This window comes from Halomonas sp. H10-9-1 (assembly GCF_040147005.1).
Classification (GTDB): domain Bacteria; phylum Pseudomonadota; class Gammaproteobacteria; order Pseudomonadales; family Halomonadaceae; genus Halomonas.
Genome location: NZ_JAMSHO010000001.1, coordinates 2,887,782 through 2,999,260 on the forward strand (window position 1 = coordinate 2,887,782; position 111,479 = coordinate 2,999,260).

Genomic DNA, 111,479 nt, shown 5'->3' on the forward strand with positions numbered 1-111,479 from the left:
CGATGCCGAGCAGCGCGCCCGGCTCGACCTGCCCGGCGGGCTCACCGCCAACACCTGGGCCTTCGGCCTGCGCCGGCTGATGCTCGGCTACGCCGTCGGCCGCAGTACGGAGAACGAGAGCGCCGACGGCCCCTGGCACGACATCGAGCCCTATGGCGATATCGGCGGCCTGGAGGCGGCGCTCGCCGGCCCGCTGATGGACCTGCTCGACGTGCTGGAGGCCCAGTGGCGCGCGCTCTCCGAGCCCACCGACGTGGCCACCTGGTGCCGGCGGCTGCGCGGGCTACTGAGTGAGTGCTTCGCCGCCGAGGACGAGGCGGACCTCGCCACCCTGGGCCGCCTGGAGGAGCTCTTGGAGGAGTGGCAGGAGACCAGCGAGGATGCCGGCCTGACCGAGGCGCTGCCGCTCTCGGTGGTGCGCGAGCACTGGCTCGGCCAGCTCGACCAGGCCAGCCTCTCCCAGCGCTTCCTGGCCGGCGCGGTGAACGTCGCCACCCTGATGCCGATGCGCGCCATCCCCTTCCGGCACGTGTGCCTCTTGGGCATGAACGACGGCGAGTACCCGCGGGTGCAGCGCCCGCTGGACATCGACCTGATGGGCCACGACTACCGCCCCGGCGACCGTTCGCGCCGCGAGGACGACCGCTACCTCTTCCTCGAGGCGCTGCTCTCGGCCCGGGAGAGCCTGATGATCAGCTGGGTCGGCCGCAGCATCCACGACAACGCGCCCCGCCCGCCCTCGGTGCTGCTCGGCCAGCTGCGCGACCACCTCGCCGCCGGCTGGCGCTTGACAGGCGCAGAAGAAGACGACGCCGGCCAGGCCCTGCTCGATGCCCTGACCACCGAGCACCCGCTGCAGCCGTTCAGCCGGAAGTACTTCCGCGCGGGGTCGGGCGCGGTAGAAAGCCGCGCGGGGTCGGGCGCGGTAGAAAGCCGCGCGGGGTCGGGCACGGTAGAAAGCTTCTCTGGCGACGACCGGCTGTTTACCTACGCCCGGGAGTGGCGGGCGGTGCACCAGGCGCCCCAGGACGAGGAGAGCGACGCCGTGGCCGACGGCGAGCTGCCGCCCATGGAGCTCGACACCGCCCTTACGCTTTCGCGGCTCAGTGGCTTCCTCAAGGACCCGGTAAAGGCCTTCTTCACGACTCGGCTCGGCGTTGTTCTGGAGCGCGAGGCGCTGGAGAGCCCCGACCACGAGCCCTTCGCCCTGGACGGCCTCGACCACTGGCAGCTCCAGCAGGCGCTGATCGAGGCCGGGCGCCGCGCCGTGGACGAGGGCGCATCGCCCACCCCCGCCGTCCACGACACCCTGGCGCGCCTCACGCGCGAGGGACGCCTCGCCATGGGCGGCTTCGCCGAACTGATGCGCGAGCACCTCGTTGAGCCCCTGGACGGCCTCTTCGAGGCCTACGCCGAGAAGCTCGCGGCCTGGCCCCACGCCTGGGAGACGCCGGCCTCCGTGTCGCTGGAACTCGCCACCCCAGAAGACCCGCTGTCGACTGATTCTCTACGAGTGGAGGACTGGCTGGACGGCCTGCGCGAGAACGACGCCGGCGAGCGCTGCCGGCTGGTGCTGATGACCAGCAGCCTGGTCAACAAGGGCAAGTACCACTGGAAGCACTGGCTCGCCCCCTGGGTCGCCCACCTCGCTGGCCAGCTCGCCCTCGGCCCCATGACCACGGTGCTGCTCTCCCGCGCCGGCGGCGGCACCCTCGCGCCGCTGGATGACGCCACCGCGCGCGCGCACCTGGAGGCCATCGCCCGCGCCTGGCGCGCCGGCATGACCGCTCCCCTGCCGCTGGCCCGGGACACCGCCTTCGCCTGGCACGAGAAGGGCGGCGACGCGAACGCCCTGGCCCGCGTCTTCGGCAGCAGCGGCTCTTCACAGACAGACAAGGCCGAAGAGGCCGACCTCAAGGCCTGGAAGGCCGCCGCGCGCGTCTTCGAGGGCGACGACTACACCGCCGGCGAGCGCGACCGCGATCCCTACCTCGCCCGCCAGTGGCGCGACCTCGCAAGCCTCGTGCGCCATGAGATCGCCGGGCGGCGCTTCACCGAGCTGACCGCGGCGCTCTACGCGCCCCTCCACGACGCGGTGAAGGCCAAGGGCGGCGGCGATAAAAAGAACGACAAGAAAGGCGGCAAGGGCCAGGGAGGCAAGAACTCATGAACTCGCCCGATAGCGCTCGAAATAACGCAGAAACCCTGCACGCGGCCGAGACGCCGCGCCTCGACCCGGTGGCCCTGCCACTCACCGGCAGCCGGCTGATCGAGGCCAGCGCCGGCACCGGCAAGACCTTCACCATCGCCCTGCTCTACCTGCGGCTGGTGCTCGGGCCCAGGCTCTCAAACAAAGAGCACGAGGACGACGCGGCCAGCTTCCCGCGGCCGCTGACCCCGCCGGAGATCCTGGTGGTCACCTTCACCAACGCCGCCACCCAGGAGCTGCGCGACCGCATCCGCGCCCGGCTGGTCGAGGCCGCCGAGGCGTTTCAGCAAGCGGCCAATCCAGAAGACGAAGCGCCGGGGGCAGACCGTAGCGGAGGTCCTATGCCAGGGATGGCATCGGTAGCGCCCAGGGAAGGGTTCACAGCGCCTCCGCGCAGGTCTGCCGCCGAATCAGCTTCGTCGGACGAAGGACTAACGGGAGATCTCTTCGCCGAACCGGCTGTGGATAATACGAAGGCGGTGGACAACGCCCCGAGCGACCCGCTGCTCGCCCTGCGCGACAGCTACCCCCGCGAGAGCTGGCCGACCTGCGCGCGCCGCCTGCGCCTGGCCGCCGAGTGGATGGACGAGGCCGCGGTCTCCACCATCCACTCCTGGTGCCACCGCATGCTGCGCGAGCACGCCTTCGACAGCGGCAGCCTGTTCGCCCTGGAGATGTCGCTGGACCAGTCCGAGATGGACCTGGAGATCGCCCGGGACTACTGGCGCAGCTTCTACTACGACCTCGACCCCGAGGCGTTGGCGATCGTCGCCCGCTACTGGACCACGCCGGACGCCCTGAACGACACCGCCGCCCGGCTGCGCACCCACGCCGCCGCCCTGCCCGCGGCCCCGCCGCCCTTTGATGCGCTCGCGAACTACCGCGAGCAGCGCGCCGCGGCGCTCGCCGAGCTCAAGGCGCCCTGGCCGGCCTGGCTCGACGAGCTGGAACAACTGCTCGAGGCCGCCGCCCAGCGCAAGGCCTTCAACGGCCAGAAGCTCAACGCCAGGAGCCGCGCCAACTGGCTCGCCGCCCTGCGCGACTGGGCCCATGATCCCGAACTCGCGAGCCCGGATCTCACCCCCGCCGCCTGGAAGCGCCTGACGCCGGAGGGCATCGCCGAGATCTGGAAGGAAGAGCCGATCCCCAACCTGCCGGCGCTGGAGGCGCTGGAAGAGTTGCCGGAGAAGCTCGCCGCGCTGCCCGATCCCTTCGCCGACCTGCTCGCCCACGCCGTGCACTGGATGGCCGCGCGCCGCGAGACCGTGCAGCGCCGCCGCGCCGAGCTCGGCCCCGACGACCTGCTGCACCGCCTGGACGCCGCCTTCACGGGCGAGGCCGGCGAGACTCTCGCCGCGCGCATCCGCGAGCAGTTCCCGGTGGCGCTGGTCGACGAGTTCCAGGACACCGACCCTGTGCAGTACCGTCTCTTCGATCGGGTCTACGAGCTGGCGGCCAATAGAGAGGACAGCGCGGTGCTGCTGATCGGCGACCCCAAGCAGGCGATCTACGCCTTCCGCGGCGCCGATATCCACACCTACCTCCAGGCCCGGCGCGACACCGCCGGCCGCCACGTCACGCTGGGCACCAACTTCCGGTCCGCCACGCCCATGGTCGAGGCCGTGAACCGGGTGTTCGCCCACGCCGAGCAGAGCGACGCCGGCGCCTTCCTGTTCCGCCAGGGTGACGACAACCCGGTGCCGTTCGCCCCTGTCGACGCGAATGGAAGGAAAGACGCCCTGGTGCGCCGCGGCGCGCCCCAGCCGGCGCTGACCCTCTGGCACCTGGCCGCCGACGACCCCCTGCCCAAGGGCGCCTACCTGGCCGAGCTGGCCGGGCGCTGCGCCACCGAGATGGCTTCACTGCTGCGCGAGGGCCAGGCCGGCCAGACGGGCTTCCAGAAAGAGGGAGAATTCCAGCCGCTGGCGCCGTCGGACCTCGCGGTGCTGGTCAACAACGCCGGCGAGGCCCGCGCCATTCGCACCGCCCTGCTCGCCCGCGGCATCCGCAGCGTCTACCTCTCCGACAAGGAGGGCGTGTTCGAGACCGAGGCCGCCACCGAGCTGGAAGGGTGGCTCGCCGCCTGCGCCGCCCCGGACGACGAACGCTGCCTGCGCGCCGCGCTGGCCACGCCGAGCCTCGGGCTCTCGCTTGCCGAGCTCGACGCCCTGAACGGCGGCCCCCAGCAGGACGAGCTGGCCTGGGAGGCGCGGGTGATGCAGTTCCGCGACTACCACCGCCAGTGGCAGCGCCGCGGCGTGCTGCCCATGCTGCACCGGCTGCTGGCCGACTTCGCCGTGCCCGGCCGGTTGCTGGCGGTGCCCGAGGGCGAGCGGCGGCTCACCGACCTGCTGCACCTCGGCGAGCTCCTGCAGGAGGCCAGCGCCGAGATCGACGGCGAGCACGCCCTGCTGCGCTTTCTCGCCGAGTCCCGCGCGCATCCACACGCGCAGTCCGACACCCACCGCCTGCGCCTGGAGAGCGACGCCGACCTGGTGCAGGTGGTCACCATCCACAAGTCCAAGGGCCTGGAGTACCCGCTGGTGTTCCTGCCCTTTATCGCCGCCTTCCGCCCGGTGAAGCAGGGCGACCTGCCGCTGCGCTGGCACGACGACGACGGCCACCTGCGCCTGACCTTGAACGCCGACGAGGCCATCCTGGCCCGCGCCGACCGCGAGCGCCTGGGGGAGGACCTGCGCAAGCTCTACGTCGCCCTGACCCGCGCCCGCCACGCCACCTGGCTCGGCCTGGCGCCGCTGGAGGCGATGGAGCGCAGCGCCGTCGGCCACCTGCTCGCCGGGGGCGAGGCGCTCACGCCCGAGGCCCTGCGCCCGGCCCTCGAGGCGCTGGCCGATTCTAGCGGCCGGGTAACGGTCTTGGACGCTCCCGAGGCTGACCCAGCGCCGGTCCAACTCGCCAGCGACGATGCGCCGCTGGGCCATGCCCGCGCGCCCACTCGGACGATCCGCGAGCACTGGTGGATCGCCAGCTACTCGGCGCTGCGCACCGGCGCCACGCCGGAAGAAGAAGGTGACATCGTCGTCACGGCAGAGCCGGCCCCCGAGCCCGCTACCGCCATTGAAGCCACCGCCATGGAGGTGATCGACGAGCCCTTCGATACCGGCACCGCCACGGTGAGCGTGGGCTCGCTTCACCGCTTCCCCCGCGGCCCCTCGGCGGGCACCTTCCTGCACGGCCTGCTGGAGTGGGCCGGCCAGGAGGGCTTCGCCCGGGTGGCCGAGGACGCCGAACTCAGAGCCGATACCATCGCCCGGCGCGCCAACCGCCGCGGCTGGGAGGGGCAGATCGCCGCCCTCGAGCAGTGGCTGCCGGAGCTCTTGACCACGCCGCTGCCGGTGCCGAATTCGGGCGATGGCGAGGCCGCGCCGCTGCGCCTCGACGCCCTGGACGGCGCGCGCGGCTACCGGGTGGAGCTGGAGTTCTGGTTTGCCGCCCACCGGGTGAACACCCGCCGACTGGACGCCCTCGTCAGCGCTCACACACTCGGCGGCCGGCCGCGGCCGGCGCTCGAGCCCGACACCCTCAACGGCATGCTCAAGGGCTTCATCGACCTGGTGGTGGAGCACGAGGGGCGCTTCTACGTGCTCGACTGGAAGTCCAACCACCTGGGCGCGGATGACGCCGCCTACACCGGGGCGGCGATGGGTGAGGCCGTGCTCGACAAGCGCTACGACGTGCAGTACTGCCTCTACCTGCTGGCTCTCCACCGGCTGCTCGCGGCCCGGCTGCCGGACTACGACATCGAGCGTCACCTGGGCGGGGCGCTCTACGTCTTCCTGCGCGGCACCCGCGCGCCCTCCCGCGGCATGCACGCCGAACGCCCGCCGAGCGAGCTGATCCTCGCGCTCGATGCCCTGTTTCGCGCCGCCGAGGAGGCCGCCCCATGACCCCGTATACCCCGAACCACACTGCCGCGTCCGAAGCCGCGCCGATGCAAGCGCCCGAAACCGCGCTAGCCGATCACGCGGCGCTGTTCGCCCTGCTCGACCGCTGGGTGGCACGCGGCTGGCTGCGCTCGCTGGACCGCGCCTTCGCCGTCTTCCTGTATCGCGAGGCGAAGGCGGCAAACGAGGTAAGCGAGGCCTCACCCCTGCTGCTGCTGGCGGCGGCGCTGGCCAGCCACCAGCTCGGCCGCGGCCACGTCTGCCTGGACCTGGCCCAGACGCTCGCCACCCCGGACCTCGCGCTCTCGCTGCCGCCGGAGGGCGACAGCCTGGAGGACCCGCCGCCGCTGCCCAGCCGGGTAATGGCCGCGCTGGAGCTGGACGCCTGGCGCGCGGCGTTGGCCCAGCCCGACCTGGTCGCCCCCGGCCCCGGCAGCACCCCGCTGGTGCTCGCCGGAAGCCGAGAGCATCCCCGGCTCTACCTGCGCCGCTACTGGCAGCACGAGCAGGATATCCACACCCGGATCAATGAGCGGCTCGGCGATGCCAAGGGCGACGACGAGACCCCGGACGCGACGCGCCTGCGCCCGATCCTCGACGCGCTGTTTCCCGACCGGGGCGAGACGAATCCCCAGATCGACTGGCAGAAGGCCGCCTGCGCCCTGGCCGGCCGCTCGCGCTTCGCGGTGATCACCGGCGGCCCCGGCACCGGCAAGACCACCACCGTGGTGCGCCTGCTCGCCCTGCTCCAGGCGCTGGCGCTCGGTGAAAACGAGGGTAAAGGCGCCCTGCGCATCCGCCTCGCCGCCCCCACCGGCAAGGCCGCCGCCCGGCTCAACGAGTCCATTTCGGCACAGGTCAGCCGGTTACCCTTGGACGAACTGGTGGCAGCAACCGGCCTTACCACCACCCTCGAGCGCGTAGCGAGCGAAGACGAGGCAAGGCGGAGTCCGACGAAAACGCGGAGTTTACGAGCCGTAAATGAGCAGTTTGAGAAGGACTCCAACGCCGCATCGTCGAGCGCAGTAGCGCATCTCAGAGAAGTGATTCCCAAGGAAGTGAGCACCCTGCACCGGCTGCTCGGCTCGCGCCCCGACACCCGCCGCTTCCGCCACGACCGCCACAACCCGCTGCCGCTGGACGTGCTGGTGGTGGACGAGGCCTCGATGGTGGACGTGGGCATGATGGCCGCGATGCTCGAGGCGCTGCCGCCCCGGGCGCGGCTGGTGTTGCTCGGCGACAAGGACCAGCTCGCCTCGGTGGAGGCGGGCTCGGTGCTCGGCGACCTGTGCGCCCGGGCCGAGGGCGGCCACTACACCCCAGCCACCGCCGAGTGGCTGAGTCAGGCCACCGGCCAGCCGCTGCCCACGGAGACGCTGGACGCCGACGGCCAGCCGCTGGACCAGGCCATCGCCATGCTGCGCGTCAGCCACCGCTTCACCGCCGACAGCGGCATCGGCCAGCTGGCCGCGGCGATCAACCTGGACGCCGAGCCCGCCGCCAAGCGCCGCGCCATCACCACGGCCCTCACCCACGGCTTCGCGGACCTCTCGCACCTGAAACTAAGCGCAGACGACGAGCGCGGCCTGGCCCGCCTGGCCGTAACCGGCTGCCCGGAGCGCTTTGCTCTCCATCAGACCAGCGCCCGCGCCGCCGATGCGCCGCCGGTGGGTTATCGCCACTTCCTCACGACTATGGCCGAGGGGCGCCCGGCCGACGACGCGGATCAGGCGGCGTTCGATGACTGGGCAAGAGAGGTGCTCGCGGCCCACGGCGACTTCCAGCTGCTGTGCGCGCTGCGCCGCGGCCCCTGGGGCGTGGAGGGCCTGAACGAGCGGGTACGCCAGGCGCTGGAGCGGGAGAAACTGATCGACAGCCAGGACGGCCGCCAGCGCTGGTACCCCGGCCGCCCGGTGCTCGTCACCAGGAACGACTACGGCCTGGGGCTGATGAACGGCGATATCGGCATCACCCTGGACCTGCCGCGCCCCGGCACCGCGCCCGGCGATAACAACCGCCACCTGCTGCGGGTGGCCTTCCCCGCCACTGATGGCACCAATCGCATCAAGTGGGTGCTGCCCTCGCGCCTGCAGGCGGTGGAGACGGTGTTCGCGATGACGGTGCACAAGTCCCAGGGCTCGGAGTTCACCCACGCCGCCCTGGTGCTACCCGACACGCCGAACCCCATCCTCACCCGAGAGCTGGTCTACACCGGCATCACCCGCGCCCGCCACTGGCTGACGCTGGTGGAAACCGGCCGCGGCCAGTTGATGGACGCGGCGCAGCAGCGAGTGATGCGGGTGAGTGGGCTGGGGAGTTGATACGTGTCGCTTCCCATACTCATCTCACGTTGCAATGTCAGCTTTCGGCCAGAAGCGGACTCTCAGGGAGTTTTCATATAATAGGCGGTCTCAACCGCGCTTGACAGTGGCCGACTGGAGCTTGCGTCAAAGGCGGAAACTGTCAAGCGTCGGTTTTAGCGCATTGTTGTACACAATTGCTGAAGTAATTAATTTACTTTTACGTAGTAAAAAATTGGCAGTCCCTGGGTTTCAATACCTAAGACGTTAGCGCTACCGCTGGACCATTCACCCCATCGATTATGTTTAAAATTATGAGTTCTACCTTGAGCCGTTACCGTCCCATCCTCTGCAATGTAACTCTGAATTTGATCAACCGCTTGTTCCCAGTCAGCATTATAACGACTTCCTTGTATATTGCGACCACTTATAAACCAGCTCCACTCGCTTGAACCAGACGATTCTTCATCTATCAGAGAAGTTACATTTTCCTTGTTAGAACTGTTGCTAGTTAAGATCTGCTGAACATATTGGGCATTGGATGCAGCAGTCATGTTAGGCGCGACACTTGAACCTGTTAACTCTTCATACTTCGTATCGGGTGGTAGGGGTTCACCGTTTGCCGGAACCCAGACTCCACTATCATATTGCGGATTCTCAGGACTTGAGAATTGGCCAGGGGTAAGGGCGGAACTGACAATTGTACCAACGGGAATTGAACGCCTGACAATCTCACGTTCAACACGCTGAAGTTCGTTAAGCGGTGCTGGAGGGTTATACTCTTCAGCGAAAAACAACTGGAATGGTTTCCCGGCTGTTTGGATCGTTATCGTTCCTCGCGGCAGTATATCATAGCTGTTCCCAGCTCGTACTATTTCCTCAGCATCGTCGCGCCGACAGTTTATTGAAACATATTGATTCTTTATTTCATAAGGGAAATCAACTTTACCATTGGGTTCCCTGGCCGTACAGGTAACGGTAGTTGTCAAGGAATCTGTCGCCTCTGAGGTCTTTTAGGCCACCTGTTTTTCCGGTTCTACGACGGTGACCTGGAGTTCCCGCTCCGGGTTGAGCGACACGGTGCCGATTGGAGTCCAGTTGCGGGTCTTGCCGCTCCAACGGGCGGGGTTAGCCTCACGCGCCGCCTGATTGATGATGTGGCGCTTGGCGAGTACGTCGTTGTCTTCGCCGGCATGACGCTGTGCCGGCGTCACCAGTCGGATGCCGCTATGCCGGTGCTCGTGGTTGTACCATTGCACGAAGCCGGACACCCACTCGCGCGCGGCGTCGACGCTGGCAAACCCGTCGACGGGGTAGCAGGGCCGATACTTGCAGGTGCGGAACAGCGCCTCCGAGTAGGGATTGTCGTTGCTGACTCGTGGTCGGCTGTACGACGGGGTGATGCCCAGCTCGTGTAGCTTCTCCAGCAGCGTGGCGCCCTTGAAAGGACTGCCGTTGTCCGCATGCAGCACCAGCGGCTGGTCGATGACCTGCTCGGCCAGCACCGCCCGCTCCAGCACGGTGCGGGAGTTATGGGCCGACTCAGCCAGAAACACCTCCCAGCCGGTGATCTTGCGGCTGAAGATGTCGATCATCATCACCAGGTAGTAGTACTGTCCCTTGATCGGACCACCCAGCCAGGTCGCGTCCCACGACCACACCTGGTTGGGCGCGGTGGCCTGGTAGGTCGTGGGCTTGGCGCGGCGCTGAGGCGCTTTGGCGCGGCCACGATGCACCGCTTGCCGGTGCTTGTGCAGGACGCGGTAGAACGACGAGGGAGAGGCCAGGTAGCGCTGCTCCTCGTCGAACAGGCGCACTACGATCTGCTCTGGCGGCAAGCTCGCGTACTCGGGCCGGTGGCACACGTCGAGGATCTCCTGCTCTTCGGCCGGTGTCAGTGCGTTAGCCGGCACCGGCCGGTCGACCAAAGGGCGCTGGTCCTCGCGTAGCTCGCCGTCGCGCGTCCAGCGTTGGTACGTTCGGGCGGTGATGCCCAACTCGCGACAGGCGGCTTCCAGGCGAGCGCCTTGGGCCCGGGCGTCTTCGATCAGCGCGATGGCGCGTTGGCGATCTGGGGTGCTGATCATGCGTCCTCGTCCCCCCAGATCGCCCGGACCTTTTTTCGCAGGGCCAGTAACGCTGCGGTTTCCGCCAAGGCCTCGTTCTTGCGAGCCAGCTCTTTCTCCAGCGCCTTGATGCGCTTGCGCTGCTGCTTGGCCTCGTCGGCCTCACGCTGGCGTTCCGAGTGCGAGAGGCTGGCGGCCTGCTCGCAGTCATGTCGCCAGCGCTCCAGCTGTTCGGGATAGATCCCCCGACGGCGGCAGTATTCCGCGGTTTCCTGGGTGTTCATCGAGGCGGTTTCGATCACGGCGCTGAACTTGTCCTTGGACGACCAGCCATCGGCGCCCTTGCCCAGGGCATCCGGCAGGCAACGCCCCTCGGCACGGGCTTCCTTACGCCACTTGTAGACGGTGCCCAGTGAGATCCCTTCCTGCTCCGCGATCACCTGCGGAGAGAGGTTGTGGGGAGGCAGCAGCTTGGTGACCACGGCTTGCCGGCGCTCCTCGGAGTAACGAGGCATGAGTGTCTCCTTTCGCCCCTGATCGGTTTATAAGAACAGGGTATCAGAGGGTACGACACTCATCCTGACACTGGGGGGTAAAGCCCTCTGCCATCAAACCATAAAAGCTAATACCACTTGTGGTATTGCCATTCCAAACAATACCTATATCCACTGTCTTTCTGTCACCTGTTATTGTTGGAATAAACTTCAGGGTATCACTATTCAGCTCAACGCATCTACGCCATGCGTCTATTGCCCCTTGGTAGAAAGTTTGAGATTTTGACAGAGAGCTACTCGATTGATTACTTTCAGATCGATGCGTATCGCACCATGTCTTAAGACGTTCAGAAGTTTCAGTGCGCGAAAAATTTCCACCACCAGACCCATAACCGAAAACCTCTAATTCCGCGGCGGCCAATTGTTCGTTCGACAAGCTTTCGAAGTCACTCCCGCAGTTTCTACTGAATCTAGCGGCAGTAAGCGCCTCCTCGCTTTGGTCAATAGCAATATTACGCAACCCGTGAGAGATTATTGACATACACTGTTCGCTGGAATGCACTTCCGCTGACAATAGAACCGCAGCTGCTAATACGTATGTCTGTCTAGATAAATTCATGCTCCCTCCTTTAGCGAGCTGCATTAAAGAGGCTTTACCTTTAGATGCGCAACAGCCATTAGAAAGCAAGCTCTTTTATTAATACTCGCTTAATCTAAAACAAATGAATTATTATCGGCATTATAATGCTCACCTCGCCATTCTATAATACGAGCCTAGTTGATAACGACATGTGTCAACATGACTGCCTTGAGTCGACATCTGTCGAACCAACTCTTTTAACGTAGACCAACGTTCGGCATCCGGCCAGAAGCAGACGTTGAGCATTTTCTGATATAACGCCAGCAATCAGGCGCGCGGGGCATGAGCGCTCCCTGGACGGCGTGGTCATGCGATATTTTTAGGTTCTTCGCAGACTGGCGTGAAAGCGAAGCAACCTTAGGCAGAGGCGGGATAGAGAAACGGCGGTAAATCCGAGTAAACTGATGTTTACCACAAACCCCAGCCTACGGATACCGCCGTTGCCATGGATGCTACCCCGCTCTGCCTGTTCTGGAAAGGTTTCACCGTCGCCCATCACGAATTCCTGGATGAGCAAACACTACGGCTCCAGTTGGCGCCTGATGACCTGATCCCGCCAGTCTGCAGCGGCTGTGACCATGCCTGCTTTCTCGTCCATGACGTGCATCACCGTCGCGTCCGAGAGGCGCCGTTGCTGATCTACCGGGTGGAGCTGGAGGTGCCGGTACGTCGCCTGCGCTGCCCCGTCTGCGGCCCGACACGCGAGCGCATTGACTGGTTGCCGGGTCGTTCACCGGTGACCACCACGCTGCGCCAGTGGGTGGAGCGTCTGGTCGAGTTGCTGCCGATCCGGCATGTCGCCGACTTGGTCGGCCTGCACTGGCATACCGTCAAGGCCATCGATAAGCAGCGCCTACAGCGTGACCTGCCGGCGCCGGACCCGACGCGGCTGCGTCGCCTGATGATGGACGAGTTCGCCCTCCACAAGGGGCACCGCTACGCCACGGTGATTGCGTGTGCCGACACCCAGCAGGTGGTGTGGATCGGCGAAGGTCGCTCCCGGGAGGCGATCCGCCCGTTCTTCGAATGGTTGGGTGATGCGCGACAGCAGATCGAGGCCGTCGCCATGGACATGAACGCGTCTTTCGATCTCGAAGTGAAGGACCAGTGCCCTAACGCCGAGGTGGTCTACGACCGCTTCCATGTCGTGGCCAAGTACGGGCGTGAAGTGATGGACCGGGTGCGCGTCGATCAGGCCAATCAGCTGCGCGACGACAAGGCGGCCCGCAAGGTGATCAAGGGCAGCCGCTGGCTGCTGCTGCGCAATCAAGACAACCTCAAGCCTGAGCAAGCGGTGAAGCTGGAGGAACTGCTGGCCGCCAATGCCTCACTGACCAAGGTGTATCTGCTCAAAGACCAGCTCAAGACACTGTGGTTTGCCGAGGACGAGGCGACGGCACGCAGCGGTTGGCAAGAGTGGGCCGGTATGGCGTTGAGCAGCGGTATCGACGCCTTGGTGCGCTTCACCAAGAAGCTGGAGCCCTACTTGGATGGCATCGTATCCAGTGCTCGCCACCGGCTAAACACCAGCGTGCTGGAAGGTATGAACAACCGAATCAAGGTCATCAAGCGGATGGCCTACGGGTACCGCGACACGGCGTACTTCTTCCTGAAGATCCGTGCCGCGTTTCCCGGCAAAATGCGATGAACCTATTTTTATAGGACTACAACACTAATTGCCAGCAGAGCCAAAAACATAGCCAGAACAATCGTTAGCTTTAATCGCGTCAAAATCAGCCACTTTGGCCAGTCATTTTTCTTCATGTGTTGATTCGCTCTCCATATAAGCTCTCCATCACGGACGCGATTCCACTCCTGCTTCAGGAGATCTTGCATCAGCTCAGCAAGCTCCGACTTCACCATGGAGTACTTTTGGCTGCCACCAGTCTTACCAATATATTCGTCTGGAATCCCTTCAATTTGTTCCAAGAGGGATTTTGAAGGTTCTTCAGTGCGATTCAAGAACAGCTTCGAATGACAGATCAGACCTATTAGTTTAACTTTTTCACGATAGGCCTCTTCGTCATTCTTGTACGCGACATCGGTATACACTTCTCCTTGCGTAAGAATCTCAGACAGGATGCCCCTGACCTTATCAATCCACTCTTGCCTGAACGTCGAGATCTTTTGCTCACGGGTCAATAGGGTAGATATGAAACTACCTATTAGCGCTCCAAATACGGTACCGAGTCCAATGTAAAGCCCAATTTGGTCACTACTTTCCATTTAGCACCTCTCAACAGCAGCATTCAACACATAACGTCTGACTTACGCACCGATTTGGAACCTCGAAGCGGCAGAAAATTGGTCGCTGTGCAGCCGGTTGTTATGCGAGCACTTCATAGCTCACCTTGTATTCCACCATCTCTCGTTTGTTCAAAAAAGTCGGGGGGCGGCACGACATCTTGGTATTGCTTACGCAAGAACTCGATTTGATCAAGAGTGTTCGAAATGGCTCTTGTCCTGAAGATGGCGAATTTTTTGGCGCTTATGTAAGTTCTCAGCATTGGCACGAAGACATAGAAAGAGAAAGCAGCTAGCCGTTTCCCTTCGTGCTCTAGCGACCGCAGGTAATCCCAGTAGGTGTTAAGTACGTCGGCCTGTTGCTCATCGCTAAATTCGAGAAATTTCCGCTTGCTCTTTAGGTTATCGGCGACGAAGGATCTCAGCGCTAAACGGTTGGTATCGTCAGAATTTAAATAGAGCAACGTATCGAACGCTTGAATAATTTTAATATTGTCATATCCAATGAGTAGCTTGTGATCATCTGGAAGCTTGATAAATGTCATAGGCCCGGCTGCAAGAATGTCGAACTCATCTGTGTCCAACGTAAGCTCAAGAAGCCGGCGGTCACCGGAAAGAATTCGCTCTGTAGCGTCGATATGCGGCCCAATGGTGTGCGTTTGAATGATTAGCTCCGAGTGCACTATCCTGCCAAGTACGTCCACCATGTATCCGACGGCGTAAAGCCGCTGCCTGTGCTCTTTCCGGTATTGATTAAGCGTTTGTACAATCAAGACCGTAAATGAAGCACCCACGGTTGCCAAAAACGGCAACCACAACCTAGCAGTCAGAGAGATCGTTTCTTCTGCCATAATTTCAGATTACATGACAGGTATTAGACTGCCAATCGCATGATTCGATAAATGTGCCGGCACATTTTCTTTTGTTATGCCGCATACCTGCCTCTCCCATTATCCTGAAACAAAAAATTAATATTGATTCGGTTACATAATACCAATCATCGTGTCAGCTGGATAATTCCAATGAACGCACCCGCAGTATTTTCCAGTATTTAGGCTATGAGGCGACAGCAGCCAAACTCAATTCATCAGTATAGACTAACATTACTAGTTCGGCCAGAAGCGAACAGCTAGTACGCTCGACGACTCTTTTGTAGATACCTACTCGACAGCCACAATAACAGGAATGTTGCGTAAGTCTGTGTCCATAATTACTTGGCCAGATCACCTGAGGCATAGAGGTCCGACACACCAGCTAACGTCACTGGGCCAGCAACATCAAACGAATGTTCGATCAATAGCGGGGTCGGTATCTCGTTGGCTAAGATGCGAACCTGAAGCACATAGTTGCCCGGGCCTGATGGCAGGATTGCCAGATCCTCCTCAGCGCGAGTCGTTTGGCCTGGCCGCATCGTTTCTATTGTTACGTGCGCCACCGGTTCGCAACCTCGTTCATCCACGCTCACCCGCTGATTGGCACGTTCGAATATAGTTTGCATGTTGGCAAGGTGGGCGAAACCAGATGAGTCGGGTTCCTCAGGCATATGATCGGCACGAAGTAGCGAAACGGATTCACCCTCCGGACAACGGCACACCATTTCTATGTGTGTGTCCCCGAGAGAGAAGTCAGATTGGTTAGTCAAGGATAACCGCACCTTGATCACACGCTTCCAGTTGGCACGGTAGTTGGCGACGTCTCGCAAGTAGCTTTTGTTGACGTGCTGGTATGAAACGGAATACATGTCGCTTCGCCCCACCGAATAGTCTGGCAAGTCGTCCGGAAAGTTCAGGAACTCCCTTTCGAAGGAGTGTGGCAGGGGCTGGTTCTCCGGTGTTTGGAATAACAGCTGGATCTCGGCTTCGCCTCTCACCATATTGGCCGCTCCCATCATCGCTATCTCTCGAGGTGAGGCGATCCCAGTGGCGCTACCCCGGCGAACATAGACCGTATCCTTGGACAATTTACCGTAGTCCTTCTTGAGGTAGAACGGCCGTTGCTGCTGCGGAATAGAGATCACAGCGATATGCTGGCCATCGAACAACCGTTCCTCGTAACGAAAGGTCAGTTTAGTCTCTAACTTTCCATTCACGAACTCCTGGAGACGAGCATCGTCGATAACGCCTTCTGGAGACAACCCTACTACGTCTGCCGGATGTGGTGGGTTCTCCTTGAATCCCATCAGGATGTATGCGGTGCTATCTCGGTGCGTGTTGGCTAGGGCGAGAATGTCCTTCAAAATCTCCGATTTCTCTTCGTCACTGGCCTTGGCGAACGGGTAGCGTTCGGCTTTGTAGTCCAGATCAGAGCCTTCTCCTCTATAACGTAACTCCTCAAGAAACGCATCGGTGAGCATTTGTTTCCTCCTCTCTAACCCCACTGCTTCCCGTAAGTGCTGGGTGAATTTTCACCCGTCCATCAGCGTATACTCAATTTCCCAATTCGGCCAGAAGCGGCCATTTAGAAAAACTGATATAACGCTCGGCTCTGCGGCTGGCAAAATCAGAGGCGAAGCCGGAGCTTTTGCCAGTCCGTCAGCAGCCGCTTGTTAGGGCTTGATCTCTGTTGAGAAATCACAACCAACCACTTTCACTGGCTCAGAATTTATACTGATAGCCGCCAAATAATCATCATCCTGAAGTTCTTCATATTTAACGAAATATGAATGTATTTTGTTTTTTAAAATAATATTTCTTTGTTTTTCAATCCATTTAAGTCTATCGGTTGTAAAGAAGACTGACTTACAGATAAATATACGACTAAGAACAGAAGGCATATATTCTCTTTTATCGAATTCTGAAAAAGGGTCACCTATGGAAAGAATGGAAATATTTCCATCTTCCTCCTTATCACGCATTTTATTAGCGGAATAATAAATACCGCTCGGCAGGAAAACCCCAGTTTTAACTCCCTTTTTCATAGCAACTAAAGCCATTCGCTTATCGAATGCAGAGCCACCAAACAGAACACTATGATTGTTAACTTCGCAATAGTTTATTAGCTCATTGACGACAGACTTTTCTTCCTCGCTAGGCTTTGTTCCAGAGATTATAGCAATATCAAATTCTGTGGTTAAGTTCCCTAGAACCCAGAGATCTTTTTCTGTATAGCGTGTCAATCCAATCGGATAATGTTTTTCATTCTTCCTTACAAGTCTCACACCTAGATTCTTAAGTTCGGATATCTTTTCAGGCGTGATTGACAGATTTTTTCCAGCCTTTTTAGAAGCTTCAGGCTCAAACACAAGAATATTGTTTGACGTTTTTTCAAGATATTTTAGGATAAGCCGCTTAACTTCCCCCCAATCCAGGCCGCCATGTCCGCAGCCAAGAGCAGGTAATGTTATCGTCAACCCTTCTTTATTCTTTAAGTAATTAGAAAGCCAGATGAGGCCATCTTCAACATACTCATATTCAGAGGGGTTTCTCCAATGATTTTTTGTAGGGAAATTTATGATTTCAATCCCTTTCGAAAACATATCTCCTTGCTTCCAAACAGTAGGCTTTCCAGGGGCAATTTCTTTTTCTTTGCATTGCCGAGCATACTCCTTGAACATCTCAGGGTATTTTTTCTTGAAAGCTAGTGCCACACCAGCACCCATGACGCCAACGCAGTTGACCGTATTGATTCTAATGTCAGCATCAAAATCGAAGAAATCACCTTTAACAAACTCTAGCATGGACTATTGCACCCTAAAACATGAAGCATTCTGCTTTTTAAAGCTTCAATCGATTGCCCATGAGATATTACCCAAAACATATTGATTGAGTTCATGTCTGCCTTAGCAAGAGCTATAAGCATATTTAGATCGTTTTCATTTTCAATAACATCGGCCAATTGTTTTTCATCACGCCCTCTAGCAACAATATCTCCGATCAGATCATCATAGGTCACCAAAATGACTATTTTCCTTATTGATTCCTCACTAAGCCCTCCAATATCCTCAGTGAGGATTCTCTTTAACATAGGCAATGACTTCACGGCATGATCATTATCAGCCCGATTCATCCCATCTATCCCCCATCGAGATTTTGGTCCTTTTCCTATATCGTGCAAATACGCCGACAACAGAACAATTTCTTTATCCTCTTCTGATAGCTCATTATATTCGAGTAACTGATTAAGGCCTTCAGCTACTTTTCTGCTATGTGTGCCAACATCATCTGTATGTGGCCCGTAACTGGCTCTTAATCCATCAATATCATCAAGTTCTTTTATCGAAGAGAAGTTAATTGCTATAGCGTCTAGTGAGGCGCGAATACTTCCATATTTTTTGTGGCTACATGCACTTTCACATATTTCTGAAATAGTCTGTTCAACTTGACTTTTTAGAAATCTAGGACCAGTTATAATTGATTTTTTTCCGCCTTCGTAAAAATTAATGTAGTAGTGGTCTGTATCAAATTGGATTCTTGGGGGCTGTATTCCTTTAGCTAGGAATATCTTTTCCACTTCTCCCTTTATCCATTCATTCCAGACAACGATGTAAGAAACTTCGGAAATATCTACACTGTCAGGTATAAGCAGCTCTGCCATTTTCTGATGCCGATATTCATCTGTTGGGCATCCCCACTTTTTATCATCAATAGCACTCCAGTTTAAAGAGTCAAGCATATTTGCTGATGATAAATTATAAAATCTTGGAGGAGCATCTGTATTTGCGGAAGCGTCGGAAAATACAACTCCCGCTCTTTGTTCAAGAATCTCTATCGGAACTGCAAAATATAACAGTAGGGGCTGGTCTACATTCTTCTTATTAATTACACCAAGTTGCATGGATGTTTTTTTTGAAAAATAAAAAGGAACGTAGTCGTGAACAAACTTTCCTCCAGAGCACAGCACAGGCATAATGCTCCTTCTCCCTTGAATCCCTTGCTCAGCAATGTTCTCGTGAGATACCCCACGAGCATTCTTTAAGTTTGTACACAACAACCCACTATCAATGATCGATTCTAGGTTATCGATCAAAGTAAAATGATACGCGTATCTTCCTTTTAGTCCCTGTGGGATGCTCATAAGCTATTCCTCGCTAATCCGATGTTCGATTGGTGCCCTAACGCCAGAGCTGAGCCGCGTGTCCCCACGTCGGCTCGAGCTCCTTGTTGGGCGGTAACGCGACATACCCCGCATGCCGCTCAGGAAGCGCTCAAGGTATTGATCGCTCCAAGGATACAAAGCGCACGAATTCGGTAACACTACCTGAAAGAATGGGCTTCAATTCTTTGCGAACTTGCTCAAGGTTGAACTCAGGAGATGAGCCCAGGCAGAACACCGCCCCCTCTCTCTTGACTTCGGTGATGCTTGCAAGGGAATTTAACTCGCTCTCAATGCTCTGCAAGCAGGTTTCAACTTCCTCGTCCTCTGGCATGAAAGGTGCGGCTCTACTGAGATCGGCCTGGTCAATACGGCGAAGCGTAAGAACGTAGGTCATGTTATGCCTCAAGGCTTAAAGCGCTTTGTAGTATCCAGGCGGGCAATATGCCTGAGCAAACTGATAAAGCTGTCCCGAAATGTCAAAAGATTTCTTGCAGCTAACGGACTGCTGGGAATAAACCGGCTGTTGAGCAGATTGAGCCTGTCGCTTTTGAACGTTGAGTTGCTGCACCTTTAGAGAAAACTCTGCATCCTGCTGAAACCCAGGAACGTCAGGCCGCTGTAAGGTCTGCCGCACACCATCAGGAAATTCCTGCATCGACACTGATCCATACAGTTCCCGGGCACCACTCGACCAATTCGCACTGCAAGAACGCAAACTGAGATAATTCTGTTGCTTTACCTCACTGTCGTAATACAGGGTTTTTGGCGTATATCCCCAGTTGGTACCGTTACATATAAGAGTCGCACCTTGTGGATAAGAATCGAATGTGACCGGATATTTGGTTGCGCACCCCACAGAAGCCAACACAGTCACAATCAAACCCGCCAGCCTTGCCCCGGATCTCATCATCTCAGTTCTCACTGCTCTCAGTCCTCATCAGTTCTCACAACATGCCGTGGGTCAATCCGAGGCACTTGCGGCCCCGAATCGGGAAAGCTCCTTGCCGCCCAACGCCAACAGCACGCGCGGCTGCGGAATGGAGGCGAAGCCGCAATGTAGTAGACGTCGCCGTGCCTGTGATTGTTAGGAAATGCCGATGGTCCCGACATTACGTCAGATCCTGATAAGGGTTATAGGCTACTTCCCAGTAATGACCCTCCGGATCTTGAAAGTAACCGGAGTAACCGCCCCAGAAAACCTCCACCGCTGGTTTGATAAGTTGGGCACCTGCGGATACAGCCTGACTAAGAACAGCATCAACTCCTGACTTGCTTGCTACATTATGGGCCAATGTAATGCCGGAGAAGCCAGCCTGAGTGGAAATGGCTAACCCGATGTCCTTGGCTAACTCTTCCCGCGGGTAAAGTGCTAACCAGGTTCCCTCCAGGCTGAAAAAGGATATATTGCCACCTTCAAAGTCGTGCTTTGGCAGACCGAGCCCCTCGCCATAAAAACGGGTGGCCCTCTCCAGATTCTCCACACCAAGCGTGATGATGCTGATCTTCGGTTTCATGATTTCCTTCCTAACGCTTGAGTTAAGCCGCGCCGCGAAGCGGCGTCGGCTTGAACGAATTGTTAGACATTATTTGCCGACTACCTTGGTGATCTCGCCTTTCACGTAGTGAACAAATTCTTCCAACTGATCTGCGCGGGAGGCCAAGCGATCTTCTTCTTGTCCAAGATAAGCCTGTCTAGCTTCAAGTATGACGGGCTGATACTGGGCCGGCAGGCGCTCCATTGCCCAGTCGGCAGCGACATCCTTCGGCGCGATTTTGCCGGTTACTGCGCTGTACCAAATGCGGGACAACGTAAGCACTACATTTCGCTCATCGCCAGCCCAGTCGGGCGGCGAGTTCCATAGCGTTAAGGTTTCATTTAGCGCCTCAAATAGATCCTGTTCAGGAACCGGATCAAAGAGTTCCTCCGCCGCTGGACCTACCAAGGCAACGCTATGTTCTCTTGCTTTTGTCAGCAAGATAGCCAGATCAATGTCGATCGTGGCTGGCTCGAAGATACCTGCAAGAATGTCATTGCGCTGCCATTCTCCAAATTGCAGTTCGCGCTTAGCTGGATAACGCCACGGAATGATGTCGTCGTGCACAACAATGGTGACTTCTACAGCGCGGAGAATCTCGCTCTCTCCAGGGGAAGCCGAAGTTTCCAAAAGGTCGTTGATCAAAGCTCGCCGCGTTGTTTCATCAAGCCTTACGGTCACCGTAACCAGCAAATCAATATCACTGTGTGGCTTCAGGCCGCCATCCACTGCGGAGCCGTACAAATGTACGGCCAGCAACGTCGGTTCGAGATGGCGCTCGATGACGCCAACTACCTCTGATAGTTGAGTCGATACTTCGGCGATCACCGCTTCCCTCATGATGTTTAACGCTTCAATCAGCCGACGCTTTAGCGGTCGGCTGCATTGATTTGTTAGGCGGTAGTGCTCGAATGGATATAAGAATGTCCCGCGCTATAGCCTCTCTTTTATACAGATCCTCCCATCTATTGGGAGTGTCTATATTCAATGCAAAGAAAACAGGGCCAGCGGACCACTCGACCCAACCGACCCACCAGCCGTGACGGCCTTCCCATCCAGTTTTCGCACGTAATATCCAGTCTTTCTCAGCTTCAACTATCATAACATCCTTCAAAAGACGTTGATGTTCTAGCTCAAACGGAAGATCATTTTGATATAGCTTTTTTAAAAAAACCACCTGCTCTTCAGCAGAGATAGCAAGCTTTCCATCGACCCAATAAGCACCGCCCTTGGTACTAGGGTCCATATTTCCGTAGCTGATTCTACTTAGGTAGGACCGTGCTTTCTCCTCACCGATCGCCTTAGCAAATTTTTCATACACCCAGAGTGCAGAATGTCGCATAGCCGAGCGCAAGTTCTGATCTTGATTGTGCGGCGCATAACCTCTTTTCACTCCGTCCCAAGGAAATACCTGAAACTCGTCTTTAACTACTCCTGCATCTAAAGCAAAAAGAGTATGCGGAACTTTGAACGTGGAAGCTGGAGAATAGCGCTTCCCAGCGCGCGTTCTGTCATAAACACTAACCTTTTCGGCTGAAGCGCGACTATCAACGATTAGAATCGTTCCTGTCGCTTCATGTTTGTCAAAGAATTCCTTCCATTCAGGCCTATCGAGTATTTTATCCTGAGCGAAAATTTCAGGAATAAAAAATATGGAAAGCAAAAAGAAAATGAAGTATCTAGTATGCACCTTGCCTCCTTGGACGCCTAACAGTTGTATTATGTAGCATGCTTGATATTCCACTTGAACGCGCACGCGCGTTCAACAATATTATGCTACGCGCCCACCCCCTCTCATCCTATTGAAATTCCTATATATTAAGTATAGCTCGGCAGTATAGCACCAATCATCGTGCATGCTGCATATCCCCAATGAATGTGCCTGCTGCCTTTGCCCCCATAGCCGCTTTGGGTCGAAAACGGACGTCACTTAACAATCTCCGTCACCTTACTGGCATCGAAAGCCAGCCGTCCGGCGATCGCCTGCATCTCGACGATCGGCCACTCATAGCTCCAAGCTACATCGGCAATATCGGGCAGCGAGAAATAGGTGCTATCGCCCTTGAACGGGCAATGGGTCACGGTGGCAGATACTGAAAGCTTCGCCATATCCACGTCCCCTTTGGGTACATATTGACGGTGTGGATATCCGTATTCGCGCAGCTCGATGGCGTTGCGGGTATCGGCGATCAGGTTGTCACCAGCAAGGATGCGCACCCGCCGGGAGTGCGGATGCAGGGTAATACGGGGGTCGGCGGTGTGATCGGCCATCGGCAGCTCCCTTGCGAACCGGCTGATCTATCAGCCTAGAACGAGGGCCTCAGAATGTCACCGCCTGGTGACAAATTTGATTTGGCCTTTGATCTGCGTCTATCTTCCGCGAACCGTCCGCTCAGCACCAGCCGGACCATCGTGATTGGCACCAACGCCCCTGCCCGCCATGATGGTGGCTTTATTGGGCTGCGGGAGACTCTCGGGATGAGCAATACACCACGCACACCGGCGCCGCTGACGGAATTAGGCGGCCGGTCGATCCTCTTCGTGATGGCGGCTGAGCCTGAATACGGCCCGCATCTTCGGGAGCGCTTCACGCCCTTCATGACCGGCGTGGGGCCGGTCGAGGCGGCGGTGGAACTCACCGCGGCGCTGGCGGGGCTGGAGGCGCGCGGGCGGCTGCCGGACCTGGTGGTGTCGCTGGGCTCGGCGGGCAGCCGGGCGCTGGAGCAGACCGAGGTCTACCAGGCGACCTCGGTGGCCTACCGCGACATGGACGCCACCCCGCTTGGCTTCGCGACGGGCGTCACGCCCTTCCTCGACCTGCCGGCCACCCTGCCCCTGCCGCTGCGCATTCCCGGGATTCACGAGGCGACGCTCTCCACCGGAGCCGATATCGTCTCCGGCGCGGCCTATGACGCCATCACCGCCGACATGGTGGACATGGAGAGCTACGCCGGCCTGCGCGCCTGCACGCGCTTTGCGGTGCCGCTGGTGGTGCTGCGCGGCATCTCCGACGGCAAGGCGGAGCTGAACCATATCGACGACTGGACGGAATACCTTCACATCATCGACGAGAAGCTGGCCGGCGCCGTGGACCGCCTCGAGGCGGCGATCCGGGAGGGGCTGCTGACGCGCTGAGGCGCCGGGCCCGGGGTGGCGTTCAGTGCCGTCCGGGCGCCGAGCTTCTAGGCTGGGGAGGAGGATTCGCACCGCCAAAGGAGAGTAGAAATGTCCGCCACCCGCAGGACCTCCCCCGCCCTGGAGCGGGTCCACCTGGTGTGGGACCTGCTCATCATCGTGCTGGTGATCGCCAACCTGGCCCTGCTGCTGTTCGACAGCCTCTACTTGCTGCCGCCGCTGAACGCCGCCTTCGAGGCCGTGGCCCCGGGCCTGCACGGCGCCTACGAGCAGCATATCCACGCCAACTTCCTCGCCATCGACCTGGCATTCGTGTCGATCTTCCTGTTCGACGTGCTGCTGGGCTGGGCGGTGGCCATCGCCGAGCGCCACTACCATCGCTGGTTCTTCTACCCCTTCGTGCACTGGTACGACGTGCTCGGCTGCATCCCGCTTAGTGGCTTTCGGCTGCTGCGCATCCTGCGCGTCATCTCGCTGCTGCACCGCCTGCAGCGCATGGGGCTGATCGACGTGCGCCGCTGGTATCTCTACTCCGTGGTCGCCAAGTACTACGACATCCTGCTCGAGGAGCTCACCGACCGCATCGCCCTGCGCATGCTCGACAACGTGCAGCGGGAGATCCGCCAGAGCGACGGGTTCTCCGCCCCGCTGATGGAGCGGGTGGTCCGGCCCCGCAAGCAGGCGCTGATCCACGAGATCGGCCAGCGGCTGGAGGCCATGGCGGGCGACACCTATGCCCACAACCGCGCCGACACCCTGCGCTACGTGCGCGGGCTGGTCGGCCGTACCCTGGCGGAGAGCCCGGAGCTCAAGCGCCTCGGGCGCCTGCCGCTGGGCGGCCAGCTGACCCGGGGGCTCGAGGCTTCGCTCTCCGACCTGGCCTGCCGCCTGGTTGACGAGGCCCTGGCGGGCCTCAAGTCGGCGGAGTTCTCCGCCCTGGTGGAGCACCTGGCCGAGAGCGGCTTCGATGCCTGGCTGCGCACCGACCCGCAGACCGAGCGGATCACCGAGCAGGTGCTGGTGGACATGCTGGAGCTGCTCAAGGAGCAGATCGCGGTCAAGGGCTGGCAGCACCGCTATCAGTAAGCCGTAGGCCCGCCGGCGGTCACTCCATGAAAAAGCCGCCATGGTCGGGAAGGCCATGGCGGCATGAGGTCGGCCGCGCGCCGGTGCCTGCTGCGCCTTGTCATGCAGGCTCATCTGATGGGCCGACCCAAAACAATGGATTATGCGCTATTTCCCACAGATAACCGTCTGGATCGGCAAAATATCCGGCATACCCACCCCAGCTGGTTTTCTGTGCGGGCTTGGTCACTACGGCACCCGCGGAGGCAGCCTGAGCCATAACGTGATCTACCTCCTGCTCAGAGCTCACATTGTGCGCTAGGCTAAACCCCGCAAATCCGCTTGTGCCCCCAACGACTGACGCATCTGCGGCCAGTGCTTCGCGACCGTATAAACCTAGCCAAGTACCATTCAACGTAAAAAATGCCACCTCAGGCGGAGATTCCATTCGCGGAAGCCCGAGCCCCCTCTCATAAAACGCCACAGAGCGCTTCAGGTCACTTACTCCCAAGGTGACCATGCTAATCCTTGGTTTCATAATTGCCCCCCCCGCATCACTGTTCAGCATTTTTCACGTCCCCGGTTTTACCCAACGTAGCGCGCCTGGTGGACAAAACCCAACGTCAGAACATGGTAGCCCCATCCGCTATCCTCATTTTCAGGCGGCCTCCTGAATATTCCAGGCCAATGCTCCTGAACTCAAGCCTCAAGAATGGGTGCCGTCTTCGGCGTTCTTCTTGCTTGACTTGTTAGCACTCTTTAGCTCGAACCCCCTGACTATCACATATGCAATAAGTGCGAATATGAATACAACCAGGTACATCCAGGCGATACTTTGTAGGGTTTCAATGATGGTTCGATAGATCTCTATAATCCATCGCTCTGACGTTAACTCCAGAATCTCAGCGTCTTTATGGATTGCCGTGATGTAACGTTCTAGATCATAGATGCGTACACCACCGGAGATACCGACCACATATGTTGCAAAAATCACATATTTTTGCCACGCAGCACTAATGGCGTCCTGAATTATTCGATCAAATATCTCCCTCACTGGTGATTTGAAAACGCAAACAACCATAAACGAGACGAAGACTGACAAGGAAAATGTCACAAATAACAGTGTAAAGAACATGATCTCTCCCTGGAACATTAACGCTGAGCACAGCGGCGACCTTGACGCAGCGAAGCGGAGGCAAGGGCATCCGAGTGCCGCGTTTTGTTAACTGGTTTGTTCGATATTGGCACGGCGCTTCCGCTCCTGCTCAGTCATCTGCTCCTGGCGCTCCTCGATGGAATTCAGCCCGAGACGCGCACGGCGTTCATTAACCGTAGCAGAATCCTCGATAGGAAACGGTGTTGGCCAACCGTTTTCATCAATATCAAACTGGGTGCCGTAATGTTGGGGCTGGCCAGATAGAGTACACACCCGGTCCTGGAGGAAGGCCAACTGCCAGCCCGCTACATCCTCTCTTGCAACGGCATCTTCCAGTAGCGCGACACATTCACCCATGAACTCGGGATCTGAAACAGAATGCTGAACGACCAGCCATGCAGCTTTGGCGGCCTGTTCCCCAACTAACGAAATACCGGGCCAGCCGTGAGCATGAATAATCTCTTTCAGGCGAAAAGCATTCTGCTCATGCAGGACTTTCATCCGGGGATGATAAGACTCAGACGGCAGCTCGCCGGAATCGAAGAGGTACTGCAATAACCGCTGGTCTTCCGCCATCATAGTGACCAGCTCATCCGCAAGATTCTGATTCATGAGCTCCTTACCAGTTAACGATTGGCTTTGCGGCGCGCCGGAGCGCAGCGTAGGTGCGTCCGCCAACAGCCACTGGTTATGTGGTGGTAGCTCAATTTGGAAGCCCCTTGAACTTTGGCACTTCCCCTAACTCCCCATCCCAAGCAGCTTTGCTGGATGAAAAGATGTGCGCTGTTGGCGACATAGAGATATCAGTGTCCAAACACCCTGCCGGAACGATGAGTAAACCTGCGACCCGAGTGTTCGGCAACGCTGAGCCACACATCTTACAAAAACTTTTGCTATGACGAGTGCCTGGAAGCGTAAAGGAAGTCACAGCATCTACACCCGACCGCCAGACCAATTTAGCTGACTGTGAGAATAAATTTGCCGCATGAGCCGAACCCGTATCTTTTTGGCAATACTGGCAATGGCACAGGTAAAAGCTATCGAACTCACCTTTTACCTCAAAGCTCACGGTGCCACACAGACAAGAACCGATATGATCAGTCATCAGAACCCCTTCCATGGCCTGTGGATAGTACACACATAACTGTTCAGCATTTCTTCGCCGTGCGCAGCATGGCGGATAAATGCCTGTTGGACTAAGCCGCCCATCAGACTGCTAAACGGCTTCTATAGGGTATTGTATTGGCCGGTGTGCGACCTGAGACGTCAGGTCGCGCGCATACGGATCTGTTGTGACGCGCTCGGGTCGTGATGTTGGCCATGATCCCAGTTCCCTCCGGGCCCAATTTGCCCCAACGTAGCGCGCCTGCTGGTCGAAATCCATCACCGGGACGAGCGCCGCTGCGACCCGCGAGCGGGCCGGATCGCCGAGCCCGTTGAGTGAGTAGCGCGTTAACTCATGCTCGATAGCGTGGCTCCCTATGGTTGTGGGGTCGGCTACGTTTGAGTCGCCGGGGCGACACTCTCGACGGGTCGAGCCTAGAGAGTGCCCTCGCTACCCATGAACTGGACGCCCGCGGTGGTGCCGTCGCGGTAGGCAATGCATTGCCAGGGAGCATCCTGCGCGCCGACGGCCGCGCGCACCAGGGTGCCGGCCTCGGCGAAGGACGAGTCGATCAGTCGCACATCGCGATTACCGGTCTGGCTGATGATGGCCGCGAGGCAGGCCTGCTCCGCCGCCGTCGGCGTGGCCGACGCGGTGCCGCCCGCGCCACATTCGGCGGGCGAGACGGAGGTCACCGAGGTATAGCGACCGTCACCCGTCACGATCTCGGCGCACTTCTTCGCCGAGGCGTTGTACCAATACGCTGTCAGGCCCTCCGTCCGGACCAGCTCATAGCCGCGTACACGCAGACCGCCCTCCGCTTGCCCCGCCCGGGCGCCGACGAAGCCCGACAGGTCAGCCGTCATTCCTTGAACGGCACCGCTCACGGACGCACTGCTGGCGGTGCTGCTCGTGAGTGCGCTGTTGGCAGAGTCGCTCATGGGCGCACTGCTTACGTTGCCGGTTCCGCCACAGCCGGCGAGTGACAGCGCTCCGAGCGCCAGCACGATCACGCAAGCCTTGTTGCTGCGTTTTTTCATGTCGGATTCCTCTTCATCGCTGTTGCCATGAAGCCCTGCTTACCGGGAGCAGATCTTCGCCAGCCGAAGTGCTGGCCGTCTTTTTTATGTCTTGAGCCGTTCGGCATCGTCAAACACTACTGAAGATAGCGGCTGCCCACGCGGACCACTGATTAATTTGATCAATCATGGGCTTTCCCAGCGTCATCATCGGCGAACATCACGGTAAGGTGGGGCTTTCTTCCTGCTCGAAGCGCTGCAGCATCGGATGTGACACCGCCATCCATGAATTCGCTTCATAACAGCATCCTGGCTGACAGGCTTGTTCCCTGGCGTCTCCCTTGCCACCGTGTAGGGCGGTTCGACCCGTATCGCCTCGACGGTCGTGCCCCCCGAACCGACAGAAAGCTCCAGGAGAGAGTGATGCCCACCCTGACGATCAACGGCCAACAGCATGACGTGGACGTGCCGGAGCGGATGCCGCTGCTCTGGGCGCTGCGCGACGTGGTCAACCTGCCCGGCACCAAGTTCGGCTGTGGCATGGGCCTGTGCGGCGCCTGCACGGTACATCTGGACGGCCAGGCCACGCGCTCCTGCATCACCCCGGTCTCCGCCGCCCAGGGGCGCGTGATCACCACCATCGAGGCGCTGGCCGAGGACGCCACCGGCCAGAAGGTCCAGCAGGCCTGGCTGGATCTGGGCGTGGCGCAGTGCGGCTACTGCCAGAGCGGCCAGATCATGAGCGCCACCGCGCTGCTCAAGCAGACGCCGGACCCCAGCGACGCGCAGATCGTCGAGGCCATGAGCGGCAATCTCTGCCGCTGCGGCACCTACCAGCGCATCCAGCAGGCGATCCACCGCGCCGCCGGCCACGAGGAGGAGCAGGCATGAGTGACACTCGCGACACGCTGCTGCTGGCCAACGTCAGCCGCCGCCACGTGCTCAAGGGCCTGGCGGCCACCGGGGCGCTGGTGCTCGCCGCGCGCTGGGACCTGTCCCTGGCCCAGGAGGAGGAACAACAGTATGGCGCCGACGCCATGCCCCACGGCTGGGTGGACGACCCCAACGTCTTCCTCCATATCGCCCCGGACGGCACGGTCACCGTGGTCAACCATCGCGCCGAGATGGGCCAGGGGATCCGCACCAGCCTGGTGATGGTGGCCGCCGACGAGCTGGGCGCCGACTGGGCGCGCGTCCGTGTCGAGCAGGCGCCGGGCGACGAGGAGACCTACGGCAACCAGAACACCGACGGCTCGCGCAGCATGCGCCACTGGTTCGATCCCATGCGCCGCGCCGCGGCCTCGGCGCGCACCATGCTCGAGCAGGCGGCGGCCGCCCGGTGGGGCGTGCCGGTCGACGAGTGCCGGGCCGGCGTCCAGGTGATCGTCCACGCGCCCAGCGGCCGGGAATTCGGCTTCGGCGAACTCGCCGCCGCGGCCAGCCAGCTGCCGGTGCCGGAGCGCGACACCCTGCGCCTCAAGTCCCGCGACGAATGGCGCTACATCGGCCAGCCGACCGGCCCGACCCGCGAGCGGCGCGGCGACGCGGTCAACCGTCCGCTGGCCATCGACGGCGAGACGATCGTCCAGGGCCGTGCCGTGTACGGGGCCGACGTGCGCCGCGACGACATGCTGTTCGCGGTGATCGCCCGGCCGCCCGTCTACGGCGCGAGGCTCGCCAGCGTCGACGACACCGCCGCCCTGGCGGTGCCGGGTGTGCGGCGTACGGTGACGATCGAGGGCACCGGCCAGCCCGCCGGCTTCCAGCCACTGGGCGGCGTGGCGGTGGTGGCCGACAACACCTGGGCGGCCATTGAGGGCCGCAAGGCGCTGACGCTCGAGTGGGACCTCGAGCCCGCGGGCAACAATGCCGACTACGACTCGGCGGCGTATTACGAGACCCTGGAGGCAGCCTCGCGCTCGCCAGGGCAGATCATCCGCGACCACGGCGATACCGAGGCCGCCCTCGGGGAGGCCGAGACGCGTCTCGAGGCGACCTACAGCATGCCGCACATGGCCCAGGCGCCCATGGAGCCGCCGGTGGCCCTGGCCCGGGTGGCCGACGGCCGCGCCGAGATCTGGGCGCCGGTGCAGAATCCCCAGGCCGCGCGCGAGGGCGTCGCCAGTCTTCTGGGGCTGGAGTACGAGAACGTGACCGTCCACGTGACCCTGCTGGGCGGCGGCTTCGGTCGCAAGTCCAAGCCCGACTACATCTTCGAGGCCGCCAGCCTGGCCGCCGAGCTGGAGGGGCGCCCGGTGCGGGTGCAGTGGACCCGCGAGGACGACCTCCACCACGCCTACTTCCATGCGGTGTCGCTGGATCGCCTGGAGGCGGGCCTGGACGCCGACGGCACGGCGGTCGGCTGGCGCCACCGCACCCTGTCGCCGAGCATCGGCTCGCTGTTCGCCGAGGATCCCGAGCACAAGCAGGCGTTCGAGCTCGGCATGGGCTTCAACACCCTGCCCTTCGACATCCCCGCCATCCGCCTGGAGAACCCCGAGGCCGAGGCCCATGTGCGCATCGGCTGGTTCCGCTCAGTGTTCAACCTGCCCCACGCCTTCGCCATCCAGAGCTTCGCCGCCGAGCTCGCCGCCGCCGCTGGGCGCGACCACCGCGACTACCTGCTCGAGCTGCTCGGCCCGGCGCGCCGGATCGACCCGCGGGAGATCGGCGAGAGCTGGAACTATGATGAGGACCCGGAGCGCTACCCGATCGACATCGGCCGGCTGCGCGGGGTGATCGAGACCGCCACCGAGGCGGCCGAGTGGGATCGCGAGCGCCCCGCAGGCCGCGGCCTGGGCCTGGCCGTGCATCACAGCTTCGCCTCCTACGCCGCCGTGGTCTTCGACGTGGAGGTCGATGAGGCCGGCGAGCTCACCATCCACAGCGCCGACATCGCCTTCGACTGCGGTCCGCAGGTCAACCCCGAGCGCATCCGTGCGCAGATGGAGGGCTCCTGCATCATGGGGATCGGCATCGCCCTGCACAGCGAGATCACCGCCAGCGACGGGCGCATCGAGCAGGACAACTTCCACCAGTACCTGATCCCGCGCATGGCGAACGCGCCCCGGGTGACCCGCGTGCACCTGATCAACGACGATCCCGAGGTGGCCATGGGCGGCGTCGGCGAGCCGGGGCTCCCCCCGGTGGCACCGGCCTTGTGCAATGCCATCTACGCAGCCTCGGGCAAGCGCATCCGGCGCCTGCCTGTCGGCAATCAGCTGGTGAGCTGACCATGCAGCATCTGGACCGGCAAGTGATCGAGCGCGCCCTGGCGTGGACCCGCGAGGGGCAGGCCTTATGGCTATGCACGGTGCTCGCCACCTTCGGCGCTACCCCGAGCGCTGCGGCCTCCTCAAGGTCGAGGATCCCGGCGTGCTCCTCGATATCGACGTCGTCGGTGACCTCCCCCGGGGTGCCCGGCACCGCGGGGCCTGACGGCGGCCGCGGACCGACGGACCTATCGCACTCAGCTGAGTCACGCCCTCAGCGACGCCGCGCCGCGGGCGGCTCGCCGAGGTCGTGGGCGCCGCCGTGGGAGGTCTCGCTGTCGCACAGCCGGTGGTCGCTTAGCACCTCGATGATGCGACAGCTCTCCACCTTGCCGCCGGCGCACTGGCCGACCATCCGCTTCAGTTCGTCGCGCAGCGCGGCGAGCCGCCGTAGCCGCGACTCCACCTCCTCCAGATGGTGCTTGGCGAGGGCGTCGACCTCGTCGCAGCACATGTCGGGCCGGTCCGACATCGCCAGCAGCTCGCGTACCGCCTCCACCGAGAAGCCGAAGTCCCGGGCGTGGCGGATGAAGGTCAGCCGCCGCACGGCGTCTTCTCCGTAGCGGCGCTGCCCGCCTTCGGTGCGCGAGGCCGCCCGCAGCAGCCCGACCTGCTCGTAGTAGCGCACGGTTTCCGGCCGGCAGCCGGCCCGCCGGGCCAGCGCGCCGATGCCGAGGGTGGGCGTCTCCGACATGAGGACCTCCTCGCTGCAGGGGTGGGCTTTTTCACTCGGCCCTGTTTATGGGGGCTTACACCTCAGACCGCCACTTGAACCTATAGTTACTACAGGGTTTAGGCTTGAGATATTACCCCACGGAGAGGAACCCCGCCATGACAGCATCCACACCCACACCCACCGCCGCGACCCTGACGCTGCGCGTCGAGGGCATGGATTGCGGCGGCTGCGAGCGCAAGGTCGAGTCGGCGCTGGGTCGCCTGGAGGGCATCGCCGAGGTCTCGGCCAGCTCGGTCACCGGCTCGGTCCGGCTGCACTTTTCTACACGCCCGCCTGCACACTCGCCCGCACACGCGGCGATCGAGCGTACGCTTCATGAGCTCGGCTACCGCCTGATCAGCGAGGAAGAGGCGGCCGCGCCGGAGGCACCGGCGCCCTGGTGGCGCACCGCCAAGGGCCGGCTGGTGCTGGTCACCGGCGGCCTGCTGCTGGCGGCCTTCGCGCTGCGCCTGGCCTGGCCGGCACTCGGCCAGTGGCCCTTCGTCGCCGCCACCGCGGTGGGGCTGGTGCCCATCGTGCAGGGCGCCTGGGGCGCGCTGAAGCAGCGCAATCCCTTCACCATCGAGATGCTGATGAGCATCGCCGCGCTGGGGGCGCTGGCCATCGACGCCGCCGCCGAGGCCGCGGTGGTGGTCTTCCTGTTCGCCGTGGGCGAGCTGCTGGAGGGCGTGGCCGCCTCCCGGGCGCGGCGCAGCATCTCGGCGCTGGCGGACCTCACGCCCTCGACGGCACGACTGCTCGAAGGCGACGACACCCGCGAGGTGCCGGCCGCCACCCTCGCGCCCGGCCAACGGGTGCTGGTCCGCCCCGGCGACCGGGTGCCCTGCGACGGGCGCATCCTCGCCGGGGCCTCGGAGCTCGACGAGTCGCCGATCAACGGCGAGTCGGTACCCCGTGCGCGGGCGCCCGGTGACGACGTCTTCGCCGGCACCGTGAACCTGGAGGCCGCCCTGGAGGTGGAGGTGACGCGGCGCGCCGAGGACAACACCATCGCCCGGGTCGTTCGCCTGGTCGAGGAGGCCCAGGCCGCCAAGGCGCCGGTCGCCCGCTTCATCGACCGCTTCGCGCGCTACTACATGCCGGCGGTGATCGGGCTCGCCCTGCTGATGGCCGTGGCGCCGCCGCTGGTCGCGGGCATGGCGTGGTCGGAAGCGATCTACCGGGCACTCGCGCTGCTGCTGATCGCCTGCCCCTGCGCGCTGGTGATCTCGACCCCCGCGGCGATCGCCGCCGGGCTCTCGGCCGGCGCCCGGCGCGGCCTGCTGATCAAGGGCGGCGCGGTGCTGGAGCAGCTCGGCAAGCTCAAGCTGGTGGCGCTGGACAAGACCGGCACGCTGACCGCAGGCCGCCCACGCGTCACCGATGTGGAGGCCCTGGATTCCGGGCACGACGAGGGTGAGATCCTGCGGCTGGCCGCGGCACTCGAGCGCGACGCCAGCCACCCCATCGCCGTGGCGATCCTGGCCCACGCCGAACACCAGGGTCTCTCGGTGCCACGGGCAAGCGAGAGCCGCGCCCTGGCCGGCCGCGGGGTCGCCGGGCGTGTCGAGGGCCGAGCACTCTCGCTGATCACCCCGCGCCATCTGACGGAACGGGGTGCTCTGTCCGACGAGCTCAAGGCGCGGATCGCCGAGCGGGAGCAGGCCGGCAAGAGCCTGGCGGTGCTGGTCGAGGACGAACGGCCGCTGGGGCTGATCGCGGTGCGCGACGAGCCCCGCGAGGATGCCCGCCACGGCCTGGCGGCACTGTCGCGCCTCGGTGTGCGGGCGGTGATGCTCAGCGGCGACAACGCCCGTACCGCCGCCGCCATCGGCGAGCAGCTGGGCATCGAGGCCCACGGCGAGCTGATGCCCGAGGACAAGGCCCAGCGCGTGCGGGCGTGGCAGGCCGCCGGCCAGGGGCCGGTCGGCAAGGTGGGCGACGGCATCAACGACGCCCCGGCGCTGGCGACCGCCGAGGTGGGCATCGCCATGGGCGGCGGTACCGACGTGGCCCTGGAGACGGCGGATGCGGCGCTGCTCAAGGATCGCGTGAGCGGCATCGCCGAGCTGGTCGACCTCTCCCGGGCCACGCTGCGCAACATCAAGACCAACGTCGCCCTGGCACTGGGCCTGAAGGCGGTCTTCCTGGTCACCACGGCGCTCGGCATCACCGGCATGTGGATCGCGGTGATGGCGGATACCGGCGCCACGGTGCTGGTGACGCTCAACGCCATGCGCCTGCTCGGCTACCGCTTCTCGCCGGGAGTCGCTCCGGCGGAGGCCCGGCCCGCCTCGGCCGGGTCGTGACGCCCTCCCGGTCCGGAAGGAAGCTGAGCGTACGCGACTCGCTGCCGCACTCTCGGTGACCTACCGGGACAAGCCGCTGATTCGCTGCCTGGCCCTTCCGGTCATGCCCCCGTCAGGATCTTGCCCAGCACACCGAGCAGGAAACCGACGGAGGCCCCCAGAGGCGGCACCCAGTGGTTCTGCAGCCTGGCCTGGGGGGCGATGTCCTGGAAGATGATGTACAGGATACCGCCGGCCGCGAACAGCATGATGCAGGAGACCACGCCGGCAAGCTCGGTCAGGAAGAAATACCCGGCCAGCCCGGCGATGGGGCCCAGGAAGGCCATCAGGATGAAGGCACCGATGATGTGCAGGCCGCGATAGTCCGTGGACACCCTGATCTCCCGATAGGCGTTGAAGCCTTCCGGTATGTTCTGCAGGGCGATGATCCCGGCCATCAGCACACCCGCCTCTTCCGATAAGGCAAACGCCGCTCCCAGGGCCAGGGCTTCCGGCACGAAATCGGATAGCATGGCGACCAGCTGGCTGAGTTGGGTGTTGTTCGCCGCCAGCCACATGTCCAGGAACATGAACAGCAGGCTGCCACTGGCAAAAGACACCACCACCGCCAACGGCGACAGGCCATGGACCCCCTCCGGCACCAACACCAGCGCGACGGCAGCCAACAGCGCTCCTCCCCCGAAGGCGATCACGGCGTGCCGCACTTCGGTTTCGAGCCAACGCGACCGGATCCGCTCGACCGCCGCCAACGATGCCCCGAGCGGCATTGCCAAGCCCGCGCTCAGCGTCAGCAGCACGAGCTTCACCACGTCATTCGTCATGCTCATCTCCCGGGGTGGCAGAGGCGCCCGAGGCGCGCCTCATGTCATCTCGAAGCCGCGCCTGACCAGGAACTCGCGCATATGGGGGCGCAGCTTGGTGTCGAACAGCGGCGTCAGGTTCTGCGACCAGGTAGTGTCCTTGGGGCCGCCCCTCCGGGATTGGTAATAGGCGTGCATGGCATCGTCGTAGGCCGCCACCAACTCGCTGTCGTCATGGTAGCTATCCTCCTTGAGGATCGCCTCCACCGGCAGGCGCGGCTTCACGTCGGGGTCGTGGGCCGGGTAGCCGAGGCACATGCCGAACACCGGGTAGACGTGGTCCGGCAGGCCCAGCAAGTCGCTGATCTGCTGAGGATTGTTGCGTACGCCGCCGATATAGCAGATGCCCAGCCCTTCCGACTCGGCGGCCACGGCCACGTTCTGGGCCATCAGCGCGGTGTCCACGCTGGCCACCAGCAGCTGCTCGGTCATGCCGCGCACCACCCGCGCTCCGGTGCGCTCGGCCGCCTCGGTGGGTCGTTTCATATCGGCACAGAACACCAGGAAGGCACCGCAGGTGGCCACATAGCGCTGGCCGCCGGCCAGCTCGGCGATCGCCTCGCGATTCTCGGGCTTCTTCACATGGATGACGCTGTAGGCCTGTACGTGGCTGGAGGTGGCGGCGGCCTGGCCGGCGCTGACCAGCTCCTCCAGCAGCTCGCGGGAGATCGGCTGGTCGGTGAACTTGCGCACGGAACGGTGGGACTTGAGCAGCTCGATGGTGGGATTCATGGGACCTCGCTCGGTGGATGCCGCATCGCATCTGTGGAGTTGCTTAACAGGCTCATTGTTCCACGATGCGCCCTCTCCTTGTACCGTCTTTTGCCGACGGACTTTTCAGCGACGCTGCTGCTGGGTAGTGTGAAGGCCTTCTTGCCGCCCCGTTGCCCAGGCGCCGTCACGCTGCACTACCGGCCACTCCACCTTACTGCCCCACCCTCCGAGGCTTACATGAAACGCATCCTGCTCGTCGATAACGGCTCCCTGCGCCCCCAGGCCACGCTCAACCTGCGTCGCCTGGCCGGGGCCCTGACCGAGGCAGCCGGAGAGCCGGTGGTGGCCGCCTCGCTACTCCATTCCCACAAGATTCCTGCCGAGCAGTTGGAGGGCAAGAAGGCAGTGACGCTGGGTCCGTTGACCAAGCGCCTGGCGGCGGAGGGCGTCACCGAACTGATCATCGTGCCCTTCTTCTTCGGCCCCAGCCAGGCACTGACCCGCTACCTGCCGGAGCGCCTGACAGAGGTGCAGGCGGAGTACCCGAGGCTCGCCATCAAGGTCGCGGCGCCGCTGGTGGACACCCTCGCGGGACTCGACCTGCGCCTGGCTCGGCTGCTGGCCGACAACGTCCGCGAAGCCATGGTGAACAAAGGCATGGTGAACAAAGGCATGGTGAACGAAGCCATGGGAGACGAACGCACGGGCGAGAGGCGCAAGCCAACGGTGGTGCTGGTCGACCATGGCAGCCCGACCCCCGAGGTCGCCGCGGTGCGCAACTATGTGGCCGGACAGCTCGGGGCGCTGTTGAATGAAGAGGCCGACTGCGTCACCTTCGCCTCCATGGAGCGACGCGATGGCGACGAGTATCGCTTCAACGAACCGCTGCTGGCCGACCTGCTGGCCTCACGGGCACTGGCCGGGCGCGAGGTGATCCTGGCCATGCTGTTCCTCGCCCCCGGCCGTCACGCCGGCGAGGGCGGCGACATCGCCGAGATCTGCGCGCAGGCGATTGCGGCCTCACCGGGGCTCACCGTCACTACCACGCGCCTGGTGGGCGAGCACGAGGGGATCCTGGAGATCCTCGCGAGCCGCGTGTCCCAGGGGCTCTCAGGGCAGTCGCTGCTGGTGGAGCTACCGGCCATGGGCAAGGCTAGCCGATCCCGGTAGCATGGCTCCCGCCACTTCCATCACCCGCGAGGACGCAACGTGAACCCCGAGGACCTACTAACGCTGGTGAGGATGCACATGCCCTTCGGCAAGTACCAGGGGCGACTGCTCGCCGACCTTCCGGGCCCCTACCTGGCGTGGTTCGCCCGCGCGGGCTTTCCCGACAGCGAGCTGGGCCGCCTGCTCGCGCTGATGCACGAGATCGACCACAACGGCCTCGGCGGCCTGCTCGAGCCGCTGCGCCATTCCAGACCTGACCACGGACCCGGTGATGCTGAAGATTTCCAATAGCGTGGAGCTCGGCGATTGGGAGATCGAGCTGAACCCGATCCGCGCCCAGGGCGCCGGCGGGCAGAACGTCAACAAGGTATCCAGCGCCATCCACCTGCGCTTCGATATCCCGCGCTCCAGCCTGCCGCCCTTCTACAAGGAGCGGCTGCTGGCGCTTGGCGACCAGCGCATCACCCAGGACGGCGTGGTGATCATCAAGGCCCAGCGCTTCCGCACCCAGGAGCAGAACCGCGAGGATGCCCTGGTGCGCCTGGGCGAGCTGATCCGCGAGGCGGTGAAGCAGCGCAAGGTGCGCAAGCCCACCCGACCCACCCGCGGCTCCCAGCGCCGCCGGGTCGATGACAAGACCCGCAAGGGCAAGACCAAGGCCCTGCGCGGCAAGGTGAACCCATGAGCGACGCCCGCCGGCAGCGCCCGGTCTCGCCCTGTGTTCGAATCTGCCGCGTGACGCCCGATGGTGGCGGCTGCGAGGGGTGCGGGCGCACCCTCGGCGAAATCGCCGCCTGGGCGCACCTGGACGAAGAGGCCCGCGAGGCGGTCTGGCAGCGCCTGGAAGCCGAGGGCTGGTCGCTCGGTGACGCCGACCCGGCCTGACCCCGCCGGCATGCCCCTCAGTGCTGCTTGACGCGCCAGATGCGCCAGGCCAGCACCCCGATGATGCCAAGCCCCAGCGGCCCCAGCACCGCCGCCGCCACCGCGGGCACGATGCTCACCCCCAGGGCGTCGAGGCTCTGCAGGCCGAGCTTGAAGAGGCTGAAGAGGTAGTAGCTGATCACGATGATCGACAGCCCCTCCACCGCCTTCTGGATCTTCAGCTGGCTGCTGGTGCGCTCGTTGAGGCTCGCCAGCATCTCGGCGCTCTGCTCCTCGATCTCCACCTGGGCCCGGGTGCGCAGCAGATCGTTGAGGCGTGCCACGCTCTCCGCCAGGTCCTGCTGGCGACGATGGATCGAGGCGCAGAAGTGCACCGTGGGCCGGAAGCGGCGCAGGATGAAGGTGCCGAGCCTGGGGCTCTCGCCCACCCGGCTCTCGCGCAGCTCCTCGATGCGGGCGAAGACGATCCGCGCGTAGGCCTCGGTGGCACTGAAGCGGCGTCGCGAGCGTGCCCCGGAGCGCTCGAGGCGTGCCGAGAGCGACGACAGGTCCGCCAGCAGCGGCCGGGAGCTCTCCTCCTGCCTCTCGGCGTTACGCTCGGAGAGCTCGCCGAGCTCCTGCTCGTGGGCCTGCAGCTCGCGCTCCAGCTCCTTGGCCAGGGGCAGCGCCAGGTTCGCCATCATGCGGTAGGTCTCGATCTCCAGCAGGCGGCGCGTCATGCGCCCCAGTCGAAAGGCGTCCAGCCCCTGGTTGACCAGCAGCAGGCGGTTGACGCCCTCCTCGGTCAGGCGGAAATCGCTCCATACGATGGCGTCGCCGTCGCCCACCCGCGAGCCCGCCGGGTCGCGGAAGCCATACGCGGCAACGCTGCCGGACCAGTGGTGCGCGGACGCCACCAGCACCTGGGTGACGCCGATCAGCCGCGTCTCGTGTCCCGCCAGCACCTCGTCCAGGAGCGCCGGCGGGGGCGACCAGGGCGTCTCCTCATGCAGGCCCGGCACCAGCAGGGTCAGGGTGAGGAACTCGGTGTGGCGCTCCCACTTCAGGGTCAGTCCGTCGATCTCGAGGATCTGCTGGACGGCATCGGGCAGGGGCGACACCCCGGTGCGCTCGACCAGACGGGCCAGCACGGCTTCGCAGGCGCCGGCCTCGTCGAGCAAGGCGTAATGGTGGAGGGTGGCCGGCTCATCGAAGTAGATCGAGGGCCGGGCGTGCAGCTCGTTGTGCAGTCGCTCTCGTTGCGGGTGCATGGTCGGGTCTCGAAAGGGGAAACCTTCGAGCCTACGGCCTCCCCCCCACCGCGCCAAGCGCCTGCGTCAACGCGCCCCTGGCGGACTCAAGTCGACGGGTTCCCAGCCTCGTAGGCGGCCTTGAGGCGATAGAACTCGGCGACGATCGCGTCCATGGACTCGGCATCGTAGTCACACAGACCACTGACCACCAGCTTCTTGGAGCCTGTCCCCACCTGCTCGCCTCCCGACTGGATGCGGAACTCGAGCAGGGTGTCACCCCGCTTGCCGTTGACCTCCAGGGAGGAGTCGGACAGCTCCAGCGCGGGAGTGAGACCCTCGAGGCGAGCCAGGGAGAAGCCCATGCTGTCATAGATCACCAGCGGCCTGCGGGGGTTGAACATCACGCCCTTCTGTTCCATCAGCGGCTTGAGGTAATGCGGGAAGTTCTTGCCCGAGAACGAGACATAGCAGCGGGTGAAGGCCTCCACTATTGCTTCGTCGTGGGTGGTCGCCCCGCTGCGTGAGACCTCCAGATAGGACTTGCCGGCGTCGTCACAGACGCGAATCCGCCCATCGGCATGTTCCTGGAAATACAGCGGGGTGCCATCGCCGACCATGCTGAGAAAGCGAAACTCCATGTGCTGGGAGAGGCCGAAGCGCGCCAGCACCAGGGCGAACAGCAGGTCGCCGGGCACGCAGAAGCGCCGCGCATCCGGGTTGTGGATGGGGTTGTAATCGCCGGCGACCCCCTTGGCGAATCGACTGGCTTGCTCCGCCGAGATGGTGATGTGGTCCCCTGCCAGCGTATGAAATACATCGAGAAACATGCGTGACTTGCCTGCGTCGTTGGCGATCCGAAAACGGCCGGCGTCTGCCGGAGCGCTGATGATGCCACAAAACGGCCTTCGGGGCAGGCGGGGAGCCCGCGACCACCCCACTACTCCTTTGGTGGTAAGGCTTTGCGTCTATATTGCGCTGCACTAGCAGTGGTAGAATAAGCGCGCTTTCTCACCCTTCCCACGAACCTCGTTTTCGGGACTCAACGCCATGCCATCCTTCGGATACCCAACCCTGCGGCTAAGGCACACTGCCTGGTGGTCGGGATGCCTCGTGCTTGTCTGCCTGCTGTTCAGCCCCATGGCCTTCGCCGTTACGGGCGAGCTGAACCTCACCAACTCCGTGGTCGGCCTTGTCGCCGTGAGTATCTTCGTCCTCGCCTATGCGCTCGTCATGGGCGAGGAGAAGCTGCATATGCGCAAGTCCAAGCCGGTACTGGTCGCCGCCGGTATCATCTGGGCACTGATCGGCTGGGTCTACGTGCAGGCCGGCATGCCTGCCGAGGCCGAGCACGCCTTCCGCGCCACCCTGCTCGAGTTCACCGAGCTGATGCTTTTCCTGCTGGTGGCGATGACCTACATCAACGCCCTTGACGAGCGCCGCGCCTTCGATGTGCTGCGCAGCTGGATGGTGCGCAAGGGCTTCACCTACCGCCAACTGTTCTGGATCACCGGCGGCCTGGCCTTCGTGATCTCGCCCGTCGCCGACAACCTGACCACCGCACTGCTGATGTGTGCGGTGGTGACCAAGGTCGCCGAGGGCGACAAGCGCTTCATCAACCTCGCCTGCGTCAACATCGTGGTGGCGGCCAACGCCGGCGGCGCCTTCAGCCCCTTCGGCGATATCACCACCCTGATGGTCTGGCAGGCCGGCATGATCGAGTTCCAGGAGTTCTTCGTCCTGCTGCTGCCTTCGCTGGTCAACTTCCTGATCCCGGCGGTGGCGATGACCTTCTTCATCAAGAACCGCAAGCCGGACAGCATGGAGGAGGAAGTGTGGCTCAAGCGCGGGGCGCGCCGCATCGTCGCCCTGTTCCTGCTGACCGTGGCCACCGCCGTGGCCTGCCACACCTTCCTGCACCTGCCCCCGGTGCTGGGCATGATGACAGGCCTTGGCTACCTGCAGTTCTTCGGCTACTTCCTGCGCCGCACCCTGCCTCGCTCGCTGGAGAGGAAGCGCACCCGCTACGCACGCCGCGGCGACGACAAGAAGCTGGCCCAGCTGGGTAGCGTGGTGCCCTTCGATGTCTTCAACCGAGTGGCACGCGCCGAGTGGGATACGCTGCTGTTCTTCTACGGCGTGGTGATGTGCGTGGGCGGCCTGGGCTACATGGGCTATCTGGCAATGCTTTCCGAGACCCTCTACAGCGGCTTGGGGGCTACCAATGCCAACATCGCCCTGGGCCTGATCTCCGCGGTGGTCGACAACATCCCGGTAATGTTCGCGGTACTGACCATGGAGCCCGACATGTCCCACGGCCACTGGCTACTGATCACCCTCACCGCTGGTGTCGGCGGTAGCCTGCTCTCCATCGGCTCCGCCGCCGGTGTGGCATTGATGGGCCAGGCCCGCGGCAACTACACCTTCATGGGCCACCTGCGCTGGGCCCCGGTGATCGCCCTCGGCTATGCCGCCAGTATCGCCACTCACCTGTGGCTCAACGCCGGGACGTTCCAGGTCTTCGGCTGAGTCGACTTGCCCGGCGGCGCCGCCGCCGGGCAGCCAACCGCCGTTGAAGCACCAACTTTACATTCCCATCCCTTCAGGTAGCGTATGAGCAGGAGCCCGATACAGCACACCGCCGCGTGTCGGCGCGAGGCCTGTACCCGTGACGCCACATAGGATAGGGAAGCCGATAACGCCATGACGACACGCCCCCAACCCGCCTCGCTGTCATCTCGTTGTATATCTCTGCACGAGGTCGAGACATGGCGTGGCTGAGAGCCGCTCTGCTGCTCTGGTTGCTGCCTCTGGGGGGTGGCCATGCCGTTGCCGAGGAGCAGACCGTGCTGTTGGTAGCCCATGCCGACGTCACCACTCAACGCCTCACGCGCGATACCACTCGAGCCATCTTCGCCATGCGCCAGCGCACCTGGCCGAATGGCCAGGCCGCCCGAGTCTTCGTGCTGCCCAACGACCACCCCGTGCACGAGCGCTTCGTCAAGGAGCGTCTGGCCGTTTATCCCCATCAATTGCAGCTGGCATGGGACCGCATGGTCTTCTCCGGTACCGGCCAGGCGCCGGACCGCGTGAGACACCAGGCCGAGATGCTCGAGCGTATTGCCACCACCCCCGGCGCAATAGGCTATCTGGAGAGGGAGTACCTGGATGACCGTATCCAAGTCATTTCAATGGATTGAAAGGAGCCGAGCGCTGGCCCTGGCAGCCACGCTGGCGAGCCTGGCAACGGGACAGGCGCTCGCCAGCGAGAAGGTGCTGGATACGCTGCAGATGCACGGCTTCCTCAGCCAGGCGCTGGTGATCACCGACGACAACAACTTCTTCGGCCCCAGCAGCGAGGACGGCGGTAGCCTGAAGTACACCGAGATCGGGGCCAACGTGTCGCTGCGTCCGCACGAGAACCTGCTGGTAGCGGCCCAGGTGCTCAGCCGGCGGGCTGGCGGAGATGGTGACGATGCCAAGCCCGCTCTCGATTACGGCGTCATCGACTACCAGTTCTTGTCCAACCAGCAACGCACAATTGGTATGCAAGTAGGCCGGTTCAAGAACCCATTTGGTTTCTACAACCAGACCCGCGATGTCGCCTTCACACGCCCCAGCATCCTGCTGCCACAATCCATCTACTTTGACCGGACCCGTTCATTGGGTTTATCGGGCGATGGTGTCAGCCTGTATTACGAAGAGATGTTGCCCAGTGGAACATTCCGGACCCAGGTCGGTATAGGCCAGGCCCAGGCTGGCGATGACTTGCGTAGGACGATGCGGATCGAGGATGCGCCGGGTAAACTCGAACCCCGTGACTCGGCCATCGCACAAATCAAGTACGAACACGATGGTGGGCGAATCGTTGCAGCATTGAGCGCAGCGAGTGCCAAGGCCAAGTTTGAATCTCGCGACGCAGTACTCAACAATGGTAATTTCGAGTTCGTCCCATGGGTGCTTTCACTTCAATACAACTCCGAACACTGGAGCCTGACCGGGGAGTACGCAATTCGCAGCTCCAAACTGGAAGGGTTTAATAATCCCTTCCTCAATTTCGATGTAACAGGTGAAAGTTGGTATCTACAATATACTCGCCGCTTCAATGATCGCTGGCAGTGGCTGGTGCGCTACGACAGCCTGACCAACAATCGCGATGATCGCTCAGGCAGCACCTACGAGTCTATTGGGGCAGGTCCCGCCCACAGCCAGTACGCCGATGACATCACACTTGGGCTGCAGTGGAACGTAAGTCACCGACTGATGCTGGCGGCCGAGTATCACCATGTCGATGGAACGGGGTGGCTTCCCGTGCAGGACAACCCCGACCCCTCCGAGACAGAGCGCCGCTGGAACATGATGCTCTTTCAGCTCTCCCTGCGCTTCTAGAGGCGCGCATTGGACCAGGAAGCCTCGGCGAGATGAGTTCAGCGAGTCAGCCCACATCACCCCGCTATCGCCTCAGCCTGACCTGGCGCGTCATCGCGTTGAGCAGCCTGCTGGTGCTGGGCCTGGTGCTGGCCTTCTCCTGGATCGGCCACGCCAACCTCACGCACCAGTTCGAGGAGAGCCGCAACGAAAGCGCAAGCCGCCAGGCCGGCGAGATACGGCTGGCCATAGAGCGCTCCGCGGAGGGGGTTCGCCAGCTTGCCTCGCTGGTGGCCGCCACCCAGGGGCTCGGCACTGCCCTCACCCGCCGCACCGGCGAGGCGCTGCTGGAGAGTCTGGGACCACAGTGGCCGACCCTGCAGCTGGAGTCGGGGGTCGAAGAGATCCTGCTGTTCGATACCGCTGGACGCCTTGCCGCGGAGTGGGGCACGCCACAGGCGGAGAACGGCCGCCCCGTCCAGCATTGGCTACGCCGGGTCATCGAGACCGAGACACCGCTGACCGCCCTGCGCTGCTCCAGCGACTGCCGGCAGTACGCCGCCGTACCCGTGCTGGTCGAGGGCCAAAGCACTGGGGTGGTGATCCTGTCTCGCTCGCTGGCCGATGTCATGCGCCAGGCCCACGAGATTGCCAAGGGTGACGTAGGGCTCCTGGTAACCGGAGAAATGCAGAGCGGCGAACTGCCCGCACAGCGGAGGCTCCCGGAGTGGTATGGACAACTGATCGCCCTGACCGGGCAAAGCGAGAGCCTGCCGGCCCTGCGCCAGGCGTCCCGCGAGACCACTCTCAGCGCCCTCACCGAGCGCCCCTACCGCTTTCGCCACGCGGCTCGCGATATCGAAGTGAGCGCGGTGCGCATGGACGAAGATGGCGACCGGCGCAGCACGGGCTATGTGCTCTTTACCAATGATATCACCGACCAGATACACGCCATCCGCCAGGATACCCGCACCCTGGCGACGATCGGCCTTGGCGGCTGGGTAGCCGCGGAGTTGCTCCTGCTGGCCATCCTGCTCAGCCCCATGGCTCGGCTGCGGCGCATCTCCGGCATCCTGCCGAGCCTGGCCCAGGGAGCATTCGACCGCGCGCGGGCAGCCATCCCCCACCCCGACCTCAGGCTGGCCGACGAGATCGATATCCTGGAAGAGTCGACCCTGCGCCTGGCCAACCAGCTGGAAACCCTGGAAGGAGAGGTCAGGTCGCGAGGGGAGCAGCTGGCCCAGCGCGTGGATGAACTGGCCCACGAGCGCGACTTCATCGGCAGCCTGCTCGATACCGCCCGGGTGTTCATCATCACCCAGGATGCCGATGGCCGAATCGGCCTGGTCAACGACTATGCGCTGTCGGTCATGGGGGTAAGCGAGAAGCTGCTGCTCAAGCGACTCTTCGACGATGTCTTCGGCGGCCCGCGGCAGTCGCTGGCCGGCAGTGACGGCAAGGAGCAGGAAGAGCGCCTGCTGAGCACCGCCGATGGCAAACGACACACCATCGCCTGGTACCACGCTCCACTTCCGGTGAGTCCCGGAGAGCTCAATGGCCGCATCTCCGTCGGCCTGGACATCACCGAGCGCAAGGCCGCCGAAGCACGCCTGACATGGTTCGCCGAGCGCGACCCCCTGACCGGACTCTACAACCGCCGCTATCTCAAGGAGGCCTTGGACGGCGCCATCGCACAGGGCCAATCGGGCGCCCTGCTGCTGCTCGACCTGGACCAGTTCAAGGACGTCAACGAACTCAGTGGCCACCAGGCCGGCGACCAGTTGCTGCGCAAGGTAGCCAGCGTGCTGGGCGAGGAGCTGGGGCATCGCGGCACACTGGCACGCCTGGGCGGCGACGAATTTGCCCTGCTCGTGCACAGCGGCGGGGAGACCCTGGCGACCCGCATCGCCCAGCAGGTCAACCAGATCCTGGCCACGGTTGTACTCGAGGTCGGAGAGCGCCGACACCGAGCGAGCGCCAGCATCGGTATCGCACTCTTTCCGATCCACGGTGACAACGCCATCGACCTGATGGCCAGCGCCGATATGGCGATGTACAAGGCGAAGGCTTCCAGCAGCCAGCGCTGGCACCTGCTCTCGACGCTGGAGGATGCCCGCGGGGAACTTCAGGAACGTGTCTACTGGGAGGAGCGCATCCACCATGCGCTGGAGGAAGACAGCTTCGAGCTGATGGTGCAGCCCATCGTGCGCCTGGAGGATCGGGATATCCGGCACTATGAAGTACTGATCAGAATGCAGGACGAAGCCGGCAAGCTGATCTCACCCGGAGCCTTCATCCCGGTGGCGGAACGCAGCGGACAGATCCTCGAGATCGATCGGTGGGTAATACATCACGCGCTGCGGGTACTCGCGCGCTTGCACGAAAGTGGCATCAGTCTTGCCATCAACCTGTCGGGCCAATCGCTCCACGATGACGGCCTGAGACAGTACCTCGCCGACGAGATCAGCTGCAGCGGAGCACCCCCGAACAGCCTTATCCTGGAAGTTACCGAAACCGCCGCGGTCACCGACCTCGCGACGGCCCGTGGCGTGCTGCAGTCACTGCGTGAGCTGGGCTGCCGCACAGCACTGGATGACTTCGGCGTCGGCTTCAGCAGCTTCCACTATCTCAGCCAATTGCCGGTGGACTACATCAAGATCGATGGCAGTTTCATCCGCCACCTTCCGGTCGATGCCAATAGCCGCGTTATCGTCAAGGCCATCGCCGATATTGCCACTGGTTTCGGCAAGCAGGCCATAGCGGAATTCGTCGATCAGGAGTCGCTTGTGCCCATACTCAGATCCTACGGCATTGCATTCGGGCAAGGCTTTCATCTCGGCAAGCCTATGCCGGTCGATGAGGCATTCAACTGCATACCCCTGAACACTATCAGCGCAAGTCCACCAAGACAGGACAAAGGGATCTCATGAGCACACCAAGCCACAAGGAAAACAAGGCGATATCCAGACGTGATATCCATGAGGTCTTTCTGGAAAAATACTCCCTCAAACTGGCGGCCACCCAAGCCGAAAAAGAGCGAGTATATAGGCTTAGATTTGATGTATATTGTCAGGAAATCGGGTACCAGCCTGAAGTATTCTGCCAAAAGAGTCTCGAGCTGGACGCCCATGACAGGCACTCGATACATTGCTACTTGGAGCATAAATCATCCGGTTTGGCGGCAGGATGTCTGCGCCTTGTTCTGCCTGACCCCTACGCCAAGACATCTGACCAACTGCTCCCTCTTCAAGGATATGGCGGGCGCAGCCTCAGCCACCCGTGGCTTCACCCATCAGTACTCCCGGAGACTGAGATCTGCGAAATCTCACGCTTCGCTATTGCACGAGCGTTCCGAAACAAGCCGATCAAAAATGAAACTCTTGACCCTAGCAGCACAAAGTATATTTTTTCTGAGCAAGACAAGAAAACATTCCCCTGGATCATCATTTCACTCTTTCTAGCGACCTATTCACTGGTAGGGCTAACCGGCCGACGCCACGTCTTCGCGATGATGGAGCCCAGGCTACCCAGGCTACTGGCAATGTCAGGCTTCAACTTCAAAAAAGTCGGCGAACCCATCGAGATGCACGGCAAGAGAAGCGCCTACTACATAGATCACTCTCGTGCGGAAGAAGAGATACATGAGGATCTTATCCCCATGTATCTTTGCATCAAGGACCATCTGGCAGAGCAGATTTTGGACCTGCCATCGGCAACGGTATTAAAAGCAGAGAAGGTATAGCGAGGCTTACATCAAGGGTCCAGGATAGAGCCGCCCTTGCCACCCCAGTACCATGATCGCCAGCACGTTGCGATGTTCCCCCTTCGCCAGGTCGGTACTGCCGTCAGGCGAGGGGATCATGCCGCTCTCGCGATCCAGCGCCGCGACCAGGGCATCGCGAACTCGCTCGACCAGCGGGTGATCCTCACGCCCCGCCAGCAGGAAGCTCAGCGCCACCTCCGCCTGGATATCCTCGGTGGCGTCGCGCATGATCCGTTCGGCCTGCCCCTCGAATGACTCGAGTACCCAGGCATACGCCTTCGCATCCACTTCCCGTTGATAGTAATGGCTGGCGGCAATGACGAAGTGTGTCAGCCCGTAGAGCCAGTTGCGGTACTCCGCGGTCGACAGGGCCGCCAGGCTGTCGGGTGGATAGCGACGCCGGAAGGCAGCCTCCACCTCTCGACGCAGGTCCATCACCCCGAGCTGGTGAAGGAAGTGCACTTGGTTGGCGACCTGGGCAGCATAGACTCTCAGCACCTCGGGGTCGGTCAGGAACGCCGCCCAGGGCAGATCACCGAGATACTCCAGAGCCTGCTCATGGCCAGGCATCTCGTCCAGCATGCCGTGGTAGTGGGCCTGCACCAGCCGGAACAGCAGGCCCTTGGCATAGGCGATCTCGCCCCATTGAGTGAACATCTCGGCCCGGGCTCGCTGCTTCTCGGTGCGCCGTGGATAGCCCTCGACACTGTCACTCGCCAGCGCTGCTGTTCGCCCCGGCACCTCCAGCGCGGCGATCTCGCTCTCGAGACGCTCGCCCAATCGGGCCGCGTAGTCTCGATTGTCGGCCAGGTAGCGCGCCTCGCCGGTCACCCGGTAGAGGCGCTGGGCGTAGTGGCGGCGCTTGCCGTTGGAGAGTTCGGGTAGCACCGCCTCATAGGTCGCCTGGATTCGCTCTGCCGCCAGCCGGTGGGTTGCGGCCGGGGCAACGGCAGCGGACGGCTGCACGGCGCAGCCCGAGAGCTGCAGCGCCAGCACACACAGGGCAAGCCATGACAGCAGCCGCAGCGGGATATTGGATCGGCTCATGAGCGGTTCTTCCGGCGTCGTGACTGGTCGGGGCGAATCATGCGCACCCGCACCTTGGGCCGTGGTGGTGCGGCGGGCGGTGGCGGCGGAGTCGTGCCCTCAGCGCTCACCGGAGGCGCCGCCTTGGGGGATCTCGGGATCACCACCCAGGCGAAGGTAGGCAGCGCCAGATGCCAGTGGATGGCGGCCAGGCGCAGGCTGAGGGTGGTCATCAGCGACAGGGCGATGGCCAGCGGGCCGGAGGCCCCCAGGGCATCCAGGCCGACATAGGCGATACCGCCGGCGATGGCCGCGGTGGCATAGATCTCCTCGCGCAGCACCATGGGCACCCGGCGCGCCAGCACATCGCGCACCATGCCGCCGGCCACGCCGGTCATCATCCCCATCAACACCGCGACCAGCCCGGATGTACCGAGCTGAAGCGCCTTGTGAGCGCCGATCACCACGAACAGCGCCAGCCCGAAGGCATCGGCCACCGGCAGGAAACCGCGCGACAGCCGGTGGATATAGTGGAATCCCAGGATGGCGAGCCCCACCGTGGCCAGGATGACCCACAGGTAAGTGGGATCGGTGACCCAGAATACCGGACGCACGCCGAGCACCAGGTCGCGCAGAGTGCCGCCACCGATGCCAGTCACCGCGGCAAGCACCAGCATGCCGAAGGGATCCATGCGCGAGCGGCAGGCCAGCACCACCCCCGACAGTGCAAAGACGATCACCCCCGCCATGTCCAACCAGTAGATCAGCACGTTCACCGTCCGTCTCCTCCCGCCGGTCCGCCCCGAATGGCCGCTCAGCATAGACCAATTCGCGCTGCGCGAAAGGGGTCAGCCTCTTCCTGCACCGAACCTGGCCAGCTGCATCTCGCGCAGGCGGCTCAGGGTACGCTGGAAGGGGAAGGTCAGGTAACCATGGGGATAGAGTTGCTCCATGGCCACCTCGGCCTCTACATATAGCGGCGTGCGCCTGTCGTAACACTCGTCGACCAGCGCGATGAAGCGTCTCACGCCATCATCGCGCCGGGAAAGCGGCGGCAGTTCCCGATCCCCCGCCTCGACCCGGCTGACCCCATCCTCGGTTCCCCGGGCGATGCCACCCGCCAGGCGGGCATCGCTCAGGCAGGGCACCCCCTCCAGCAGGATATGCTCGAAACGGTCGACCAGCTCGATGAAGTCCAGCGCCGCCAGGGGCTGCTCGCAGAGCGCCGCGTAATCGCACCACACCACCGACTCGCTGCGCGCGCGCACCGCAATGTCGCGATGGCCCAGCCTGACGGGCGTCGCCACGCTCTGCTGGCCCTCGCTCAGCGCCGCGAAGAGCCCCGGCAAGGCACCCGCCTGACCGGGCTCGGCGACCCAGTAGCGCTGCCGGGCTCGCCCGGGATGGAGTCGATGGTCCTGGCCGCCATCGAGCTCGACCTCGCGCATATGTCGCTCGATGGATTCGATGGCCGGCACAAAGCGTTCGCGGTTGAAGCCGTCGGCATACAGCTGGCGAGGCGCCTGGTTGGAGGTGCAGACCAGCACCACGCCCTGCTCGAAGAGCGCCGTCAGCAGGCGGCCGAGCAGCATGGCATCGGCGATATCGCTGACGAACAGCTCGTCGAGGCAGAGAACCCGGACCTCGGCGGCCAGCTCGCGGGCCAGGGCCAGCAAGGGGTCCGGCGTGCCGCCGAGCTGGAACTGGCGACGATGCACCCAGCGCATGAAGTGGTGAAAGTGCTGACGGCGGGCGGGCACGCGAAGGCCCTGATGAAAGGCATCCATCAGCCAGGTCTTGCCGCGCCCCACCGGCCCCCACAGGTAGACCCCGGAAGCCTGGGCAACCGGCGCTGCGCTGTGCACGGCATCGAAGCAGGCCTCGAGGGTCTCGGCGGCGGCCCGCTGGGACTCGTCGGCGACGAATCCCTGATGCGCCAGGGCCTGCCAGTAGGCGGCCAGGGGCGAGGACAGCGCAGGTGGCTGACTGGGCGCCTCGCGGCTCCCCTGTCGTGTCACGCCCCCTCCCGCTGGAAGGGATAGATGCTGCCGATGCCGAGTAGATGGCTCAGCTCGTCCAGGGCCGTCAACGACTCCCTGGCCAGCGCCGGGTCGGCAAGGTCCTGGGGGCTGAGACGATCGCGGTAATGGCGTTCCACCCAGGCCACGAGCTCCACGTAGAGGGCGTCGTCGAGTAGCACCCGACCGGAGAGCGCGGCGCGCTCGGCAGCGGAGAGCACCACCCGCAGGCGCAGACAGGCAGGGCCGCCGCCGTTGCGCATGCTCTGCTTGACATCCTTCACCACCACCTCGCCGATGGGGTTCGCTCCGGCCAGCAGGTGGTCCTGCAGGGTACGCCACACCGCGTCGTTCTCCTGGCACTCCCCGGGCACCACCAGGGTCATGCTGCCGTCCGGATTGGAGAGCAGCTGGGAGTTGAACAGGTAGGAAGCGACGGCGTCCGAGAGGCTCACCGCCTCACCGGGGATGCGCACCGGAATCAGCGGGGCGCGCATGCGCTCGCGCAGTGCCTCAAGGGTGCCCGCCTCGTCGAGGAAGGCCATCTCGTGATAGAGCAGCACCGGGCCATTGCCCACGCTGATGACGTCGTTATGGAAGACCCCGGCATCGATGGCCTCGGGGTGCTGCTGGGCGAACACCACCTGCGACTCGGCAAGCCCATGCTGGCGGGCCACCGCCTGGCTCGCCTCCAGGGTCTGACGCGCCGGGAAGCGACGGGGTACGGGGCGCTCCTCGGTCCCCCAGCCGAACGCCTCGCGGCCGTAGACATAGAGGTGCACCCCGGGCTCACCGTGGTCGCCGGCCAGGCGGGTATGGTTGGCGGCCCCCTCGTCGGAGAAGGCCGGCGTAGCAGGCAGCACGGGGTGGTGGGCAAAGTGCGCCGGGTCGCGGAAGATCGCTGCCAGCACCCGGGCAGTGGTACCGGGCTCCAGGAAGCGGTGAAAGCTCGACTGCAGGTTGGCCGGGGTGAAGTGCACCCGACCATCCGGGGCGTCGAGGCTCGGGGTCACGGTGGCGGCGTTGGCGGTCCACATGCTGGAGGCGGAGCACACCGCACGCAGCAGCTGCGGCGCCTCACCGGCGGCCCGCGCCAGCACCCGCTCGTCGCTGCCGGAGAAGCCAAGGGCGCGCAGGGCGCCGAGGTCCGGCCGCTGCTGGGGCGGCAGCACCCCCTGGGCGTAGCCGGCGTCCATCAGCGCCTTCATCTTGGCCAGCCCCTGCAGGGCGGCCTCCCGGGGGTTGGCCTCGAGGCCGCCGTGGCGCATGGAGGCGACGTTGCCCAGGGCCAGGCCGGCGTAGTTGTGGGTCGGCCCCACCAGGCCGTCGAAGTTGACCTCGCGGACGTCGTGATCGTCGTGCCGGCTCACAGGCTCACCCCCGGCGGCAGCTGGTCGGGCAGGTGCAGCTCCTCGCTCTCCATGGAGGCCACCGGGTAGGCGCAGTAGTCCGCCGCGTAGTAGGCGCTGGGGCGATGGTTGCCGCTCTCGCCCACCCCACCGAAGGGGGCATCCCCGGAGGCGCCGGTGGTCTGGCGGTTCCAGTTGACGATACCGGCGCGGATGCGCAGCAGGAAGTCGTCCCAGTCGTCCGGCTCGCCGCCGATCAGCCCGGCGGAGAGGCCGTAGCGGGTGGCGTTGGCAAGCGCGATCGCCTCGTCCCAGTGGCGGTAGCGATACACCTTGAGCAGCGGGCCGAAGTACTCCTCGTCGGGCACCTCGAGGCCGGTGACGTCGATCAGCGCCGGGCTGAGCAGACTGGTGTCCGGCTCGAGGCGCGCCATGCGCGCGAGCACCGTGCCACCTTGGGCCTCCAGCGCCGCCTGGACCTCGAGCAGGCTGTCGGCGGCGGCCACGCTCACCAGCCCGCCGTAGAAGGGCGCCGGCTCGGCGAAGGGCGCGGCCACCCGCAGCCGCGAGATGGCGTCCGCCAGGGCGTCGAGCAGGTGATCCCCCACCTGCCCCTCGGGGACGATCAGGCGGCGTGCGCAGGTGCAACGCTGGCCGCCGGAGAGGAAGGCGGACTGCAGGATAGTAAGCACCGCCGCATCCTGGTCCGGCACGTCCTTGACCACTAGCGGATTGTTGCCACCCAGCTCCAGGGCCAGGATCTTGCCCGGCTGGCCAGCAAACTGGCGGTGCAGCAGGCCGCCCACCTTGGCGCTGCCGGTGAACAGCAGGCCGTCGATGCCCGGGTCGGCGGCCAGCGCCTGCCCCGTCTCGGCCCCGCCCTGCACCAGGTTGATCACTCCGGCCGGCAGGCCCGCCTCCTGCCAGCACTGCAGGGTCAGGTCGGCGGTGAGCGGCGACTGCTCGCTGGGCTTGAACACGACGCAGTTGCCGGCCAGCAGCGCCGGCACCATGTGCCCGTTGGGCAAGTGTCCGGGAAAGTTGTAGGGGCCGAACACGGCCATCACGCCGTGGGGGCGATGGCGCAGCACGGCGCACGACTCACCCAGGTCGCGTTCGCGCACTCCGGTGCGCTCCTGATAGGCGCGCAGCGAGAGTGCTACCTTGCCGATCATGGCGCCCACCTCGGTGCGCGCCTCCCACAGGGGCTTGCCGGTCTCGTGGGCGATGGCGGCGGTCAGGGCCTCGCGATGGCACTCCAGCACCTCGCGGAAGCGCTCCACCAGCGCCTGGCGCTCGGCGAAGGAGGTCCGTGCCCAAGCGGGGAAGGCCTCGCGGGCCGCGGCCACCGCGGCGGCGACGTCCTCGGCGCCGGCCCCGGCCCCCTGCCACAGGCGCTCGCCGGAGACGCCATCATGCTTGGCGAAGTGTGCGCCGGCGCCGGCGCGCCAGTGCCCGCCGATCAGCAGGGAGTGTGTCGGCTTCATCAGGCTTCCTCCTCGGTATCCAGAATGCGCAGGCTGTCGCCCGCCTCGACCTCCAGGCGCGCCGCCTCCGCGGGACTCAGGTACAGGCGGCCCTCGGCATCGGGGCCGCGCCCCACCCAGGCGGCGCGGAAGTGCGCCATCTCGGTGGTGGCGGCCAGCCAGCGCGGACGCTCGTTCGACTCGCCAAGTGCAGGGTCGAGGGCGACAGTGGCACGTCGCGACAGGCGCACGCCGCGCACGTCATCGATGTAGGCCTCCACGGTGGGCCCGCCGTCGAAGATGTCGATGTAGCCCTCCCAACGCAACCCCTCCTTCTTGAGCATGGCCAGCGCCGGGCGGGTCTGTTCGTGCACCTGGCCAATGCAGGCCCGAGCCGCCGCGGAGAGGAAGGGGGTATAGATGGGAAACTTGGGCATCAGCTCACCGATGAAGCTCTTCTGACCCAACCCGGTCAGGCGATCGGCCTCGTCGAAGTCCAGCGGGAAGAAGTGGCTGCCCAGGCATTGCCAGAAGGGACTCTTGCCCTCGTCGTTGAACACCCCGCGCATTTCCGCCAGCACCTTGTCGGGGAAGCGATCACGAAACTCGGCCATGAACAGCCAGCGCACCATGGAGAGCAGCGCGCCGTTGCGCTGGTGACGGTGGTCTCCGCCGCGGTAGGCCGGGCGCAGGAACAGCGAGGCCACCTCGGCGTCGCCGGTATGGTCCGAGCACAGGAAGAGGGTATCGATGGTGCGGTGCAGGTCGAGCTGCACCGAGGAGTGGGCCAGGGTGCCGAGCCTATAGTGGTAGAAGGGCACCTCGCGCCCCACCTCGCCCTCGATGGCGCAGCAGCCGGCCAGGTGGCCGCTGGCCTCGTCCTCGAGCACGAAGAAGTAGTTGCGCTGCCCCGCCGGGGTGCGCTCGAGGAAGGTCGCCTCGGTGGCGGCGATCTTGGCGGCCAGGAAGTCGCGGTTGTCGGGCAGCGAGGTGAAGCCCACCCCGGTCTCCCGGGCCAGGGCCTGCAGCTCCTCGAGGTCGCCCTCGGCGATGGGTCGGATACGCATCACAGCTCCCCCTCGTCGTAGCCCCAGTCATGTGCCTCGGCACTCCCGTCGTCGCCCCCGGGCAAGGCCAGCGGCGCGGCCAGCACCGCCCTGCCCTCCTCCACGCCGAGCACCGCGGCGTGCTCCTCCGAGAGCATCAGCTGGCCCGTGGGCGACAGCGCATAGCGCGCCACCACGCAGCGGAAGTCGGCCAGCCGCTGGTTGGCGACCATGGCCGGCTCGGCATCGGGCAGGGCGTGGGACGGACGAATGCGCACCGGGTGCCAGGCCGCGCGACGGAAGCTCTGCAGCCGCTCGCGCTCGGCCTTGATCACCGGGCCGGCATCGAAGATGTCGACGTGACGCGACCGCTGGAAGCCCTCGGCCAGCATCTCCGAGAGGGCTACCTCGTGGTCCGGATGCTCGCGCCCGATGGCGGCCCGCGCCTGGGGGGAGAGCAGCGGCAGGTAGAGCGGGAACTGCGGCATCACCTCGGCGATAAAGCTCTTCGAGCGCACGCCGGCCAGGGTGTTGATCTCCTCGAAGTCGCGCATGAAGAAGTGGCGCCCCACGCTGTTCCAGAACGGTGACTCGCCGACATCATCCTGGAACCCCGGGAAGGCCATCGCCAGCAGCGCGGCGAAGCGCTCGGGATACTGGGCGATCAGCATCAGTCGCGCCCGGCGCAGCAGGCTCTCGGCGCTGGTGCCGCGATAGCGCGGCGCCAGCGAGTAGGCGCACAGCAGGCTCGCCTCGGAGACCTCGTGAGAGAGCGCCAGGGTCTGCACCTCGCGACGCACGTTGAGCTGCTGGGAGGCGTGGATCAGCGTCTCCTGGCGATAGGTGTAGTAGGCGTCCAGGGCGCCGGCCTGGGCACGCACGGTGGCGGTACCCACCACCTCCCCGCGGGCCAGGTCCTCGAGCACGAAGGTGTAGTGCTCGTCGCCGGGACACTCTACCGCCGCGGAGAAGGCCTGGCGCGAACGGGCGATGCGCTCCTCGAGGCGGTCGCGATGGGCCGGCAGGTTGGTGAGCCGTGGTACGGCCTCGCCCGCCAGCCGCTCCAGGGCAGGCAGGTCGGCCGGCGCGATGGGACGCACGACGAGCATGGCAGCGTCACCCCTGCCGTTCACGACGCGGCGACCAGGCGTGCCACGGCGCGCTCCAGGCGCGCCATGCCCTCGGCGATATCGGCCTCGGGAATCACCAGCGAGGGTGCCATGCGCAGCACGTTGGGGCCGGCGACCAGCACCATCAGGCCCTCCTCGATGGCCAGCGGCAGGATGTCCTTGGCACGCTCGCGCCACGCCTCGCTCATCTCGGCGCCGATCAGCAGGCCCATGCCGCGGATCTCCCGGAACACGCCGTGGCGGGCATTGATCGCCTCCAGGTGCTCGCGGAAGAGATCGTGACGGCGCTGGACGCCCTCCAGCACCTCGGGGGTGTCGATATACTCCACCGCCGCCAGGGCCACCGCCGAGGCCAGCGGGTTGCCGCCGTAGGTGGAGCCGTGGGTGCCCATGGAGAAGGCCGGTGCGACGCGGTCGGTAGTCAGCATGGCACCCACCGGGAAACCACCCCCCAGAGCCTTGGCGCTGGTCAGGATATCCGGGGTCACGCCGAACTGCTGGTAGGCATAGAGCGAACCGGTGCGGCCCACGCCGGTCTGCACCTCGTCGAAGATCAGCAGCGCATCGTGTGCGTCGCATAGGTCGCGCAGCCCCTGCAGGAACTCTCGCTGGCCGGGCAACACGCCGCCCTCGCCCTGCATCGGTTCCACCATCACCGCACAGGTGTCATCGTCGATCAGGTCACGCACGCTGTCGAGGTTGTTGTACTCGCCGTGGACGATGCCCCCGGGCACTGGGCCGAAGCCCTGGGCGTACTTGGGCTGGCCGCCCACGCTGACGGTGAAGAAGGTGCGGCCGTGGAAGGCCTGCCTGAAGGAGACGATGCGGTGCTTGTGCTCGCCGCCCTGGTCGAAGGCCCAACGCCGCGCCAGCTTGAGCGCCGCCTCGTTGGCCTCGCCGCCGGAGGAGCACAGGAATACCTTGTCGGCGAAGGTGCGCTCCACCAGCGCCCGGGCCAGGGCCAGGGCCGGTTCGTTGGTGTAGACATTGGAGAGGTGCCAGAGCCGGTCGGCCTGGGTCTTGAGCGCCTCGACCAGCACCGGATGGCAGTGGCCCAGGCCGTTGACGGCGATCCCGCCGGCAAAGTCGATGTACTCGCGGCCCTGCTGGTCCCATAGGCGGCTACCCTCGCCGCGCACCGGAATCCCCTGCTGGGGGGCATAGTTCGGCACCATGTAGCGATCGAAGTCGGCGCGGGTCGGGGTCTGGCTCATGACATCCTCCTGTGAAGTCGGGAAGGCGCATCCTGGATGCGCCGACCTTCGAGTATAGGGAGGTGAGCGGCATGACGCTTTCACCGATGGGACGGCAACTTGTGAAAAAGCCCCCCGCCTCGGCAGGCTGCGCTAGGCTGGAAGCGTTCCCCCGCAAGGAGCCAGGCATGTTCAACACCACCGGTTGGAACCGCCGCCGCTACAGCCTCTACGCACCGATCTATGACGCCGTGGCCGGACGAGCCTTTCGGCGCGCGCGGCGCACCTCCCTCTCCCAGGTGCTCTGGCAGCCCGGCATGCGCGTGCTGCTGGTGGGGGCCGGCACCGGGCTCGACCTGCCCTTCCTGCCCAGGGACGTCGAGCTGCACGCCACCGATCTGTCACCGGCCATGGTGCGGCGCCTGGAACGCCGCGCCGAAGCGCTGGGCCTGGACGTGCAGGCAGCGGAGATGGATGCCGCGCAGCTGGTGTATCCCGATGGCTACTTCGACGTCGTGGTGATGCACCTAATCCTGGCGGTGATGCCCGACCCCGCCCGCGGCTTGACCGAGGCACAGCGGGTGCTGAAGCCCGACGGCCAGCTCTGCATCATGGACAAGTTCCAGGCCGATGATCGGCAGGCCGGCATGGGCCGCCGAGCCCTCAACGCCCTGACCTCGGCCATCGCCACCGATATCACCCGCCAGGCCCGGCCGCTGCTCGAAGCCGGCGGCTTCGTCATCGAGCAGGACACCCCGGTAATGATGGGTTCGCTGTTCCGGGCGCTGCTGGCCCGCCCCTCCTGAGGCCGGGAGCGCTCAGCCCAGGCGCTCCTCGCGCGGCGTCACGCCGAAGTGGTTGCGATAGGTGGTGGAGAAGTGGGCCGCCGAGGAGAAGCCGGTGAGCAGGGCGATCTCGCCGGCCGGCTGCTCGCTCTCGCGCAGCAGGCGCCGGGCACGCTGCAGGCGCAGGCTCATGTAGTAGCGGCTGGGTACCGCCCGAAGGTGCTTCTTGAACAGTCGCTCCAGCTGGCGCCGGGAGACCCCCAGATGCTCGGCCAACTCATGGGTCGTCAGCGGCTCCTCGATATTGGCTTCCATCAGCGCCACGGCATCGACCAGGCTCCGGGGAGCCCCAGCCAGCGGCGCGTCGGGCTGGGGCTCGTCGGCCATGCGTACCCGCTCCAGCACGAAATGGGCCGAGACCTTCTCGGCAAGCCCGCTGCCATGGTGGCTGGCGATCAGGGTCATCATCATGTCCATGGCCGCGGTGCCACCGCCGCAGGTCAGGCGGTCGCGGTCGATCTCGAACAGTTGGCGAGAGAGACGGATGCCCGGATGAGCGCCGGCCACCGCCTCGAAGCGCGGCCAGGGCACCGTGGCGCGGTAGCCGTCGAGCAGGCCCGCGCTGGCCAGCAGCTCGGCACCGCCACCGACTCCCGCCAGACTTCGTCCCTGGGCGGCCAGCCGACGCAGCCAGGCCACCAGCGCCGCCTCCGGCGCCTCGCCCCAAGGGGCGCACACCAGCAGCAGGTCGAAGGCATCGTCATCGGCAATGGCACGCTCGGGGTTGAGCACCTGGGAGGAGCCGCTGGGGACCGGACGAGCGTCCAGCCCCAGGGTCACCAGCGAATAGAGCGGGGCGCCGGCCAGCCGGTTGGCTACCGCCAGCGGCTCGGTAGCACAGGCCTCGGCCAGCAGCGAAAACCCCGGCAGCACCACCACGCCGACCCGTCGCCGGGACACCGCGGCTTCAGCAAGGGAGGAATGGGGCATGGGGGCTCTCGGACCGACAGGGCCCCCTATTGTAGCCAAAGCCCCGCGTTACGGCAGCCCTGCTCAGCGGGGCGCTAGTCGCGGGGCGGTGGCTAGTCGGAGATCCCGGTCAGCAGCATGAAGCCGAGCACGGCGACGGCCAGAACGATCGCCAGCGGCAGCAACCAGGGCAGGCCACGGGAAGGCTCTTGGGCCTCGGGCTGAGTCTCGTCGGGCTCGGGGTTGTCGAAGTCCTCGGGCTCATTCACCTCCTTGAGGTGCTGCAGTTCCTCTTCGGGAGTCTGGCTCTCGCGGGTATCCATGGTGCCCTCCGGGTCAGGGGAAGTACCCCACAGGACACCGTGGGGCGTCCTGTGTTTACAGGGTTATGACATCGAACTCCGCCACGGGATCCACATCGGCCTCGTAGTCGACATCGTCCCGTTCGAAGCCGAACAGCTTCAGGAACTCGTGCTTGTACCCAGCATAGTCGGTTATCTGGAACAGGTTGTCGGTGGTCACCTGGGGCCACAGCGCCTGGCACGCCTGCTGGACATCGTCACGCAGCTCCCAGTCATCCAGGCGCAGACGGCCGGCGTCGTCGGTCGCGGCCGGCGCGGCAGCATACAGCCGCTCCCCGAACAGCCGGTTGAGCTGCTCGATGGTGCCCTCATGCAGCCCTTTCTCCTTCATGATCTTGTAGACCATGGCGATATAGAGCGGCATCACCGGGATGGCCGCACTGGCCTGGGTCACCACCGACTTGAGCACCGCCACGTTGGCCCCGCCGCCGGCGGCCGAGAGGCGCTTGTCGATCTCGCCGGCGGCGCGGTCCAGGTCCTCCTTGGCCTTGCCCAGGGCGCCATGCCAGTAGATTGGCCAGGTGATCTCGGTGCCGATGTAGCTGAAGGCAACGCTGCGCGCGCCCGGTGCCAGCACGCCGGCGCGGTCCAGGGCGTCGATCCACAGCTCCCAGTCCTCGCCTCCCATCACGGTGATGGTGTCCTCGATCTCCTGCTCGGTGGCGGGCTCCACCTCGGCCTCGATGATCACGTCCTTGTTGGTGTCGATGGCGGTGGCGCGGTAGGTCTCACCGATCGGCTTCAGGCTCGAGCGCTTGAGCTCGCCGGTATCGGGCATCTTGCGCACCGGCGAGGCCAGTGAGTAGACCACCAGGTCGATCTCGCCCATGTCCTGCTGGATCAGCTCGATGGCCTTCTCGCGAGCTTCATGGGAGAATGCATCGCCGTTGATCGACTTGCTGTACAGCCCTTCCTGCTTGGCAAACTTGTCGAAGGCCGCGCTGTTGTACCAGCCGGCGGTGCCCGGCTTCTTCTCGCTACCGGGCTTCTCGAAGAACACCCCCAGGGTATCGGCGCCGTAACCGAAGGCCGCGGTGATCCGCGCCGCCAGGCCATAGCCGCTGGAGGCGCCGATCACCAGTACCTTTTTCGGCCGCGACTCCCCGTCACCCAGGGCCTTGTCCAGACCCCGCGCGCGGGTCGCCTCGATCTGCTCGAGCACGTTCTTCTCGCAACCGACGGGGTGGGTAGTAGTGCAGATGAAACCGCGTACCTTGGGCTTGATGATCACGTCAGACCTCGCTGTTTGTGTCGTGAGCGGACACCGCCGCCCTGTCATGGAGTGGTAATCGACCTATTCTAGCGGCCACGTCCGCCGCTGTCCGCCCTTGAGCCCGACCGGCGCCTGGGGCAGGATGCCTGCCTGACGGCGATTACCCTAGCGAAGATACCCGGGAGCAAACGATGGATGCCCAGACCCTGGTCGACGAACGCGGCGAGCTGTGGCTGGCGCTCGCACCGCTGTGGCTGGAGCGTGAGCCCGGCGAGCGCGACTACGCGCAGATGCTCGCGGTCATCGAGCGCCACGGGCTCAGCGTGGATGAACTGGAGTGGGTGTTCCGCATCGAGCTGGCGCCGGTACTGGCACGCCACCAGATGTCGGTGGTCGGCGAATGGCGGCGCTTCGACGAGTATGCCCTGATGAAGCAGCTGGTGGCCCACAACCTGCGCCTCAAGGGCTGGCGGCGCAAGAGCTGGGCGCTCTTCTCGGGGCTAACCACCATGATGACCCGGCACCGCTGGAACGAACTCATCGGCCGCCTGATAGTGGAGCGCGGCGAGACGCCGCCATGATGCCCCGGTTCCTGGATCCTGGGGGCTGACCCTGACGAATCCCCACGCCCTTGGGGTCTGACCCCGCTGCTGCGTGTTGCGCCAACACTCTGATATGACTGAGCAATCAACAACCTGGGGGTCAGACCCCAAGGGCTGCACCGAGCGCTCGAGCATCCACCAGGTAGATGCAGCCTATTGATTCAGAGGCAATATTCCTGGGGAGGCCTCAGGGGCTGACCCCAGACGGGGCTTCCCCTACACCTCGTCCAGTGCCAGCTCCAGCGCGATGCGCAGCTCGTGCTCCCCGGCGCGCGGCGCGAAGCGGCGGATCACCCGGCCGTCGCGCCCCACCAGGAACTTGGTGAAGTTCCACTTGATCAGGCCAGTGCCCAGCAGTCCCGGCGCCTCCTGCTTGAGTTCGACGAACAGCGGATGGGCGCCGCTCCCGTTGACCTTCACCTTCTCCATCAGCGGAAAACTGACCTGGTAGTCGCGGGCGCTCAGGGCGCAGAACTCCTGCGCCGACTCCGGCGACTGGCGGCCGAACTGGTTGCTGGGGAAGCCGATCACCATGAAGCCGCGCTGGCGGTAGCGACGATAGAGGCGCTCGAGCTCGCGCAGCTGGGGCGTGAAGCCACAGCGGCTGGCGACGTTGACGATAAGCAGCACCTGGCCACGCAGCGCGCCGAAGTTGAAGGGCTCGCCCTGGGCAGTGCGGCACTGTTGGTCGTGGATAGACATGCGCAGGCCTTGATGGTCGATGACCCTCACGATGCCACGCCACCCGCGGCGGCGCTACCCCGTGGCCCCCTGCCCGGCCAACCGGCGGCGCACCTCGGCGACGCGGCGCCCGAGGGCCTGGCACCGGGCACGACGCTCCGCTGCTCCCAGGGGCGCATAACGCAACCGCTCGAACTGATGAGCACAGTCGCGCAGCGCGGGACCGGCGGCCCCCGCAGAGTCGGCCAGGCGACGCAGATGGCCGGCCGGCGACTCACCCTCGCGGGGCGGCATGCCGCGTCGGGAAAGCCAGGCCTGTAGCCGGCGGATGCGCAGCGCCTCGTCGCGCCCCTCCCTATAGCGGCGCCAGGCGAGGTGCAACCCTCCCGCCAGCCCGCCCAGCGCCGCGAGGACAAGCGCCAGGCCCACCCACCACGCCACCGGGCCGCGCCCCGGGAGCAGGTCCAGCAGAGCGCCCCAGAAGGCGTGCAGCCGCTCGACCACCCGGGCCAGAAGCGCGCTGCGCGCCTCGTCACGGTAGCCGATCACTCCTCGCTGCCAACGATACTCCAGGCGCTCCCAGTCCAGGCGCAAGCGATTGATCCAGCCCAGCTCGCGCATGCGCAGCGGCGAAAAGGGGGAGTCGGCCAGGAAGGCCTCGCCGCCATCCTCCACCGCCTCGGCCCCCTGCTCGATGCGCTCCGGTGCAATGGCAGCGGTAGGATCGAGGCGCTGCCAGGCACCCTCCAGCCACACCTCCACCCAGGCGTGGGCGTCGTAGTCGCGCACCGTGTAGTGGCCATCCGGATGGCGCTCACCGCCCAGGAAGCCGGCCACGATGCGCGCCGGCAACCCCACCGATCGAGCCAGCACCGCCATGGCCGAGGCGTAATGGGTGCAGTAGCCGGCGCGACTCTCGAACAGGAACTCGTCGACCCGGTCGTGGGAGGCCAGTCGCGGCGGCGCCAGGGTGTAGCGGAACGGCGCCTCGCCGAAGCGCGCCATCACTGCCGCCAGGAAAGCACGGGGCTCGCCCTGGGCCTGCCGCCACAGGCGTTCGGCCAGCGCGCGGCTGCGCGGGTTGGCATCGCCCGGCAACCGGGTGTACCAGCGCGTCTCCAGGGGCCCGGGCCAGCTCGGTGCCAAGCCGCTGCTCGCCAGGCGCAGCAGGCTGCGCGAGGCAAGCGGCGCGAGCCCCTCCACGGTGCCGTCGGCGAGCCAGCGCAGTCGCTCGTCGCTTTCCAGGGGAGCCCCCAGCGAGGGCCGCCAGGGGCGACTGTCGGGCTCCAGCAGCAGCTCCGCCATGAAGCGCGGCTCGGCGCCGCTCGACCAGGGTACGCGCGCGCCCTCGGCCACCAGCTCGCGCAGGTCCCGCCCCTCGCCTGTGGCAAGGCGCTCTGGCGAAACCCTACGCCAGCGCTCGCCATCGAATTCCGAGAGGGTATAGACACGCCAGTAGCGCTCCCCGGGGGCCGGCTCGTCGCCTTCGAAGCGCGCTCGAAAGGCACGCCGATCGCTGCGCGACAGCTCGGCGATGTCCCCCGGGGCGATCTCGTCGGTGAGCCCGGTAGCGGCACGTTCTGCCTGGGGCAGGTTCCACAGCGGCCCGAGCCGAGGGAACGCCAGGAACAGCATCACCATCAGCGGCGCAGAGAGCCCCAGCAGCCAGGCGCTCTCGCGCCACGCCTGGCGTGCGGTGGCAGCGCCGGCCAGCCACACCAGCGAGTGCATCAGCCAAGCCACCACCATCAGAGCGCCGGCGGCCATGGGAATGCCCTGGTCATGGAGGAAGGCCACGGTGGTGGCGACCATGCCGATCAGCACCACCACCCGGGCGTCGCGGCGGGTATGGGTCTCGAGCAGCTTGAGCAGGTAGACCCCCAGCAGCAGGCCGATCATCGACTCCATGCGTCCCAGCGTGCCGTAGTGCAGCCAGAGGCCGCCGGTCAGCGCCGCCACGCCGGCCAGGCGCAGCACCACCCCGGCACGCGGTAGGCGGCGGCGCAGCTGCAGGTAACGGTAGCCGGCCACCAGGGCGGCGAGGCCCACCATCCAGGCGGGCATGAAGGGCAGGTGCAGGGCCAGCACCAGGCACTGGCCGACGAACAGCCGTCGCAGCATGGCCGCACTCAAGGCCCGGCCATCGGCCAGTACCGCCGACCGCGCCTCGCCCGGGCTCATGGCGTACCTCCCGGCGTGCCGGGAGGACGAAAGCGCGCCAGTGCCGTCAGCGCCTGGCGGCGTTGGGCCACACCCTCGCCCTGGGCCAGGCTCACTCCCGGCAGGCGCAGCCCGTAACGGTCGCCGGCCTGGTGATGGGCCAGTACCCGCCCACAGAGGATCGACAGGCGGGTCTCAGGGTCGCCGCGACAGGCATCGTAGTCCAGCCACAGCTGCTGCCGGGGCGGCACGCTGAACGCCTTGGCCGCCAACACTCCGGTGCGGCTCCACTGTTTCCAGGCCAGGCGGGCCGGGCTGTCGCCGGGCTCGGCACGACGCAGGCCGGCGAAGTCGGTGGCCTCCAGGCCCGCCCCGACCTGGCGGTGCTCGGGGATCTCCTCCACCCGCGGCCGAGGATAGACCAGCAGCGTTTCGTCGCTCGCCAACCAGGCCACGGCGCGAACCAGACCCAGCGGCCAGGCGCTCTCCAGGCGCAGCAGCGGCAAGTGCGTCTCGCCACGCGCCGGGGCCGACAGGGCCAGGTCCGCCCGGCCATGGCCCTCGGGCAGGTCGAGGGCCACCCTCGCCCCGTCGGCATGCAGCTCGATGGCGTGGCGCGGACGCCCGCCGTCCAGCACCACCCCCAGGCGCGCCTCATCCCCGGCGAAGGTCTCGGCAGGCAGGCGCAGGGTGGTACGCACGCCGATCAGGTTGCGCCAGGTGCGCAGCAGGGCCACGGCCGCCACCGCAAACAGCCAGAAGGCCAGCCCGTAGGCGAGGCTGTTCTGGTAGTTGATGCCGAACAACAGCAGCAACAGGACCAGCACCGCCCAGCCCAGGCCGAAGCGGGTGGGCAGCAGGAACAACCGACGCTGGGGCAGCGGCGTGCCGGGGGCGATCGCCGCCCGGCGCCACCAGCGCTGGCGCGACGCCCGCGACAGCACGGCTAGCCCATCACCGGCACGCGGGCCAGCAGGTGGCGAGCCAGGGCCTCGCCCTCCTCGCGCCGACCGCTGCTCAGGCGATGTCCCACCACCGGCACCCACACCGCCTGGACGTCCTCGGGCAGCACGTAGTCGCGGCCTTCGAGCAGTGCCCAGCCGCGTGCCGCCTGGAGCAGTGCCAGGGCTCCGCGTGTGGAGAGCCCCCAGGCAAGCTCCGGGTGCTCGCGGCTGGCGCCAACCAGTGCCTGCACATAGTCGAGCAGCGCCTCGGCAACATGGATAGTGGCCAGCCGCGCCTGCCAGGTGCGCAGCTGTTCGGCGGCGAGCAGCGCCGGCAGCTCGGCCAGGCGCTCGCGGCCGGCATGCCCGCGCAGGATCTCGCGCTCGGCGCGGGTGTCGGGGTAACCCAGCGAAAGGCGCATCAGGAAACGGTCCAACTGGGATTCCGGCAGCGCAAAGGTGCCGGCCTGCTCCTGGGGGTTCTGAGTCGCGATGACGAAGAAGGGATCCGGCAGCGGGCGGGTCTCGCCCTCAACGGTCACCCGTCCCTCCTCCATGGCCTCGAGGAGGGCACTCTGGGTCTTGGGAGTGGCGCGGTTGATCTCGTCGGCGAGCACCACGCTGTGGAAGATCGGCCCGGGATGGAAGGTGAAGCGCGCCTCGCGCGGATCGAACACCGAGACGCCGAGCACGTCGGCAGGCAGCAGATCACTGGTGAACTGCAGGCGCTGCATGTCCAGGCCGGTAACCCGGGCCAGCGACTGGGCCAGGGTGGTCTTGCCCAGCCCCGGCAGGTCCTCGATCAGCAGGTGCCCTCGGCACAACAGGCAGCAGAGCGCCAGGCGCACCTCCCGGGACTTGCCCAGTATCACCCCCTCGAGGGCTGCCAGCACGGCGTCCAGCTCATTGAGGCGGACCGGTCGGTTCATGACGCCACCTCGAGTAGCCCGGCATCACGCAGCACCTCCACCGCCTGGCGAGTGTCCGGGGTCACCTCGGCGAGGGCCAGGGCCTCGGCGGGCGGCAGCCAGAACGCCTCGGCCACCTCCTCGGCCTGGAGTGCCAGCGGGCCGTCGTGCTCGATCAGGTAGAGGCTACCGAAGATATGGTTGCCGCCCAGGGCATGCACGAAGCCACCCGCCGGCACCAGCGTCACACCGCGGATGCCCAGTTCCTCCTCGAGCTCGCGACGGGCCGCCAGGTGCACCGCCTCGCCGGCCCCCACCACGCCACCGGCGGCCAGGTCGAGGCCACCGGGGAAAACTTCCTTGGTCAGGGTGCGGCGCTGCACGCAGAGCTCACCGCGAGTGTTGCGCACCACCACGTAGGTGGCGCGGTGCCAGAACCGGAAACGGCGCATCTCGGATCGCCAGGCGCTGCCGCAGGGGCGATTGCAGGCATCCACCAGCTGGATGCGTTCGCGGGCGACATGCGGTGTCGGCAAGTGCGGATCTTCGAACATGGACGTCTCCCCGGGAAATGTCCCAAGCCTAACCAGTCGGTGGCGTGGCGTCACGTTGACCGCAGGCGTCACGACTTCCATGCTCAGTCAAGGCCGCCGATGCGGAGACCCGCCATGCCCGACTACGCCCCTCGCCACCACCTGGCCACCCATGAGGTGGCCAACCAACCGCCCCCGGCCGGCGATCGCGACCTGCTCGCCGAGGACCTTCCGTTGCGCGAGGCGCTGGCCCGGGAGGCGCCGGCGTGGGTCGCCGAGAGGCTCGCCGCATTGGGCCGCGACACCGGCAGCGAACGCGTCCAGGCACTAGGGAGCGTTAACAATTAGGCCAGCCATATGACGGCGGATACAAGGTTGAGTAGCGACTGGTAGTTTCTCGCCAGTCGCTCATAGCGTGTTGCCAGCCGCCTGAACTGCTTGATTTTCTGGAAGAACCTTTCTACCAGATTGCGATCCTTGTAACAGTGCCAATCTATCTCGGGGCATTCCAAGCGATTCTTTCTCGGCGGAATCACCGGCTCGGCGCCCACCGCTCGAATGATGTCCCTCAAAGCGGTGGAATCATACCCCTTGTCGCCAAGCACCGCCGCTGGAGAAAAGCCCGCCAGTAACGCTGGGGCGGCTCCGTACTCAGACGCTTGGCCCGGTGTGAGGATTAGCCGTACCGGGTTGCCGAGGGCATCGACCGCCGCGTGGATCTTGGTGCTCAATCCCCCACGCGATTTCCCCATGGCTTCGGTGCTCTGAGCCGTTTTTTTGCCGCCCCATGCTGATGAACTTTGACGATACTGCCATCTATCATCAGCTGCTCCATGTCGGGATCATCGGCTAATGTGTCGATAACCTGCTGCCAGACCCCCTTCTTAGACCACCGGTTATAGCGCATGTAGACAGTGTGCCAGCGACCGAAGGCGTCGGGCAGATCACGCCAGGGAGCGCCTGTCCGGGCGATCCACAGGACGGCTTCCACGAACAAGCGATTGTCCTTGGCCGTCACCCCGCGATCTGAAGCTTTGCCGGGGAGCATGTGCTCGATGCGCTCCCATTGGTCATCACGTAGCATTAGCCGAGGCATAGATCACCGAAAAATGCTGATATTCTAAATCAGCCCGATCTCCATCAGCAATTGTTAACGCAGCCTAGGCGAGAGCGCGAACCGCCACCCGCCGGAGCTGCGTCTCTTCGACCGTCATGGCAGGCGCCTCGACGAGGTGACCTACCACCCCGCCTATCACCAGCTGATGACCCTGGCCATCGAGGGCGGCTGGCACGCCGTGGCCTGGCAGGAGGAGGGCAACGGCGGCCACCAGGCCCATATCGCCGCCCTCTACCTGCTGACCCAGGCCGAACCGGGGTTCTGCTGCCCGGTGACCATGACCCATGCCGCCATGCCAGTGCTGCGCCACTCCCCCGGCGCGGAGGCCCACTGGGGGCCCGGCCTGCTGGCCAGCCACTACGACCCACGGGCGCTGCCGGCGGCGCATAAACGGGGGCTCACCTTCGGCATGGCCATGACCGAGAAGCAGGGCGGCAGCGACGTGCGTAGCAATTCCACGCGAGCCGCCCCCCTCGCCGCCACGCGAGCCGAACCCCTCGCCGCCGCGCGAGCCGATCCCCTCGCCGCGACCCAGGCGGAGCCGACCGGTGACGGGTGGCGCTTGACCGGTCACAAGTGGTTCTGCAGCGCCCCCATGTCCGACGCCTTCCTGACCCTGGCGCAGACCGAGGCGGGGCTAGGGTGCTTTCTGGTACCGCGCTTCACCCCCGACGGCGAGCGCAACGCCATCGAGCTGCAGCGCCTCAAGGAGAAGTGCGGCAACCGCGCCAATGCCTCGGCAGAGATCGAGTACCGCAACGCCTGGGCGGTCCCCATCGGCCCACCCGACCGAGGCATCGCGACCATCCTCGAGATGGTGCAGCAGACCCGCCTGGACGCCGCCAGCGCCCCGGTAGGCATGATGCGCCAGGCCCTCGGCGAGGCATGGCGCTACGCCCAGGGACGTCACGCCTTCGGCCGCCCGCTCGCCGAGCAACCGCTGATGCGGGCGGTGATCGCCGACCTGGCGCTGGAGGTGGAGGCCGGGGTGGCCCTGATGCTGCGCGCCGCCCGGGCCTTCGACGGCGCGGCCCGGGGCGACGAGGCCGAGCGCGCCCTGGCCCGGCTGCTCCCGACGCTGGCCAAGTACTGGCACAACAGGCGCGGTCCCGGCTTCATGGCCGAAGCCATGGAGTGCCTGGGTGGCATCGGCTACGTGGAGGAGTCGCCGCTGGCACGGCTCTATCGCGAGGCCCCGGTCAACTCCATCTGGGAGGGCTCGGGCAACGTCATCTGCCTGGATGTGCTGCGGGTGCTGGCACGCCATCCCAGCGCGCTGGAGGCGCTGTGGCAGGAGCTCGCCCCGGCGCGGGGACAGGTCCGGGAGCTTGACGACGCCCTGGGGGACCTGGAGCGACTGCTGGAAGCCCCTCCGGAGGTACTGGAGCCGCGGGCGCGCTGGCTCACCCAGCGCCTGGCCCAGTGCCTGCAGGGAGCGCTGCTGCTGCGCCACGCGCCGAATGCGGTCGGCGAGGTATTCTGCCGGGCACGGCTGGGGGCTGAGGCGAGCCCCGCCTACGGCGTGCTGCCCAGCGCCTCTCCGGTGGCGGAGGTGCTGACGCGCATCGCACCCTGAGACTCCCCATCAACGCTGGCGCCTGCCGATCAGGCGAGCAGCGGGCCGCTGACCACTCGTGCTGCCAGCGCCAGCAGCAGCACCCCGGTGGCACGGTTGATCCAGTGGGCGCGGGCCTGCAGCCAGGGCAGCACCCGCGAGTGGGAGAGCCCAAGGGCCACCAGCACATACCAGCCGGCGTCGATCAGCATGGCGGTGAGCACGATCAGCACCTGGGCCGTCAGGCTCATATCGGGTGTAACGAACTGGCTGAGCAGGGCGATGAAGAACAGGATCAGCTTGGGGTTGCCCAGCGCCACCAGCACGCCGTCGCGGGCCGCCTGGCGGCGCGTGGTAGGCGCTCCCGCCGTCTCCAGCGGGCCGGCACGTCCGGCACGCAGGGCCCTGATGCCCAGCCAGGCCAGATAGGCGGCGCCGCCCCAGGAGATGACCTGAAACAGCATGGGCTGGCGCACGATCAACGCGCCTAGCCCCCATACCGTCAGCAAGGCGTAGAAGCCCACCCCCAGGGCGTGGGAGAGCCCTGCCACCACCCCCGGGGCACGGCCACCGCCCAGGGTGTGGCGCAGCACCATGGCCAGGCTGGGGCCAGGTGATATAGCGCCCATGGCGCACACCGTCGCCAGGGAGAGCCACAGGGACAAGGGCATCGCGGTGGGCCTCAGCGGTGGTACTGCTTCTCGCGCTCGGGCTGCCACAGGATGGCATCCACACGCAGGTGGACCTGGCCGCCATCGGGCAGCGGCCAGTCGATGGTATCGCCGACCCGCATGCCGATCAGGCCTGCGCCCACCGGCGCCATCACCGAGATGGCATCTTCCACCTCGCCCATCGAACGGGGATAGACCAGGGTGCGAATCATCTGACGTCCGCGGGCCAGGTCGGTGAACTGGACGCGGCTGTTCATGCTGACCACATCCTCGGGAATCTCCTCGGGGTCGACCACCTCGCCGCGCTCGAGCTCCTGCTCGAGGGCATCGGCCACGAAGAGGTCCTTGTCGCTGGCCTCATCGATCAGGCGCTGCAGACGGTCGGCATCGAGCCGGTTGATGATGATGGGGGGACGAGACTGCATGGCACCTCCTGAACGCTGATAAACGATGATTATACGCTTACCATGGTATCCAACGAAAACAGCCCCCCACCCGCTAGTGGGCGAAGGACTGTGAACCACCACCATACGATATCCCGAGACGCTACAACAGTCCTGTTGCCCTGCCCCGGGCTGCAGCCCCCCTCGCCAACGGCTAGACTGAGGGACCCTTCGTTATGGAGCGCCCCATGTCGGTTCGACTCTTCGCCTGGCTGATGATCGGCCTCGGCGCCCTGCTGCCCATCGTGGGCTGGCAAGCTGCCAGCCCGATCGGCTTCATCGGCCCCGTGCTGGTACTGCTGGGGATCCTGCTGCTGGTCACACGGCGCCGACGTGGCCGCTGAGCGAGGGCCGACCAGCCTCGGGAGGCCCATAAACGCAGACAGCCACTTGAGCTGATGGCTCAAGTGGCTGTCTGGAACGGAAGCTGCTTGGTACCGGCGGTCGGACTCGAACCGACAAGGGCTTGCACCCGGCGGATTTTGAATCCGCTGCGTCTACCAATTCCGCCACGCCGGCAACGCCGCGAGCATTATACGTGGGCCGCCCGGCAGGTCAATCTCGGGCCTGACTTCGCGCCAGCGAGCCGGTATCCTAGGCGGCTTGCCAGAAACCACCGGACCCCGAACCGCATGCAGCGCGCCGACTTCCATTTCGAGCTCCCCGACGAGTTGATCGCCCGCTACCCTTCCGAGCAGCGTACCGACTGCCGACTGCTGTGCGTGGATGGCGCGAGCGGCGGACTCACCCACCGACGCTTCCCGGACCTGCTCGAACTGCTCGAGCCAGGCGACCTGCTGGTGTTCAACGACACGCGGGTGATCCCGGCACGGCTGCACGGCCACAAGGCCAGCGGCGGCAAGGTGGAGATGCTGCTCGAGCGCCCCCTGGATGTTCACCGCGGCCTGGCCCACCTGCGCTCCAGCAAGTCGCCCAAGCCCGGCACCGAGCTGATCTTCGAAGGCGATGTGCGCGCCGTTGTGGAGGGGCGCCGTGATGCCCTGTTCGAGCTACGCTTCCTCGGCGACACGCCGCTGATCGAGCTGCTCGAGCGTCACGGGCACATGCCGCTGCCGCCCTATATCGACCGCGACGACGAAAGCAGCGACCGCGACCGCTACCAGACGGTCTACGCGCGTCGCGACGGTGCCGTGGCCGCCCCCACCGCGGGGCTGCACTTCGATGAGCCGCTGCTCGCGGCGCTGGCCGAGAAGGGCATCGAGCGCGCCTTCGTTACCCTGCACGTGGGCGCTGGCACCTTCCAGCCGGTGCGCGTCGACGATATCCGCGAGCACCAGATGCACAGCGAGTGGCTGGAAGTGGACGAGACCACCTGTGAGCAGGTGCGCGTCGCGCGGGCCGCGGGCCGCCGGGTCATCGCCGTGGGCACCACCAGCGTGCGCTGCCTCGAGAGCGCCTGCGCCAACAGCAAGGATGGCGAGATCGCCCCCTACCGCGGCGAGACCGATATCTTCATCTATCCCGGTTACGCCTGGCGTTGCGTGGATGCCCTGGTCACCAACTTCCACTTGCCGGAGTCCACCCTGCTGATGCTGGTGGCCTCTTTCGCCGGCTACGACACCACCCTGGCGGCCTACCGCGAGGCGGTGGCCGAGCGCTATGCCTTCTTCAGCTATGGCGATGCCATGTTCCTGACCCGCAAGACGTCCTGAGTTTGGCCATGCTGCGTTAAACGCTGTCTCAAAACACTCATTTACACCCGTAAACTCCGTGTTCCTCGACAGCGCTTGCCTTGCCTGACCTTCCTCAAGACGCCTTGTCCCAGCGTTGAGATTTTACATGCGAGACGAATGTTTCATGAGCTTCGAGCGCCTGGCCAGCGATGGCCGGGCGCGCCGCGGCCGCCTCACCTTCCCAAGGGGAACAGTGGAGACGCCCGCCTTCATGCCGGTGGGCACCTATGGCACCGTCAAGGGGATGACCCCCCAGTCGGTTGCCGATATCGGCGCCGAGATCATCCTCGGCAACACCTTCCACCTCTGGCTGCGTCCCGGCATGGAGGTGATCGAGGCCCACGGCGACCTGCATGACTTCGCCCAGTGGCACAAGCCGATCCTCACCGACTCTGGCGGCTTCCAGGTCTTCTCGCTGGGCGCCATGCGCAAGATCACCGAACAGGGCGTACACTTCCGCTCGCCGGTGGACGGCGCCAAGGTATTCATGGGCCCCGAGGAGTCCATGGCGGTGCAGCGCTCGCTTGGCTCCGATGTGGTGATGATCTTCGACGAGTGCACCCCCTACCCGGCCACCGAGAAGGAGGCGCGACTCTCCATGGAGCGCTCGCTGCGCTGGGCCGAGCGCTCCCGGGCGGCCCACGGCGACTCCCCCGCGGCGCTGTTCGGCATCGTCCAGGGCGGCATGTACCCCGAACTCCGCGAGCGCTCCCTCGAGGGTCTGATGGAGATCGGCTTCGACGGCCTTGCCATCGGCGGCCTCTCGGTGGGCGAGCCCAAGGAGGAGATGATCAAGGTCCTCGACTACCTGCCCGCCTGGATGCCGGAAGACAAGCCCCGCTACCTGATGGGCGTGGGCAAGCCCGAGGACCTGGTGGAGGGAGTGCGCCGGGGCATCGACATGTTCGACTGCGTGATGCCGACCCGCAATGCCCGCAATGGCCACCTTTTCACGGCGGAGGGCACCGTGAAGATCCGCAATGCCCGGCACCGCCATGACACCGGCCCGCTGGAGGCAGAGTGCGACTGCTACACCTGCCAGCACTTCTCCCGGGCCTACCTGCACCACCTGGATCGCTGCGGCGAGATGCTCGGTTCGATGCTCAATACGATCCACAATCTGCGCCACTACCAGCGACTCATGGCCGGTTTGCGCGGTGCCATTGAAGCGGGTACATTGACCCACTTCGTGGAAGGCTTCTATGCCCGGCGCGGGCTGCCGGTGCCTCCCGCCCCGAATTGACAGCCGCCGGTGCGCGCCCTGAGGGCAGGGCACCGGTCGCCACTGCCCCGCGACAGCACGGCAGACCCTCTTACCCATCCCAACCAGGAGACCCACATCCATGCTGGATTTCTTCATCGCGCCGGCCTATGCCCAGGACGCTCCCGCCGGGGGCGGTATCGCCCAGATCGTCATGCTGGTCGGTTTCGTTGCCATCTTCTACTTCCTGCTGTGGCGCCCCCAGGCCAAGCGCGCCAAGCAGCACAAGCAGCTGATCGGCAACCTCTCCAAGGGTGACGAGATCGTCATCGGCGGCGGCATGTTGGGTCGCATCACCAAGGTGAGCGAGGACAGCGAGTTCCTGACCATGCAGATCGCCGAAGGCACCGAGGTCAGCGTGCAGAAGAACGCCGTGGCCGCCGTGTTGCCCAAGGGCACCATCAAGTCCATCTGACTCGTGTCCTACCCGGCCCCGGCTGTTTCACGCGGCAGGGCCGTCCTTCGACCGCCGCCCAGGCACTGCCGGCGTCGGTCGTGGCGTGATCGCGTCAGCTCCTCCTGCTTTTCAGCAACCTATCGTCAGCTATCTAGGACAGGGCCCGCATGCTCAACCGTTATCCCCTGTGGAAGTATCTGCTGATACTCATCGTCCTGCTCATCGGCCTGATCTACTCGCTGCCCAATCTCTTCCCGGAAGATCCGGCGATCCAGATCAGTAGCGAACGCGGCGACGCCACTATCGATGAACGCCAGCTCGAGAGTATCCAGGCATCCTTGAACGATGCCGGCATCGAGATCAAGAACACCGAACGTAGCCAGACCAGCACCCTGCTACGCCTGCGCACCCCCGACGCCCAGATCGCCGCCCGCGACCGGGTCGCCGCCATGCTCGGCGAGGAGTATGTGGTCGCGCTCAACCTGGCCGAGTCGACCCCCGGGTGGCTGCAGTCACTCTCCGCTTCGCCCATGACGCTGGGCCTCGACCTGCGCGGCGGCGTGCACTTCCTGCTGGAAGTGGACATGCAGGCGGCCGTCAGCCAGCGCCTGGAGGTCAACGCCAGCGCCATGCGCGAGCTGCTGCGCGACGAGCGCATCCGCTACCGCGACACCGAGATCGACGACCGCACCCTGACCCTGAGCTTCACCGATGCCGAGGATCGCAATACCGCGCGGAGCCTGATCAGCCGCGAGTTCCCCGACTTCCAGTACGAGAGTCGTGGCGACGGGCGCGGTGCCGCCCTGGCCATGACCCTGACCGACCAGGCGGTCAACGCGATTCAGGACTACGCCATCAACCAGAACCTGACCACCCTGCGCAACCGGGTGAACGAGCTGGGGGTGGCAGAGCCGCTGGTACAGCGCCAGGGGCCGGACCGCATCGTGGTCGAGCTGCCCGGCGTGCAGGATACCGCCGAGGCCAAGCGCATCGTCGGTGCCACCGCCAACCTGGAGTTCCGCCTCGAGGCGCGCCCCGATACGCCGGACAGCGAGATCGAGACCCTGACGTTCCGCAATGCGCCGTCACGCAGCGCCGACCTGATGCGCGACGTGATCATCACCGGTGACCAGGTCTCCAACGCCAACCGCAGCTTCGACGAGAACGGTCGCCCCCAGGTCAACATCGACCTGGATGGCACCGGCGGCACCCTGATGAACCGTGCCACCCGCACCAACATCGGGCGCAACATGGCGGTCGTCTACATCGAGCACAAGACCCGCGACAGCGTGGAGATGGTCGACGGCGAGGAGACCGTGGTCCGCGATGCCTACACCGAGCGCGGCATCATCAGCCTGGCCACCATCCAGAGCGCCCTGGGCAACAGCTTCCGCATCACCGGACTCGACTCGCCCACCGAGGCGGCAGAGCTCTCCCTGCTGCTGCGCTCGGGCTCGCTGGCCGCACCGATCTACTTCGTGCAGGAGCGCACCATCGGCCCGAGCCTGGGCGCCGAGAACATCAAGCGTGGCGTGATGTCGGTGCAGATCGGCCTGCTGCTGGTGGTGCTGTTCATGCTGATCCGCTACAAGGTGTTCGGCATCTTCGCCAACCTGGCCCTGGCGCTCAACCTGACCCTGCTGGTGGCGGCGATGTCGATGCTCGGCGCCACCCTCACCCTGCCCGGCATCGCCGGCATCGTGCTGACACTGGGCATGGCGGTGGACGCCAACGTGCTGATCTTCGAGCGAATACGCGAGGAGCTGCGTGCGGGACTCTCGGTACAGCAGGCGATACACGCCGGCTACGAGCGCGCCTTCTCCTCCATCGTCGACGCCAACATCACCACCCTGCTGGTGGCGGTGATTCTGTTCTCGATCGGCACCGGACCGGTCAAGGGCTTCGCCGTGACCCTGTCGCTGGGCATTCTCACCTCGCTGTTCACCGCCCTGATGGTGACCCGTGCCATGGTGAATCTCGTCTATGGCGGCAAGCCGGTCAAGAAGCTCTGGATATAAGAGGTGATCATGAAAAGCCTGGCCAATCGACAGATCGACTTCATGGGCAAGCGGAAGATCGCCTTCGGGATCTCCGCCCTGCTGATCCTGGCATCGCTCGCCTCGCTGCTGTTCCAGCAGCTCAGCCTGGGCCTGGACTTCACCGGCGGCACCCTGGTGGAGGTGCGCTACGCCGTGGCGCCCTCGCTCGATGCGGTACGCCAGACCCTGGAGGCCGCCGAGTTCCGTGATGTCTCGGTGCAGACCTTCGGCGCTGCCAACGAGGTGCTGATCCGCCTGCAGCAGGCCTTCGATGCCGACGTCGGCGACCGTGTGGTGGAGCTGCTACGCCGCAGTGGCGAGGAGGTCAGCCTGGTACGCGCCGAGTTCGTCGGCGCCCAGGTGGGTGACCAGCTGCGCGACCAGTCCGGCCTCGGCCTGCTGGTGGCGCTGGGCATCGTGATGCTCTATGTGGCCTTCCGCTTCCAGTACAAGTTCGCGATCGGCGCGCTGCTGGCCCTGATGCACGACGTGATCATCGTGGTCGGCGCCTTCTCGCTGTTCCAGCTCGAGTTCGACCTGACCGTGCTGGCCGCGGTGCTGGCGGTGATCGGCTACTCGCTCAACGACACCATCGTGGTCTACGACCGCATCCGCGAGAATATTCGCAAGTCGCGTATCGACGACATGCCGGCGATCTTCAACGAATCGCTCAACCAGACCCTGTCGCGCACCCTGGCCACCTCCGGTACCACCCTGCTGGTGCTGGTGGCGCTGCTGGCGCTGGGCGGTGACATGATCGAGGGCTTCGCCATCGCCCTGATCCTCGGCGTGGTGGTGGGCACCTACTCTTCCATCTATATATCAGGCGCCCTGCTGCTGCCGCTGGGACTCAACCGCGAGGACCTGATTCCGGCGAGGAAGGAGGACCCCGAGGCCGAGGAGCTGCCCTGAGCGGCAGGCCTGCCGGGCCGAAAGGGAGCGCCCCCGCCGAGCCATCGGCGGGGGCGCTGTCGTTTCAGGTGCCCGATTGCCTGGGGCTCAGTTGGCCTGGCGCCAGCCACCCAGCACCCGCTGGTCGGGGCCGAAGAACACCAGCCGATCGTGGTCGATCAGGTAGCGGTAGGCGGTCTCCAGCATCCCGGTGACGCGGGCGGCGTCTTCCAGCTGCGGGCAGCCGCGCCGGGTGGTGGAAAGCTCGCTGACCTCGATGCGCTGGTTGTCGCCGAGGTGCACCCGGCCACGCATCTCGTTGCAGCCGTCGCTGCCCACCAGGCGACCATCGCGGTCGATCTCGAACCAGGGGGTCTCTGGCATCGAGAGCCGCTCGCTGGTGCCCACCAGCAGCAGGTTCCAGCGCTGTTCCACCAGCGGCCCCTCCAGGCCGCCGGAAGAGTCCTCGCTGGGAGCCGGGGAGCGACTTCCGCAGGCGGCCAGCAGGGCGGCGGCAGCCAGCACCAGCAGCGGGCGGGCCTTGCGCAGTCGCAGTGGTGTTGCCCTTACCATGTGCCGGTGTTCTCCATGGAGGCCCAGGGTTCGCGGGGCGGCTGTGCCTCGCCCTTCTGCAGCAGCTCCACCGAGATACCATCGGGGCTCCTGACGAAGGCCATATGGCCGTCACGGGGCGGGCGATTGATGGTCACCCCGGCGTTCTGCAGCTTCTCGCACAGGGTGTAGATGTCCTCCACCCGGTAGGCCAGGTGGCCGAAGTTGCGCCCGCCGCCGTACTCCTCCGGATCCCAGTTCCAGGTCAACTCCAGCTCCGGGGCCTGGAGTTCACTGGAGCGCGCCTCGTCATCGGGCGCGGCGAGGAAGACCAGGGTGAAGCGCCCCTTGTCGTTCTCCTTGCGGCGGACCTCGCGAAGGCCCAGCAGGTCGCAGTAGAAGTGCAGCGAGGCGTCCAGGTCGCTGACGCGCACCATGGTGTGCAGGTACTGCATATCGAACTCCCTGTCGTGTGGCATGAATCGTGTAGCGTGACGGGCAGTGTAAACCCGCAGAGGAGGGAAACGGAATGGCCAGGGAGATCCCCGCATGAGCGACTACTGTGACCTGGCCCCGGGGCATCCGTTTCATGGCCCCTACCATGACCACGAGTACGGCTTCCCGGTCGCGGGCGACGAGGCCCTGTTCGAGCGACTGGCCCTCGAGATCAACCAGGCGGGGCTCTCCTGGCTCACCGTGCTCAAGAAGCGCGAGGCCTTCCGGCGCGCCTTCGAGGGCTTCGCCATCGAGCGGGTGGCGGCCTACGGCGAGGCCGAGCGCGCGCGGCTGCTGGCGGACGCCAGTATCATCCGCAACCGCCGCAAGGTCGACGCCGTGATCCACAACGCCGCGGTCATCCTCGAGCTCCGGGAGACCCACGGCAGCTTCCACGCCTGGCTCGACCACCACCACCCGCTCCCCCACGCCGAGTGGGTGAGGCGCTTCAAGCGCACCTTCCGCTTCACCGGCCCGGAGATCGTCGGCGAGTTCCTGATGAGCACCGGCTACCTGCCCGGCGCCCACCGCGACGACTGCCCGGTGCAGGCGCGCATCCTCGCCGCCGGGCCGCCCTGGGCGCTGCGCTGAGGCCGCCAACCGGGCGGCCGGGGGAACCCTGGCCGCCGTCAGGCATCCCAGATCAGACCCCGACCACGAGGACACCACGACCATGGATTCCCTGACCCAGGCGGCGCTGGGCGCCGCGGTGGGAGGCGCCGTGCTCGGCCGCCGCCTGGGCCGCAAGGCCGTGCTGATCGGCGCCGCGCTCGGCACCCTCCCCGACCTCGACGTGGTGATCGACTATGGCGACGCCGTGGCCAACGTCACCGAGCATCGCGGCTTCTCCCACTCGCTGTTCGTGCTGACGGGGCTGGCCGCGCTGCTCACCCTGCTGGCGACGCGCCTCGCCCCGGCCCGTGATATCTCCGCGGGGCGCTGGGCGGCCTTCTTCGGCCTCTGCCTGCTCACCCACCCGCTGCTCGACGCCCTGACCACCTACGGCACCCAGATCTGGTGGCCGCTGGACGTGCGTCCCGCCGCCTACCCCATCGTCTTCATCATCGACCCGCTGGTCACGCTGCCGCTGCTGGTGGGGACCGGGGTAGCGCTGGTCACCGGCAACGGCCAGCGCGCCCCGGCCCGGGGACTGGCGCTGGCGGGCGCCTACCTGGTGCTGGCCTTCGGCGCCAAGCAGCTGGTGGAGGCGCGCCTCGCACCGGTGCTGGCCGAGCGCGGCCTGGAGGGTCAGCCGCGGCTGGTGCAGCCCACGCCCTTCAACATCCTGCTGTGGCGGGCCACGGTGGTGGCGGGGGACGACCACCACGAGCTGCTGGTGGGCCTCCTGGACGGCGATACCCCACCGACGGTGGAGACCTACCGCCGTGGCGCCGAGCTCGAGGCGGCGGCGCTGGACAGCGAGCGCGGCCGGCGCCTGGCGTGGTTCGCCGGCCCCTTCCTGCGCTACGAGAGCCGTGAGATCGACGGCCGGGAGACCCTGGTGGCCACCGACCTGCGCCTGGGCTTCCCGGGGTTCCACCCCTTCGCCTTCGACCTGGCGGTTCGCGACGGGGAGGTGTGGCGCCCGGTAGCCACCTCCCGCCAACTGCCGGCGCCGTCGCGCGGCAACCGCGAGGCGCTGACGCGCCTGGCCGGGCGCATCCTGGCCCCGAGCCCGGCACTGTGCACCAGCGACTTCGTCGCCGCGGGCTGGCTGCAGGAGGCGCCCGAGGGCTGCTGAGCCATCATGAGGCACCAACGGCAACGGGGCGGCCCAAGGGCCGCCCCGTTGCCGTTGCCGTTGCCATGGCTCGGCTGGCGTCGCCTTACAGGCGCTCCACCAGGCCGTCGATGGCCTGGCGGGCCTCCTTGAGCGCCGCCTCGCGATGCGACTCGCCCATGTTGAGCCCCTCGGCGAAGACGGTGTCCACCTCGGTGATCCCCATCATGCCCAGCATCAGCTTGAGGTGAGGGGTCTGGGTGTCCTTCTCGGTGCCGGCGTACTGGCCGCCACGGGCCGCCAGGATCACCGCGCGCTTGCCCTCCACCAGGCCCTGGGGGCCGTTCTCGGTGTAGCGGAAGGTCTCGCCGGCACGCATCACCCGGTCGAACCACGCCTTGAGCTGGCTGGGGATCCCCAGGTTGTACATCGGCACCCCCAGCACCACGACGTCGTGGCCGCGCAGCTCGGCGAGCAGATCGTCGGAGCGGGCCGCCAGGGCGCGCTGCTCGTCGCTGCGCTCCTCGGCCGCCACCTGCCAGCTGCCGAGCTCAGCCAGCCCCAGGTGCGGCAGCTCCTCGGCCACCAGGTCACGGTGGGTGATCTCGACACCGTCACGGGCCTCGGCGCGGGCGATGAAGTACTCGGCCAGCCCCTTGGACTGGCCGTTCTCGGCGAGGATGGAAGCGGTAAGCACGAGGACACGAGTGGTCATGGCGACCTCCTTGGATCAGGCATGGAAGAATGGTCGCCATGATAGTTGGATTATTTGCCATGAAAAGCGCAAATATCCGCCTTGGATATTCGATAAAAACGAAAACAATCCTGAAAGCGTCAGGGGGCAATGCCCTGGCCGCAGCCCCGATACTGCTCCCCGTCGACGCTGAGGGTCACCCGCGCCGGGAAGGGCTCGCCGCTCATGTCATCGAGGCAGGCGCCGGCCTCGATGCGCAGCGTGAAGGGGGTATCGCCGCGACCGCTGGCCAGGATCACCCGCCCAGCCTCGTTGTCGAGGGTCGTCACCCGGTAGGGCAGGGTCTGCTCGCGGTTGCCATAGTCGAGGGTCAGGGTGACCTCGGGGCGGTCGTGGGCGAGGCTCGCCATCCAGCCCGGCTCGTTGCCCCGCGCGTGGAACATCACCCCGGGGCGCTGCTTGCGGGTCAGCGCCTGGCGGCGCAGGCGGACCTGGCACTCCAGGCGTCCGCGCGGCGACTCGACCACGGCCCCCTCCCCCTTGTTCCAGAAGCTCAGCTCACCCTGCTCGAAGCGCGCCCCGCTGGCCACCACGGCGGGGGCCAGCCGCCAGGCGCCATGGGCCGACCACAGCCGCAGCTCCTCCTCGTCGGCGGCGGTGACCAGCGCCTGGTCCGGGGTGCAGCGCCAGGCGGTGAAGGCCTCCCCCTCACCGGGGAAGAGGGTCGAGGGCAGCAGCGGGGCCTGGCCGGTCGGGGTGATCGGCGCGGGGGCGCTGGCACAGCCCCCCAGCAGCAGGGTGGCGACGCACAGGACGGGGGCGAGCGAGCGGGGCATGGCGACTCCTTGCATGAGCGGGATCCGATGGCCCCGAGCATAGCAGCTCCCGCCACCTGCTGGCGCCACCCGGCCATGGCGCCACCCGGCCATGGCGCCACCCGGCCATGGCGCCTGCCGCCAAGGTGCCAGGGCGCGCTCAGCCGAAGCGTCGCCGTAGCTCGCGCGCGGCCGCCACCATGTTGGCCAGCGCCGGCTCCACCTCCTCCCAGCGCCGCGTCTTGAGGCCACAGTCGGGATTGACCCACAGCCGTTCGGCGGGGATGCGCTCCGCCGCCCGCGCCAGCAGCCTCGCCATCGCGTCGACCTCGGGCACGTTAGGCGAGTGGATGTCGTAGACGCCGGGGCCGATCTCGTTGGGATAGGCGAAGTCGCGGAAGGCGTCGAGCAGCTCCATGTCCGAGCGCGAGGTCTCGATGGTGATGACGTCGGCATCCAGGGCGGCGATCGCCTCGATGATGTCGTTGAACTCGGCATAGCACATGTGGGTGTGGATCTGGGTCGCATCGCCCACCCCCGAGGACGCCAGGCGGAAGCAGGCGACCGCCCAGTCGAGGTAGCCGGCCCACTCGCTGCGCCGCAGCGGCAGCCCCTCGCGCAGGGCCGGCTCGTCGATCTGGATGGCGCGGATGCCGGCGGCCTCGAGGTCGGCCACCTCGTCGCGCAGGGCCAGGGCGATCTGGCGACAGGTGGTCTCGCGGGGCTGGTCGTCACGCACGAAGGCCCACTGCAGCAGGGTCACGGGGCCGGTCAGCATGCCCTTCATGGGGCGCTCGGTCAGCGACTGGGCATAGGCGCTCCAGCGCACCGTCATCGGCCCCGGACGGCTGACGTCTCCGACGATCACCGGCGGCTTGACGCAGCGCGAGCCGTAGCTCTGCACCCAGCCGAAGCGGGTGAAGGCGTAGCCATCGAGCCGCTCGCCGAAGTACTCCACCATGTCGTTGCGCTCCGCCTCGCCATGAACCGGCATGTCGAGACCCAGTGCCTCCTGGCGCGCCACGGCGTGGGCGATCTCCTCCTCCATGCGCGCCTCGTAGGCGTCGCGGTCGAGCTCGCCGGCGCGATAGGCGCGCCGCGCCGCGCGGATGGCGTCGGTCTGGGGGAAGGAGCCGATGGTGGTGGTAGGAAAGAGTGGCAGGTCCAAGGCCCGGCGCTGGGCCAGGGCCCGCCGCGGGTAGGGGCTGGCGCGCTCCTGGTCCGTCGGCTCCACCCCGGCCAGGCGGTCGGCGACCTCGGGCCGGTGCAGGCGGGGCGAGTCGCGGCGGGCCTGCAGGGCCGCGGTGGCGTCCGCCAGCCGCTCGTGGTCGGCCGCGGTGGCGCGGCCGTCGAGCAGGCGCGCCAGGGTCACCGTCTCGTCGAGCTTCTGGCGGGCGAAGGCGAGCCAGCGCTTGAGCTCGGGATCCAGCTCTGTCTCTCGTGCCAGGTCCACCGGCACGTGCAGCAGCGAGCAGGAGGGGGCGATCCACAACCGCTCGCCGAGGCGCAGCCGCGCCGCGGCCAGGCGTTCGCGCCACAGGGCCAGGTCGGCGCGCCATACGTTGCGCCCGTCGATCGCCCCCACCGAGAGCACCTTGTAGGCGGGCAGGCGGTCGAGCACGGCCTCGAGCTCGCCGGGGGCACGCACGGCATCCACGTGCAGCCCGTCGGTGGGCAGCGAGGCGGCCAGCCCCAGGTTGTCGCCAAGGCCGCCGAAGTAGCTGGCCAGCAGCAACTTCACCGGGGCCCGGGTGAGCGCGTTGTAGGCGGCCTCATAGGCCTGTTGCCAGGCCTGCGGCAGCTCCTCGGCCAGCGCCGGCTCGTCGAGCTGGACCCACTCCACCCCCTGCCCGGCCAGGCGCGCCAGCAGTTCGGCATAGACCGGCAGCAGGGCGTCGAGCAGCGCCAGGCGGTCGAAGGCGACCTCACCCTTCTCCTTGCCCAGCCACAGCCAGGTCAGGGGGCCGAGCAGGGTCACCTTCACCGGGTGGCCGAGCGCCCGGGCCTCGTCGACCTGCTCGAACAGCCGTGAGCTGGCCAGGCGGAAGGCCTGGTCGGCGTGTAGTTCGGGTACCAGGTAGTGGTAGTTGGTATCGAAGTACTTGGTCATCTCGCAGGCCGCGGCGGGCGCGCCGCTGGGCGCGCGGCCCCGCGCCATGCGGAAGGCGGTGTCCAGGCCGACCTCGCCACGGGCCACCTCCTCCTCGGCGGCGAAGCGCGCCGGCACGGCACCCAGGGCCACCGAGAGGTCGAGCACCTGGTCGTAGAAAGCGAAATCGCCCACCGTCACCAGGTCGAGGCCTGCCTCGCGCTGCTCCGACCAGTGACGGGCGCGCAGCTTCCGACCCGCGTCCTCAAGGCCCTCGCGGTCGAGCGCTCCTTGCCAATAGGCCTCTACGGCCTTCTTGAGCTCACGATCCGCACCGATGCGGGGGTAGCCGAGAATATGAGTCCTGGTCATGTTTCCACCTGTCTTCATGAAAGATACGATGGATTCTGACTGGCCATATCAGGTGAATCAAACTAAACTTCCTAATCTTTAAAATGAAAGCGACTCACCCATGCTCGAGCTGCGACACCTCCGCACCCTGACCGCCCTGCGCGATGCTGGCTCCCTGGTAGAGGCGGCCGAAAGGGTCCACCTGACCCAGTCGGCCCTCTCCCACCAGATCAAGGACCTGGAGGAGCGACTGGGCAGCCCGCTGTTCGTGCGCAAGACCCGCCCGGTGGAGTTCACCCGGGCCGGCCAGCGGCTGCTGACCCTGGCCGAGCAGGTGCTGCCCCAGGTACGCATGGCCGAGCGCGACCTGGCGCGACTGGCCGGCAACGAGCAGGGGCGGCTGCACATGGCCATCGAGTGCCACAGCTGCTTCCAGTGGCTGATGCCCACCGTGGACCACTTCCGCGATCACTGGCCGGAGGTGGAGATCGATATCCCCGGCGGCCACCACTTCGACCCACTGCCGGCGCTGGCCCGGGAGCAACTCGACCTGGTGATCACCGCCGACCCCCAGCCGCTTCCCGGGGTGCACTACGAGCCGCTGTTCCGCTACGAGGGGCTGCTGGCGGTGGCCCGCCAGCACCACCTGGCTGGCAAGGGCTTCGTCACCCCGGAGGCGCTGGCCGAGGAGACCCTGATCACTTACCCGGTGGAGCACTCGCGGCTGGACGTCTTTACCCAGTTCCTCGACCCGGCGGGGGTGCGGCCGAAGGAGGTACGCACTGCCGAGCTGACCATCATGATGATGCAGCTGGTGGCCAGCGGCCGCGGGGTCTGCGCGCTGCCCAACTGGGCGCTCACCGAGTACCTGGAGCGCGACTACGTCAAGGCCGTGCCGCTGGGCGAGAAGGGCGTATGGAGCACGCTGTTCGCGGCGATTCGCGAGGAGACGCGCAGCGCGCCATGGATGGAGGACTTCCTGCGCAGCGCCCGGGAGACCTCCTTCGCGGTACTCGACGGCATCAAGCCGGCCTGAGGCTAGCCGAGCTCGTTGCCCTGTGGCAGCAGCAGGGTAAAGCGCGCCCCGCCAAGCTCGGCGCTGTCGTCCACACTCACGCTGCCGCCATGCCAGCTCATCACCTTGTGCACGATGGAGAGCCCCAGCCCATAGCCCCCGGCGCTGCGCGTGCGACTGTCATCCAGCCGCGCGAAGGGCTTGAAGATCGCCTGGCGCTCGGCTAGCGGCACGCCGGGACCATCGTCTTCCACGTCGATGCGAACCAGGGCAGGCTCGCGCCGCACACGGATCAGCACCCGGGAGCCGGCATGCCGACAGGCGTTGCCCACCAGGTTCTGCACGGCACGCTGCAGGTAACGCGGCTCGGCCAGCAGTTCCACCTCGGGCCCCTCGGCAAGCTCGAGGGTCAGCCGCTCATACAGCGGGCTCAATGCCTCGATCACCCGCTCCGCCATGGCGCGGCAGTCCACCAGCACGGCATCCATCTCGCACCCGTTGATGGCATCGCTGCCCAGCCGTGCATAGGTGAGGATCTCGTCGATCAGGCCATCGAGCTCCTGGATGTCACCATCGACCCCCTCGAGCTGCCGACGCACCGCCGGTTCGTCGGTCATGTCCTGGACCATCTGCACGGCGAAACGCAGGCGCGCCACCGGCGTGCGTAGCTCGTGGGAGACGGCGCGGATCATGTCCTGCTGGGCACGCAGCAGCGACTGCACCTGGGCGGCCATGCCGTTGAGCGCCATGCCCAGGCGGCCGACGAAGTCGGCACTCTCCACCTTGACCCGGGTATCGAGCCGTCCAGCCGCGATGCGCGAGGCCCCCAGCTCCAGACGCACCATGCGCGCCTCCACCCCGCGCACGATGAGATAGATGGTCACCCCCAGCACGACCAGCATGATCAGCACCAGCAACAGCTGCAGCGATCCCGGCATCGGCTCGAAGGCCTGGACCGGACCGATCACCAGCCAGCTGGCATCGCCGCTGCGCTCCTGGAGTGCCAGGTAGATCGCCACCGACCAGCGCCTGGGCAGCAGCTGAATGACGACCTCACCGTCGGTAAGCCGACGCAGTTGGTAGTCATCCAGCCCGCCGGGCGGTGCCTCCTCGAGGGTGACCGGCGCCCACCCGCCCGCCAGGCGTTCGAGCCTGGCCTGACGGGCGGGAGGCGGCACCGTGGCCAGCCACTCGCCGAGCAGCACGGTCAGGCCACGCAGCTGGTGCTCGCTGAGGTTGGTGAGTTCGACGCGCAGCAGGCGTTCGCTATCGGGCAGCAGCGACAGTAGCCTCCAGCCCTGGTCGTCACGCGGCTCCACCAGCACCTTGCCGCGGGACAGGCGCAGCCGGGAGAAATAACCCAGCGAGGCCTCCTCCAGCGGCCCCACGCTGGCCCGCATGTCCAGGCGCTGCCCCTGGGCATCGAGCCAGGAGTCATGGGCCGCGGGCGGCAGCGCCATGAGCCGCTCGGTCAGCAGCCGCATCGGCGCCTCGGCCAGCTGCTCGCGATGCGCCTCACGGCGCACCTGGTCGACCAGCGCAACACCCAGCAGGCCGAGCCCGAAGGTCAGCAGCAGGGCCAGCGCCAACAGCAGGTACACGCGCAGGAAGGTGCTGTCGGCCAGGGCCCGATACATGGTTCAGGCATCCTTGACGAACAGGTAACCCTTGCTGCGCACCGTCTTGATACGGTGCGGCTGGTTGGGGTCGTCACCGATCTTGGGACGGATGCGCGACACGCGCACGTCGATGGAACGGTCCTGACCGTCGTACTTGATGCCGCGCAGCTGGGAGAAGATCTCCTCGCGGGTCAGCACCCTCCCCGCGTTGCTGGCCAGCAGCCAGAGCAGGTCGAACTCGGCGCTGGTGAGCTCGATGCGCTCGCCCGCAAGCCACGCCTCGCGGGTCGCGTTGTCGATCTCCAGCTCGCCGAAGACGAGGCGCGTCTCGCCGCTGGGCGCGACGACCTCGGAACGACGCAGCAAGGCGCGCATGCGCGCCAGCAGCACCCGCGGCTGTACCGGCTTGGCCACATAGTCGTCGGCGCCCATCTCAAGGCCCAGCACCTGGTCCATGTCATCGGTGCGAGCGGTGAGCATCAGGATCGGTCCGGGGTAGTCGCGGCGCACCCGGCGGCAGATCGACAGCCCGTCCTCGCCGGGGAGCATCAGGTCGAGGATCACCAGGTCCGGCTGCAGGGCGAGGATCCTGTCGACGCCGCGGGCACCATCGGCCTCCAGGGTGACTCGGAAGCCGTTGGCCTCGAGGTAGTCGCGGGTCAGGCCGGCCAGGCGCTCGTCATCCTCGACGATCAGCACATGGTCCTGTTCTCGGGGCGGCAGACTATCGTCCATCCTCGGGTCAACTCCATGGGTCATTGGGTGGCGGCTGCCGTGAAGGGGCTTGCCGCCTTTCACTAAAGTATATCTGAAAACACGCCATCCGCCTGTGCAACCGGCCTCGACACGGCGTGTGGCAAGGAGGGTTGGCGCGGGTTAGTCGCGAGGAATAGCCCGGGCGAGGTATTGCCAGCACCGGCCAACGCGGCCCACACTGATCAAGCCTCGCCGGTGCGAGGCCATGCCTCCGGAGACCTACCATGGACAAGAGTGTCATCAAGCGAATCTACGTCCCCACCCATGTGCGTACCCTGCCCAGCGGCGAGCGGGTCAGGGTGCCCGGCCACTACAAGGCCCCACCGGAGCGCCGCTAGCACCATGCGACAGCCCATCGTCGGCTACCATCGCGACGAAGAGGACCACTGGGTCGCCGAGCTGGCCTGCGGCCACAACCAGCATGTACGCCACCAGCCGCCCTGGGTGGAGCGCCCCTGGGTCACCAGCGAAGCGGGGCGACGTTCACGCCTGGGCCTCGCGCTCGAGTGCGTCAAATGCGACCGCGGCGAGCCCCCGGACAACCCGGCCCGAGCGCCTGCCTGACGGTCTCTGGCCGAGGAGTCGCTATCCCTTAGGGCCGAACAGGAACCACACGATCAGCCCCAGCAGGGGGAAGAACAGCAGCACCAGGATCCAGATCAGCTTGGCCAGGCCGCCGGCCGAACTCTTGGCCACCTTGACGATGGCCCAGATGATGATGATCAACCAGATCAGGCCCAGCAGCCCGGTCACCTCGATACCCATTCTGAACACCTCCTTGTTGCCATTCTTGTTGCCATTGTCTGGATTGCCTCGCCCCATCATTGGTAGCACAGCCACCGGCGGCGGACCAACCGTCACTCCATGGCGACAGGACCCATCTCCTGCCCTGCCCCCGGCACGCCAGTCGACTCACCCCAGCACCGCGGCGGCGGCTGGCGCACCAGCTCTCGGCTCACACTCCAGCGGCCAGCTCGGCGATCACCTCGGCGGCGGGCACCTCGCGACAGCGGCTGGCGTTCTGGCCGGCCCACAGCGGCGAGAAGTCGCCGCTACCGGACGCCTCGGCGGCGGCCCGCAGCGGTGCGACGGCAGTGCTGGCCAGGGGAAAGGCCGGCGCCGCCTCGCTGATCGGGCCCAGCTCGCGCATCAGTCGGGTGACGATCCCCCGCGCCGGGCGGCCGCTGTAGAGGTTGGTCAGCGCCGTGTGGCGCGCCGCCTCGGACTGCAGGGCCCGGCGATGAATGGCCGAGATCATGGTCTCGGAGCAGCAGAGCAGGGCCGTGCCCACCTGGACGGCCTCGGCGCCCAGCGCCAGGGCCGCGGACACACCGCGCGCATCGGCGATGCCCCCGGCGGCGATCAGCGGCAGCGCCACCGCCTCCCGCACCTGGGGTAGCAGCGCGAAGGTGCCGACCTGGGTGGTGAGCTCCTCGGTCAGGAACATGCCGCGATGCCCACCCGCCTCCAGCCCCTGAACGATCACCGCATCGGCGCCGTGGGACTCGAGCCAGCACGCCTCCTCCACGGTGGTGGCCGTAGACAGCACCATGGCCCCCCACGCCTTGACCCGCTCGAGCAGCACCGCGTCGGGCAGGCCGAAGTGGAAGCTCACCACCTCCGGGCGCCAGGGCTCAAGCGCGGCGCAAGCCTCGGCGTCGAAGGGCCGCCGCCCTGCGCCTTCAGGCACCGCATCGAGGGTTAGGCCGAGCTCGGCGTAGTAGGGAGCCAGCGCCCCGCGCCAACGCGCCTCGGCCCCGGGGTCGGGCTCAGGCGGGGTGTGGCAGAAGAAGTTGACGTTAAGCGGCGCCGCGCTGGCGGCGCGAAAGGCGGAGATCTCCGCCGCCATGGCATCCGGGGTGAGCATGGCGCCGGGCAGCGCCCCAAGGCCACCGGCCTTCGCCACGGCGATGGCGAGGTCGCTGCCCTGGGCACCGGCCATGGGGGCCTGCAGGATCGGCCGTGCGATGCCAAGGCGAGCCTGCAACGAAGACGATGGGGTCATAAGGGCACTCCGTTGGAACGATACTCCAAGAGACTGCCCGGCCGCCCTTCACGACGCAAGCGCTGCCGTCACTCGCCGGCGGGGGTCAGCACCATGCGGGCATCGCGGATACGAATATCGAAATGATTGAGAAAGCTCATGCCCAGCAGGGCGCTGTCGCCTTCAAGCCCTGGGCTGATGGAGCCACGCACATCGCGGGCCACATGGCCACCCAGGCTGACCTCGTCGAGGGTAGTGAGCTCACCGCGTACCCGGCCGTTGGCGGTGTTGAACCAGGCGCTTCCCGTCGCCTCCAGCCCCAGCCGTTCGGCCATCTCCCGCGGCAACGCCACGTAGGTGGCGCCGGTATCCACCAGGAACTCCACCGCCTCGCCGTTGATGCGGCCCGTGGCCACGAAGTGGCCGCCGCGGTTACGCTGCAGCACCACCGGCCCGCCCTCCTCCACGGCGCTGACCAGGTGGCCGTTGGGATTGCGCTGGCGCTCCACATAGCCGTGAAACCACCAGGTTCCGGTGGCGATGAACAACATCCAGAACAGCAGCATCATGCCGAGGCCGGTGCGCCGCACCGCCCTGTTGTCATCTGTCATCGCGTTCCCCTTCGCCTGCCTGAGGGTTGGACCTCCCGAAACCGACCAGACTCCCGCTATCCGGACACCGCACGCACCAGCAGGTAGCTGCCCATGGCCAGCAGGCCGCTGTGGAAGGCGCGCCGGAAGGTCGCTTCCGAGAGGCGCCCGCGCAGCCACTGCCCCAGCCGCATGCCCACCAGCGCAGGCACCACCGCCGCCAGGGAGAGCAGGCCCAGCTCCACACTGAGCAGACGCTGGCCGCCCAGGGCGAGGCCCAGCGCCAGGGTGGTGGTCACGAAGAGCACGCCCATGGCCTGGATCAGCATCTCCCGCGGCAGGCCCAGGGACTGCAGGTAGGCCACGCCCGGAAAGACCGAGGAGCCGGTCATGCCGGTCAGGAGGCCGGTCAGGGCCCCGTTGACCGGCGCGGCATGGCGCCCGCCGCCGACCAGCCTCGCCAGGCCCAGGTTGCACAGCCCGGCGAGCGCATAGAAGACGATCAGCACGCCCAGTAGCCCCGAGAGCCAGCGCACCTCGACCCGGGCCAGGACGCTCACCCCCAGCCACACCGTCACCACCGAGGCCAGCAGGAAGGGCCAGAGCTGCCTGACGATGCGCCCCAGGTAGCCCCCGACCAGCGCCTGCCAGACATTGGTGATCAGGGTGGGCGCCAGCAGCAGCGCCATGGCCGGCTGCAGCCCCAGGGTGGCGGCCAGCAGCGCCAGCGACACCGTGGGCATGCCCATGCCGATGATGCCCTTGACCCCGCCGGCCACCAGGAAGGTGGCGGCGACAAGCAGCAGGGTGAGCGGTTCCCCCATCACGCGCGCCCCTCAGCGGCCATTGCGCGCCTCCCACTCCGCCGCCGCTCGCTGGCCGCGTGCCTGGTCGACGGCCAGACAGACCAGGATAGCGATGATGAACAGCGCGGCGCAGAGCAGGATCGAGGCCTGCAGCCCCACTACCGACTGCAGCAGGCCGAGGGCCACGATACCGAACACGCCGGCCAGCTTGTTGGCCAGGCCCCAGAAGCCGAAGAACTCGGCGGCCTTGCGGGTGGGCGAGAACAGTCCCACCAGGGCGCGGCTGGCGGACTGACTGGAGCCCAGCGATAGCCCCGCCAGGCAGCCCACGACGAGGAAGAGATGCTGGGCCTCCCAGCCGAGGCCAAGGCGGGTATTGAGCACGGCGGTGACCTCGGGAGTGGCCCAGATGGCAATGATGGCCGCCACCCAGAGCCCCAGGGTGAAGAGATAGGTAACCTTGGTGCCGATGCGGTCCTGGAGGAAGCCGAAGCCCAGCGCCCCTGCCGCCGCGGTGACCTGCACGATGATGAACATCAGGTTTCGGATCGATTCGTCCCAGCCGATCACCTGGGCACCATAGATGAAGGCGAAGGCGATGATGATGTAGACCCCGGCCATGGAGAACAGCAGCGAGACCAGAAAGATGCCCAGGTCGCGGAAGCGCTTGAGCTCATGGAGGGTGGTGGAGACCCGCTCCCAGGCGATCTCGCGGTAGGGCTTGCCCGGCGGCTGGGGGATGCCGCGCTCCTTCACCCACAGGAAGGTGGGGATGGCGGTGACCAGGAAGAAGGCCGCCGCGAAGGGCCCCACCCAGCGGATGCGCTCGAAGTTCTCTGCGCTGGCCTCGCCCAGCGCCACCAGGGTGAAGCCAGCGGCGAAGAGCCCGCCCACGTAGCCCAGCGCCCAGCCGAAGCCCGAGATCTTGCCCAGGTCCTCCGGCGGCCCGAGGTCGGGCAGGAAGGCGGCGATGAATGACTCCCCCATGGAGTAGGCGTAGTTGGAGACCACGATCAGCACGAGGCCCAGTACCACGTAGCCCGGCGCCACGAAGTAGAGCATGGCGGTGGTGGCCACGGTGGCCAGGTAGCTGACAAACAGGAAGCGCTTCTTGGAGGCCTGGTAGTCCATCACTGCCCCACACAGGGGGCCGGTGATCACCACCAGCAGGTAGCTCACCGCCAGCGCCAGGCTCCACAGGAAGTTGGCCAGCCGGTAGCCGTCGCCGCGGTCACCCACGATCACCGTGGTGAACAGCTCGCCGAACACCACGGTGATGATCAGCAGGGTATAGGCCTGGTTGGCGAAGTCGAACATCGCCCAGCCGAGGATCTCCTTGCGCGAGGCACGGCTCCTGGCGGGTAGCGGGCTGTCGGTCGAGCGCATCTCAACGTCCCTGTGAATAGCGGTTCATCACCTTAGCAGCACGCCCTCGGTCTAGCGAGATCACAGCTAGCGCAGCAGCGTAAGCACCAGCGCGGTACCTCCCACCAGCAGGGCGATGATCACCGCGATATCGACCAGCCGATCGAGCCAGCGATCGAAGCGCACGCCATCGGGGGCGGACTCTCGCCGTGGGGTAGCTCCCCGCCGACGACGGTCACCTGTGATGGGAAAGAGAGGCATGGCGGAAGTCCGGTTTCACCACTTGTTGCTAAAGCTTACGACCTCCGCCGCCGGCGGGCCAGCGACACGCTGCCCGCGCGGCGAATGATGCACCGATTGACCGCGTTGTGGGCCCGGCGTAACCGCTCCAGGAAAAGGAGCATGGGCAGCGCAGCACACCCGCTCGTCATGCGCTCGCCAAGAAGCATGGCCGCAGGCCATTGCATCGGCAGGCGTCCGCCCCCATCCACTCCCTGAAGCAGGCTAACTATCCCCCCAATCGGAGCCGTCATGCCCCGTCTCGCCGATACACCCCTCTCCGTCCTCGACCTCGCCCCCATCCGCGAAGGCGGCAGCGCCGCCGACAGCTTCCGGGAGAGCGTGGCCCTGGCACGGCTCACCGAGCGCCTGGGCTATACCCGCTACTGGCTCGCCGAGCACCACGGCATCGAGGGCATCGCCAGCGCCGCCACCGCGGTGCTGATCGGCCATATCGCCGGCGCCACCGAGCGCATCCGGGTGGGCAGCGGCGGCATCATGCTGCCCAACCACCCGCCGCTGGTGATCGCCGAGCAGTTCGGCACCCTGGAGACCCTCTACCCGGAGCGCATCGACCTGGGCCTGGGGCGCGCGCCGGGCTCCGACGCCGCCACCATGGCGGCGCTGCGCCGCGACCCCTACGCCGGGGTGGAGGACTTCCCCCAGCGCCTGGAGGAGCTCCAGGGCTTCCTCGGCGACGAACGGCCCGGCCAGCGGGTGCGCGCGGTGCCCGGCCAGGGCACCCGGGTGCCGATCTGGCTGCTCGGCTCCAGCGGCTATAGCGCCCAGCTGGCGGCGCGGCTGGGCCTGCCCTTCGCCTTCGCCGCCCAGTTCGCCCCGGGCTACCTGTTCGAGGCCCTGCGCCTCTACCGCGACAACTTCCGCCCCTCGGCGGTGCTGGAGAAGCCCCACGCCATGGTGGGGCTGCCGGTGGTCGCCGCCGACAACGACGCCCACGCCGCGTACCTGGCCACCACCTCCCAGCAGAAGTTCCTGGGCATGATCCGCGGCCAGCGCACCTGTGCCAGGCCGCCGGTGGAGCACCTGGAGATGACCCCCATGGAGGAGGCGCAGCTGCAGCAGTTCCTGGGGGCGGCCATCGTCGGCGGCCCCGAGACGGTGCGCGACGGGCTCGAGGCCTTCCTCGAGCAGACCGGCGCCGACGAGCTGATGCTCAACACCGACGTCTACGCCCAGGCGGATCGCCTGAGGAGCTACGAGATCGTCGCCGAGGTGTGGAAGGGATAGTCCGGGCCGGAAGGAACGAACCTTGCCCGCGGCTTTCCAAGGGGCAGTCCATTTCGCGGCGCCGCGCGCCGCCATCCAGGAGAGTTCGATGCCCGATTCCCGAGGCCCCCACCGCGATCCCCGCCAGAATCCCGCCTGGCGGGCCGCCCAGGCGTGGCAGCAGCGCGCCCGCCAGAGTCAGGGCGGCGGCCTGCTCGACGGCCTGAAGATGCTGGCCGCCTGGCTGCTGTTCGGCACCCTGATGATCGTGGCCATGGTGTTCGGCCTGGTCTTCCTGCTGCTGGGCTGGGCGTTGATGCCGCTGCTGCGCCACCGCCTGAAGAAGCGCATGGAGCAGATGCGCGCCGAGCAGGCCGAGAGCGTGGATGGCGGCAGCTTCCACTACCGGGAGACCCGTTATCGAGAGACCTACGCCTCCCGCGACAGCCACGACAAGCATCAGGTGCTGGAGGGAGACTATGAGGTCAAGGGCGGGGAGGCCCAGGAGGGTGAGCACAAGAGGCCCGAGCGCCCCTGAGCGACAAGGCCCGCCATTGCGGCGGGCCCTGAAGAGGGATGAAGCCCTGTGAACTCAATGGCTGCCCAGCGCCTCCAGGGTGCCAGCATTGGGGCAGAAGTCGCAGGCTTCGGGCTCCGGCCCGCTCGCCAGCACCCGGGCACAGAGCGACTTGTGGGGGCATAGGCTACAGACCCGCTCGAGATCACGCTTCACACCATTACCGACCGTCAGGGGTGTCATGGGGTCGACGCCGTGCACCACCATCATGCGCGGCAACAGATCGTATACCGAGCCCCCGTCGGACCAGAACAGCGGGGAATCGATCCGCGCCAGCCCCAAGTCATTAAGGCGTGATTCGCGCCTAGCCTCGTCAAGGTCGAGCCAGGCCCGGTGCTGGCGATGTCGCCGCCAGGCACCGGCCACGGTGTGAGCCAGACGTCCGGCCGTGGCGTGGATACCGTCGCGTAGTATCGTCATGAGTAGGCCTCCTTCAGGTCAGATCCATGAAGGTCACATTAGGCCAGCCCAGGCCACACCGCCTTGACCTGCATCAGCCAGATGGCACACTGATGGCTCAGCCGACATCGGCCGGGCGCAGCACCGCCACCGGACATCGCACCTCGTGGAGCACCTCATGGCTGACGCTTCCGGCCACCACCTGGGAGAGGCCGCTGCGCCCATGGGTGGTCATCGCCAGCATGGCGTTGTGGCTGTCCGCCAGGTAGCCGACGATGGCGTCGGCCGGGTCGCCATGCAGCACCTCCCAGTCCACCTCCACGCCGTGCTCGTGCCCCAGGCGACGGGCCAGGCCGTGAAGATAACCGGACTCCATCACGTCGGCGTGGCCACCGTCGCGGGGCACCGCCGCCGCGGCGCTGACGTCGATCACCTGGAGCAGCTGCAGGCGCGCACCGAAGCGTGCGGAGAGGGCCAGCGCATGGGGCAGGATCGCCTCGGAGAGGCGCGAGCCATCGACGCAGACCATGATCGTCTCCACCCGCTCGTGGCGGTCGGGGGCGTAGCGCGGCCCGCACAGGAAGACCGGTCGGGGCGCGCGACGCACCACCCCGGCGGTGACGCTGCCGATCAGCATCTCGGGCACCGGGCGCCGCCCATGAGCGCTCATGCAGAGGCCGGCCTGGTCGTCATCGAGCAGCGCGGCCAGGGCATCCTTGGCGCTGTCGCCGATGAGCACCGTGACCTCGGCCGTGGCGCCCTCCTCCTCCAGCGCGGCGGCGAGCGCCGTGCGACGCGGCTCGGCCCGCGCGGGCTCGGCCACCACGGAGACCAGCGACAGCGCGACCCCCGACTGGGCGGCCAGGCGGGCGCCCAGCCGCAGGCCACGGCGCGAATAGTCGGACTCGTCCATTGCCACATGCAGCTTGTTCATGCGGTTTCTCCTGTAAGCACTATTGTTGTTTGCTGGATGCCGCCGACCCGGCGGATGACGACGCCTCCCCACCGCGGCCGGGCAGCCGGAAGGGGCGATGCAGCAGCTGGTAGGCCAGCGCCCCGGCCACCACGCCCCAGAAGGCCGACCCCAGTCCCAGGAAGCTGACCCCCGAGGCGGTGGCGATGAAGGTGATCACCGAGGCCTCGAGGTGCTCCTTCTGGGCGGCGAAGGCGCTGACGTTGCTGGTGATGGCGCCGATCAGCGCCAGCCCCGCCAGCACCGCCACGAACTCCCCGGGTAGCGAGGTGAAGAGCGCCACGATGGTGCCGGCGAAGGTGCCGCCGATAAGGTAGAAGACGCCGTTGGCAACCCCGGCCACGTAGCGCTTGTCGGGGTCCTCGTGGGCCTCCTTGCTGGTGCAGATCGCCGCGGTGATGGCCGCCACCACGGTGGTGATGCCACCGAAGAAGGCGGTGCCGAAGGAGGTCAGGCTGGCCACGGTGACGATCGGCTTGGCGGGGGTCGAGTAGCCGGAGGTGCGCAGGATCGCCATGCCGGGCAGGAACTGGCCGGTCAGGCTGACCAGCACCAGCGGGATGGCGAGGCTGAGGGTGGCGCTCCAGCTCCACTCGGGGCGGATGAACTGCGGCTGGGCCAGGCTCAGCGACACCCCGTCGAGGCTCGCCCCCTCCAGCACCACCGCCAGCACCACGCCGACCAGCAGCAGCAGCACCAGGCTATAGCGCGGCGTCAGCCGCTTGGCCACCAGGTAGGCGACGAGCATGCCGATGGCCAGCGCGGGGACCGCCTCCAGGGCCACGAACACCCCGACGCCGAACTGGAAGAGGATGCCCGCCATCATGGCGCTGGCGATGCCCGGCGGGATCAGGCGGATGATGCGATCGAAGGAGCCGGTGACGCCGATCACGAAGAGCAGCACCGCCGCCACCAGGTAGGCGCCCACCGCCTCGCCCAGCGACAGCTCGGGGAAGAGCGTCACCAGCAGCGCCGTGCCCGGCGCCGACCAGGCGGTGACCACCGGTACCTTCAGCCACAGGCTGAGCAGGATGCCGGAGACGGCGGCGCCCAGCGAGATGGCCCATATCCAGGAGGTCATCATGGCGCTGGAGATCTCGGCGCTCTGGGCGGCCTGGAAGAAGATCGCCAGCGGGCCGGAGTAGGAGACCAGCACCGCCACGAAGCCGGCGGTGATGGCGGGGACCGAAGCGTCCTTGAAGAGTTGCATGGCAGGGGTTCCCGAAGAGTGATGCATGGAATCGCCCCGGCGGCGGCCGCCGGGGCGGCGTCAGGCGACGCCCAGGTGGGTATCGAGGATCGCGGGGTCATCCTTGAGCCCCTGGGCATCACCGGCGTAGACCACCTCGCCCTTGACCAGCAGCACGTGCTTCTCGGCCACCTCCAGGAGGTTGTCGATGTTCTTGTCGACGATGATGGTGGCGATGCCGGACGCCTTGATCTCGCGGATGATCTTCCAGATCTCGTCGCGGATCAGCGGCGCCAGGCCCTCGGTGGCCTCGTCGAGGATCATCAGGTCAGGGTTGGTGGTCAGCGCCCGGCCGATGGAGAGCATCTGCTGCTCGCCACCGGAGAGGAAGGAGCCGTCGTGGTGGATGCGCTGGCCCAGGCGCGGGAAGGTGTCCAGCACCCGCTCCAGCGTCCAGGGCGTCTCGCCCCGCTCGTTGGGCCGCGCGGCCATGATCAGGTGCTCGCGCACGCTGATGCCGGGGAAGATCCCGCGCCCCTCCGGCACATAGCCGATGCCCTGGCGGATCAGCTGCCAGGGGCGCCGCCTGGCGGTGGAGACGCCCTTGATGAACACCTCGCCGCGGCGCGGCGGCACGAAGCCGAGGATCGACTTCAGGGTGGTGGTCTTGCCCATGCCATTGCGCCCCAGCAGGCTGAGGGTCTCGCCGGGCATCAGGGTGAGGTCGACGCCGTGCAGCACATGGCTCTCGCCGTAGTAGGTGTGCAGCCCGCGGGCCTCGATCAGCGGGGTGATCTGCTGCTGTGCGGTCATGCGGTGGCCTCCTCATGGTGGCGCCCGAGATAGACGTCGCGCACCTTCTCGCTGGTGCGGATCTGCTCGGTGGGACCGCTCTCCAGCAAGCATCCATCCACCATCACGGTGATGCGGTCGGCCAGGCGGAACACCGAATCCATGTCGTGCTCGATCAGCACCAGGGTGTAGCGGTCGGTGAGGCTGGCCAGCAGCTCGGTCACCTGGGCGGTCTCCTCGCGGCCCATGCCGGCCATGGGCTCGTCGAGCAGCATCAGCGACGGCGCCGTGGCCAGCACCATGGCGATCTGCAGCTGGCGCTGCTCGCCATAGCTCATGTCGGCGGCCGGGGTGTAGGCGCGATGGGTCAGCTGGCAGGTGTCGAGCACCTCCAGCGCCCGCTCGCTGACCCGGCGCGCCTGCCGGCGGGAGCGCCAGCTGCCGAACACGCCGCCCATGTGGATACGCGCCGCCAGCTCACAGTTCTGCAGGCAGTTGAGCCGCGGGAAGATATTGGTCTTCTGGTGGCTGCGGCCGATGCCCATGCGGGCGATCTGGCGCACGCTCCTGCCCTGGATCGGCCGGCCGCGGTAGCGCACCTCGCCCTCGGAGGGCGGGATCTCCCCGGAGAGCAGGTTGATCAGGGTGCTCTTGCCGGCGCCGTTGGGGCCGAGGATGGCGTGGATCTCGTTGGGGGCGACGTCGAAGTCGACGTCGTTGACCGCGACCAGGCCGCCGAAGCGACGGGTCAGGCCCCGGGTGGCAAGGATCGGTTCCTGGGTCATGGCTCAGCCCTCCTCGCCCTGGGTGGCAGGTTTCCCCGGTGTCGCCTCGTCGGCCGCCGGCTCATTGGCCGGTGCCCGGCGGCGCCAGGGCGGCGCGATGATCACGCCGGCGATGCCGCGTGGCAGCACCAGCACCGCGGCGATGATGGTCAGGCCCATCAGGATCGGCCAGTGAGTGGTGGCATGCTCGTAGACGAACAGCAGGATCTCGTAGGCGAAGGCACCCAGGATCGGCCCGAAGATGGTGCCCATCCCACCCAGGATCAGCATCATCAGCACCTCGCCGGAGGTGTGCCAGCCCAGCTGCGCCGGGTTGGCGAAGCCGTACTGCATCGCCGCCAGCATCCCGGCGATGGCGGCCATCACCCCGGCGATGACGAAGGCGACCAGCTTGTAGCCGGCGGTGGCATAGCCCAGCGCCTGCATGCGGTGCTCGTTGTCGTGGATGCCGTCCAGCACCTGGCCGAAGTAGGAACGGGTCAGCCAGCGCAGGAAGAGATACCCCGCCACCAGCAGGCCGAGGCAGAAGTAGAAGAAGGTGTAGGGGTTGTCGAGGTCCAGCAGCGCCGTCTCGCCGAGCGTCAGGCTCGGCCGGAACATGATGAAGACGCCATCGGTACCGCCGGCGAACTGGGAGGTGCTGATGAAGTAGTAGAGCATCTGCCCGAAGGCCAGGGTGGTCATGATGAAGAAGATGCCCTTGGTGCGGATCACCAGCATGCCGACGACCAGTGCCGCCACCGCCGCCACCAGCATCACCAGGGGCAGCATCCACCACAGCGAGGCGGGGCTGAACTCGGGGCTGGCCAGCGCCAGGGTGTAGGCCCCCAGGCCGAAGAACAGCGCGTGGCCCAGGCTGACCAGGCCCACCACCCCCACCAGCAGGTCGAGGCTCATGGCGAACAGCGCCAGGATCAGCATCAGGGTGATCTTCTCCAGGATGAAGTCGGCCTGGCCGCCGAACACCGCCTCGCCCCACAGGGGGAAGGTGGCGACGATGGCGGTGAGGGCCAGCATGATGGCCATCACGCGCTTGGGATAGGTATGTAACATGGTGTCGCCCTCCTCAAGCGAACAGTCCGCGTGGCTTCACCAGCAGCACGGCGGCCATGATCAGGTAGATCACCATGCTGGCGAGGCTGGGGATCAGCACCGACCCGAAGGTGGTGGCCATGCCGATCAGGATCGCGCCCCAGAAGGCGCCCTTGATGGAGCCGATGCCGCCGATCACCACCACCACGAAGCAGGTGATCAGGATGCTGTCGCCCATGCCGGGGGCGATGGAGGTCAGCGGGGCGGCGATCATGCCGGCGAAGGCGGTCAGCGCCACGCCGACACTGAAGATCAGGGTGAACAGGGTGCGCACGTTGATGCCGAGCCCCTCCACCATGTCGCGGTTGACCGCGCCGGCGCGGATGATGATGCCCAGCCGGGTATGGCGGATGACCCAGTAGATGACCCCGGCCAGGGCCAGGCAGACCCCCATCACGAACAGCCGGTAGACCGAGTACTGCAGGTTGTCGGTCAGCTGCAGGCTGGCATCGAAGGGCGCCGGTATCGCCACGCTGTGGACGTCGCCGCCCCAGATGATGCGCTGCGCCTCGTTGATCACGAGTATCAGGCCGAAGGTCAGCAGCACCTGGTAGAGGTGGTCACGCTTGTAGAGCGTGTCCAGGAACAGCCGCTCGATGACCAGCCCCAGGGCGACGGCGATGGGGATGGCGATGACGATCGCCAGCCAGAAGTTACCGAGCCGCATGGTCAGGTCCCAGACCAGGTAGGCCCCGATCATGTACATGGCCCCGTGGGCCAGGTTGATGATGCCCATGATGCCGAAGATCAGGGTCAAGCCACTGGCGATGAGAAACAGCAGCAGCCCGTACTGCAGCCCGTTGAGGAGCTGCACACCAAAGAATGCGAGATCCATGACGATCTCCTCCGCGATGGAAAGGGGCGAGCCCTGGCCCGCCCCGGGTGTCAGGGGATGGCCGGCTTACATCTGGCAGGCGTCATCCGGTACCTCGAGCTGCTCTACAGCGGTACCGACGACCTCGTGCTGGCCGTCCCGAATCTCGCGCAGGTAGACGTTCTGGATCGGATGGTGGGAGTTGGAGAAGCTCATCAGGCCGCGCGGGCTCTCGAGCTCTACCTGGGCCAGGGCCTCGATCAAGGCGTCCCGGTCCTCGGTATTGCCGCCGACCGCCTCGAGCGCCTGGACCAGCATGGCGCCGGTGTCATAGCCCTGCACCGAGTAGGTGTCCGGGGCCACGCCGTAGGCGTCCTGGTAGGCCGACACGAAGGAGCGGTTGGCCTCGCTGTCCAGGGTCTCGGCATAGTGCATGGTGGTCAGCACGCCTTCGCCGGCACCGTCCATGGCTGTGATGTTGCCCTCGGTGAGGAAACCCGAGCCCAGCAGCGGGATGCTCTCCTTGAGGCCGGCGGCGGCATAGTCGCGCACGAAGCTGACCCCGCCGCCACCGGCGAAGAAGGTGTAGACGGCGTCCGGGTCAATGCTCGCGATCTGGGTGAGATAGCTCTGGAACTCGGTGCTCGGGAAGGGTACCAGGATCTCCTCGACGATCTCGCCGCCTTCGGCCTCGAAGGCCTCCTTGAAGCCGGCCACGTCCTCCTTGCCGCCGGCATAGTCCCAGGTGATGGTCACGACCTCGCGATGCCCTCGCTCATAGGCCACCTTGCCCATCGGGAAACTGTTCTGCCACATGCTGAAGGAGGTGCGGAAGACATTGGGCATGCACAGCTGGTTGGTGGCGGCCTCCAGGCCGGCATTGGGGATGATGGTGATGGCACCGGACTGCTTGGCCACCCGCAACATGCCCATGGCCACCCCGGAGTGGACCGGGCCGATGACGAAGTCGACGCCATCGCCCTTGACCAGGCGGCTCATGTTCTGGGGCGCCTTGGAGGGGTTGGCCTCGGAATCGAGTTGCACGTACTCGACATCCCGGCCGCCGAGTTGACCACCGTTCTGTTCGATGGCCAGTTTCAAGCCGTTGGTGATGGCCTCGCCCAGGGCCGTGTAGGTGCCGGAATAGGGCAGCATCAGGCCCACCTTCACGGGGTGATTGTCGGCCATGGCGCCGAAGGCGGACATCAGGGTAGCGGTGCCCAGCACGCTGGCGAGGGCGGTCTTCTTGAAGTTTTTCATGGGGGGTTCCCAGGGGTCGCTTGTTATCGGCTTGCTATCGTGCCGGGACATCCCTGTCCCGCTGTCGTCCCTGCCGGTCAGATGTGAGTCGGTCAGATGTGATAGATATCGATGACCTGGTGGATATAGTCGTTGTTGAGTTGCACGACCTTGCGGGTGATCAGCGGCTGCTCCCCGGACACGTCGAGCGTGTAGAAGGAGCTGCCGAAGAACTCCAGGGTCTTCTTGTAGCGGTGCACCAGGGTGTGCCAGTTGAAGCGCAGCTCCAGGGTGTCACCCTCCTCCTTGAGCACCTCGATGTTGCTGACCAGGTGCGTGGTACGCGGCTCCGGCGTGCTCGCCCCGCTGCGCTCGGTCTTGATCCGGTAGACCCGGTCCTCGAGACCCTCGCGGTTGGGGTAGTAGATCAGCGAGATCTCGCTGTGCGGGTCGCGGCTCAGCTGGTCGTCGTCGTCCCACGCCGGCATCCAGAACTCGGCGTCCTTGCTGTAGCAGGTCAGCCACTCGTCCCACTCGCGGTCGTCCAGCAGGCGCGCCTCGCGGTACAGGAAGGCCTGGAGGTCCTGATAGTTGATGCTCATGGTCTCTTCCCCTTATGCGGATGCGGTGGCGATGAACTGGCTGCGTTCCTTGTCGATGGCGCGCAGCATCTCGTCGACCCAGTGCTTGTGGTGCACCACGTAGAGGCCCTCGTCCTCGGGTGAGGCGCCGCTGAGCAGCGGCTTCATGCCGATCGCCTGGGCGTTGTCGTCGGCGCCCTCGATCCACTGCTTGGCGCCGCGGGAGAGGTCGTTCCACTCGGCCAGGGCACCGTTGTAGCCCTCCTGGCAGGCGCGGAACTCCTCGAGGTCGTCCGGGGTGCCCATGCCGGAGACGTTGAAGAAGTCCTCGTACTGGCGGATGCGGATGCGACGGTTCTCGGCCGACTCGCCCCTGGGCGCGAAGCAGTAGATGGTGACCTCGGTCTTGTCCACGTCGATCGGGCGCAGCACGCGGATCTGGGTGGAGAACTGGTCCATCAGGTAGACGTTGGGGTAGAGGCAGAGGTTACGCGTCTGGTTGACGATGGAGTCGGCACGCGCCTCGCCGAACTCCTTCTCGATCCACTCCTTGTTGCTGTAGACCGGGCGCACCTCGGGGTTGAGCAGGCGCGTCCACAGCAGCATGTGGCCGTTCTCGAAGGAGTAGAAGCCGCCCAGGCTCTTGGACCAGCCGTCGGCGTCCACCGCCTTGGTGCCGCCGGCCTCGTAGTTGCGGCGGTCCATGGTGGAGGCGTAGTTCCAGTGCACGGTGCTGACGTGGTAGCCGTCGGCGCCGTTCTCGGCCTGCAGCTTCCAGTTGCCGGTGTAGGTGTAGGAGGAGGTGCCGCGCAGGATCTCCAGGCCTTCCGGTGCCTGGTCGACGATGTTGTCGATGATCTTGGTGGTCTCGCCCAGGTGCTCCTCGAGCGGCTTGACGTCATCGCTCAGGCTGCCGAACAGGAAGCCCTTGTAGCTCTCGAAGCGCGGCAGGCGCTTGAGGTCGTGGGAGCCTTCCTGCTTGAAGCCGTCCGGGTAGGCCCCCGTCTTCTCGTTCTTGGCCTTGAGCAGCTTGCCGTCGTTCTTGAAGGTCCAGCCGTGGAAGGGGCAGGTGAAGGTGCCCTTGTTGCCGCGCTTGCGGCGACACAGGGTGGCGCCGCGGTGGGCACAGGCGTTGATCAGGCCGTGCAGCTCACCCTGCTTGTCGCGGGTGATGATCACCGGCTGGCGACCCATGGTCACGGTGATGTAGTCGCCCGGCTCCTCGACCTGGCTCTCATGGCCCAGGAACAGCCAGTTGCCCTCGAAGATGTGCTTCATCTCCAGGTCGAAGAAGTCACGGTCGGTGAACATGCTGCGGTGGCAGCGGAAGATGCCCTTCTCGGCGTCGTCCTGGACGGCACCGCGGACGCGTTCTTCGAGTTGGTCAAGCTTGCTGGTCATGGCGTAATCCTCATTATCTTGTCGTGACAGCGTGGGGCGGATCCGGTGCCAGGCCTGCGTGGAGGCGCTGTCCCCGGTGCCCCGCGCTGGAGGCAACCAAAATGCTCCGGGGGGCGATCAGACCTTGGCGGTACCCGCCAGCTGGCTGGCCTGGTCGGCCTCGTCTTCCTTGGCGCGGGGACGGGCGTGGCGCACCTGCAGCTCCGGCTTGTCGGTCTTGGCCAGCTCGACGTCGAACACCACCTCGGAGAAGGGACCGTCCATCTCGCGCTTGGCGATCTCGCCGGCGTCCTCGATGCGCTCGGCCGGCACCACCAGCTCCTCGCGGGTGGCGAAGGCGAAGTCATCAAAGGTGTAGGGGTCGCCCGCCAGGTTGATCTGGGTGGTCAGGTGCTGGTGACCCGGCGCGGAGATGAAGTAGTGGATATGCGCCGGGCGCTCGCCGTGGCGACCCAGGGACTTCAGCACCACGTCGGTGGGGGCGCCTTCCGGCACGCCATAGCCGGAGGGGATGATGCTGCGCGCGGTGTAGCGGCCTTCCGCATCGGTGTAGATGGTGCGGCGCAGGTTGTACTCGCTCTGGGTCTTGTCGAAGAAGGAGTAGCCGCCCTTGGAGTTGGCGTGCCAGATCTCGACCTTGGCGCCGGCGATCGGGGTGCCGTCGACGTCACGCACCTGGCCGGTCAGCCACATCGGCTCGGCCTCGGTGTCCTGGCCGTCGTCCATGCGCGCGAAGCCCTCGGCCTCCGGGGCGCCGGCGACGTAGAGCGGGCCCTCGATGGTGCGCGGGGTGCCACCGGTGCGCTTGGCCTCGGCGTCGATGGCGTCCTGGCGCATGTCCAGGAAGTGGTCGAAGCCCAGGCCCGGGGAGAGCAGGCCGAACTGGGTCTGGCTGCCCAGGGCGTTGAGTAGGTTGACGGCGGACCAGTACTCCTCCTGGGTGACATCGAAGTCGTCGATCAGCTTGAACAGGTCGGAGATCAGGCGATGCACGATCTGCTTGGAACGCTCGTTGCCGCCCTCCTGGTCGAAGCCGGCGATGGTCTTCAGGAAGTCCTGGACCTCGGGGGTGTCGAAAATCTTCACGGTCATGGAAGTCACTCTCTCTGGTTGTGGTTATGGCCTGCGCGAGCGTCAGGGGAGTGCAGGGCCAGGCGTGGGCTCTTGACACCGCTCCGGTGGAAACCAGGCACGGCGTCGCTTGTTGTGATGAGCTTGATTCTGGTCAGCTCTCCTGCACGTCACCAATATCGTTTGAGTTGCTGGCCATACTTCATAGGTATCGCTGGAAGGGAGCCACAAGGCGAGAGGTCCGCCTACTGAATTGCAGAAAAATCATTCTTAAACAATGAGTTGAAAATCAATGGCAGGAGACCAAAGCGTGAGCGGGACCCGCGCAAGCCTTACCTTCGCGATGACGCAAGGCGTGAAGCCGCTGGCCGGCACCACTGGAAGCCGCCGGCAGCGGGGCAAGGCGCTCGCTATGAACGCTGAGTCCACCCTGATGAGCGCCGGTCATAGACCAAAGATGGAACGACGCCCGCCGGGCCGTAGGGAAGGAGCCCTGGACGAGGCGAAAAAGGGCCCGTGCTGCCATGACAGCCACGGGCCAAGGAGGATAACGCCATGCAAGGAGTGCCGGCGGCGAGCCACCGGCGCGATCGGTCAGCCGACACTCTTCGCCGGGAAGCGCTTGCGCAGGGCCTCGCGCTCCTGAGAGAAGTCGAAGTCGCGGAACTCCACCAGCATCGAGATCGCTGCCCCCAGGATCAGCGCCCAGAAGGAGGCACCGATGCCGAAGATCTGCAGGCCGGAGACCGCGATCAGGAAGGAGAACATCGCCCCGACCTCATGCTTGCCGGAGAAGGTGATATGCATCGCCGAGCTGATGACCCGCAGCAGGGCGAGGCCAGCGATGATGGCGATGAAGTAGCTGGGCATCGCCTCGATCAGGCTGAACACGAAGCCGTAGAAGGGCGCGGCTACCACGAAGATGAGGCCGACGATCACCGCCGCCACCCAGCGCTTGTCGTGGGTGCCCGCCTCGGGGGAGGAGCAGATGCCGGTCATCGGCGCGGCGATGCAGGTGCTGTGCAGGTTGAAGAAGGCCGACACCATGGTGCCGATGCCACCGACGAAGGTGATGGCATTGGCCGGCGCCTCCTTGTAGCCCATGCCCTTGACCAGTCCCACGCCGGCGGGGGTCTCCATGCCCACCAGGATCAGCGCCAGCGGCAGGCCATAGGCCAGGAAGGCGTCCATGGAGAAGGCCGGCATGATGAACTCGGGCATGCGGAAGGAGAGCTCCACGCTGGAGAAGTCGGCCCCGGAGAGCGCCATGTAGAGCACGCCCACCACCAGGGTCACCACCAGCGGCGGAACCCGGCGCAGGAAGCGAGCCGAGAGGAAGAAGGCCGCGATCATCACCACCGCGGGAATCAGGGCGTTCTGCAGCGGCATCACCATGTTGGTGCCAAACTTGAGCAGCACGCCGGCCACCATGCCCATGACGATGGGCATGGGGATCAGCCGCATCACCAGGCTCATCCAGCCGGCCAGGGCCACCACCACCGAGATGGCACCGGCGATCAGCGTCGCCCCGAGGGCCTCGTTGAGCCCCACCACGGGGATGATGGCGGCGAACAGCAGCGCGCCGGGGATGGAGTTGGCCATCGGCAGCGGCAGCCGGTAATAGGCCGGCAGCAGCAGGCCGAACAGGCCATTGATGAAGAGGTAGCTGATCACCCACAGCAGGGTGAAGTCCTTGGGCAGCCCGGCGGCGGTGCCGGCGCTGATATGGATGATGCCGGCGCTGAGGCCGAAGATGCCGGCGACCACGCCGGCGCTCAGGTTGTCGGCATTGAGGTCGCGCAGGAAGGCGCGTGGCGCCGACGCGAGGCCGGGGCCTGTCTCGAGATGTTTCATGCTGTGCTCCAGGGGCTTGTTGTCGTTGCTGTCGGAAGCCACGGATGGCGGGCGGCCCTAGGGCCGCCCCGGCGCCGAGCTCAGCCCTGGTCGCCACCACCCACCGGCAGCACGCTGCCGGTGATGTAGCTCGCTTCGTCGGAGGCCAGGAACAGGATCGGTGCGGCCATCTCGTCCAGGGTGCCGTAGCGCTTCATCAGGCAGCTCTGCTTGGTCTGATCGATATGCGCCTGGAACCAGGCCCTTTCGGTCTCGTTGCTAGGCTCAGGCGTGCCACGGGAGATCTTGCGCGGCGGCGCCTCGGTACCACCGATGCCGGCGGCCGCCACACGGATGCCGTGCTCGGCGTATTCGAAGGCCAGAGACTCGGTCAGCGCATTGACGCCACCCTTGGCCGCCGAGTAGGGAATCCGGTGAATGCCACGGGTCGCCACCGAGGAGACATTGACGATGACCCCGCCGCCCTGCTCCACCAGGCTCGGCAACACCGCACGGCAGCACCACAGCGTCGGCATCAGCGAGCGCTGCACCTCTGCAGCGATCTCCTCCTCGCTGAACTCGGTGAACGGCTTGAAGTTGATCGCCCCGCCCACGTTGTTCACCAGGATGTCGATACGCCCGAAGTGCTCCACCGTTTTCGCCATGACATCGGCGGCGCCGGCCCAGGTCTCCAGATCGGCCAGCAGGGCGATAGCCTCGACGCCCTGCTCACGCAGGCTGTCCACCACCTCCTGAACCAGCTCGGAGCGGTCCACCAGGGCCAGGCGAGCGCCCTCGGCGCCGGCCCGCTCGGCAACCCGCCGCCCGATCCCCTGGGCGGCACCGGTGATCACCATGACCTTGTCGTTGAAACGACCGTCGGTAAAGCGACTCATGCCTTGCTCCCCGCCTCGTTGGGCGTGAACTTCTCGTAGTGGAAGCTCTGCGGCACGATGCCCTGGGCATCGAAGTGCTTGAGTACCGCATCGACCATGGGGGGCGGCCCGCAAAGGTAGACGTCGATATCGCCATCGTGCATCACCTCGGCATCCATATGGTGAGTCACATAGCCCTTGCGCGGATGCTCGCTGGCCTCGTCCACCACCACAGTGGAGTAGGTGAAGTTGGGAAGCTTCCCGGCGAAGGCATCCAAAGCATCCACCTTGACCAGATGGTCATCCTTGTTGACACCGTAGATCAGGTGAATCGGCGCCTCGCAGCCCTTCTCCACCAGCTGGGCAAGCATGGAGAGGAAAGGTGCCAGGCCGGTGCCACCGGCCAGCATCAGCACCGGACGGGTGACGTCACGGATGTAGAAGCTGCCCATGGGGCCGGTCAGTGCCAGGCGATCACCCACTGCGGCACGCTCGCCGAGGTAGCTGCTCATCACGCCATTGGGGATATTGCGGATCAGGAAGGTCGCGCGCTTATCGCCCGGCAGGGAGCTGAAGGAGTAGGAGCGATGCACCTCGGTACCCGGGACGTCGATATGCACGTACTGTCCGGGCAAAAAGGAAAGCTCCGAATCTTCATCAAGATCTACCACCAACTCGATGCTGTCCTCGGAGAGTTGCTCGACCGCGGCTACCGTACCATCGACCTTGCCTACCGCCGTCTTGCATACGGTCGAGGCGACGGGTACCTGGATGACACAATCCGAGGAAGGCACCATCTGGCAGGTCAGAACCTGGCCCTCGGCAGCCTCCTCGTCGGAGAGCGCCTCTTCCAGATATTCATCTCCCATGTCGAACTCGCCCTGCTCGCAGTGCCCCTTGCAGGTGCCACAGACGCCATCTGAGCAGTCCATGGGCAGGTTGACCTTCTGCCGGTAGGCCGCATCGAGGACCGTTTCACCTTCCTTGCAGCCGATGAATCGGGTGACGCCGTCCTCGAAGTTGAGGGCAATGGTGTAGCTCATGGTCGTTCTCCTCCGTCACCGGGTCAGATGTGATAGATATCGATAACCTGGTGGATATAGTCGTTATTGAGTTGCACAACCTTGCGGGTGATCACCGGCGCCTCCCCGGACACGTCGAGCGTGTAGAAGGAGCTGCCGAAGAACTCCAGGGTCTTCTTGTAGCGGTGCACCAGGGTGTGCCAGTTGAAGCGTAGCTCCACCTTGTCACCCTCCTCCTTGAGCACCTCGATGTTGCTGACCAGGTGCGTGGTGCGCGGCTCCGGCGTGCTCGCCCCGCTGCGCTCGGTCTTGATCCGGTAGACCCGGTCCTCGAGACCCTCGCGGTTGGGGTAGTAGATCAGCGAGATCTCGGACTGCGGGTCCTCGGTCAGCCGGTCGTCGTCGTCCCACGCCGGCATCCAGAACTCGGCGTCCTTGCTGTAGCAGGTCAGCCACTCGTCCCACTCACGGTCGTCCAGCAGGCGCGCCTCGCGGTACAGGAAGGCCTGGATCTCTTGGTAGCTAAGGCTCATGGTCTCTCTCCCTCTCTCGGACGCGGATTATTCGGACGCGGTGGCGATGAACTGGCTGCGTTCCTTGTCGATGGCGCGCAGCATCTCGTCGACCCAGTGCTTGTGGTGCACCACGTAGAGGCCCTCGTCCTCGGGCGAAGCACCGCTGAGCAACGGCCGCAGGTCGATCGCCTGGGCGTTCTCGTCGGCGCCCTCGATCCACTGCTTGGCGCCGCGGGAGAGGTCGTTCCACTCGGCCAGGGCACCGTTGTAGCCCTCCTGGCAGGCACGGAACTCCTCGAGGTCGTCCGGGGTGCCCATGCCGGAGACGTTGAAGAAGTCCTCGTACTGGCGGATGCGGATGCGACGGTTCTCGGCCGACTCGCCCCTGGGGGCGAAGCAGTAGATGGTGACCTCGGTCTTGTCCACGTCGATCGGGCGCAGCACGCGGATCTGGGTGGAGAACTGGTCCATCAGGTAGACGTTGGGGTAGAGGCAGAGGTTACGCGTCTGGTTGACGATGGAATCGGCACGCGCCTCGCCGAACTCCTTCTCGATCCACTCCTTGTTGCTGTAGACCGGGCGCACCTCGGGATTGAGCAGGCGCGTCCACAGCAGCATGTGGCCGTTCTCGAAGGAGTAGAAGCCGCCCAGGCTCTTGGACCAGCCGTCGGCGTCCACCGCCTTGGTGCCGCCGGCGTCGTAGTTGCGGCGGTCCATGGTGGAGGCGTAGTTCCAGTGCACGGTGCTGACGTGGTAGCCGTCGGCGCCGTTCTCGGCCTGCAGCTTCCAGTTGCCGGTGTAGGTGTAGGAGGAGGTGCCACGCAGGATCTCCAGGCCTTCCGGCGCCTGGTCGACGATGTTGTCGATGATCTTGGTGGTCTCGCCCAGGTGCTCCTCGAGGGGCTTGACATCGTCGCTCAGGCTGCCGAACAGGAAGCCCTTGTAGTTCTCGAAGCGCGGCAGGCGCTTGAGGTCGTGGGAGCCGTCCTGCTTGAAGCCGTCCGGGTAGGCGCCGGTCTTCTCGTTCTTGGCCTTGAGCAGCTTGCCGTCGTTCTTGAAGGTCCAGCCGTGGAAGGGGCAGGTGAAGGTGCCCTTGTTGCCGCGCTTGCGGCGGCACAGGGTAGCGCCGCGGTGGGCACAGGCGTTGATCAGGCCATGCAGCTCACCCTGCTTGTCGCGGGTGATGATCACCGGCTGGCGACCCATGGTCACGGTGATGTAGTCACCGGGCTCCGCGACCTGGCTCTCGTGGCCCAGGAACAGCCAGTTGCCCTCGAAGATGTGCTTCATCTCGAGCTCGAAGAAGTCACGGTCGGTGAACATGCTGCGGTGGCAGCGGAAGATGCCCTTGTCGGCGTCGTCCTCGACGGCACCGCGGACGCGGGCCTCGAGCTGGTCAAGCTTGCTGGTCATGGCGTAATCCTCATTGTCTTGTCATACCTGTCGTCGGAGCTGTTCCGGCGGCAGGCCGCTTGCCTCTGCGGCCTGTCCCCGGCGCCCCGCGCTGGGGCAACGGAAGGGCTCCGGGTGGCGATCAGACCTTGGCGGTACCCGCCAGCTGGCTGGCCTGGTCGGCCTCGTTCTCCTTGGCGCGCGGACGGGCATGGCGAGTCTGCAGCTCCGGCCGGTCGGTCTTGGCCAGCTCGACGTCGAACACCACCTCGGAGAAGGGGCCGTCCATCTCGCGCCGGGCGATCTCGCCCTCGTCCTCTATGCGCTGGGCCGGTACCACCAGCTCCTCGCGGGTGGCGAAGGCGAAGTCGTCATAGGTGTAAGGGTCGCCCGCCAGGTTGATCTGGGTGGTCAGGTGCTGGTGACCCGGCGCGGAGACGAAGTAGTGGATGTGCGCCGGACGCTCGCCGTGGCGACCCAGGGACTTGAGTACCACGTCGGTGGGGGCGCCTTCCGGCACGCCGTAGCCGGAGGGGATGATGCTGCGCGCGGCGTAGCGGCCTTCCGCGTCGGTGTAGATGGTGCGGCGCAGGTTGTACTCGCTCTGGGTCTGGTCGAAGAAGGAGTAGCCGCCCTTGGAGTTGGCGTGCCAGATCTCGACCTTGGCGCCGGCGATCGGGGTACCGTCGACATCACGCACCTGGCCGGTCAGCCACATCGGCTCGGCCTCGGTGTCCTGGCCGTCGTCCATGCGCGCGAAGCCCTCGGCCTCCGGGGCGCCGGCGACGTAGAGCGGGCCCTCGATGGTGCGCGGGGTGCCGCCGGTGCGCTTGGCCTCGGCGTCGATGGCGTCCTGGCGCATATCCAGGAAGTGGTCGAAGCCCAGGCCCGGCGAGAGCAGGCCGAACTGGGTCTGGCTGCCCAGGGCGTTGAGCAGGTTGACGGCGGACCAGTACTCCTCCTGGGTGACATCGAAGTCGTCGATCAGCTTGAACAGGTCGGAAATCAGGCGATGCACGATCTGCTTGGAACGCTCGTTGCCGCCCTCCTGGTCGAAGCCGGCGATGCTCTTCAGGAAGTCCTGAACCTCGGGGGTGTCGAAAATCTTCACGGTCATGGTCGGTTATCCTCGGGCTTGTTGGATTGTGTTGTGCCGGACGGACCGGCTGGCATCATCCGTGACTCAGGTGTCGTCCTCGCGCACGGAGGACGGGTGACGACACAGCGGCTTGACGCTGATCTCCATGTAGGGAAAGAGCGGCAGGTTGCTGACCAGCTCCTGAAGCTCGGCGTTGTCCTCGACGTCGAAGATGCTGACGTTCGAATAGCTGCCGGCCACGCGCCACAGGTGGCGCCACTTGCCGGAGCGCTGCAGCTCCTGTGAGTAGGCCTTCTCGGTCGCCTTGATCTCGGCGGCCTGCTCGGCCGGCATCGACGGCGGCAGCTTGACGGTCATTTCCACCTGAAACAGCATGACGTTCTCCTCTTCAGCGAAAGCACACCGACGTGCTTGCGGGACTCGGTTCTCTGGGACTCAGCCCTTGCGGGAATAGTGGGCCAGCTTGTCTTCGTCTAGCGTGATACCCAGCCCCGGCCCCTTGGGCAGTTCCACGCCGAACTCGCGATAGGCCAGCGGCTCGACGACGATGTCGTCCTTGAGCAGCAGCGGGCCGAACATCTCGGTACCCCAGGCCATCTCCGGCAGTGTCGCCCAGGCATGCAGGGAGGCGGCGGTGCCGATGGTGCCCTCGAGCAGGGTGCCGCCGTAGAGGCCGATGCCGGCAGCCTGTGCCACGTGGGCCAGCTCCAGTACGCCGTGTACACCGCCGGACTTGGCGATCTTGAGGGCGAAGGCGCCGCTGAAGCCCCCCCGGGCCAGGTCGAGGCCATCGCGGGCATCCTGCACCGCCTCATCGGCGAGCATCGGCACGTTGAAGCGGTCGGCCAGCCGGATCAGGCCGGCATGCTCGCGCGCCGGGATGGCCTGCTCGATCAGCTCGATGCCGGCGTCCTGCAGGGCCTGGATGCCATATACGGCAGTGGACTCGTCCCAGGCCTGGTTGACGTCGACACGCACACTGGCGCGATCGCCCAGGGCCTCCTTGATGGCGGCCACGTGGCGCACGTCCTGCCTGACCGGGTTGGCACCGATCTTGAGCTTGAAGTCGCCATGGCGGCGCTGCTCCAGGCGCAGCAGCGCCTCGTCGATGTCCTTGGCGGTGTCACCGCTGGCCAGGGTCCACAGCACCGGCAGGTGAGTCTGGCAAGCGCCACCCAGCAGCTCAGCCACGCGGAGGCCCAGGCGCTTGCCCTGGGCGTCGAGCAGAGCGGTTTCCAGCGCCGACTTGGCGATCATGTTGCCGCGCGCATGACGGTTGAGCAGGGCGCGCAGGACGTTGACGTTGCCGGAAGGCTGACCGACCAGCAGCGGCGCCAGGTAGGTGTCGATGTTGGTCTTGATGCTCTCGGGACTCTCCGGGCCGTAGGCCAGGCCACCGATGGTGGTGCCTTCGCCAAGACCCTCGATGCCATCACTGTGACGCATGCGCACGATCACCATGGTCTGGCAGGCCATGGTGGTCATGGAGAGCTTGTGGGGGCGGATGGTCGGCAGGTCGACCAGCAGCGTCTCGATGCTTTCGATCACGGATGACATGGGAGGCTCCGAAGTCAGGGGATCTGGTGATTGAGTGGCAGTTTGATTGCAGGGGGAAGACCGAACCAATATTGTTTGGGTGGCCTGCCATACCCAGGAGGTATCATGGAATTGCGCCATCTCAGGTACTTCTGTGTGGTCGCGGAAGAGCTGAACCTGACCTGTGCCGCCGAACGCCTGCACATGTCACAACCCCCTTTATCCAGGCAGATCAAGCAGTTGGAGAACGAAGTCGGCGCCGAGCTTTTCGAGCGGAGCACCCGCGGCCTGC

110 protein-coding genes, 1 tRNA gene and 2 pseudogenes (2 of these 113 cut by a window edge) are annotated in these 111,479 nt (G+C 65.5%); 37 read left to right on the forward strand and 76 right to left on the reverse strand.

The window, feature by feature from the left end; all coding sequences use genetic code 11:
* The 3 genes in view from recC to recD are tightly spaced (each overlapping or abutting the next) and all read left to right on the forward strand, a layout consistent with a single transcriptional unit that may run on beyond the window.
* On the forward strand, positions 1–2,170 hold the 3' portion of the coding sequence (gene recC, locus NFH66_RS13255; protein ID WP_349610689.1) for an exodeoxyribonuclease V subunit gamma. It extends 1,598 nt beyond the left edge of the window; the window shows 2,170 of its 3,768 coding nt (coding positions 1,599–3,768); its start codon lies off the left edge, out of view; it ends in the stop codon at positions 2,168–2,170.
* The gene (recB, locus tag NFH66_RS13260) at positions 2,167–6,117 is read left to right on the forward strand and encodes an exodeoxyribonuclease V subunit beta (protein ID WP_349610690.1); all 3,951 of its coding nucleotides are present in this window, start codon (positions 2,167–2,169) and stop codon (positions 6,115–6,117) included. Before recC ends, recB begins: the two co-directional genes overlap by 4 nt.
* On the forward strand, positions 6,114–8,435 hold the full coding sequence (gene recD / locus NFH66_RS13265; protein ID WP_349610691.1) for an exodeoxyribonuclease V subunit alpha: 2,322 nt from the start codon (positions 6,114–6,116) through the stop codon (positions 8,433–8,435). The genes recB and recD overlap by 4 nt, the downstream gene beginning before the upstream one ends.
* A gap of 188 nt (positions 8,436–8,623) precedes the next feature.
* Here the strand turns inward: recD and NFH66_RS13270 are convergent, their stop codons facing one another.
* The 3 genes and pseudogenes from NFH66_RS13270 to NFH66_RS13280 form a co-directional block, all read right to left on the reverse strand.
* A complete protein-coding gene (locus NFH66_RS13270; RefSeq protein ID WP_349610692.1) occupies positions 8,624–9,403 on the reverse strand; it encodes a hypothetical protein in 780 nt (259 codons plus the stop codon).
* A gap of 24 nt (positions 9,404–9,427) precedes the next feature.
* A pseudogene (locus tag NFH66_RS13275) lies at positions 9,428–10,995 on the reverse strand (IS3 family transposase).
* A gap of 43 nt (positions 10,996–11,038) precedes the next feature.
* Positions 11,039–11,593, reverse strand: a complete 555-nt coding sequence (locus NFH66_RS13280; RefSeq protein WP_349610693.1) for a hypothetical protein — start codon at positions 11,591–11,593, stop codon at positions 11,039–11,041.
* 466 nt (positions 11,594–12,059) lie between these two features.
* Here NFH66_RS13280 and NFH66_RS13285 point away from each other — a divergent pair, with 466 nt between their 5' ends.
* The gene (locus NFH66_RS13285; RefSeq protein ID WP_349607353.1) at positions 12,060–13,262 is read left to right on the forward strand and encodes an ISL3 family transposase; all 1,203 of its coding nucleotides are present in this window, start codon (positions 12,060–12,062) and stop codon (positions 13,260–13,262) included.
* A gap of 8 nt (positions 13,263–13,270) precedes the next feature.
* On the opposite strand, the gene NFH66_RS13290 is transcribed toward NFH66_RS13285, so the two are convergent.
* The 11 genes from NFH66_RS13290 to NFH66_RS13340 form a co-directional block, all read right to left on the reverse strand.
* On the reverse strand, positions 13,271–13,840 hold the full coding sequence (locus tag NFH66_RS13290) for a hypothetical protein (RefSeq protein ID WP_349610694.1): 570 nt from the start codon (positions 13,838–13,840) through the stop codon (positions 13,271–13,273).
* Between the two features lie 113 nt (positions 13,841–13,953).
* Positions 13,954–14,709, reverse strand: a complete 756-nt coding sequence (locus NFH66_RS13295) for a hypothetical protein (RefSeq protein ID WP_349610695.1) — start codon at positions 14,707–14,709, stop codon at positions 13,954–13,956.
* A gap of 359 nt (positions 14,710–15,068) precedes the next feature.
* On the reverse strand, positions 15,069–16,211 hold the full coding sequence (locus NFH66_RS13300; RefSeq protein ID WP_349610696.1) for an AlbA family DNA-binding domain-containing protein: 1,143 nt from the start codon (positions 16,209–16,211) through the stop codon (positions 15,069–15,071).
* A 192-nt stretch (positions 16,212–16,403) separates the two neighbouring features.
* Complete coding sequence (locus NFH66_RS13305; RefSeq protein WP_349610697.1) at positions 16,404–17,534, reverse strand: macro domain-containing protein; 1,131 nt, start codon at positions 17,532–17,534, stop codon at positions 16,404–16,406.
* On the reverse strand, positions 17,528–18,871 hold the full coding sequence (locus tag NFH66_RS13310) for a DarT ssDNA thymidine ADP-ribosyltransferase family protein (protein ID WP_349610698.1): 1,344 nt from the start codon (positions 18,869–18,871) through the stop codon (positions 17,528–17,530). The genes NFH66_RS13305 and NFH66_RS13310 overlap by 7 nt, the downstream gene beginning before the upstream one ends.
* Before the next feature lie 130 nt (positions 18,872–19,001).
* The gene (locus tag NFH66_RS13315; RefSeq protein WP_349610699.1) at positions 19,002–19,286 is read right to left on the reverse strand and encodes a hypothetical protein; all 285 of its coding nucleotides are present in this window, start codon (positions 19,284–19,286) and stop codon (positions 19,002–19,004) included.
* Between the two features lie 15 nt (positions 19,287–19,301).
* Positions 19,302–19,802: a hypothetical protein gene (locus NFH66_RS13320; RefSeq protein WP_349610700.1), complete on the reverse strand. Its 501-nt coding sequence runs from the start codon at positions 19,800–19,802 to the stop codon at positions 19,302–19,304.
* A gap of 199 nt (positions 19,803–20,001) precedes the next feature.
* A complete protein-coding gene (locus NFH66_RS13325; RefSeq protein ID WP_349610701.1) occupies positions 20,002–20,406 on the reverse strand; it encodes a VOC family protein in 405 nt (134 codons plus the stop codon).
* A gap of 69 nt (positions 20,407–20,475) precedes the next feature.
* Entirely contained in the window at positions 20,476–21,267 is a 792-nt protein-coding gene (gene aadA1 / locus NFH66_RS13330) for an ANT(3'')-Ia family aminoglycoside nucleotidyltransferase AadA1 (protein WP_001206316.1), read from the reverse strand.
* A gap of 13 nt (positions 21,268–21,280) precedes the next feature.
* On the reverse strand, positions 21,281–22,045 hold the full coding sequence (gene blaOXA, locus NFH66_RS13335) for a class D beta-lactamase (RefSeq protein WP_349611739.1): 765 nt from the start codon (positions 22,043–22,045) through the stop codon (positions 21,281–21,283).
* A gap of 308 nt (positions 22,046–22,353) precedes the next feature.
* The gene (locus NFH66_RS13340) at positions 22,354–22,698 is read right to left on the reverse strand and encodes a DUF427 domain-containing protein (protein WP_349610702.1); all 345 of its coding nucleotides are present in this window, start codon (positions 22,696–22,698) and stop codon (positions 22,354–22,356) included.
* Between the two features lie 207 nt (positions 22,699–22,905).
* Here NFH66_RS13340 and NFH66_RS13345 point away from each other — a divergent pair, with 207 nt between their 5' ends.
* A complete protein-coding gene (locus NFH66_RS13345; protein ID WP_349610703.1) occupies positions 22,906–23,562 on the forward strand; it encodes a 5'-methylthioadenosine/S-adenosylhomocysteine nucleosidase in 657 nt (218 codons plus the stop codon).
* Positions 23,563–23,652: 90 nt separating this feature from the next.
* A complete protein-coding gene (locus NFH66_RS13350; RefSeq protein WP_349610704.1) occupies positions 23,653–24,648 on the forward strand; it encodes an ion transporter in 996 nt (331 codons plus the stop codon).
* Positions 24,649–24,748: 100 nt separating this feature from the next.
* On the opposite strand, the gene NFH66_RS13355 is transcribed toward NFH66_RS13350, so the two are convergent.
* The 5 genes from NFH66_RS13355 to NFH66_RS13375 form a co-directional block, all read right to left on the reverse strand.
* The gene (locus tag NFH66_RS13355) at positions 24,749–25,195 is read right to left on the reverse strand and encodes a VOC family protein (RefSeq protein WP_349610705.1); all 447 of its coding nucleotides are present in this window, start codon (positions 25,193–25,195) and stop codon (positions 24,749–24,751) included.
* Between the two features lie 138 nt (positions 25,196–25,333).
* Positions 25,334–25,762, reverse strand: coding sequence for a hypothetical protein (locus NFH66_RS13360; RefSeq protein WP_349610706.1), 429 nt, complete (start codon positions 25,760–25,762; stop codon positions 25,334–25,336).
* An 87-nt stretch (positions 25,763–25,849) separates the two neighbouring features.
* On the reverse strand, positions 25,850–26,395 hold the full coding sequence (locus tag NFH66_RS13365; RefSeq protein WP_349610707.1) for a DUF6624 domain-containing protein: 546 nt from the start codon (positions 26,393–26,395) through the stop codon (positions 25,850–25,852).
* A gap of 91 nt (positions 26,396–26,486) precedes the next feature.
* Positions 26,487–26,888: a GFA family protein gene (locus tag NFH66_RS13370; protein ID WP_349610708.1), complete on the reverse strand. Its 402-nt coding sequence runs from the start codon at positions 26,886–26,888 to the stop codon at positions 26,487–26,489.
* A gap of 434 nt (positions 26,889–27,322) precedes the next feature.
* A complete protein-coding gene (locus NFH66_RS13375; protein ID WP_349610709.1) occupies positions 27,323–27,928 on the reverse strand; it encodes a hypothetical protein in 606 nt (201 codons plus the stop codon).
* Between the two features lie 402 nt (positions 27,929–28,330).
* Between NFH66_RS13375 and NFH66_RS13380 the strand changes: the two genes are divergently transcribed.
* From NFH66_RS13380 to NFH66_RS13390, 3 genes are all read left to right on the forward strand, one after another.
* Entirely contained in the window at positions 28,331–28,798 is a 468-nt protein-coding gene (locus NFH66_RS13380) for a (2Fe-2S)-binding protein (RefSeq protein ID WP_349610710.1), read from the forward strand.
* Positions 28,795–31,140: a xanthine dehydrogenase family protein molybdopterin-binding subunit gene (locus NFH66_RS13385; protein ID WP_349610711.1), complete on the forward strand. Its 2,346-nt coding sequence runs from the start codon at positions 28,795–28,797 to the stop codon at positions 31,138–31,140. The genes NFH66_RS13380 and NFH66_RS13385 overlap by 4 nt, the downstream gene beginning before the upstream one ends.
* 67 nt (positions 31,141–31,207) lie before the next feature.
* Positions 31,208–31,345, forward strand: a complete 138-nt coding sequence (locus NFH66_RS13390; RefSeq protein ID WP_349610712.1) for a hypothetical protein — start codon at positions 31,208–31,210, stop codon at positions 31,343–31,345.
* A 48-nt stretch (positions 31,346–31,393) separates the two neighbouring features.
* On the opposite strand, the gene NFH66_RS13395 is transcribed toward NFH66_RS13390, so the two are convergent.
* Positions 31,394–31,873 (reverse strand): MerR family transcriptional regulator, encoded by a 480-nt coding sequence (locus NFH66_RS13395; protein WP_349610713.1) that lies wholly within the window; start codon positions 31,871–31,873, stop codon positions 31,394–31,396.
* Positions 31,874–32,010: 137 nt separating this feature from the next.
* Between NFH66_RS13395 and NFH66_RS13400 the strand changes: the two genes are divergently transcribed.
* Positions 32,011–34,203, forward strand: a complete 2,193-nt coding sequence (locus tag NFH66_RS13400; protein WP_349610714.1) for a heavy metal translocating P-type ATPase — start codon at positions 32,011–32,013, stop codon at positions 34,201–34,203.
* A gap of 101 nt (positions 34,204–34,304) precedes the next feature.
* On the opposite strand, the gene NFH66_RS13405 is transcribed toward NFH66_RS13400, so the two are convergent.
* Positions 34,305–35,024, reverse strand: coding sequence for a ZIP family metal transporter (locus tag NFH66_RS13405; RefSeq protein ID WP_349610715.1), 720 nt, complete (start codon positions 35,022–35,024; stop codon positions 34,305–34,307).
* A 39-nt stretch (positions 35,025–35,063) separates the two neighbouring features.
* Positions 35,064–35,795: an oxygen-insensitive NADPH nitroreductase gene (nfsA, locus tag NFH66_RS13410; protein ID WP_349610716.1), complete on the reverse strand. Its 732-nt coding sequence runs from the start codon at positions 35,793–35,795 to the stop codon at positions 35,064–35,066.
* Between the two features lie 219 nt (positions 35,796–36,014).
* Between nfsA and NFH66_RS13415 the strand changes: the two genes are divergently transcribed.
* Genes NFH66_RS13415 through NFH66_RS13430 form a run of 4 tightly spaced genes read left to right on the forward strand, consistent with a single transcriptional unit; the run spans position 36,015 to position 37,832 of the window.
* Positions 36,015–36,947, forward strand: a complete 933-nt coding sequence (locus tag NFH66_RS13415; protein WP_349610717.1) for a sirohydrochlorin chelatase — start codon at positions 36,015–36,017, stop codon at positions 36,945–36,947.
* 39 nt (positions 36,948–36,986) lie between these two features.
* Entirely contained in the window at positions 36,987–37,238 is a 252-nt protein-coding gene (locus NFH66_RS13420; RefSeq protein ID WP_349610718.1) for a DUF3820 family protein, read from the forward strand.
* Positions 37,219–37,632: an alternative ribosome rescue aminoacyl-tRNA hydrolase ArfB gene (gene arfB, locus NFH66_RS13425; RefSeq protein ID WP_349610719.1), complete on the forward strand. Its 414-nt coding sequence runs from the start codon at positions 37,219–37,221 to the stop codon at positions 37,630–37,632. Before NFH66_RS13420 ends, arfB begins: the two co-directional genes overlap by 20 nt.
* Positions 37,629–37,832, forward strand: a complete 204-nt coding sequence (locus NFH66_RS13430; RefSeq protein ID WP_349610720.1) for a DUF1289 domain-containing protein — start codon at positions 37,629–37,631, stop codon at positions 37,830–37,832. Before arfB ends, NFH66_RS13430 begins: the two co-directional genes overlap by 4 nt.
* A gap of 17 nt (positions 37,833–37,849) precedes the next feature.
* Here NFH66_RS13430 and NFH66_RS13435 read toward each other — a convergent pair whose 3' ends face one another.
* Both NFH66_RS13435 and NFH66_RS13440 read right to left on the reverse strand, forming a co-directional pair.
* Complete coding sequence (locus tag NFH66_RS13435) at positions 37,850–39,082, reverse strand: DUF3422 domain-containing protein (protein WP_349610721.1); 1,233 nt, start codon at positions 39,080–39,082, stop codon at positions 37,850–37,852.
* A gap of 86 nt (positions 39,083–39,168) precedes the next feature.
* Positions 39,169–39,891: a DUF3581 domain-containing protein gene (locus tag NFH66_RS13440; protein ID WP_349610722.1), complete on the reverse strand. Its 723-nt coding sequence runs from the start codon at positions 39,889–39,891 to the stop codon at positions 39,169–39,171.
* A 310-nt stretch (positions 39,892–40,201) separates the two neighbouring features.
* Between NFH66_RS13440 and nhaD the strand changes: the two genes are divergently transcribed.
* The 5 genes from nhaD (at position 40,202) to NFH66_RS13465 (ending at position 47,171) form a co-directional block, all read left to right on the forward strand.
* A complete protein-coding gene (gene nhaD, locus NFH66_RS13445; RefSeq protein WP_349611740.1) occupies positions 40,202–41,590 on the forward strand; it encodes a sodium:proton antiporter NhaD in 1,389 nt (462 codons plus the stop codon).
* Positions 41,591–41,829: 239 nt separating this feature from the next.
* Complete coding sequence (locus NFH66_RS13450) at positions 41,830–42,261, forward strand: hypothetical protein (protein WP_349610723.1); 432 nt, start codon at positions 41,830–41,832, stop codon at positions 42,259–42,261.
* The gene (locus tag NFH66_RS13455) at positions 42,230–43,450 is read left to right on the forward strand and encodes a TonB-dependent receptor (protein WP_349610724.1); all 1,221 of its coding nucleotides are present in this window, start codon (positions 42,230–42,232) and stop codon (positions 43,448–43,450) included. Before NFH66_RS13450 ends, NFH66_RS13455 begins: the two co-directional genes overlap by 32 nt.
* Before the next feature lie 32 nt (positions 43,451–43,482).
* Positions 43,483–46,359, forward strand: coding sequence for a bifunctional diguanylate cyclase/phosphodiesterase (locus NFH66_RS13460; RefSeq protein ID WP_349610725.1), 2,877 nt, complete (start codon positions 43,483–43,485; stop codon positions 46,357–46,359).
* A complete protein-coding gene (locus tag NFH66_RS13465) occupies positions 46,356–47,171 on the forward strand; it encodes a PEP-CTERM/exosortase system-associated acyltransferase (protein WP_349610726.1) in 816 nt (271 codons plus the stop codon). Before NFH66_RS13460 ends, NFH66_RS13465 begins: the two co-directional genes overlap by 4 nt.
* A gap of 6 nt (positions 47,172–47,177) precedes the next feature.
* Here the strand turns inward: NFH66_RS13465 and NFH66_RS13470 are convergent, their stop codons facing one another.
* From NFH66_RS13470 to NFH66_RS13505, 8 genes are all read right to left on the reverse strand, one after another.
* Entirely contained in the window at positions 47,178–48,239 is a 1,062-nt protein-coding gene (locus NFH66_RS13470) for a DUF3541 domain-containing protein (protein WP_349610727.1), read from the reverse strand.
* The gene (locus tag NFH66_RS13475) at positions 48,236–48,994 is read right to left on the reverse strand and encodes a trimeric intracellular cation channel family protein (protein ID WP_349610728.1); all 759 of its coding nucleotides are present in this window, start codon (positions 48,992–48,994) and stop codon (positions 48,236–48,238) included. The genes NFH66_RS13470 and NFH66_RS13475 overlap by 4 nt, the downstream gene beginning before the upstream one ends.
* A 72-nt stretch (positions 48,995–49,066) precedes the next feature.
* A complete protein-coding gene (gene zapE, locus NFH66_RS13480; protein ID WP_349610729.1) occupies positions 49,067–50,236 on the reverse strand; it encodes a cell division protein ZapE in 1,170 nt (389 codons plus the stop codon).
* Positions 50,233–51,606: an N-succinylarginine dihydrolase gene (astB, locus tag NFH66_RS13485; RefSeq protein WP_349610730.1), complete on the reverse strand. Its 1,374-nt coding sequence runs from the start codon at positions 51,604–51,606 to the stop codon at positions 50,233–50,235. The genes zapE and astB overlap by 4 nt, the downstream gene beginning before the upstream one ends.
* Complete coding sequence (gene astD, locus NFH66_RS13490) at positions 51,603–53,072, reverse strand: succinylglutamate-semialdehyde dehydrogenase (protein WP_349610731.1); 1,470 nt, start codon at positions 53,070–53,072, stop codon at positions 51,603–51,605. Before astD ends, astB begins: the two co-directional genes overlap by 4 nt.
* A complete protein-coding gene (gene astA, locus NFH66_RS13495) occupies positions 53,072–54,118 on the reverse strand; it encodes an arginine N-succinyltransferase (protein WP_349610732.1) in 1,047 nt (348 codons plus the stop codon). Before astA ends, astD begins: the two co-directional genes overlap by 1 nt.
* Positions 54,118–55,206: an arginine N-succinyltransferase gene (locus NFH66_RS13500; protein ID WP_349610733.1), complete on the reverse strand. Its 1,089-nt coding sequence runs from the start codon at positions 55,204–55,206 to the stop codon at positions 54,118–54,120. The genes astA and NFH66_RS13500 overlap by 1 nt, the downstream gene beginning before the upstream one ends.
* Positions 55,207–55,226: 20 nt before the next feature.
* Positions 55,227–56,441: an aspartate aminotransferase family protein gene (locus NFH66_RS13505; RefSeq protein ID WP_349610734.1), complete on the reverse strand. Its 1,215-nt coding sequence runs from the start codon at positions 56,439–56,441 to the stop codon at positions 55,227–55,229.
* A gap of 167 nt (positions 56,442–56,608) precedes the next feature.
* Here NFH66_RS13505 and NFH66_RS13510 point away from each other — a divergent pair, with 167 nt between their 5' ends.
* Entirely contained in the window at positions 56,609–57,226 is a 618-nt protein-coding gene (locus tag NFH66_RS13510) for a class I SAM-dependent methyltransferase (protein WP_349610735.1), read from the forward strand.
* A 12-nt stretch (positions 57,227–57,238) separates the two neighbouring features.
* Here the strand turns inward: NFH66_RS13510 and NFH66_RS13515 are convergent, their stop codons facing one another.
* The 3 genes from NFH66_RS13515 to fabV form a co-directional block, all read right to left on the reverse strand.
* Positions 57,239–58,195, reverse strand: coding sequence for a GlxA family transcriptional regulator (locus tag NFH66_RS13515; RefSeq protein WP_349610736.1), 957 nt, complete (start codon positions 58,193–58,195; stop codon positions 57,239–57,241).
* 92 nt (positions 58,196–58,287) lie between these two features.
* Positions 58,288–58,497 (reverse strand): hypothetical protein, encoded by a 210-nt coding sequence (locus tag NFH66_RS13520; RefSeq protein WP_349610737.1) that lies wholly within the window; start codon positions 58,495–58,497, stop codon positions 58,288–58,290.
* Positions 58,498–58,552: 55 nt separating this feature from the next.
* A complete protein-coding gene (gene fabV, locus NFH66_RS13525; RefSeq protein WP_349610738.1) occupies positions 58,553–59,767 on the reverse strand; it encodes an enoyl-ACP reductase FabV in 1,215 nt (404 codons plus the stop codon).
* A 173-nt stretch (positions 59,768–59,940) separates the two neighbouring features.
* Between fabV and NFH66_RS13530 the strand changes: the two genes are divergently transcribed.
* Positions 59,941–60,330, forward strand: coding sequence for a DUF7079 family protein (locus NFH66_RS13530; RefSeq protein WP_349610739.1), 390 nt, complete (start codon positions 59,941–59,943; stop codon positions 60,328–60,330).
* A gap of 237 nt (positions 60,331–60,567) precedes the next feature.
* Here the strand turns inward: NFH66_RS13530 and NFH66_RS13535 are convergent, their stop codons facing one another.
* The 5 genes from NFH66_RS13535 to NFH66_RS13555 are packed head-to-tail and all read right to left on the reverse strand — an operon-like array spanning position 60,568 to position 65,598.
* Entirely contained in the window at positions 60,568–61,053 is a 486-nt protein-coding gene (locus tag NFH66_RS13535) for a glutathione peroxidase (RefSeq protein WP_349610740.1), read from the reverse strand.
* Between the two features lie 54 nt (positions 61,054–61,107).
* On the reverse strand, positions 61,108–63,213 hold the full coding sequence (locus NFH66_RS13540; RefSeq protein ID WP_349610741.1) for a transglutaminase TgpA family protein: 2,106 nt from the start codon (positions 63,211–63,213) through the stop codon (positions 61,108–61,110).
* Complete coding sequence (locus NFH66_RS13545; protein ID WP_349610742.1) at positions 63,210–64,136, reverse strand: DUF58 domain-containing protein; 927 nt, start codon at positions 64,134–64,136, stop codon at positions 63,210–63,212. The genes NFH66_RS13540 and NFH66_RS13545 overlap by 4 nt, the downstream gene beginning before the upstream one ends.
* Positions 64,137–64,138: 2 nt before the next feature.
* Positions 64,139–65,065, reverse strand: a complete 927-nt coding sequence (locus NFH66_RS13550) for an AAA family ATPase (RefSeq protein ID WP_349610743.1) — start codon at positions 65,063–65,065, stop codon at positions 64,139–64,141.
* A complete protein-coding gene (locus NFH66_RS13555) occupies positions 65,062–65,598 on the reverse strand; it encodes an NUDIX hydrolase (protein ID WP_349610744.1) in 537 nt (178 codons plus the stop codon). Before NFH66_RS13555 ends, NFH66_RS13550 begins: the two co-directional genes overlap by 4 nt.
* 114 nt (positions 65,599–65,712) lie before the next feature.
* Here NFH66_RS13555 and NFH66_RS13560 point away from each other — a divergent pair, with 114 nt between their 5' ends.
* The gene (locus NFH66_RS13560) at positions 65,713–65,925 is read left to right on the forward strand and encodes a hypothetical protein (protein ID WP_349610745.1); all 213 of its coding nucleotides are present in this window, start codon (positions 65,713–65,715) and stop codon (positions 65,923–65,925) included.
* On the opposite strand, the gene NFH66_RS13565 is transcribed toward NFH66_RS13560, so the two are convergent.
* Positions 65,922–66,673, reverse strand: a protein-coding gene (locus NFH66_RS13565; protein ID WP_371317400.1) for an IS5 family transposase whose coding sequence is annotated in 2 segments (ribosomal slippage) — positions 65,922–66,347 and positions 66,350–66,673 — 750 coding nt in all. Because the reading frame shifts where the segments join, the coding sequence is not laid out codon by codon here. The genes NFH66_RS13560 and NFH66_RS13565 overlap by 4 nt on opposite strands.
* Positions 66,674–66,746: 73 nt before the next feature.
* Between NFH66_RS13565 and NFH66_RS13570 the strand changes: the two are divergent.
* Together NFH66_RS13570 and NFH66_RS13575 are read left to right on the forward strand one after the other, a co-directional pair.
* Positions 66,747–67,049: pseudogene (locus tag NFH66_RS13570) on the forward strand (DNA alkylation response protein); the annotation flags it as partial.
* Between the two features lie 60 nt (positions 67,050–67,109).
* Positions 67,110–68,270 carry an acyl-CoA dehydrogenase family protein gene (locus NFH66_RS13575; protein ID WP_349611741.1) on the forward strand — a complete coding sequence of 387 codons (1,161 nt, stop codon included), beginning with the start codon at positions 67,110–67,112 and terminating at the stop codon, positions 68,268–68,270.
* 29 nt (positions 68,271–68,299) lie between these two features.
* Here the strand turns inward: NFH66_RS13575 and NFH66_RS13580 are convergent, their stop codons facing one another.
* Together NFH66_RS13580 and rnk are read right to left on the reverse strand one after the other, a co-directional pair.
* Positions 68,300–68,920: a LysE family translocator gene (locus NFH66_RS13580; protein WP_349610746.1), complete on the reverse strand. Its 621-nt coding sequence runs from the start codon at positions 68,918–68,920 to the stop codon at positions 68,300–68,302.
* 11 nt (positions 68,921–68,931) lie between these two features.
* A complete protein-coding gene (gene rnk / locus NFH66_RS13585) occupies positions 68,932–69,345 on the reverse strand; it encodes a nucleoside diphosphate kinase regulator (RefSeq protein WP_349610747.1) in 414 nt (137 codons plus the stop codon).
* A gap of 206 nt (positions 69,346–69,551) precedes the next feature.
* Between rnk and NFH66_RS13590 the strand changes: the two genes are divergently transcribed.
* Positions 69,552–69,707 carry a hypothetical protein gene (locus tag NFH66_RS13590; RefSeq protein ID WP_349610748.1) on the forward strand — a complete coding sequence of 52 codons (156 nt, stop codon included), beginning with the start codon at positions 69,552–69,554 and terminating at the stop codon, positions 69,705–69,707.
* 88 nt (positions 69,708–69,795) lie between these two features.
* On the opposite strand, the gene NFH66_RS13595 is transcribed toward NFH66_RS13590, so the two are convergent.
* Positions 69,796–69,882, reverse strand: a tRNA-Leu gene (locus NFH66_RS13595).
* Between the two features lie 113 nt (positions 69,883–69,995).
* Between NFH66_RS13595 and queA the strand changes: the two genes are divergently transcribed.
* The 5 genes from queA (at position 69,996) to secF (ending at position 75,666) form a co-directional block, all read left to right on the forward strand.
* Positions 69,996–71,036, forward strand: a complete 1,041-nt coding sequence (gene queA, locus NFH66_RS13600; protein WP_349610749.1) for a tRNA preQ1(34) S-adenosylmethionine ribosyltransferase-isomerase QueA — start codon at positions 69,996–69,998, stop codon at positions 71,034–71,036.
* 145 nt (positions 71,037–71,181) lie between these two features.
* On the forward strand, positions 71,182–72,300 hold the full coding sequence (gene tgt / locus NFH66_RS13605; RefSeq protein ID WP_349610750.1) for a tRNA guanosine(34) transglycosylase Tgt: 1,119 nt from the start codon (positions 71,182–71,184) through the stop codon (positions 72,298–72,300).
* Positions 72,301–72,400: 100 nt separating this feature from the next.
* A complete protein-coding gene (yajC, locus tag NFH66_RS13610) occupies positions 72,401–72,733 on the forward strand; it encodes a preprotein translocase subunit YajC (protein ID WP_349610751.1) in 333 nt (110 codons plus the stop codon).
* Positions 72,734–72,882: 149 nt separating this feature from the next.
* Complete coding sequence (secD, locus tag NFH66_RS13615) at positions 72,883–74,733, forward strand: protein translocase subunit SecD (protein ID WP_349610752.1); 1,851 nt, start codon at positions 72,883–72,885, stop codon at positions 74,731–74,733.
* 9 nt (positions 74,734–74,742) lie between these two features.
* Positions 74,743–75,666, forward strand: a complete 924-nt coding sequence (secF, locus tag NFH66_RS13620) for a protein translocase subunit SecF (protein ID WP_349610753.1) — start codon at positions 74,743–74,745, stop codon at positions 75,664–75,666.
* An 87-nt stretch (positions 75,667–75,753) separates the two neighbouring features.
* Here the strand turns inward: secF and NFH66_RS13625 are convergent, their stop codons facing one another.
* On the reverse strand, positions 75,754–76,218 hold the full coding sequence (locus NFH66_RS13625; RefSeq protein ID WP_023007417.1) for an META domain-containing protein: 465 nt from the start codon (positions 76,216–76,218) through the stop codon (positions 75,754–75,756).
* Positions 76,212–76,652, reverse strand: coding sequence for a VOC family protein (locus tag NFH66_RS13630; RefSeq protein ID WP_349610754.1), 441 nt, complete (start codon positions 76,650–76,652; stop codon positions 76,212–76,214). The genes NFH66_RS13625 and NFH66_RS13630 overlap by 7 nt, the downstream gene beginning before the upstream one ends.
* 94 nt (positions 76,653–76,746) lie before the next feature.
* Between NFH66_RS13630 and NFH66_RS13635 the strand changes: the two genes are divergently transcribed.
* Entirely contained in the window at positions 76,747–77,283 is a 537-nt protein-coding gene (locus NFH66_RS13635) for a DNA-3-methyladenine glycosylase I (protein ID WP_300272607.1), read from the forward strand.
* A gap of 82 nt (positions 77,284–77,365) precedes the next feature.
* Positions 77,366–78,433, forward strand: a complete 1,068-nt coding sequence (locus NFH66_RS13640) for a metal-dependent hydrolase (protein WP_300272605.1) — start codon at positions 77,366–77,368, stop codon at positions 78,431–78,433.
* A gap of 85 nt (positions 78,434–78,518) precedes the next feature.
* Here NFH66_RS13640 and NFH66_RS13645 read toward each other — a convergent pair whose 3' ends face one another.
* The 3 genes from NFH66_RS13645 to metE all read right to left on the reverse strand — a co-directional run bounded on the left by NFH66_RS13645 (position 78,519) and on the right by metE (position 82,382).
* Positions 78,519–79,127, reverse strand: a complete 609-nt coding sequence (locus tag NFH66_RS13645; protein WP_300272604.1) for an FMN-dependent NADH-azoreductase — start codon at positions 79,125–79,127, stop codon at positions 78,519–78,521.
* A gap of 119 nt (positions 79,128–79,246) precedes the next feature.
* Entirely contained in the window at positions 79,247–79,942 is a 696-nt protein-coding gene (locus NFH66_RS13650) for a COG3650 family protein (protein ID WP_349610755.1), read from the reverse strand.
* A gap of 139 nt (positions 79,943–80,081) precedes the next feature.
* Complete coding sequence (gene metE, locus NFH66_RS13655) at positions 80,082–82,382, reverse strand: 5-methyltetrahydropteroyltriglutamate--homocysteine S-methyltransferase (RefSeq protein WP_349610756.1); 2,301 nt, start codon at positions 82,380–82,382, stop codon at positions 80,082–80,084.
* Positions 82,383–82,482: 100 nt separating this feature from the next.
* On the opposite strand from metE, the gene NFH66_RS13660 reads away from it, so the two are divergent.
* On the forward strand, positions 82,483–83,397 hold the full coding sequence (locus NFH66_RS13660) for a LysR family transcriptional regulator (protein WP_349610757.1): 915 nt from the start codon (positions 82,483–82,485) through the stop codon (positions 83,395–83,397).
* 2 nt (positions 83,398–83,399) lie between these two features.
* Here the strand turns inward: NFH66_RS13660 and NFH66_RS13665 are convergent, their stop codons facing one another.
* Both NFH66_RS13665 and NFH66_RS13670 read right to left on the reverse strand, forming a co-directional pair.
* Positions 83,400–85,013: an ATP-binding protein gene (locus tag NFH66_RS13665; protein WP_349610758.1), complete on the reverse strand. Its 1,614-nt coding sequence runs from the start codon at positions 85,011–85,013 to the stop codon at positions 83,400–83,402.
* A gap of 3 nt (positions 85,014–85,016) precedes the next feature.
* Entirely contained in the window at positions 85,017–85,730 is a 714-nt protein-coding gene (locus NFH66_RS13670) for a winged helix-turn-helix domain-containing protein (protein ID WP_349610759.1), read from the reverse strand.
* A gap of 363 nt (positions 85,731–86,093) precedes the next feature.
* Here NFH66_RS13670 and NFH66_RS13675 point away from each other — a divergent pair, with 363 nt between their 5' ends.
* Positions 86,094–86,315 carry a DUF3565 domain-containing protein gene (locus NFH66_RS13675; protein ID WP_349610760.1) on the forward strand — a complete coding sequence of 74 codons (222 nt, stop codon included), beginning with the start codon at positions 86,094–86,096 and terminating at the stop codon, positions 86,313–86,315.
* A 21-nt stretch (positions 86,316–86,336) separates the two neighbouring features.
* Here NFH66_RS13675 and NFH66_RS13680 read toward each other — a convergent pair whose 3' ends face one another.
* The 6 genes from NFH66_RS13680 to NFH66_RS13705 form a co-directional block, all read right to left on the reverse strand.
* The gene (locus NFH66_RS13680) at positions 86,337–86,516 is read right to left on the reverse strand and encodes a PLDc N-terminal domain-containing protein (protein ID WP_290231217.1); all 180 of its coding nucleotides are present in this window, start codon (positions 86,514–86,516) and stop codon (positions 86,337–86,339) included.
* 190 nt (positions 86,517–86,706) lie between these two features.
* On the reverse strand, positions 86,707–87,756 hold the full coding sequence (locus NFH66_RS13685; protein ID WP_349610761.1) for an NAD(P)H-dependent flavin oxidoreductase: 1,050 nt from the start codon (positions 87,754–87,756) through the stop codon (positions 86,707–86,709).
* 68 nt (positions 87,757–87,824) lie between these two features.
* Positions 87,825–88,346 (reverse strand): retropepsin-like aspartic protease family protein, encoded by a 522-nt coding sequence (locus NFH66_RS13690; RefSeq protein ID WP_349610762.1) that lies wholly within the window; start codon positions 88,344–88,346, stop codon positions 87,825–87,827.
* A 56-nt stretch (positions 88,347–88,402) separates the two neighbouring features.
* Entirely contained in the window at positions 88,403–89,149 is a 747-nt protein-coding gene (locus NFH66_RS13695) for a sulfite exporter TauE/SafE family protein (protein WP_349610763.1), read from the reverse strand.
* Positions 89,150–89,161: 12 nt separating this feature from the next.
* Positions 89,162–90,517, reverse strand: coding sequence for an MFS transporter (locus NFH66_RS13700; protein ID WP_349610764.1), 1,356 nt, complete (start codon positions 90,515–90,517; stop codon positions 89,162–89,164).
* Positions 90,518–90,583: 66 nt separating this feature from the next.
* Complete coding sequence (locus NFH66_RS13705) at positions 90,584–90,757, reverse strand: hypothetical protein (RefSeq protein ID WP_349610765.1); 174 nt, start codon at positions 90,755–90,757, stop codon at positions 90,584–90,586.
* 270 nt (positions 90,758–91,027) lie between these two features.
* Between NFH66_RS13705 and NFH66_RS13710 the strand changes: the two genes are divergently transcribed.
* Positions 91,028–92,023, forward strand: coding sequence for an LLM class flavin-dependent oxidoreductase (locus tag NFH66_RS13710; RefSeq protein ID WP_349610766.1), 996 nt, complete (start codon positions 91,028–91,030; stop codon positions 92,021–92,023).
* A gap of 88 nt (positions 92,024–92,111) precedes the next feature.
* A complete protein-coding gene (locus NFH66_RS13715) occupies positions 92,112–92,540 on the forward strand; it encodes a hypothetical protein (protein ID WP_349610767.1) in 429 nt (142 codons plus the stop codon).
* Between the two features lie 54 nt (positions 92,541–92,594).
* Here the strand turns inward: NFH66_RS13715 and NFH66_RS13720 are convergent, their stop codons facing one another.
* The 19 genes from NFH66_RS13720 to NFH66_RS13810 form a co-directional block, all read right to left on the reverse strand.
* Complete coding sequence (locus tag NFH66_RS13720; RefSeq protein WP_349610768.1) at positions 92,595–92,999, reverse strand: hypothetical protein; 405 nt, start codon at positions 92,997–92,999, stop codon at positions 92,595–92,597.
* Positions 93,000–93,096: 97 nt separating this feature from the next.
* On the reverse strand, positions 93,097–93,912 hold the full coding sequence (locus tag NFH66_RS13725) for a universal stress protein (RefSeq protein ID WP_349610769.1): 816 nt from the start codon (positions 93,910–93,912) through the stop codon (positions 93,097–93,099).
* A 19-nt stretch (positions 93,913–93,931) separates the two neighbouring features.
* Positions 93,932–95,161 (reverse strand): benzoate/H(+) symporter BenE family transporter, encoded by a 1,230-nt coding sequence (locus NFH66_RS13730; protein WP_349610770.1) that lies wholly within the window; start codon positions 95,159–95,161, stop codon positions 93,932–93,934.
* A 60-nt stretch (positions 95,162–95,221) separates the two neighbouring features.
* Positions 95,222–95,953: an ABC transporter ATP-binding protein gene (locus NFH66_RS13735; protein ID WP_089676160.1), complete on the reverse strand. Its 732-nt coding sequence runs from the start codon at positions 95,951–95,953 to the stop codon at positions 95,222–95,224.
* A complete protein-coding gene (locus NFH66_RS13740; protein WP_349610771.1) occupies positions 95,950–96,717 on the reverse strand; it encodes an ABC transporter ATP-binding protein in 768 nt (255 codons plus the stop codon). The genes NFH66_RS13735 and NFH66_RS13740 overlap by 4 nt, the downstream gene beginning before the upstream one ends.
* 3 nt (positions 96,718–96,720) lie before the next feature.
* Entirely contained in the window at positions 96,721–97,770 is a 1,050-nt protein-coding gene (locus NFH66_RS13745) for a branched-chain amino acid ABC transporter permease (protein WP_349610772.1), read from the reverse strand.
* Positions 97,771–97,783: 13 nt separating this feature from the next.
* The gene (locus tag NFH66_RS13750; protein WP_349610773.1) at positions 97,784–98,644 is read right to left on the reverse strand and encodes a branched-chain amino acid ABC transporter permease; all 861 of its coding nucleotides are present in this window, start codon (positions 98,642–98,644) and stop codon (positions 97,784–97,786) included.
* A gap of 66 nt (positions 98,645–98,710) precedes the next feature.
* A complete protein-coding gene (locus NFH66_RS13755) occupies positions 98,711–99,883 on the reverse strand; it encodes an ABC transporter substrate-binding protein (protein WP_349610774.1) in 1,173 nt (390 codons plus the stop codon).
* A gap of 92 nt (positions 99,884–99,975) precedes the next feature.
* On the reverse strand, positions 99,976–100,464 hold the full coding sequence (gene benB, locus NFH66_RS13760; protein WP_349610775.1) for a benzoate 1,2-dioxygenase small subunit: 489 nt from the start codon (positions 100,462–100,464) through the stop codon (positions 99,976–99,978).
* 12 nt (positions 100,465–100,476) lie between these two features.
* Positions 100,477–101,844 carry a Rieske 2Fe-2S domain-containing protein gene (locus NFH66_RS13765; protein WP_349610776.1) on the reverse strand — a complete coding sequence of 456 codons (1,368 nt, stop codon included), beginning with the start codon at positions 101,842–101,844 and terminating at the stop codon, positions 100,477–100,479.
* 117 nt (positions 101,845–101,961) lie between these two features.
* The gene (catA, locus tag NFH66_RS13770; RefSeq protein WP_349610777.1) at positions 101,962–102,936 is read right to left on the reverse strand and encodes a catechol 1,2-dioxygenase; all 975 of its coding nucleotides are present in this window, start codon (positions 102,934–102,936) and stop codon (positions 101,962–101,964) included.
* A 573-nt stretch (positions 102,937–103,509) separates the two neighbouring features.
* The gene (locus tag NFH66_RS13775; RefSeq protein WP_349610778.1) at positions 103,510–104,769 is read right to left on the reverse strand and encodes a benzoate/H(+) symporter BenE family transporter; all 1,260 of its coding nucleotides are present in this window, start codon (positions 104,767–104,769) and stop codon (positions 103,510–103,512) included.
* Between the two features lie 80 nt (positions 104,770–104,849).
* On the reverse strand, positions 104,850–105,644 hold the full coding sequence (benD, locus tag NFH66_RS13780; protein WP_349610779.1) for a benzoate diol dehydrogenase BenD: 795 nt from the start codon (positions 105,642–105,644) through the stop codon (positions 104,850–104,852).
* A complete protein-coding gene (benC, locus tag NFH66_RS13785) occupies positions 105,641–106,666 on the reverse strand; it encodes a benzoate 1,2-dioxygenase electron transfer component BenC (RefSeq protein ID WP_349610780.1) in 1,026 nt (341 codons plus the stop codon). Before benC ends, benD begins: the two co-directional genes overlap by 4 nt.
* A 23-nt stretch (positions 106,667–106,689) precedes the next feature.
* Complete coding sequence (gene benB, locus NFH66_RS13790) at positions 106,690–107,178, reverse strand: benzoate 1,2-dioxygenase small subunit (RefSeq protein ID WP_349610781.1); 489 nt, start codon at positions 107,176–107,178, stop codon at positions 106,690–106,692.
* 27 nt (positions 107,179–107,205) lie between these two features.
* On the reverse strand, positions 107,206–108,573 hold the full coding sequence (locus NFH66_RS13795) for a Rieske 2Fe-2S domain-containing protein (protein ID WP_349610782.1): 1,368 nt from the start codon (positions 108,571–108,573) through the stop codon (positions 107,206–107,208).
* A 121-nt stretch (positions 108,574–108,694) separates the two neighbouring features.
* Entirely contained in the window at positions 108,695–109,669 is a 975-nt protein-coding gene (gene catA, locus NFH66_RS13800; protein WP_349610783.1) for a catechol 1,2-dioxygenase, read from the reverse strand.
* A gap of 66 nt (positions 109,670–109,735) precedes the next feature.
* Positions 109,736–110,026 carry a muconolactone Delta-isomerase gene (gene catC / locus NFH66_RS13805; protein ID WP_349610784.1) on the reverse strand — a complete coding sequence of 97 codons (291 nt, stop codon included), beginning with the start codon at positions 110,024–110,026 and terminating at the stop codon, positions 109,736–109,738.
* 60 nt (positions 110,027–110,086) lie between these two features.
* Positions 110,087–111,208: a muconate/chloromuconate family cycloisomerase gene (locus tag NFH66_RS13810; RefSeq protein WP_349610785.1), complete on the reverse strand. Its 1,122-nt coding sequence runs from the start codon at positions 111,206–111,208 to the stop codon at positions 110,087–110,089.
* A 105-nt stretch (positions 111,209–111,313) separates the two neighbouring features.
* On the opposite strand from NFH66_RS13810, the gene NFH66_RS13815 reads away from it, so the two are divergent.
* Positions 111,314–111,479, forward strand: partial view of a LysR family transcriptional regulator gene (locus NFH66_RS13815; RefSeq protein WP_349610786.1) — the 5' portion only. Its footprint extends 737 nt past the window's final position; only the first 166 of its 903 coding nucleotides appear in the window; its start codon is at positions 111,314–111,316; the stop codon falls past the right edge of the window.

Excerpts from the sequence above, each read along its gene's own strand:
- recB (WP_349610690.1), top strand. The coding sequence starts at position 2,167 with ATGAACTCGCCCGATAGCGCTCGAAATAACGCAGAAACCCTGCACGCG.
- recD (WP_349610691.1), top strand. The coding sequence starts at position 6,114 with ATGACCCCGTATACCCCGAACCACACTGCCGCGTCCGAAGCCGCGCCG.
- NFH66_RS13280 (WP_349610693.1), bottom strand. The coding sequence starts at position 11,593 with ATGAATTTATCTAGACAGACATACGTATTAGCAGCTGCGGTTCTATTG.
- NFH66_RS13285 (WP_349607353.1), top strand. The coding sequence starts at position 12,060 with ATGGATGCTACCCCGCTCTGCCTGTTCTGGAAAGGTTTCACCGTCGCC.
- NFH66_RS13290 (WP_349610694.1), bottom strand. The coding sequence starts at position 13,840 with ATGGAAAGTAGTGACCAAATTGGGCTTTACATTGGACTCGGTACCGTA.
- NFH66_RS13295 (WP_349610695.1), bottom strand. The coding sequence starts at position 14,709 with ATGGCAGAAGAAACGATCTCTCTGACTGCTAGGTTGTGGTTGCCGTTT.
- NFH66_RS13300 (WP_349610696.1), bottom strand. The coding sequence starts at position 16,211 with ATGCTCACCGATGCGTTTCTTGAGGAGTTACGTTATAGAGGAGAAGGC.
- NFH66_RS13305 (WP_349610697.1), bottom strand. The coding sequence starts at position 17,534 with ATGCTAGAGTTTGTTAAAGGTGATTTCTTCGATTTTGATGCTGACATT.
- NFH66_RS13310 (WP_349610698.1), bottom strand. The coding sequence starts at position 18,871 with ATGAGCATCCCACAGGGACTAAAAGGAAGATACGCGTATCATTTTACT.
- NFH66_RS13315 (WP_349610699.1), bottom strand. The coding sequence starts at position 19,286 with ATGACCTACGTTCTTACGCTTCGCCGTATTGACCAGGCCGATCTCAGT.
- NFH66_RS13320 (WP_349610700.1), bottom strand. The coding sequence starts at position 19,802 with ATGATGAGATCCGGGGCAAGGCTGGCGGGTTTGATTGTGACTGTGTTG.
- NFH66_RS13325 (WP_349610701.1), bottom strand. The coding sequence starts at position 20,406 with ATGAAACCGAAGATCAGCATCATCACGCTTGGTGTGGAGAATCTGGAG.
- aadA1 (WP_001206316.1), bottom strand. The coding sequence starts at position 21,267 with ATGAGGGAAGCGGTGATCGCCGAAGTATCGACTCAACTATCAGAGGTA.
- NFH66_RS13340 (WP_349610702.1), bottom strand. The coding sequence starts at position 22,698 with ATGGCCGATCACACCGCCGACCCCCGTATTACCCTGCATCCGCACTCC.
- NFH66_RS13345 (WP_349610703.1), top strand. The coding sequence starts at position 22,906 with ATGAGCAATACACCACGCACACCGGCGCCGCTGACGGAATTAGGCGGC.
- NFH66_RS13350 (WP_349610704.1), top strand. The coding sequence starts at position 23,653 with ATGTCCGCCACCCGCAGGACCTCCCCCGCCCTGGAGCGGGTCCACCTG.
- NFH66_RS13355 (WP_349610705.1), bottom strand. The coding sequence starts at position 25,195 with ATGCTGAACAGTGATGCGGGGGGGGCAATTATGAAACCAAGGATTAGC.
- NFH66_RS13360 (WP_349610706.1), bottom strand. The coding sequence starts at position 25,762 with ATGTTCTTTACACTGTTATTTGTGACATTTTCCTTGTCAGTCTTCGTC.
- NFH66_RS13365 (WP_349610707.1), bottom strand. The coding sequence starts at position 26,395 with ATGAATCAGAATCTTGCGGATGAGCTGGTCACTATGATGGCGGAAGAC.
- NFH66_RS13370 (WP_349610708.1), bottom strand. The coding sequence starts at position 26,888 with ATGACTGATCATATCGGTTCTTGTCTGTGTGGCACCGTGAGCTTTGAG.
- NFH66_RS13375 (WP_349610709.1), bottom strand. The coding sequence starts at position 27,928 with ATGAAAAAACGCAGCAACAAGGCTTGCGTGATCGTGCTGGCGCTCGGA.
- NFH66_RS13380 (WP_349610710.1), top strand. The coding sequence starts at position 28,331 with ATGCCCACCCTGACGATCAACGGCCAACAGCATGACGTGGACGTGCCG.
- NFH66_RS13385 (WP_349610711.1), top strand. The coding sequence starts at position 28,795 with ATGAGTGACACTCGCGACACGCTGCTGCTGGCCAACGTCAGCCGCCGC.
- NFH66_RS13390 (WP_349610712.1), top strand. The coding sequence starts at position 31,208 with ATGGCTATGCACGGTGCTCGCCACCTTCGGCGCTACCCCGAGCGCTGC.
- NFH66_RS13395 (WP_349610713.1), bottom strand. The coding sequence starts at position 31,873 with ATGTCGGAGACGCCCACCCTCGGCATCGGCGCGCTGGCCCGGCGGGCC.
- NFH66_RS13400 (WP_349610714.1), top strand. The coding sequence starts at position 32,011 with ATGACAGCATCCACACCCACACCCACCGCCGCGACCCTGACGCTGCGC.
- NFH66_RS13405 (WP_349610715.1), bottom strand. The coding sequence starts at position 35,024 with ATGACGAATGACGTGGTGAAGCTCGTGCTGCTGACGCTGAGCGCGGGC.
- nfsA (WP_349610716.1), bottom strand. The coding sequence starts at position 35,795 with ATGAATCCCACCATCGAGCTGCTCAAGTCCCACCGTTCCGTGCGCAAG.
- NFH66_RS13415 (WP_349610717.1), top strand. The coding sequence starts at position 36,015 with ATGAAACGCATCCTGCTCGTCGATAACGGCTCCCTGCGCCCCCAGGCC.
- arfB (WP_349610719.1), top strand. The coding sequence starts at position 37,219 with ATGCTGAAGATTTCCAATAGCGTGGAGCTCGGCGATTGGGAGATCGAG.
- NFH66_RS13430 (WP_349610720.1), top strand. The coding sequence starts at position 37,629 with ATGAGCGACGCCCGCCGGCAGCGCCCGGTCTCGCCCTGTGTTCGAATC.
- NFH66_RS13435 (WP_349610721.1), bottom strand. The coding sequence starts at position 39,082 with ATGCACCCGCAACGAGAGCGACTGCACAACGAGCTGCACGCCCGGCCC.
- NFH66_RS13440 (WP_349610722.1), bottom strand. The coding sequence starts at position 39,891 with ATGTTTCTCGATGTATTTCATACGCTGGCAGGGGACCACATCACCATC.
- nhaD (WP_349611740.1), top strand. The coding sequence starts at position 40,202 with ATGGCCTTCGCCGTTACGGGCGAGCTGAACCTCACCAACTCCGTGGTC.
- NFH66_RS13450 (WP_349610723.1), top strand. The coding sequence starts at position 41,830 with ATGGCGTGGCTGAGAGCCGCTCTGCTGCTCTGGTTGCTGCCTCTGGGG.
- NFH66_RS13455 (WP_349610724.1), top strand. The coding sequence starts at position 42,230 with ATGACCGTATCCAAGTCATTTCAATGGATTGAAAGGAGCCGAGCGCTG.
- NFH66_RS13460 (WP_349610725.1), top strand. The coding sequence starts at position 43,483 with ATGAGTTCAGCGAGTCAGCCCACATCACCCCGCTATCGCCTCAGCCTG.
- NFH66_RS13465 (WP_349610726.1), top strand. The coding sequence starts at position 46,356 with ATGAGCACACCAAGCCACAAGGAAAACAAGGCGATATCCAGACGTGAT.
- NFH66_RS13470 (WP_349610727.1), bottom strand. The coding sequence starts at position 48,239 with ATGAGCCGATCCAATATCCCGCTGCGGCTGCTGTCATGGCTTGCCCTG.
- astD (WP_349610731.1), bottom strand. The coding sequence starts at position 53,072 with ATGAAGCCGACACACTCCCTGCTGATCGGCGGGCACTGGCGCGCCGGC.
- astA (WP_349610732.1), bottom strand. The coding sequence starts at position 54,118 with ATGCGTATCCGACCCATCGCCGAGGGCGACCTCGAGGAGCTGCAGGCC.
- NFH66_RS13500 (WP_349610733.1), bottom strand. The coding sequence starts at position 55,206 with ATGCTCGTCGTGCGTCCCATCGCGCCGGCCGACCTGCCTGCCCTGGAG.
- NFH66_RS13505 (WP_349610734.1), bottom strand. The coding sequence starts at position 56,441 with ATGAGCCAGACCCCGACCCGCGCCGACTTCGATCGCTACATGGTGCCG.
- NFH66_RS13510 (WP_349610735.1), top strand. The coding sequence starts at position 56,609 with ATGTTCAACACCACCGGTTGGAACCGCCGCCGCTACAGCCTCTACGCA.
- NFH66_RS13515 (WP_349610736.1), bottom strand. The coding sequence starts at position 58,195 with ATGCCCCATTCCTCCCTTGCTGAAGCCGCGGTGTCCCGGCGACGGGTC.
- NFH66_RS13520 (WP_349610737.1), bottom strand. The coding sequence starts at position 58,497 with ATGGATACCCGCGAGAGCCAGACTCCCGAAGAGGAACTGCAGCACCTC.
- NFH66_RS13530 (WP_349610739.1), top strand. The coding sequence starts at position 59,941 with ATGGATGCCCAGACCCTGGTCGACGAACGCGGCGAGCTGTGGCTGGCG.
- NFH66_RS13535 (WP_349610740.1), bottom strand. The coding sequence starts at position 61,053 with ATGTCTATCCACGACCAACAGTGCCGCACTGCCCAGGGCGAGCCCTTC.
- NFH66_RS13540 (WP_349610741.1), bottom strand. The coding sequence starts at position 63,213 with ATGAGCCCGGGCGAGGCGCGGTCGGCGGTACTGGCCGATGGCCGGGCC.
- NFH66_RS13550 (WP_349610743.1), bottom strand. The coding sequence starts at position 65,065 with ATGAACCGACCGGTCCGCCTCAATGAGCTGGACGCCGTGCTGGCAGCC.
- NFH66_RS13555 (WP_349610744.1), bottom strand. The coding sequence starts at position 65,598 with ATGTTCGAAGATCCGCACTTGCCGACACCGCATGTCGCCCGCGAACGC.
- NFH66_RS13560 (WP_349610745.1), top strand. The coding sequence starts at position 65,713 with ATGCCCGACTACGCCCCTCGCCACCACCTGGCCACCCATGAGGTGGCC.
- NFH66_RS13575 (WP_349611741.1), top strand. The coding sequence starts at position 67,110 with ATGACCGAGAAGCAGGGCGGCAGCGACGTGCGTAGCAATTCCACGCGA.
- NFH66_RS13580 (WP_349610746.1), bottom strand. The coding sequence starts at position 68,920 with ATGCCCTTGTCCCTGTGGCTCTCCCTGGCGACGGTGTGCGCCATGGGC.
- rnk (WP_349610747.1), bottom strand. The coding sequence starts at position 69,345 with ATGCAGTCTCGTCCCCCCATCATCATCAACCGGCTCGATGCCGACCGT.
- NFH66_RS13590 (WP_349610748.1), top strand. The coding sequence starts at position 69,552 with ATGTCGGTTCGACTCTTCGCCTGGCTGATGATCGGCCTCGGCGCCCTG.
- queA (WP_349610749.1), top strand. The coding sequence starts at position 69,996 with ATGCAGCGCGCCGACTTCCATTTCGAGCTCCCCGACGAGTTGATCGCC.
- tgt (WP_349610750.1), top strand. The coding sequence starts at position 71,182 with ATGAGCTTCGAGCGCCTGGCCAGCGATGGCCGGGCGCGCCGCGGCCGC.
- yajC (WP_349610751.1), top strand. The coding sequence starts at position 72,401 with ATGCTGGATTTCTTCATCGCGCCGGCCTATGCCCAGGACGCTCCCGCC.
- secD (WP_349610752.1), top strand. The coding sequence starts at position 72,883 with ATGCTCAACCGTTATCCCCTGTGGAAGTATCTGCTGATACTCATCGTC.
- secF (WP_349610753.1), top strand. The coding sequence starts at position 74,743 with ATGAAAAGCCTGGCCAATCGACAGATCGACTTCATGGGCAAGCGGAAG.
- NFH66_RS13625 (WP_023007417.1), bottom strand. The coding sequence starts at position 76,218 with ATGGTAAGGGCAACACCACTGCGACTGCGCAAGGCCCGCCCGCTGCTG.
- NFH66_RS13630 (WP_349610754.1), bottom strand. The coding sequence starts at position 76,652 with ATGCAGTACCTGCACACCATGGTGCGCGTCAGCGACCTGGACGCCTCG.
- NFH66_RS13635 (WP_300272607.1), top strand. The coding sequence starts at position 76,747 with ATGAGCGACTACTGTGACCTGGCCCCGGGGCATCCGTTTCATGGCCCC.
- NFH66_RS13640 (WP_300272605.1), top strand. The coding sequence starts at position 77,366 with ATGGATTCCCTGACCCAGGCGGCGCTGGGCGCCGCGGTGGGAGGCGCC.
- NFH66_RS13645 (WP_300272604.1), bottom strand. The coding sequence starts at position 79,127 with ATGACCACTCGTGTCCTCGTGCTTACCGCTTCCATCCTCGCCGAGAAC.
- NFH66_RS13650 (WP_349610755.1), bottom strand. The coding sequence starts at position 79,942 with ATGCCCCGCTCGCTCGCCCCCGTCCTGTGCGTCGCCACCCTGCTGCTG.
- metE (WP_349610756.1), bottom strand. The coding sequence starts at position 82,382 with ATGACCAGGACTCATATTCTCGGCTACCCCCGCATCGGTGCGGATCGT.
- NFH66_RS13660 (WP_349610757.1), top strand. The coding sequence starts at position 82,483 with ATGCTCGAGCTGCGACACCTCCGCACCCTGACCGCCCTGCGCGATGCT.
- NFH66_RS13665 (WP_349610758.1), bottom strand. The coding sequence starts at position 85,013 with ATGTATCGGGCCCTGGCCGACAGCACCTTCCTGCGCGTGTACCTGCTG.
- NFH66_RS13670 (WP_349610759.1), bottom strand. The coding sequence starts at position 85,730 with ATGGACGATAGTCTGCCGCCCCGAGAACAGGACCATGTGCTGATCGTC.
- NFH66_RS13675 (WP_349610760.1), top strand. The coding sequence starts at position 86,094 with ATGCGACAGCCCATCGTCGGCTACCATCGCGACGAAGAGGACCACTGG.
- NFH66_RS13680 (WP_290231217.1), bottom strand. The coding sequence starts at position 86,516 with ATGGGTATCGAGGTGACCGGGCTGCTGGGCCTGATCTGGTTGATCATC.
- NFH66_RS13685 (WP_349610761.1), bottom strand. The coding sequence starts at position 87,756 with ATGACCCCATCGTCTTCGTTGCAGGCTCGCCTTGGCATCGCACGGCCG.
- NFH66_RS13690 (WP_349610762.1), bottom strand. The coding sequence starts at position 88,346 with ATGACAGATGACAACAGGGCGGTGCGGCGCACCGGCCTCGGCATGATG.
- NFH66_RS13695 (WP_349610763.1), bottom strand. The coding sequence starts at position 89,149 with ATGGGGGAACCGCTCACCCTGCTGCTTGTCGCCGCCACCTTCCTGGTG.
- NFH66_RS13700 (WP_349610764.1), bottom strand. The coding sequence starts at position 90,517 with ATGCGCTCGACCGACAGCCCGCTACCCGCCAGGAGCCGTGCCTCGCGC.
- NFH66_RS13705 (WP_349610765.1), bottom strand. The coding sequence starts at position 90,757 with ATGCCTCTCTTTCCCATCACAGGTGACCGTCGTCGGCGGGGAGCTACC.
- NFH66_RS13710 (WP_349610766.1), top strand. The coding sequence starts at position 91,028 with ATGCCCCGTCTCGCCGATACACCCCTCTCCGTCCTCGACCTCGCCCCC.
- NFH66_RS13715 (WP_349610767.1), top strand. The coding sequence starts at position 92,112 with ATGCCCGATTCCCGAGGCCCCCACCGCGATCCCCGCCAGAATCCCGCC.
- NFH66_RS13720 (WP_349610768.1), bottom strand. The coding sequence starts at position 92,999 with ATGACGATACTACGCGACGGTATCCACGCCACGGCCGGACGTCTGGCT.
- NFH66_RS13725 (WP_349610769.1), bottom strand. The coding sequence starts at position 93,912 with ATGAACAAGCTGCATGTGGCAATGGACGAGTCCGACTATTCGCGCCGT.
- NFH66_RS13730 (WP_349610770.1), bottom strand. The coding sequence starts at position 95,161 with ATGCAACTCTTCAAGGACGCTTCGGTCCCCGCCATCACCGCCGGCTTC.
- NFH66_RS13735 (WP_089676160.1), bottom strand. The coding sequence starts at position 95,953 with ATGACCGCACAGCAGCAGATCACCCCGCTGATCGAGGCCCGCGGGCTG.
- NFH66_RS13740 (WP_349610771.1), bottom strand. The coding sequence starts at position 96,717 with ATGACCCAGGAACCGATCCTTGCCACCCGGGGCCTGACCCGTCGCTTC.
- NFH66_RS13745 (WP_349610772.1), bottom strand. The coding sequence starts at position 97,770 with ATGTTACATACCTATCCCAAGCGCGTGATGGCCATCATGCTGGCCCTC.
- NFH66_RS13750 (WP_349610773.1), bottom strand. The coding sequence starts at position 98,644 with ATGGATCTCGCATTCTTTGGTGTGCAGCTCCTCAACGGGCTGCAGTAC.
- NFH66_RS13755 (WP_349610774.1), bottom strand. The coding sequence starts at position 99,883 with ATGAAAAACTTCAAGAAGACCGCCCTCGCCAGCGTGCTGGGCACCGCT.
- benB (WP_349610775.1), bottom strand. The coding sequence starts at position 100,464 with ATGAGCATCAACTATCAGGACCTCCAGGCCTTCCTGTACCGCGAGGCG.
- NFH66_RS13765 (WP_349610776.1), bottom strand. The coding sequence starts at position 101,844 with ATGACCAGCAAGCTTGACCAACTCGAAGAACGCGTCCGCGGTGCCGTC.
- catA (WP_349610777.1), bottom strand. The coding sequence starts at position 102,936 with ATGACCGTGAAGATTTTCGACACCCCCGAGGTCCAGGACTTCCTGAAG.
- NFH66_RS13775 (WP_349610778.1), bottom strand. The coding sequence starts at position 104,769 with ATGAAACATCTCGAGACAGGCCCCGGCCTCGCGTCGGCGCCACGCGCC.
- benD (WP_349610779.1), bottom strand. The coding sequence starts at position 105,644 with ATGAGTCGCTTTACCGACGGTCGTTTCAACGACAAGGTCATGGTGATC.
- benC (WP_349610780.1), bottom strand. The coding sequence starts at position 106,666 with ATGAGCTACACCATTGCCCTCAACTTCGAGGACGGCGTCACCCGATTC.
- benB (WP_349610781.1), bottom strand. The coding sequence starts at position 107,178 with ATGAGCCTTAGCTACCAAGAGATCCAGGCCTTCCTGTACCGCGAGGCG.
- NFH66_RS13795 (WP_349610782.1), bottom strand. The coding sequence starts at position 108,573 with ATGACCAGCAAGCTTGACCAGCTCGAGGCCCGCGTCCGCGGTGCCGTC.
- catA (WP_349610783.1), bottom strand. The coding sequence starts at position 109,669 with ATGACCGTGAAGATTTTCGACACCCCCGAGGTTCAGGACTTCCTGAAG.
- catC (WP_349610784.1), bottom strand. The coding sequence starts at position 110,026 with ATGCTGTTTCAGGTGGAAATGACCGTCAAGCTGCCGCCGTCGATGCCG.
- NFH66_RS13810 (WP_349610785.1), bottom strand. The coding sequence starts at position 111,208 with ATGTCATCCGTGATCGAAAGCATCGAGACGCTGCTGGTCGACCTGCCG.